The organism is Pedobacter zeaxanthinifaciens, from assembly GCF_003313335.1.
GTDB lineage: Bacteria > Bacteroidota > Bacteroidia > Sphingobacteriales > Sphingobacteriaceae > Pedobacter > Pedobacter zeaxanthinifaciens.
Window position 1 is genome coordinate 64,997 of the sequence record NZ_QMHP01000010.1, and the last position, 100,316, is coordinate 165,312.

Consider the following 100,316-nt stretch of genomic DNA (forward strand, 5'->3'; position numbering starts at 1 on the left):
AACAAGCAAAATGGAGAAGTGAAACGGCTCATTTTGCGCTAAAGAGCCTCAATTGAGCTGGAGCAAAACGAGGCCAAGCAGCCTTGAACTTTTGGCTCTTTTGGTTCAAGCCAAAAGAACGTAAAAAAACTTACCGAAGCAGCACCTTTCCCGTTTTTTTTACCGCAAAGTTTTAAAGATCGCTAAGAAAGAGAAAGAAATTAGATGTAGAAAGGAATTAAGAAGAGTAGCTGGCAAACAAACTTATAATCAAGCAATACCTGTCCTAAGCATGCCAAATGGCCTTTTGGCATCGTAAAGCGCAAGCTAATTGGGGCGTAGCATTTGCCAAGGACTTGCACAAACAAGCAAAATGGAGAAGTGAAACGGCTCATTTTGCGCTAAAGAGCCTCAATTGAGCTGGAGCAAAACGAGGCCAAGCAGCCTTGAACTTTTGGTTCTTTTGGTTCAAGCCAAAAGAACGTAAAAAACAACTTCAACAAAAGTTTTTTTTAACCGCAAAGTTTGAAGAACGCTAAGATGTAGAGCATCTAATTTCTAAGAATTATAATTAGATTAGCACTAACCAAAACAAACACCTAATTCTCTGAATAAGCTCACATTATGAATCAAATCTACCTAAACAACAACTTATTATTAATCAAAGTCAAAAAAACACCACTCATCATCAGGATAGTGTTATTCATTTTTACATTTTTATTTTTTCTATTTCCCCTTGCATGGATCGCTTCCTTATTTATAGGCAAACAAATCACCGTTATGTCCATCATATTAACGGGTATTTTTTTGTTTTCTGGCGTATACCTACTTCGTTTAACACTTTGGAATACCTATGGCGAGGAAAAAATCTATATCAACCCAACCAAACTCACCTACGAAGTAAGCTACGGTTGGTTTAAGGATCGTGTTCGAGAAATGGAAACACTAAACCTTGATTATTACATTAAACCACATCCCTCGGGTGAGGACATCGGCTTATTGGCAATGCGTAGCGGAACAACAGAAATCGAATCGGTAATTCCATTAAAAAGCATTTTATTAGAAGACCTAATCATCAATCTTAAAAACCTCAAATCATGAAGAAAATATTACTATCAATTATCCTTTTACCCACTTTTGGCTTCACCAAAGCTCAGGAAAAACCTAAGTATGATGAGGCGTTAGCCAAAAAACTAGGCGCAGATGACTACGGAATGAAGATGTACGTACTAGTGATGCTAAAAACTGGCACCAATACCTCTGCCGGTAAAGCAGAAACCGACAGTTTGTTTAAAGGCCACATGACCAATATTGAGCGACTTGCGAAAGAAAACAAGTTGATTGTTGCTGGGCCTTTAGCTAAAAACGACCATCAGTACCGGGGCATCTTTATTTTAAACACCAAATCCATAGATGAAGCCAAAGCCTTGCTACAAACCGATCCGGCCGTTAAAGCAAAGTTGTTAGACGCCGAAATTTTCAACTGGTATGGTTCGGCGGCATTGTCTGAATATCTACCCTATCACAATAAAATACAAAAGAGCAGCTTTTAAAGCCAATTTTACAGCCCTAAGCTGTTGACATGTACAAATAGTTACTCTTCCTTTTGCTGAAACTTATAAAACAGGTATCCTAAGAAAGGCAAAATCAGTATACTGCCCAAAACTAAAGCCCAACCTAAACTTTGCACCGTTTTGTAAGGCCCAATGGTATTGTACAGTGAAATTGCGTTACCATCTTTTAAACGTATAAAATTTGGGAAATGCGCATAACTAATGGCTAGCAAAATCATCGTGACCTGAAAACCAGCTAACACTCTTAAGATTTTAGTGCTTCCTTTTAATAGCAAATACCACAGCAAAACCAAAGACAAGCTGGCCAAAATTACTGCAATTAAACCAACTTTATTGTAAAGCACCCAGCTCAATAGTGGGACATTTTCAAGCTGAGCACTTACAAATACCATTGCACCAAAAACCACCGCAGCCAAATTCATATACTCGGCCTTTTTGATAAATCGCTTTGTGTCTTCTGCTGTTTTACATTCTCCAATTAAATACACCGCTGCTAAAAATCCGCACAAGGCTGTAGTGAACAAACCCACCGAAATGGAGAACCAATTTAGCCAGCCATATACATAAGCATCAGCAAAACTTGTGGCATTCGTATCAATTTTTCCCGAAAGCACGCTTCCCGCAATGATGCCCAAAAAAAGTGCGGCCAAAAAGCTCGAATAACGAAAAATACGATTGTACAGCCACTGCATTTCGTCCTTAACGGCGTCGTAATGCCTAAAAACAAACGCTGTACCTCGGGCAATAATACCGATAAGCAAAATAGCTAATGGAATATGCAAATGCACCGACATCGTGGTGTAAATTACGGGAAAAGCTACAAATAAAATTACAATCGCAATGATTAGCCACATGTGATTTGCCTCCCAAACTGGCCCAATAGCGTGGTACATGGTTTGGCGAGTGCGGCTTCTGTTTTTCGTAGAAGTAAATAGTTCGATAATCCCCGCACCAAAATCGGCACCGCCCAGTAAAAAATAGAGCAAAATAGCCAAACATAAAAAGGCAATCACTATTTGTTCCATAGCTAATTATTTTTTGATGATTGATAATGTACCGGTACCATTTTGATTTGTCGGTAAAGCAAAAAGATTACAATAATGCTCAGCGAAAGATAAATAGCAGAAAACAAGTAAAAAGACCAAGCAATGCCCGGCATAGGTGTTACCGCATCTTTTGTGCGCATAATGCCATTGATGATCCAGGGCTGTCGACCAACTTCTGTAACTACCCAACCTGCCTCTAGCGCAATATAGCCTAACGGTGTAGCAAAAACAAAGAGTTTCAATAGCCAACTGCTAGTTAAAACGGTTTTCTTTCGCCATAAAATAAAGAAGTAAATTGCGGCAATCAGCATCATTAGCGTACCTAAACCCACCATCACCTGAAAAGCATAATGCGTAATGGCTACTGGCGGATGCTCATCTGCAGGAATCTGATCCAAGCCCTTAACCTCTGCTTTAAAATCGCCATGCGCTAAAAAACTCAAAGCTCCAGGAATTTCAATGGCCTTGCTCACCGTTTTATTTTTTTCATCTACAATACCACCAATTAAAAGCGGAGCAGGCTTTTCAGTAGTATACAAAGCCTCCATCGCTGCCAGTTTGGCTGGTTGCCTTTTGGCCACATCCTTTGCAGAAATATCCCCACTTATTGGCTGCAACAAAGCACAAATGGTGGCAAAAGTTGCTGCAATCTTGAAAGACTTGTAATGAAAATCGTTATGCTGTTTCCGAAGCAACATTAAAGCATGCAGGCCCGCAACGGCAAAACCAGTGGCGGTAAAAGCGGCAAGACACATGTGCAGCGCTTGCGTAAACCAGGCATCGTTAAACATGGCCTTAATGGGATCAATGTCGAAGTATTTGCCGTCAACGAAATCGAAACCCGCCGGACTGTTCATCCAAGCATTGGCCGCTACAACTAAAATTCCAGAGGCTAAGCCACTTAACCCTACCACAACACCGGTAAACCAATGAAACCATTTGTTGAGTTTCTCCCATCCGTAAAGGAAAAAGCCCAATGCAATTGCTTCAATAAAAAAAGCGGTACCTTCCAACGAGAACGGCATCCCGAAAATGGGACCTGCATGTTCCATAAATTTTGGCCAAAGCAAGCCTAGCTCGAAAGAAAGCATTGTACCAGATACGGCGCCAGTGGCAAAAAATATGGCCACGCCCTTGCTCCAAGCTTTGGTGATGTGCTTGTAAACTTCGTTATTAGTTTTTAACCACTTATAGTGCGAAACCGCCATAAAAAACGGCATCACCATGCCAATACAAGCGTAAACAATGTGGAAGCCCAACGAAAGGGCCATTTGCGAACGAGCTGCTAAAAAATCATCCATGAGCTGAGGAATTGGACTAAACAAATATAGGCCTTATCATTTGATGTGATAAGGCCTACAGCTGATATTCAGCAACTATTTGAAATATAGAATGTTTATAAATTACCGTATTTTATTTCGAATTAGCTTATACACCTTATTTTCCAACCATTAACTCTGCATAAGCTGCATTGAGGCTTCTAGCGATCCCATCTCCCTGCCATTCTGGTGCACCAGGTATTGCGGTGGCTTTTAAAATATCTTCTTTAGTTTTTCCCGCTTTAATTTCAGCACCCACAAAACTCATTAACGATTGTAAATAGTTTTTAAATGCTGCTACGTCCGTTTTATTTCCTGTTATTTTCTCTGGCTCACGACTATGGCCAAAAATGAATAAGGTATCGTTATCAAACTTATTTGAAATTTGATCCAATACGCCAATCCAGCTTTGGATATTTGCACCATTAGCAGTGTCGATAAAAGGATATCTTCTATTGAAAACCAAGTCACCAACATGTGCAATGTTTGCATTTTCGAAATGAAAAACAGCATCACCATTGGTATGGCCCGCACCAAAATAATGCGCCGAAATTTTCTCTGCGCCTACTTTAGTTTTCCAACCACTATTACCAAATGTCATATCAGGCAGTAGCTGTTTATCTAAATTATTTGCTTTTTCTGCTGTTGTTTTTTGATTTTTTAAGGAATTTTCATGCGCAACAACATGCTCAACCAAGCCTTTAAAAGCAATATTTCCACCAGTATGATCACCATGGTGGTGAGTATTTAGCAGGTATTTGAAAGGTTTGCTTCCCAATTTCTTCAGCTCTTCAATCACATGTGGTGCCGAGTTGGGAAACTGTGAATCAATCACCACAAATCCATCTTTGCTATCAAGCCAGCCTATAGTTCCACCTTGCTCTGTAAAAACTCCAATATTATTCCTAAGTGGCTTAAACTGATAATTTTGCTGCAAGCCCGCAGCAAAAACATCTGAACGATAAAAAGCAAGCAAGGCCATCGCCATTGCTGATTGTTGAAAAAACTGTCTGCGTTGCATATAGTACAATAAAAAACCACGACTGAAATGCCGTGGTTTAAATTTAAACAAATATTGATTAAAATCCAGTGCCCGGATTAGTTCCAGGCTCATGGCCGCCGCCCATTGGCTCGTGTTTGCGACCATGATCTTTAGTAAATTTAGTAGTAATGCTTGATGACGAAGTTTGCTCGATGTTTTCCTCCGTTCTTGTCGGTTTGGCATCATCAATATCTATCAAATCATTTCTCACTTCTTTTTTCTCGGTATTTTTATTTTTATCTTCCATGATGTTTACGTTTTTGGTACATCTATCTAACAAACCGGTTTCAAAGTTTGTTTGTAACAACATACATCAATTTTAATTCAATGAAAAAAGCAATTCTTTTTGGGGCAAGCGGTTTTGTAGGCAGTTATTTATTGAATGATTTGCTACAGAGCGATATTTATGATGAGGTAACTATTGTGGTGCGAAAACCATTGAACATACAACATCCTAAATTGCGAATGCTGCTCTCCGACTACCATAATTTACCGCAAAACAAATCGTATTTAGTTGCTGATGACGTTTTTATCGCACTTGGCACCACAAAGAAGAAAACACCGGATCAAAAAGAATACTATCAAATAGACCACGATTATCCTGTTTTAGCTGCCGAACTGACTAAATCGAATGGAGCTAAGTCCGTGCTACTTGTTTCCGCTGTAGGTGCAAATGCCAATTCATCAATCTTTTACGTTAAAACCAAAGGTGAAGCCGAAAGAGATATCATTGCCTTAAATTTTGAACATACTCATATTTTTAGACCATCAATGATTATGGGCAACCGGGAAGAAAGCAGACCGATGGAGAAAGTGTTTATTAAAGCTTTTTCAGTAATCAATACGCTTTTAATAGGCGGCCTTAAGAAATATAGAGGCATTAGTGCTCAGAAAATTGCGAAAGCCATGATTAATGCAGCGCAAACTGAAGTGGATAAGCCAAAGATTTACCATTGGGAGGATATGAAAAAATTAGCACGTTAATTTAAGCACTGCCATAGGGTTGTCAGTGAATACTTTAAATTTGCGGAATTAAACACCTATTGATATGAGTTATTGCACCGCAATTTTAGGCATGCAGCCCGAAGAAAGAAAAAATCTACATGCCAACTATCACGATCACCATTATGGTTTTCCAATACATGATGACAACGAGTTATTTGGCCGATTGATTTTAGAAATTAACCAAGCAGGATTAAGTTGGGAAACCATTTTAAAGAAAGAGCAGGGATTTAGAACTGCTTATGCTAATTTTGATGTAACGACTGTTGCCAACTTTAATGAAGATGACAGGGAACGTTTACTTCAAGATACAGGAATTATAAGAAATAAGCTAAAAGTTAACGCCGCAATAGAAAATGCAAAAACCATATTACAGCTGCAAAAAGAGTTTGGGAGCTTTGAAAATTGGCTAAACCATCATCATCCGAAAACAAAAGCTGAGTGGGTTAAGCTATTTAAAAAAACCTTTAAATTTACTGGAGGCGAAATTGTTGGCGAATTTTTAATGAGCATAGGCTTTCTTCCTGGGGCGCACGACACATCCTGTGCTATTCAGGAAAAAGTACTGAAAAGCAATCCGAAATGGCTTAGCGTATAGCAACGAAGCTAGCATTATCATTTTCCCTTTACGGACCTCAAAATAAAAACGACCGATAAATCTTGCATTTTGTGAAGATTTATCGGTCGCATTTTTTATTCAATTCCAGCTCTTAAACTTCCTGAACCTTTAGCTCTTTTTTTGGATACAGGATGGAAAATAAATACACCGTTAAAACTGCCAATGGAAAGGAAATTAACGCTGGATTTTCCATTTGATGCCAAGCGTTTTCGGCACCTAAGCCATATTTATCCCACATGGTTGGTGATGTTAAAATGATGGCCAACGATACTACTATACCCACTACAATAGATGCTGCAATACCTGTGGATGAAGTTCGCTTCCAAAACAACAGAAACAAAATGGCAGGCAAATTAGCGGATGCCGCAATTGCAAACGCCCATCCTACCAAAAATGATACGTTGATTCCTTTGAAAGCCATACCAAGCAAAATGGCGAAAACACCTACAGCAACTGCGGCAATTTTACCAACTTTCACTTTACGGTCGTCGCTTAGGTTCTTTTTCAAGTAAATATCGATGAAATCATGTGCTATTGCGCCAGATGATGCTACAATTAAACCCGCTACCGTACCTAAAACCGTAGCAAAAGCCACAGCCGAGATAATGGAGAACAAAACTGCACCAAAAGCCTTCGCTAATAATGGCGCTGCCATGTTACTGGATTCTACATCCATTACGCCGTTTACTCCAGCACCCAAACCAATAAATAGTGTGAGTATGTAAAACCCGCCGATAGCAGCAATAGCTAAAATCGTCGATTTCCTAGCGTCTCTAGGAGTTTTTACGGTATAGTACCTAATTAAAATATGTGGCAACGCAGCTGTACCTAAAAACAGCGCTAACATTAACGATACAAAGTCCAACTTGCTCCATAAGCTAGCACCAGCACCAATTTTATATTTCAAACCGGGCAACATAAATTTAGCGCCAGCCGTAACTTCTGGATAGTAAAGCGTAACTTGATCTGTACCATCAGTTAATTTTACCTGCAAAAAGCGAGTGATTTCACTATCTTTTATGGTAGATAAGAATTCGAAAGGCCCTACAGCACCGGTTTTATCTACTTCCTTACCATTCACAATAATCTTACTCAGGTGACCCACCTGATAAAACTTTCTTTTTTCTTTCGACTCGCCGTTGTAAAGTTTTTCCCCATTAGTTCTCTGTACAATGGTTAACGTTTCCTTTAGCACGTCCTTTCCATCTTCTTTTCCCAAGTAAAACCAACGCTCAACGCCATTTTGCTGTAACTTCACAAAAGTTTTTCCAGCTGTTTCTTGTTGTGCTAACACTTGCCAACCAGGTGCTGCAGTTACTTTAGTTCCTTCAAGCTGAGGATTAAGGGTGATAAACTGATGATATGTATTATCTTTTGTACTTGGCGACAGCGATAGACCATTCTTTAAAATGAAAACCGTTAAAATCAAGGATAATATGATCAGCAATCCACCTTTTAGGAATTGGACGTAGGTGGTAGAGGCCATACCTGCACTAGCAACAATAGTAATTACAATTGCACCTACTAAAATTACCCCCGCCCAATGTGGCAAACCTAATAGCGGCATTACCAAATCGCCGGCTCCTACCATTTGCGGAATAAGATAAAATACCGATATAATCAACGTACTAACAGATGCCGCTAATGTAATCGCTCTTGAATTAAATTTTGCATTCAGCGCATCGGTAAAAGTATATTTACCTAAACGTTTAAATGGTTCAGCAATTAAAAACAAGGCAACAATCCAACCTGCCAAGAAACCAATAGCATATAAAAAACCATCAAATCCGGCAACGGCAATCATTCCGCAAATTCCAAGAAACGAAGCCGCAGAAAGGTAATCTCCCGCAAAAGCGATACCGTTAACTGCCCAGTGAATTTGTCCGCCGGCGGCATAATAAGATGAAGAATCACTTTTCTTCCTTCCAAAATAAAAAGATAGGCCAAGTACCAAGCCAACAAAAATGAAGAAGAAAATCAGTGCAGTGACTGAAATATCATAGATCATTTCAAACCTCCTTCCGCTTTTTCAGCCTCATCTTCGTAGCGTGTACAATAAGAATTATAAATAATCCCCATTATCACCGCAAAAACAATTAAACCTATGCCGTAAGCTATGGCTAAATTTAACCCGTAAAAAACAGTAGTGGATAATAATTCGTAGTTAAAAACACCGATGGCTACAAAACCTGCATAGCAGATCAAGTAAACAAAGAATAATCGAACGCCCAATTTAGATTTCTGCTGCGTAACGATCTCTTTCTCTTCGGTTGTGCTGTTTACATGCATAACGTAAAGGTTCGAAAAGGTTGATAAAAGGTTAGGTTATTTCTATGTTGATAATCAACGTAGTGTCTGTATACAATACTAATAAAAATATACTAGCTTCTTTAATATTTTAGCTAATAAATAGTTGACTGATTAGGTTTAATAACAATTGATAATTTTTCAATGCAGGAAAAATAAATCAAACACTAACCCTAAAGCAGCAGGAAACAATAAAAAGGCTATCCCAAAAAGCGCTTCAATCACCATTCTACTTTATTTGTATAATGGTAACTGCTTTTTTGGATAGCCCTTGTATTAGCTATGAGTAGCTATAGTTTATGCCAGTGCATTTTGTTTCACTACCATTTTCACTTTTTCTAAGGTATAATCGATATCCTCTTTGGTAGTGTATTTACTAAACGAGAACCTTACCGCCGGACGGTTTGGATCAGCCTTAATGCCATTAAGTACATGAGAACCAATGTTTGAACCCGAAGAGCAAGCACTTCCACCGGAAGCACAAACGCCATTGATATCTAGGTTAAACAATAACATATCAGCCATATCCATCTCCGGAAACGATACATTAAGTACGGTATACAAACTTTTATCCGCATCAGTTTCGCCATTGAAAGAAATACCCGGAATTTCAGCAATCAGCTGCTCTTTCATATAATCTTTCAAGTCTTGAACATGTTTTTGGTGTTCTTCCATTTCGGCGTAGGCAATTTCCAAGGCCTTTGCCAAACCTACAATACCGTAAACATTTTCAGTACCACCACGCATATTTCTTTCCTGAGCACCACCATAAATCATCGGTGGAATTTTAATGCTATTGTTCACATACAAAAAACCCACGCCTTTTGGACCGTGTAATTTGTGTGCAGCGCATACCATAAAATGTGCCTTTAACTGACGAACATCATGCGTATAATGGCCCATGGTTTGCACCGTATCTGCATGGTAAATGGCATTGTATTTCTCACACAAATCGCCAACTTTTTGCATATCAGTTAGTGTGCCTAACTCGTTATTGGCATGCATTAAAGAAACAAAACTACGATCGTTGTTTGCTAAAAGTTCTTCCAAATGTGCATAGTCTACATTACCTTTTTCATCGATATTTACAAAGCTTAGCTTATCAATAACGCCATCTTTAAGCAACATATTTAAGGTATGTTCTACCGCATGATGCTCAATTTTAGAAGTAATGGCATGTTTAATGCCGTAAGCGGCAATACCACAACGTATTGCTGTATTATCCGCTTCGGTGCCACCAGAAGTAAAGAAAATTTCTGAAGGTGAAGCATTAAGCAAAGTTGCGACAGTTTTGCGTGCTTTTTCTACCAAAGTTCTTACCTCTCTGCCCAAGGCATGTATAGCCGAAGGGTTACCGTAGTAATTTTGCATTACGTTGGTCATTTCTGCAACTACCGTGGGATCCAGCGGTGTAGTAGCAGCATTGTCCAAATAAACTCGTTTCATTTTTATAGTGTGTTAGTTAGTCACTTTTTAGTGGTCAGGAGTCAGGTATCAGGGGTCAGGTATTAGGTATTAGTTGTTAGTAAAGTTTATAGCCATAACCCCTAGTTACTAGTTCCTAATACCTAATCCCTAGCTCCTAATTTATCTGCAATATCTCCTTGATATCTGTAATAATCTTATTTGCAAGATTTTCTGCAATGGTTTCACTTTCTGCCTCACTGTAAATACGAATGATAGGCTCAGTATTTGACCTACGCAAATGTACCCATTCTTTCTCGAACTCAATTTTCAGTCCATCGATAGTGCTATGTGGCTGGTGCTGATATTTTTCTTCCACCTTCGCTAACAAGGCATCGATATCCATATCAGGGGTTAACGTAATTTTATTTTTTGAAATGTGGTAAGCAGGATAGCTAGCTCTCAAAACTGATATCGGCTTACCGAACTTCGCTAAGTGCGATAAAAACAAAGCAATGCCTACTAATGCATCTCTTCCATAATGTGACTCAGGATAGATGATCCCCCCATTACCTTCACCTCCAATAATGGCATTGGTAGCTTTCATTTGATTAACCACGTTAACCTCTCCCACTGCCGCAGCATTGTACCGCATTCCTGCCTTTTCAGTAACATCTCTAAGTGCCCTGGTAGATGACAAGTTAGAAACCGTATTTCCTGGTGTATTTTTCAAAACGTAGTCGGCAACAGCTACCAAAGTATACTCTTCACCAAACATGCTACCATCTTCATTTACGAAGCAAAGCCTATCCACATCCGGATCAACCACAATACCTAAATGCGCACCTTTTTGCTGCACCACCTTTGCAATTTCTGTTAAGTTCTCTGGCAACGGTTCCGGATTGTGTGGGAACTGCCCGTTAGGCTCGCAGTACAATTCGTAGATGGTTTCTACGCCTAAAGCTTTCAAAAGCGGCGGCAAGAAAATTCCCCCGGTAGAGTTAACACAGTCGATAGCCACTTTAAAGTTTGCCTTTTTAATAGCTTCCACATCAACTAATGGCAAAGCTAAAATAGCATCAATATGTTTTTGTATGTAAGTATCGTCTTTTTTAACCTGTCCAAGTTCATCTACTTCAGCAAAACTGAAATCAGAATTTTCGGCTATTTCAAGTACCTCTTTACCATCATTATCGCTAATAAATTCGCCTTTGGCATTCAAAAGCTTCAATGCATTCCATTGCTTAGGATTATGGCTGGCAGTTAAAATAATGCCTCCTGCGGCTTTTTCCATTGGAACTGCAATTTCTACAGTTGGCGTTGTTGACAAACCTAGATCTATAACTTCAATTCCTAAACCTTGCAATGTACCAACAACCAAGTTATTCACCATTTCTCCCGAAATACGGGCATCGCGGCCAATTACAATTCTTTTATTATCTGCTTTGCTAATTACCCATGAACCGAAAGCCGCCGTAAATTTAACTACGTCAATTGGGGTTAATCCATCGCCAGCCTTGCCGCCAATGGTTCCCCTGATACCAGAAATAGATTTGATTAAAGTCAATTTGATTTTTTTTTTGCCAAAATTAAGAAAAATAAACGCTTTAAATTGTTGTAATTATGTACGATTTTAATTTTTAAAAACTATTTAAACTAGCGGTTAGGTAGTTGATAATTAGGATAAAACATTTTTAAAATCAACTCAAACGTTTGTTTTAAAATGTTAAGCTTTGAAGTTTTATATGCAACATTATTGCATAAACCCTATATTTGTTCAACCAAAATCAAGTAAAAATGCAGCGCAAATGGTTTCAATACTGGTTTAATTCTCCTTATTACCACATCCTTTACGGCAACCGCAATGATGAAGAAGCGGAATTATTAATTGACAACCTGCTGGCGCACTTGAAACCAAAAAGCGACAGTAAAATTATTGATATTGCTTGCGGAAGGGGCCGTCATTCGATCTACCTCAATAAAAAAGGCTATGACGTAACAGGCATCGATCTTTCAGAACAAAATATCAAATACGCCCAGCAGTTTGAACAAAAAAATCTGCATTTTTATGTGCATGATATGCGTAAGCTAGCTTACATCAATTATTTTGATATTGCGCTGAACCTTTTTACCAGCTTTGGTTATTTCGAAACAGAAAAAGACCATGTAAATGCATTAAAAGCATTCAGAAAAGGATTAAAAGCTGATGGCACTTTTGTAATTGATTATTTCAACACGCAGAAAATCATCAAAAACTTAACCCATCAGGAAATTAAAACCATTGATGGTATTGAGTTTCATCTTTCTAAATTTGTTTCGGAAGGAAAAATTATCAAGCACATTAATTTTGAGCACCGCATGAAAGATTATGCTTTTGAGGAGCGGGTTCAAGCATTTTTATTGGCTGATTTTGAAAGTATGCTCGAAAAAAGCGGACTGCAAATCATCGAAAAATTTGGCAATTACCATTTGGATGCTTTTGACGAACTAAAATCAGATCGTTTAATCTTGGTTTGCAAAAAAGCATGATGCACGACCTTTTACAATTTGATACTGAGCTGTTTTTGAAAATCCACCGAGGATTAAGCAACGGCTTTTTCGACTGGATCATGCCTTTGTTGCGCAATCGCTTTTTTTGGTCGCCACTTTATTTGTTTATAGTGATTTTTTGTATTAAGCAGTACAAAAAGGCTGGCTTATATATTATAGGTGGTGTTTTAGTCACTTTTGCCATGGGCGATATTATTGCATCTCGCATCATCAAACCCAATGTGGCTAGAGTGAGGCCTTGTAACGAAGTAAGGCTTGCTGATCAAATTATCCATAGGGTACCTTGCGGCAGTGGAAAAAGTTTTCCTTCGGCACACGCAACCAATCATTTCGGTATTGCAGTATTTTTAATTGGCGTTTTCTACAGGAAGTGGAAGGCAATTCTGCCCATTGGCATTTTATGGGCTGCCGTAATAAGCTTTGCCCAAGTTTACGTAGGCGTACATTACCCAATTGATGTTTTTTGCGGAATGCTTTTAGGTATTACCATAGGCTTACTTACTACGTTTATCTATTATAAAGTAAAACCCATTAGTTAATGGAAATTTGGAAGTTTTTGATTTTGTTTTTCTCTGCCTTTTTGGGCGGCCTTAGTATTTTTTTGGTAAAGAACGACAAATCACAATTGCTTAAGTTGATCTTATCATTTAGCGGATCTTATCTTTTTGCAATTACAGTGCTACATTTAATACCCGATGCTTACCATGGATCTGATAGTCATGAAATTGGCATTTACATCCTTATAGGTTTTTTGTTGCAGGTATTTTTGGAACAATTTTCCGAAGGGATTGAACACGGCCACATTCACAAACATCACCATAGTTCGGCCTTCCCTTATGGAATTATGATCAGCCTATGCTTACATGCTTTTTTAGAAGGGATGCCATTAGCCAAAGATCAACATAACGAACTTATTTTTGGAATCTCGTTACACCACATTCCAGCGGCATTTGCGTTAGCAAGTATTTTACTTCAAAATCAAATCAAAAAAGCTTCATTGCTAATTTTACTGGGTGTATTTGCCATTATGGCTCCATTAGGCTATTGGATTAGCTTGGGTTTAAGCAATGGTTCTTTGGGGGGCATTGAAGCCTACTTTAATAAAATCATGGGTATCGTAATCGGGATATTCCTACATATCTCCACTACGATATTATTTGAATCAAGTGCTGACCATAAAATCAATAAGCGTAAAATGTTTGCCGTCCTACTGGGTATTGCCATTGCACTAATTGGATTTTATGCCGGACATAGCCATTAAATTTACAATTGATTTAGGGACAGTAGTATTCTGATCAAATTCTCAATCGTCGCACATACATAGGGGCTAAAACTGGAGGATAATTAACCTATTTCAACATTCATGTCAAAATCGTAAATCGTAAATCGCAATTCGTAAATCATTGTATCTTTGCCTTAATGCAACTGGCTCAACAAGTAAAACATTTAATTAAAAAGGAAGTCGTTTTAGAATGGCGGTCGAAATATGCGCTCAATGGTGTTTTACTTTACGTGGTATCTACGGTTTTTGTGTGCTACATGTCGTTTTTAAGCATTGAAAAGCTCACTTGGAATGCCTTGTTTTGGATCATCATGTTATTTGCTTCCATTAATGCTATTGCTAAAAGTTTCCTTCAGGAAAGCAAAGGCCGACAGCTTTACATTTATACTTTAGTTAGTCCCACGGCACTTATCTTAGCAAAAACCATTTATAACAGTTTGTTAATGATTATCCTAACCGTAATTGCGCTGTTGTTTTACACGTTGGTTTTTGATTTCCCAAAAGATACAGACATTTTAATGTATTTCGTTGCTGCCATATTAGGAAGCTTAAGTTTCTCTACCATTTTCACCATGGTATCAGCCATTGCTTCTAAAACTGGTAACGGGGGCATGTTAATGGCCATTTTGAGCTTTCCCATCATCATCCCTGTGCTTATCGTACTGATCAAATTTGCAAAAAATGCGGTTGATGGACTAGATAGAGCAGTTAGTTTAGATGAAATTGGATTGCTAGGAGTGATAAATGTATTAGTGATGACAGTAGCTTTATTGTTATTTCCTTACCTTTGGCGAGATTAATAATGTGATGGTTTAGTAATTTGATGATATGATAATTACATCGTTGTCTAACTACTAAAATCTAAATACTAAATACCAAACTATATGTACAAAACCTGGTGGAAAATTTTGGCCGCAGCACTGGTAGTTTACACTGCAATTGCTGGACTTTTATTGGAGGTGCCTCGACTGGCAATTCTTAATGAAACGATAAGAAATTTATATTTCCACGTTCCCATGTGGTTTGCAATGGTGGTATTATTTACCATTTCTGTTTGGTATAGTGTAAAATCCCTTGGTACGCAAAAAGAAGAATACGACATCAAAGCAGTTGAAAGTGCAAATGCAGGAATCATATTTGGTGTGTTGGGTATTGTAACAGGCGCTGTTTGGGCAAAATTTACCTGGGGGCAGTTTTGGAGTTTTGATCCTAAGCAAAATTTCGCAGCAATATCACTCCTATTATACTTTGCTTATTTTATTTTACGCAATGCGATAGACGAAGAGCAAAAGCGAGCTAAAATTGCAGCCATTTATAACATATTTGCATTCCCTATGATGGTAGTACTACTTTTTGTGCTTCCACGTTTGCAAGATTCACTACACCCTGGCAACGGCGGCAACCCTGGCTTCAATAGCTATGATTTAGATAGCAGAATGCGAATGGTATTTTATCCTGCTTGCTTGGGATGGATCATCATTGGCTACTGGATTTATACGCTTCGCCTCAGAATAAAAACAATCGAAAACTCACAACTTTAATGATAATGAAGAAGTTATTAAGTATACTATTATTGTTGTTCACAAGCCTTACTTTGTTTGCGCAAAACAACGATATTGAGATGGCAGACCAACTGCGAAACAACGGTAAAATTTACATTGTAGTGATTTGTATCGTTATAATTTTAGCGGGTTTGCTTTTTTATCTTTTCAGCCTCGACAAACGTTTGAAATTGTTAGAAAAAAAATCTGACCGTAAAAACTAATTTTAAACGCCCTAGAAACATTTTTTTGAACCAAAACGTTATAGTGTTTACCGTACACTAAGCAAAATATACTTGCAAGAGTGGTTTATTTTACTGCAATTTTGCACCCGTAAAAGCATAAAACCAAAATCCAAAAAAATGGCTAGTACAGCAAATGAAACAAGTTTTTTCAGCGATGTTTGTAAAAACTTTGATGACGCCGCCAGATTCACAAACCACCCAGAAGGTTTACTGGCACAAATTAAAGCATGTAACAGTGTTTATCGTTTCCAATTCCCTATACGCAGAGGAAACGGCTTTGAAGTAATTGACGCATGGCGTGTTGAGCACTCGCACCACATGAGCCCTACCAAAGGGGGTATCCGTTACAGTGAGATGGTAAATGAGGATGAAGTAATGGCTCTTGCTGCCCTAATGACCTATAAATGTGCTATCGTTAACGTACCGTTTGGCGGTGCTAAAGGCGGTATCTGTATCAATCCTAAAAATTATACAGTTGCAGAATTAGAAACCATCACTCGTCGTTACACTACCGAATTAATTAAAAAGAACTTTATTGGCCCAGGTATCGATGTTCCCGCTCCAGATTACGGATCGGGCGAACGCGAAATGAGCTGGATTGCCGATACTTACATGACCATGAATCCGGGCTCTTTAGATGCTTTGGGTTGCGTTACCGGAAAACCGATCGCTTTGCATGGTATCCGTGGCCGTAGAGAAGCTACTGGTCGTGGTGTAGCTTATGCCGTACGTGAGTGTGTAAGCCACGCTGATGACATGAAAAAATTAGGCCTAACTGCAGGCTTAGATGGCAAACGAGTAATTGTACAAGGCTTAGGTAACGTAGGTTATCACTCTGCAAAATTCATTGCTGAGTTTGGTGGTACCATTGTAGGTATTTGCGAGTATGAAGGTGCTATCTACAACGCTAACGGTTTAAATGTGGATGAGGTATTTGCTCACCGCAAAAACACTGGTTCACTATTAGGTTTCCCTGGTGCTACCGATTTCAAAAATTCAAAAGAAGGATTGGAGCAAGAGTGTGATATCTTAGTTCCAGCTGCTTTAGAAAACCAAATTACTGGCGAAAACATCCGCAACATCAAAGCTAAAATTATTGCTGAAGGTGCTAACGGACCTGTAACGCCTGAGGCTGAAGAAATCTATACTGAAATGGGCGGTATGATCATTCCAGATATGTACTGCAACGCCGGTGGTGTAACGGTATCCTATTTTGAGTGGTTGAAAAACCTCTCTCACGTAGCTTTTGGCCGTATGGAAAATCGCTATGCAGAAAACTCAAATGCTAACTTGATCAATACTTTAGAGAGCTTAACAGGAAAAACAATCCCTGCAGAGCACCGCTTAATGATTGTTAAAGGAGCTTCTGAGCTAGAGTTAGTAAATTCTGGATTAGAAGACACGATGATCCATTCTTACAGAGAAATTAGAGAAACTTGGTTGAACAAACCAGAAACTAAAACTTTGAGAACGGCTGCTTTTGTAAATTCTATAGATAAAATTGCAGTTTCTTATATGAATTTAGGCGTTTGGCCATAACATTCATCTTAAAACATTGCAAAAGCCCCGTAATTATTATTTACGGGGCTTTTTGTTTATCAACTAATTGTAAAGATGCACAATATGCAATCCGCTAGCAGCTTAGTTTTTCTATCTTTGTTAGCTGTATTTTAAATCAATCCAGATGAAAAAAAGTGCTATTGTAGGTTTAATTACCATTGCCATTTGCATTGGTTTTTTGGTGAGCTTAAATGCTGAAACCGATTCTTATTCCAACTTTAAGGAAGCCGCAAAATCAGAGCGTGAAGAACACGTAATGGGCTACTGGGAGAAAGAAAAAGGCATGTATTACGATGCTTTAAAAGATCCTAACCATTTTGCATTTTACATGAAAGATGAAAATGGCGCTATCAACAAAGTAGTACTTAATGGTTCAAAGCCTCAGGATTTTGAACGTTCTGAAAAATTAGTACTGATTGGAAAAATGCAGAACGATACTTTCTACGCCTCTAAAATATTAATGAAATGCCCTTCTAAGTACAACGACAATATGGTTGAAGTGAATAAGGATGGCAGTGTGAAAGAGCCTACTAAAAACGTAAAAGAATCAAAATCTTAATGGATATACAGTTTATTGGAGAGAACCTCCTTCCGGGCAAAATTGGCCAGTTTTTCATCGTACTTTCGTTTGCTGCGTCATTACTTGCTACCATTGCCTACTTTTTTGCAACAAGCAACAAAAACCTCGAAGATAAATCGTGGGTAAAAATAGGCAGGCTTGCATTTTGGATTAACGGAATGAGTATCATTGGTATTGGTGTTACGCTGTTTTATCTGATATTAAACCATTATAACGAGTATCATTACGTTTACTCCCACTCTTCCAAAGAACTTCCGGTTTATTACATTGTTTCTGCCTTTTGGCAAGGTCAGGAAGGTAGTTTTTGGCTATGGTCTTTTTGGCAAACACTACTTGGTGTCATCTTAATTTGGAAAGCGAAATCTTGGGAAAACGGCGTAATGACTATCGTTGCATTATCTCAAACCTTCCTAGCCTCTATGCTTTTAGGGGTAGATATTTTGGGGATTAGAGTTGGTTCATCTCCGTTTATCTTATTAAGAGACGCTGTAAATTTAAAGGAAATGGCACCTATTTTTGCCGATCCTGAAAACTATAAAAACTACCTAAGTTTCATTACCGACGGCCGCGGTTTAAATCCATTACTGCAAAACTACTGGATGGTAATTCACCCTCCTACCCTATTTTTAGGTTTCGCTAGTATGATTGTACCTTTTGCTTATGGCATTGCCGCATTGTGGCAAAAACGCTATAAAGATTGGGTTAAACCTGTACTACCTTGGGTTTCCTTCGCTGTAATGATTTTGGGAACTGGTATTATCATGGGTTCATTTTGGGCTTACGAAGCGCTTAACTTCGGTGGCTTTTGGGCTTGGGATCCGGTGGAAAATGCCTCAATCATCCCTTGGTTAACCTTAATTGGTGGCTTACACGTAATTATTGCTTACAAAAACACTGGTCATGCCTACTTCACTGCAATGGCACTTACATTGGTGAGTTTCATTTTGGTATTGTATGCTTCTTTCTTAACTAGAAGTGGAATTTTAGGAGAAACTTCTGTACACTCCTTTACCGATTTAGGGATGTTCGGACAGTTAATTTCCTATATCGTAGTGTTCTTGTTCCTTGCGGTGTTTTTTATTGTATGGAGATGGAAAGAACTACCAATTACGCACAAAGATGAAGAAACGTATTCTCGTGAATTCTGGATGTTCATCGGTGCTTTAGTAGTAACTGTTTCTTGTATACACATCATTTTTGCTACCTCTGGACCCGTATTCAATAAAATTTTCGGCACTAATAATGTTCCTAAAGATTTAAAATACTACAACCAGTGGCAAGCACCGTTTGCAGTGCTAATCACTTTAATTTCGGGTTTTTCGCAATTTTTAAAGTACAAAAGAACCGATCCACGCAAATTCTACAGCAGCTTAATTTCTTCGGTGGTTTTCGCACTGGTAATTACAGGCGCTTTCGTTTGGATCAGCGGTATCTACACCAACTTAATGTACATCATTTTAACCTTCAGCTGTATTTTCGCTGTGTTGGCAAATGCCAGGTTACTTACTGGAGCATTCACTAAAAAAGGCAGCAAACTTGCTGGGTCGGCCATTGCCCACATCGGCTTTGCCCTTTTGTTAGTTGGCGCATTAGTTTCGGCTGCAACGAGCAATCCAATTTCTATTAACGAAACTAATTTCATTCCTGTTAAGGATTTCGAAAAAGCTGCTAAACCTGGTGAAAACATCATGCTGTACAAAAATGAGCCTAAGCAAATGGGCAAGTACACCGTAACGTATATCAGCGATACTACCATTCAGCCAAACACTTACTATCGTCTTAATTTTAAAGTGATAGATCAGGCTAGTGGTAAAATAAAAGAGGATTTCACAGTAAATCCTAGCATTCAGGAAAACGACAGAATGGGTTTAATTGCTTCTCCTGACACCAAACATTACCTATTACGTGACATATATACTCACATTACAAGCGCTGCTCAAAAGAAAGAGGAACACGCAGAGCATGAAGGACATACAGAGGATGAAAATTACAAGGCTCCTCGCATTGTGAAAGTTGCCGCAGGTGACACGCTTCATGTGAGTAGCGGAATTTTGACTGTTAAAAACTTGAACAATAAACCTGTTGTTAAGGATTTAAAAGTAGATAAAGAAGATTTAGCAGTTAGCTTACCTATCGAAATTAATGTGAGTGGTAAAATGTATAACTTGGAGCCTCTATTCTTAATCAAAGGAAACAACACATTTGATTTTGCCCGTAAAAACGATGAGTTAGGCATTAGAGTTAGGTTTACAAAAATTATCCCAGAGGAGAATAAATTTGAACTTCAAATTTTTGAGAAACCGCAGCAAGCTAAAGATTGGGTGGTGTTCAAATCAATTGAATTTCCTTTCATCAACTTATATTGGATGGGTACCATTGTGATGGTAGTTGGTTTCTTAATTTCGATTTTTAGAAGGAAAAAAGAAATAAAGCTAGATTAATGGACATTAAGGTTTCGATCATTGGTTCAGGCAACGTTGCAACTCATTTAAGCAAAGCGCTTAAAAATTCTGGAGCTACATTGCTACATATTTGGTCGCAAAACTTTAAAAATGCCCAAGCCTTGGCAGCAACTGTTAGCGCAACCGCAGTTGACACTATCAGCCAAATTACTGATGATGGAAGTGACCTGGTCATTATCGCTGTTAAAGATGATGCCATTACAGAAGTAGCTTCGGCCTTAGTTAACCGAAAAGGTTTGGTGGCACACACTTCAGGTGCGGCTAGCTTAGCTGATTTGAGTCAGCTGCAAAACTATGGGGTATTTTATCCTTTGCAAACTTTCTCCAAGCATAAAGAGCTTAATTTTAACGAAGTACCAATTTGTTTAGAGGCTAATAACGATGCTAATTTCCAACTGCTAAAAAACGTTGCAACTGCCTTGAGTAAAAAGGTTTACGAAGTAGCTACCGATCAAAGGAAAATATTACATCTGGCAGCGGTTTTTGCTTGCAATTTTCCAAACTACCTATACGGTGTAGCACAGCAATTATTGGCACAGCATCAGCTTAGTTTTGACATTGTTAGGCCACTTATTGCTGAAACAGCGCATAAAGTGCAAACCGCCTTACCTACTGAGGTTCAAACCGGTCCCGCAGTGCGTAATGACGAGCAAACCATGGCAAAACATGAAAAATTACTACAAGAAAACCCTGATTGGGTAAATATATATCAACTATTAAGCGAGCAGATTAAAAAGAGTAAATAATACTGTTTTTTAATTTTTGGCTGCTTACTTTTGCATTAATTATGAGTATTTTCAAACTAAAGATAAATTTCGAAGAAGAAGGAAAAACACCTGTTGAATTGCCAATTGCAGCTGGTGAAGATGTACTAGATGTGGTTTTAGATAACGGAATAAAGTTACAACATAACTGCGGAGGCGTATGCGGATGCAGTACATGCCATATCTATGTAACCAAGGGAATGGATAACATCCAGGAAATTTCAGAAAAAGAAGAAGACTTTGTAGATCGTGCAGTTAGACCAAAAATTACATCGCGACTAGCTTGCCAATGTGTGGTTTTAGATGGAGATATCGAAATTACAATTCCAGATCAGTCTGGATTTTTAGGACACTAAGCGATTACGATTTTAGATTTACAAATTACGATTACTTTGGCAGTTCCAAAAATCAGTTAACCGATTAAACTAATCAACTGTTACCCTACTTTAAACATTCAAACTTTACAACATTAACATGAACAACGATAAATTTGCATTGCCTATCCACTGGAACGATTACGAGGATATTGCCCTTGAACTTTACGAAAAATTCGGTGATGAATTTGACGAGGCAAAAATCTACAGAATCAGATTCACTGAATTGCTTGAATGGGTTTTAACACTTCCAAACTTTGCCGGAACTAGGGAAGAGTGTAACGAAGGGCATTTGGAGCAAATCCAATCTGCTTGGGTTTACGAGTGGAGAGATAACCAATAATTATTTAAGGATCAGGAAATAGGCTTTAGTAGCTCATTTAGCTTAAAGCTAAAGTAATCGACTAGTTAGCCAATGAATATTTTTTATGCTTCAAAACCTTAAAAATATTACCACCTTTATTTTTGATGTGGATGGTGTGCTTACCAACGGCACAGTAATAGCTACCGAAACTGGCGAACTACTCCGATCTTTCAATATTAAAGATGGATACGCACTTCAATTAGCGGCAAAGAAAGGCTATCACATTTGTATTATTTCTGGAGGCAAAGGCGTGGCTATGAATAAACGTTTTGAAGGTTTAGGCGTAGCCGATGTTTTCTTAGGAGTGAGCAATAAAATTGAAGTGTTCCACAACTATCTTCAACAAAAGGGACTATCATCTACTGAAGTGCTGTACATGGGCGATGATATTCCGGATTTGGAAGTTATGAAATTAGTGGGCATTGCTACTTGCCCTGCTGATGCTGTTGACGAAATTAAAGCCGTAGCCCACTACATCTCACCAAAAAATGGCGGTGAAGCTGCTGCCCGAGATGTGATTGAAAAGGTGCTTAAAGTACGTGGCGATTGGAATGGAAACATTCCCTCAGCTGCCGAAGCAAGTAAGTAGTATCAATCAAAGTAGTGGTAAATTAAAACTAGTAACCCTACAAGCATCTGAGTATTTTAGGTTCCCATCAGTAATAAATGCCAACGTAAATGCATTTAACATTATTTAACCTTTTATATTTCAAAATGGATTAAACCTAATCCAAGTTTTACCATCCAAAAAGAAACGTAAAACAATATAAACATGAAAAAATTAATGATGATTTGCGGGCTATTATTTGGTATGGTGGCTTTCGCTCAAGCACAAGATGGTGGCCGTCCAATGGGTGGACCAGGTGGAAGAATGGGTATGGATCCGGAAGCTAGGGTAAAACAACTAGATGAAAAACTAAAATTGAGCGCTGATCAAAAAACTAAATTAACTGCTATTTTCACTGAACAAGCAGAAGCGCAGAAAAAAGCTCGTGAAGAAGCGCAAGGTGGCGGCGATAGAAAGGCGATGATGGAAAAAATGCAAAAAATGAGAGCTGATTTAGAGACCAAAATTACATCGGTTTTAACCGAAGATCAGAAAAAAACTTATACAGCGATGCTTGAAGAGCAAAAAGCTGAAATGCAAAAAAGAATGGAAGAGCGCAGAGGTGGCAACTAATTTACCCACTAAAATTTTATATTAGCAAAAGCGGCAAATTAGCCGCTTTTGCTATTTTTGTACAAATTTGTATCAAATGTTAAAGCTTAGCCTTCCAGTTATTCTCGCTTCGAAATCCCCACGCCGGCATGAATTGTTAAACTTAATGGGACTTGATTTTTCCGTTGAGTTGAAAGATGTTGACGAAAGCTTTCCCGCTGAATTAAGTCCAGCGGAGATTGCAGTTTACATCGCTGAAAAAAAAGCTAGTGCTTTTGAAGGAAATCCGAATGCGATAGTAATTACTGCTGATACTATAGTAGCCATTAACGGCGAAATACTAGGAAAACCTAGCGACCACGCTGAGGCTAGAAGCATGTTGAACAAACTTTCGGGCAGCACACATGAAGTTTTCACAGGCGTAAGCATCAACCACAAAGGAAAACTAAGTTCATTTTACGATCGCACAGAAGTTTTTTGCAGAAAGATTAACCACGACGAAATTGAACATTACATCAACAACTTCCAACCATTTGACAAAGCTGGAAGTTATGGCATACAAGATTGGTTTGGACTTACCGTTGTTGAAAAAATAGTGGGGTCTTACACCAATGTAATGGGATTGCCTACCGAAAAACTATATCAGTACTTATTAAAGATTAGCTAGCCAAAGTTGGCTTTTTCACGCTAAACAATAATAAAACGCTGCCTATTAGCAAAATAATCCAGCCCCATTCAAAGTGAATTGTTTTGCCTAACAAGTTATCAGCTATTTTGAAATTGAAGTAATGTGTTGATTTAAAATATACGGCTACTGCCATTAAGATTACCCAGCCAAACATCACCCTTGTTAATATTTTAAATGCCCTTAACTGCCTAACAAAAAAACTCAATCCCATTAATGCCACCAAAGCATAGGTAATTAGAAATAGCCTAACATCTGTTTTATATAGTGTCCAACTTACCAACTTAAAAATAATCTGAACCTGAAGTATTGGACAAAAAGCGGCAATTAGCAACAAAAACAGCCCTATTAAGGCCATCGGTTTATTTACAACTAGCATAATAAAAAGTTAAAGCGCTAACTTAAGGAAATTGATTGAGCTTTGCTATGATGTGCTATAATTTTTGGAGCCCATTTCCTGATTACCTCCTCAATTTCGGCCGGTTTAAAAGGCTTTGCGATGAAATCTTGCATGCCGGCTTCTAGGCACTTATCCCTGCCGTCGCCCAGGGCATTTGCCGTTAAAGCTATTACCACGGGATATTCATACACACGATAATGCTTTCTAATTTCAGTGGTAGCAACTGTACCATCCATAATGGGCATTTGCATATCCATGAAAATCAAATCAAAATCTTCCTGCTTTACAATTTCAAGCGCCAGCTGCCCGTTCGAGGCCTTTTTACAAGAATAACCCAATTTACTTAGCGTCTTAGTAATCAGCATCAGGTTCACCTCATTATCGTCAACGGCCAAAATCCTCAAAGGGTAAGATCCCGAAAGTTCTTGATCCAAGATATGTTGTTCTCTTTCTACAGGAGCCGGCTTCACCTTCCTGGTTTGAAACATTTCCTTTGTAACGATGTAGAATGTAAATACAGAGCCTATGCCTACTTCACTACTTACTTTTACCTTCCCAGACATCATTGAAATAAGGTTATAAGCAATGTTTAAACCTAGTCCCGTACCGCCATATTTACGAACGCTGGTTTGATCCACTTGCACAAAGGGCTTAAACAACAACTTAATCCTTTCTTCCGCAATTCCTATCCCCGTATCTTTAATGCTGAAACCCAAACGTATATTTCCGTTATCCTCTTTGTCGATTACCTTACACTCCAAGCTAATATTTCCTTTATTGGTAAACTTGTGCGCATTGCTCAAAAAGTTCAACAAAACCTGTTTCAGACGGAAGGCATCCGCATATACCAATTCTGGTACAGCTTCATCAACAGTAAAATTAACCCTCAGCTGGTCGTTAGATTTTGGGAAACCATCAAAAACTTCAGCTATAAGCCTCCTAACATCAACAGAAGTTTGGTTCAACTGAATTTTTCCAGCTTCTATCTTCGAAAAATCAAGCACATCATTTACTATGCGCAATAAAGCTTCCGCACTATTATGAATTGTTTTCGCATAGTCTTTTTGCTCCTCAGTTAAAGCGCCTTGTAAAAGCAAGTTCGACATTCCTAGTACACCATTCATCGGTGTCCGTATTTCGTGACTGATCATTGCCAAATACTCTGATTTGGCGTTATTAGCTAACTGGGCAGCCAATTTAGCGTTGGAGATTTCTTTTTCGTGAGCAATTTGCTTTTCAAGCGACTTTCTTGATCGGTAATAAATCAGCGTATTCATTGCCAAGATCAAAATCCCTATGCCAATTACCAAATATGCTAATTGCTGGTGCATTTTGGCATTTTGTTGACTTTTAGCGTGTAAGTCTTCCGTATCAGCCTTAACAAATGGATAAAGCAAACGCTGCGTAACTACAACTTCGCCAAAATTTCTCGGTACTGCCGGAAAAATACCAGTTTCTAGCAGTAACTCTAGCTGCCTTTTATAGAAACTTTCCTCGTTTTCTAAGCTCGCCAGTACTACTTTAGCATCGCTCTTGTAATTTTCACTTTCTTCTAAATACTGCGCTAAAAATGCCTTATTTTTTGATAATGAATTCAGGTAAGATTTGAGGCTATCGATTTTGGTAGAATCAGCACTGGCAATTTGAAGGTAAGCATGACTACACTGCTCCAAGTTTCTATTGAGTGCAACAAGAGATGCCAACTGCTGTTCTTTTTGACTTAGATAGTTAGCATTGTCTCTATTGGCAATCAGCAAGTAAATGCCTGCACCTATTAACACTAAAATGAGCAACAACTTTATAGCAAAGTTTGCAAGTAACTGTTTCAACGCTGGTGAGCCCATTTTTATTTATCGATAGCTAAGGTTAGGAAAAAATTAGCTCTGATTATCGATACCCATTTTTTCAGCAAAATGAGCACAGTAATCTCGCAAATCTTCCACAATATTTGTTTCACCTGTAGCCCTCAAAAAGGTATCTCCCATAGTTTGCAACGTTTCATAGAAAAAACGTTTCATTTCGTCCACAGGCATGTCTTTAGTCCACAAATCAATTCTCATTGAGTTTTTATAATTATGGTCCCAAAGGGCTAAAATCATTGCTTTAGCGGCTACTTTCTCCGCATTTTGCGAATCTGTAGATTCCCAAAGCAAATTTTCAGGTACATTTTTCTCATCTAGCTCAACTGTAATCTTGATCTCAGCTTTTTTCATCTTATTATAATGGTTATTTTGTTTTATCCGAACACACTTAATTTCAAGACCAAAACGAACAACACAGTGAGCAAAATAAGCATCAATTGTGTCATCCAAAGTCTTGCCAAACTTGGAATAAATTTTCTAAAAATTTGATCGCAGAGCAGCGATACAAAAAAAACGAGTATGCATAAAGCAATTAGTGGATTTTTAAACTCATGATTTCCAGCTCCCAAAATCCACTCCTTTTTTGCGATTAAACCACCTACAGCCATAATACTTAAGGCCGAAATAATATTTAAAGGTGTAAGTTTTACTTTCAATTTACCTGCGTTTTTTATTTTTAGATGGGTAACTTTTTTTATTATTTTTTTTTGTAGGTGAGGTGTATTGTTTCTTCTTCTCATGGAAAGCTCCCTTGAAGTCGGGATTTTCTTTCCTCTTTTGGGCATCAATTTCCCTTGCTATAGCTTGACGCTCGTCAAAAGGCGTTTCTTCTATAAAAATAGACTGTGGAATTTCTTCCTCATCAATTTTCTGCCTAATTAATTTCTCGATTTTATCAATGTAGTATCTCTCTGCTTCATTGTAAAAAGTAATGGCTATACCTTCATTAAATGCCCTTCCTGTGCGACCAATTCGGTGTACATAATCTTCGGTAACGATAGGTACATCAAAGTTAATTACGTGGCTCACTTCGCTTACATCTATTCCTCTAGAGGCTACATCTGTAGCTACTAAAATTCTAACGTTACCTTCTTTAAAACTATTGATAGAATTGATACGTGTATTTTGCCCTTTGTTGGCATGAATTACCCTAACTGCATCTTCACCAAACCTACGAGCAATAAAGTTATTGATATTGTCTGCGACCGTTTTCGTTTTGCAAAAAATAATCAGTCGCTTAAATTCATCATCCTTTAGCAAATGCGCTAGCAAATTAATTTTTGTCTTGAAATTAGGTACTGCATACATCTTTTGCGTAACTGTTTGTGCAGGAGTTGCTTGTGCGGCTACCTCAATTGTTAAGGGATTTTTAAGAAAATCGCCCGCAATTTTATGCACCAAATCACTCATCGTAGCTGAAAACAGCAAATTTTGACGCTTGCGAGGAACTACTTCCAATATACGGTGGATGGAACCAATAAAGCCCATATCCATCATTTTATCAGCTTCATCAAGCACTAAAAATTGCAAGCTTCTGGTATTGATATCGCCTGTAAGGTACAAATCCAAAAAACGCCCCGGTGTGGCCACCAAAATATCCAAGCCTTTGGCAATTTGTTCCTTTTGCGTTTTTGGCCCTATGCCACCAAAAATTACTACAGTGCGTAAATCGGTATAAGTTGAAAATAAACGCACCTGTTCCTCAATTTGAAGGGCCAGCTCACGAGTTGGCACCAAAATCAATGCTCTTGGGTTTTCACCTTGTGCATATTTGAGTTTCATTAACATAGGCAGCACGTAAGCGGCCGTTTTTCCAGTGCCGGTTTGTGCAATGCCAAATAAATCTTGACCAGAAAGTACCGGACCAATTGCTTTTTCTTGTATAGGTGTAGCTTCTGTAAAACCTGCTTCCTCTACTGCGTTAAGTATTTGTCTATTTAGCTTGAATTCTTCGAATTTTTTTGGCATAGCTGCGAATTTACGATTTATTAACTGGAAGTCCGAAGTTTGCAGCTTTAAAGTATGTAAGATGACACGCCACCAACTGGCCGCAACCAAGCTTTACAGACTTTTCGAACTTCCCTACTTTATCATTAACTTTACCAACATGAGCACTATCCTTATTAAAGCAGCTAATATTGTAAACGAAGGCCAAATTTTCACTTCAGATTTATTGATTAAAGACGGTCGTATTGAAAAAATTGCCTCTCAAATTGATGTGGTTGCCGATTTAGAAATTAACGCCGAGGGACTTCACCTCCTACCTGGGATGATTGACGACCAAGTTCATTTTCGGGAACCTGGATTAACACATAAAGCAGATATTTTCACAGAAAGTATGGCCGCTGTTGCTGGAGGAATTACCTCATTTATGGAAATGCCCAATACCGTACCTAATACGCTAACACAGGATTTACTAGCTGATAAATATGCCATTGCAAAGCAAACTTCACTAGCCAATTACTCCTTTTACATGGGGGCAAGCAATGATAACATTGAAGAAGTACTTAAAACTGACGCCAAAAATGTGTGTGGGATAAAAGTATTCATGGGATCATCAACCGGAAATATGTTGGTAGACAATGAAAAAACGCTAGAACACATTTTCAGCAAAGCGCCTATTTTAGTGGCTACCCATTGCGAAGACGAAGCTACAATTAGACACAACCTAGCAGTTTATAAGGAAAAGTACGGGGAGGATATTACCATCGATATGCATCCTTTAATTAGAAGTGTTGAAGCATGTTATAAATCGTCGTCATTAGCTGTAGAGCTAGCAAAACGCTACCAAACCCGATTACACATATTACATATTTCCACTGCAAAAGAAGTAACTTTATTCGATCATACTTTGCCACTTGCAGAAAAACGAATTACTGCAGAAGCCTGTATTCATCACCTTTGGTTTAATGATAAAGATTACGCTACCAAGGGTAATTTCATTAAATGGAATCCGGCGGTTAAAACAGCGGCTGACCAGGCTGGGATTTTACAGGGGCTATTGGACGATAGAATTGATGTTATTGCTACCGATCATGCGCCGCACACTATAGAAGAAAAGAATCAAGGTTACCTACAAGCGCCATCTGGCGGGCCACTGGTACAACATGCGCTACCAGCATTGCTTGAGATGCATTTGCAGGGCAAAATCACTTTGGAAAAAATAGCCGAAAAAGCAGCTCATAACGTAGCGGTTTGCTTCAACTTAAGCGAACGTGGTTTTATCAGAGAAGGCTATTGGGCAGATTTGGTACTGGTAGATTTAAACGATACTTTTAAAGTGACTAAACTTAATACCCTATACAAATGTGGTTGGTCGCCATTTGAAGGAGATACCTTTAAAGCAAGCATTACACACACTTTTGTATCCGGAAATTTAGCCTACCAAAAAGGCAAATTCATGACTAGCGAAACGGGCAAACGTTTAACTTTTGATCGATAGTTAAAAATTCAGATTTAAATTGATGTTACAAAAAAAGACGAAACTGCTGATTGTCCTAGCTGTACTTAGTATTGCTATTTTTAGCTTCGGTTTTTTTCCGGAAGCTGTTGAAACTTATTACAGCAAGCAGTTTTACCCGGTCATATCTATTATACAGCGTGGTGTATCATCGTTTTTACCATTTGCAATTGGCGATTTTCTTTATCTAATTTTAATACTGCTTGTTATTAAAAGTATTGTGTCTTTCTCAAGCAAACAACGAAAAGTTAAAGCAGATTATGCCAACTTTGCATTGAAGAGCGTCAATTTTTTATTACTGATTTATATCTCTTTTAAACTTTTGTGGGGGCTAAACTATTCGAGGCCAAGAATTAACGAACAATTGCAAATCAGTAACGAGCCCTATCAAAAGGAGCAGTTAATAAACTTAAGTTCACTTTTCATTAAAAAACTTAGCGCCTTAAACAAGTCAATAGATACCAGCCAATTTGAATACGACCCAGAGGAACTTGCTAGTATTGCTACCGACACCTATAATCAACTAGCGGAACTGCAACCTTTTTTCACTTACAAATATCCTGCGGTTAAACCTGTAAACAACTCGTGGTTAACTAGTAAAATGGGAATTGAAGGTTATTACAACCCGTTATCTGGCGAAGCCAATATTAACCAACGATTGCCAGTATTTGTACTTCCATTTGTAACCTGCCATGAAATTGCACATCAATTGGGCGTAGCCAAGGAAGATGAAGCGAACTTGGTTGGCTATATTGTTGCTTCCAATACGGATAATGCAGAATTTAAATTTTCCGCTTATTACAACATGTTACGGTACGTACTTGTAGAGATTAGATTGAAATATCCGGAAGATTACAATAACATCATCACCAAAATTCCAGCTCCGCTAATGGATAAATTCAAAGCAGAAAGGGAGTTTTGGGCCAAATATAACGGTGCGATGTCGGTTTATATGAGCAAAACCTTCGATCAAATTTTAAAGCTCAACAATCAGCAAAAAGGAATCAAAAGCTATCAGGATATTGTACTTTGGTTGGTGAACTATCACAAGAAAGACCTTTAATTTAAGTGCTGAAAGTGTTTAACCGTGTATCGCTTCTCTGTTTCCGTAACTTTTAATCAGGTTCCCTTCAAACTCCAGCCATTCTTTCCAACGCTTTTCTACATCCACATCAATGGTGTATTTTCGAGCAAAATTGAGAAATGTAGTGTAATGGGTGGCTTCAGAAACCATCAGTTCGTGGTAAAACTTGGCTAATTCTTTATCTTGGATATTTTGAGAAAGCACTCTAAATCTTTCGCAACTTCTCGCTTCTATCATTGCGGCAAATAGCAACCTGTCAATAAAAGCTTGGTTCCTACTTCCATCTTTCTTGCTAAACTTCACCAACTGACCAACGTAGTCGTCCTTGCGCTCTCTGCCTAAAGTATAACCACGTTCCTTAATGATATTAATTACCATTTGAAAGTGTTGCAATTCTTCCAAAGCAATAGCGGTAAATTCATCAACCAAATCTTGATGTTCCGAATTTTGGGTAATTAAAGTGATGGCATTGCTAGCTGCCTTTTGTTCGCACCAAGCATGGTCGGTTAAAATTTCTTCTAAGTTAGTTTCCGCAATATTGGCCCAACGTGGGTCGGTAAGTAGTTTTAGTCCTAGCATGGCCGCAAAATTAAGAATTTATATGGTTGTAAGCATTTAAAAATTATAAAGCTGGAATTGATATCGAATACATTTTGCTGCCCTTCCGTTGATATTTAACAAATTATTGGGAGTTAAATTGTTTTATAGAAGAATAACAATAGCGAAATAAATCTGTGCATCTGTGACCAATAAACTGCAACTTTGTATCATGGCAAGAAAAGTTTTATTCATCGGATTGGTTTGGCCCGAACCTACTTCATCAGCAGCTGGCACTCGAATTATCCAGTTAGTTGAATTGTTTTTAGCCAATGGCGATGAATTACATTTTGCCTCAGCCGCATCTAAAAGCGATTTCAGTTTCGATTTATCCTCCCTTGGAGTTAACGAACATGCCATTGTGCTCAACCATCATTCTTTTGATACTTGGGTTACGGCACTAAACCCCGACATTGTAGTGTACGATAGGTTTATGATTGAAGAACAATACGGTTGGCGGGTACAGCAACATTGCCCCAACTGCCTGCGTATTTTGGATACCGAAGATTTGCATTTTTTGCGTTACGCAAGACAACAAGCCTTGAAGCGTAACGAAGCCGTAAATCTAATTAACGATGTTACCAAAAGAGAAATTGCTTCCATTTTACGTTGTGACCTATCACTAGTCATCTCATTTAAGGAAATAGAAATTCTTAAATCCTTTAATATTAATGAGGATTTATTGTACTATCTCCCATTTTTAGAAGACAGCATTACTTCGGTACAAAATCACCCTAGTTTTGATCAAAGAAAGGATTTTGTATTTATCGGCAATTATTTACATGAGCCTAACTGGCAAACATTGCAATATCTTAAAACAACTATTTGGCCTTTGTTAAGAAAAAAGCTACCCAATGTTTCGTTACATATTTATGGTGCATACGCTGGAGATAAGGTGATGCAACTTCATAACGCAAAAGAAAATTTTATCGTTCATGGCAGGGCCGAAAATGCTAGGGAAACCATTGCAAAGCATAGAATATTGCTAGCTCCGCTTAAATTTGGCGCAGGTGCCAAGGGTAAATTTATTGACGCTATGCAAACAGGAACACCAATTGCCACTACAAGTGTTGGCGCCGAAGGTATGACAATGGAATTAGCTTGGCCGGGAGTGATTAGCGATGACTTAGACACGTTTTTGACCCAGGTACTAAACTTATATCATGATCAAACGGAATGGCTGAAAGCACAGCAATGTGGATTTGAAATTATTGAGCAGATGTATGCAAGAAGTACTTTCGAAAAACCGTTTATGGATGAGCTTTCGCAATTAGAAAATAGCCTTTCAACGCATCGTAGGAAGAATTTTTTAGGTGAATTGCTGCATCACCACACTTTACAAAGCACTAAATATTTATCCCTTTGGATAGAAGAAAAAAATAAGCACTTAAGTAACACCAACTGAAATTAATTGAACAAATAAAATCTTAGCACATGAGCTCGAAAAACTTAAAGGAACTTAGCGAACAAGAACTTAAGCAACAACTTAAAAAGATAAAAAATAGTAAAATTATAGATGCCGGACTTGTTGGATTGACCATTGGCGTTGTAGTCTACAGTGCGGTGGCAAACGGCTTCAGCTTCTTTACTTTTTTCCCGCTGATAATTACTTATGCGGTTGTTAAAAATTCGAAAAACAACGCCATTTTAGAAAAGGAAATTGAACGCGAAATTCAATCAAGACAATAATTTACCGAATAGCTGCAAAAATCTTTACGCAAAAAAAACTGTCTAAAAACCAATCTTCATTTTTTTATACATGAAGGACTGGAATTTAGACAGTCGTTTTAAATTTTATTTGAATTGTTATACGTTGAATCTGAAGTGCATGATATCACCATCTTCAACCACATAAGCCTTTCCTTCAACACCCAATTTACCTGCTTCTTTACATGCATTTTCTGAGCCTAGCGTTACAAAATCATTGTATTTGATAACCTCGGCACGGATGAAACCTTTCTCAAAATCGGTATGGATTACACCAGCCGCTTGCGGCGCTGTGAAACCTTTGGTAATTGTCCATGCTCTCACTTCCTGTACTCCAGCAGTAAAGTAGGTGTACAAATCAAGCAATCTGTATGCTGCTCTAATTAACTTGTTCACGCCTGATTCATCTAAGCCTAAATCCTGCAAAAACATTTGACGTTCATCGTAGCTTTCTAGTTCAGCAATTTCCGATTCGATTTTAGCAGAAATAACCAATACTTCTGCATCTTCATCAGCCACTGCTGCTTTCACTAAATCTACATACTTATTACCACTCACTACTGAGCCTTCATCTACGTTACAAACGTACATTACAGGTTTCTGCGTTAGCAATCCCAAACCAGCAATCTCTTCAAAATCTTCTGGTGTAATTGGCGCAGTACGTGCTGACTTCCCGGTTTCCAGGTGAGTTTTTATTGCAGAGAGAATATCAAATTCCTTCTTTGCATCTTTATCGTTCTTCGCCTGCTTTTCGATTTTTTGGATGCGCTTAGTTACCGTATCTAAGTCTTTCAGCTGAAGTTCAGTATCAATAATTTCCTTATCACGGATTGGGTCAACAGAGCCATCAACGTGGATAATATTGCCATCATCAAAACAACGCAACACATGGATAATAGCATTTGTTGCCCTGATGTTGCCTAGAAATTGGTTACCTAGCCCCTCGCCCTTCGATGCGCCTTTTACTAAACCAGCAATGTCAACAATTTCTATAGTATTAGGAACTACACGTTGTGGATTTACTAATTCTGCCAATTTATTTAAGCGTTCATCTGGAACTGTAATTACACCCACGTTTGGTTCAATAGTACAAAACGGGAAGTTAGCAGATTGCGCTTTTGCGTTTGATAAACAGTTAAATAAAGTAGATTTCCCCACATTAGGTAAACCAACTATACCACATTGTAATGCCATGTTTTATTTTACGATTTTAGATTTACGATTTTAGTTTGGATAGCCCTCTAAAATCAAGCCGCAAAGATAGTTAATTGTTTCGTTAGTGCAATGGCTGTTGGATAGTTGGTTTTTTGGTTTTTTGGTTGTTTAGTTGTTTGGTTTTTTAGTTGTTTGGTTTGTAATCAAGCATACCTACAAGCTTAAAACTGATTCCTGACAACTGACCCCTGACCCCTGACAACCAATCCCTGACCACTTATTCCTGCCCTACCATTTCCCACTTCAGTAAAAAATACCTAGTTTAGCAACAAACTAAAAAAAATGGAAGAGCAACAACCCCAAACAGACCAACAGCCTAAATTGATTGTGACAGAAGATATGCGCAGCTATATTTATGACATGGCAAAATGGGCTAATTTTCTTGGAATAGTTGGATGCATCTTCGCTGTTATAATGTTTATGGCCGCTTTAACACTAGGGCCAGCAATGAATGCTAATCCAGAAATGGCGAAGATGCTAGGTCAGTTGGGCGCTATGGACAGCACAACCATTAGTATTGTATTTCTATTTTACGGCTTATTAATTTTCTATCCAAGTTTTTTAATGCTGAGATATGCCAGCAAAGCCAAAAATGGCGTTTTGTATGGTGAACAAGCTAATTTAGACGAGGCAATGTCAAAATTAAAATCGCTATTTAAATACTACGGCATATTGGCAATCATCTTTATTGCTATGTATTTAATGATGCTTTTTTCAAATATCGCCGGACTAGCCTAGTGATATTTATCCATTCCTTTTGCAGGTTCCCATTTACTTTTAGGCTCGAAATAATTCCATAGCATTTTACTTAAACTCCTAATCAATACCTCTCCTTCGTTTTCATAGCGCCATTGCACGTCTTTTTGATTATTCGTGATAACACAGAAAACATAATCACCGTGAGGAGCATTTACCAATACCACCTCTGAACGTGAAGCATTAACGGCACCTGATTTTGAAGCAACTTGAACATAAGGTGGAATTTCAGATAGGGCCTCCTTATCAAAATAAATGCGGATCAGGTTTCTATAAATACGTTCTGAAGCGGAGGGACTAATCATTTTACCCTCTCTAATTAAGGTAAGCAGCGTAGCCATTTCACGAGGTGTAGTTTGACCCCAACCATACTTACGTTGATTTGCTTGTCGATCAGGCGTACGGGAGTTCACACGAGTGTATTGTAATCCGTATTTTTCCATTAGCTGATTGATGGCCACACCTGTTCCGGCCAAACTTTGGCACCACAAGCTTGCTGTATTATCGCTGGTGGTAATCATTAGCATCAGTACTTTAGCAAGCCAAATTTTTTCACCGCTTTTAAATGAGCCCAAAATATCTTCCCCTGCATACAAAAGGCTGTCTTTATAAACCAACTGCGTATTGTAATTCAACTCCCCTTTTTCAATCTTATCAAAAATTCCGCAAGTAATTGGCACTTTGATCATACTTGCTGTAGGAAAAATGCTATCAGCATTTAGCGTTGCAATTTTTCCAGTCTTTAAGGATTTTACGTATATGCCAACATCTCCATTGAAACCTTTTGCAAGCTCATTGATCATTTTATTGAGTTTGGCATCTACTTTCTCCGTTTGAGCAAAAGCGGTGAAGGACAAGAGGCTACATAGGAAAAATGCGTAGAATTTCTTCATCATATTTTAAGGATTTTTACCGCCATTGCAAAAAATGACGAATCTAGATCAAAAAAAAATCCCTTCCAACTGGAAAGGATTTCTTTTTATTTTTATCGTTTAGAACGAAAAATCGTCATCTGTTTTCGCTGCATATTCTTGGTTATCAGAATATTCGTAGCGTTTTTCAACTACTTCTTGGCGAGATTTGATATAATCAACAGTTTCGGTTAAGCCTTCTGTAAACTTCTCGAAATCTTCTTTGTACAAGAAAATCTTGTGTTTTACAAAAACGCCATCCTCTAATCTTTTCTTACTCTCGGTTAACGTAAGGTAGTAATCACCTGAACGTGTAGCTTTTACATCAAAAAAATAAGTACGTTTACCAGCTCTTACTTTCTTCGAAAAAACCTCTTCTCTCTCTTTGTTGTCGAAATCTCCCATTTTATTGTGTGTGTAGTGTGGTTTTGGTTGGGGTAAATATAATGTAATAATTTCCAACTTTCAAAATAGAAGTAGTAGTAATTGTGTTTTTTTTGATATTTTAAGAATTTTCTTCTTCTAATAGTTGATTCTGATACATTTCAGCATACATTCCATTCAAATTGAGCAGTTGCTGATGAGTTCCTTCTTCTACAACTTTTCCATTATCTAACACCAATATTTTATCTGCATTTTTAATGGTTGAAATGCGGTGCGCAATCAAGATACTCGTTCTTCCGCTCATCAATTTACCTAAATTGGATAAAATCTCTTCTTCTGTCTTGGTATCAACTGCCGATAGACAATCGTCAAAAACCAGCATTTGCGGCGATTTGATTAACGCCCTTGCAATAGAAACGCGTTGTTTTTGCCCTCCCGAAAGTGTAATGCCACGTTCGCCCAACATGGTTTCAAACTGTTGGTCGAAACCGACGATGTTATGATAAACTGCGGCATTCTTTGCAGCGTTGGTCACTTCCTCATCACTCACACTATCCAAACCAAACGCAATGTTGTTTTTAATGGTATCCGAAAACAAAAACACTTCTTGTGGCACGAACCCAATTTGCGAGCGATATTGCTGCAAATTCAACTGCTTAGGAGATTTGCCCTCTACAAAAATCTCTCCTGATGACACGTCGTACATCCGCATAATTAAATTGGCCAAAGTAGATTTTCCAGAACCTGTTCGTCCAATTATCGCTACAAATTCACCGCTTTTAATCTCAAAACTTACATTTTTTAGCGCTTCAATTCCTGTATCCGGATAAGTAAAACTTACATTTTTAAAGCTGATATTACCTTGCAATTGCACCTCTTCACCGCCTGAATTGATATCTGGAACTAGGTGTAAAAATTCGTTGATACGTTTTTGCGAGGCCGCGGCACGTTGTATTAGTGTAGTTACCCACCCCAGCATGGTTACCGGAAAAGTTAACTGATTAACGTAAAAAATAAACTCAGCTATATTTCCGGGAGTAATTGCGCCATCAATCACCTTGTTTCCACCAATGTAAATGGTTAAAATGGTACTTAACCCTACCAGTAGCAACATCGCTGGGTAAAAGAAAGCTTGTACTCGCACCAAATCCATCGAGTTACTTTTGTAAGCATTGCTTTCTTTTGCGAAGATATCTTGAGCATATTTTTCGCGTACGTAAGATTTGATTACCCTGATGCCCGAAAATCGCTCCTGCACAAAACTGGATAGCCTTGAAAGTTGCTCTTGAATTTTTTCACTTTTATGGTTGATGATGGTGTTGACATGGTAAATAACTACCACCAAAATAGGCAAAGGCAACAAGGTATAAATTGCTAAAGTGCTATTTACCGAAAACATGAAGTAAATAACCAAGCAAGATTGCACTGTGGTATTGATGGCATACATAATTGCTGGACCAACGTACATGCGCACCCTATTCACATCTTCAGTAGCTCGGTTCATTAAATCGCCTGTATTGTTGCGACGATAAAATCCTAAACTGAGCTTCTGGTAGTGCGCATATATCTCATTTTTCATGTCGTACTCAATATGCCTAGACATTAAAATGATGGTTTGTCGCATAAAAAACAAAAACAATCCCCGAATGAGGTAAAGCGCTAGAATTAGTGCACCAAAAAACAATAAGCTGTAACTGAAAATATTGTAAACTATTGCTTGGCGATCAAAGCCAGCATACAACCTATACACCTGAATATTTTCGGTAATTAAATCAAAAGCCTGACGTATCACCTGCCCAGGAACAGTTCCAAAGATATTTGAAATCACCACGAAAATTATTCCCGGCAAAATTCGCCACTTGTATTTGACAAAATATTTATTGAGAAAGAAAAGGTGTTTCATGGTGCGGCAAAGTTAGTGAATTAGTTGGTTGGTTTTTTGTTCATTTGTTCATTGGTTCATTGGTTCATTGGTCATTAGTTCATTGGGCATTGGTTATTGGTTCATTGATTATTGCTTATTAGTTATTGTTTATTAGTTATTGGTCATAGTTTTGTTTATTTAAAATACGCTTAGCTTAAATGATTTTTTTGTTTTAGCTTTGCAGCGTAGGTTCCAACAGTTATTTGCTATGCCAGAAAACAATTCTTCTAACCCCTCGATATTAGAGCAATTAAGCCTCTCTGGCCATAAGAAAGTAGTTTTTTGTAATGATGTAGCTACTGGATTAAAGGCGATAATTGCCATACACGATACCACTTTAGGCCCTGCATTAGGTGGCGTTAGGATGTGGAACTACAACTCTGAGGCCGAAGCTCTTGAAGACGTTTTACGCTTATCTAAAGGCATGACCTACAAAGCTGCTGTTGCCGGCTTAAATGTTGGTGGTGGCGCAGCCGTAATTATAGGCGATTCAAGAAGGCAAAAAACTGAGGCTTTAATGCGTAGCTTTGGGCGTTTTGTTAAAAACCTTAACGGCGAGTTTATCGCTGGCGAAGATGTAGGCACCACCGTACGTGATATGGAATACATCCGCATGGAAACCCAGCACGTTACAGGCGTACCTGAATCATTAGGTGGCGCTGGAAATCCGGCACCTTATTCGGCAAAAGGTGTTTACCTAGGAATTAAGGCTAGCGTAAAAGAAATTTTCGGTACCGATGAACTTGCTGGTCGCTCGGTGGTGGTGCAAGGCACAGGAAACGTGGGCGAACACTTGGTTGAACTGCTACGCAATGATAATGTAGAGGTTTACGTGAGTGATATCAACGAAGATCGTATGCGTGTAATTGCTAGGAAATACAAGGCCAAAGCAATTGATGCAGATAAGATTTTCACCATCGCAGCCGATATTTATGCTCCATGCGCTTTAGGAGCAACCATTAACGATAAAACCATTAAAACCATGAAATTTGCCATTATTGCCGGCTCGGCAAATAACCAACTGGCAAATGAGGGAATCCATGGACAGTTACTTCACGATAAAGGCATTTTATATGCGCCCGATTACCTGATCAATGCTGGAGGCATCATCAGCTGTTACTCGGAGCTTACCGGCTACGGCAGGAAACGTACTATGCAGTTGATAGATAACATTTACGATGCTACACGCGAAGTAATTAAATTATCCAAAGCAGAAAATATGCCTACTAACTTAGCTGCAGGCCGTATTGCCGAAAAACGTATCGAAGACATTAAAAAAATCAAATCATCATATTAATTTACATTTTATAACACACAAGAGGTAATTTTACCGCAATCGTTCTTACATTCATGTTAAACAGAAGGCACCTTAGAATCAAAGCCCTGCAAAATATCTTCGCTTGGCACACTACTGAAAAAAAAGACAGCATCGGCAGTCAGAAATTATTAATGAAAAGTATTGATGAGGTATATCAGATGTACATTTCCATGTTAGCTTTAATAGTTGACGTTACTGATTACACCGCCCATGATGCTATCGAAAGAGCCAATAAGCATTTGCCAACGGCCGAAGATTTAAATCCAAATCAAAAATTATTGCACAACAAATTTGCTAACGTATTAAAACATAACCCAGAGTATGTTGCAGCCGTTAACAAATATCAAATCAACTGGTTTTCAGACCCTGAATTAGTTAAATCTGTTTTCAATAAATTAAAAGAAAGCAAGGAATATCAAGATTATTTAGCGGAAGATTTTGAAGAAACTTTAGAAAGCTCTAAAGAAATCATCAAGTTTATTTTCCGTAAAATGTTATTGAAAAACGTTAACGTTGTACAAATCTTCGAAGATAAATTTATCAATTGGCCTGTAGATAGAGAGGTGATGCAAGGCATGGTAGCAAAAACTATCAAAAACTTTGAGTCTGAAGATCCTTTGAAAAACAAACTGACGCCAATTAGTGCAGACTGGACAGAGGACAGCACTTTTGTGAAGGATTTATTTGCCTACACCTTAAAAAATGACGATAAATACCAGGAGTTAATTGCAGAGAGGACAAAAAACTGGGAGTCGGAACGTATTGCATTAATGGATACCATCTTGATGAAAATGGCCATTTGCGAGCTGATGAACTTCCCTTCTATCCCTGTAAAAGTTACCATTAACGAGTACTTAGATTTATCAAAAGATTACAGTACACCGAAAAGTAATACGTTTATAAATGGTATCTTGGACAAGATTTTAAATGATCTGAAGAAAAATAACAGCATTAAAAAAATCGGTAGAGGATTAATTGAGTAGCTTTTCTGAAATAAGCTTAGATTTATCCACACCAACTTTAAAAGAAAGCAATAATGAAAAAACTTTTTTTTGTAGCCATTTGCGCAGCAGCATTTACCGCTTGCCAAAACAATAGTAAAACTACTGAAGCAACAAACAACGAAGTAGCGGTAGCAAACCAATCTAACAGTTCAGAAAATTCGGCAATTGCAGATCCTGACGCTCCGAAGGTACAGGTTGAGAAAGCAGTTTATGAGTTTGGCGAAATTAAGCAGGGCGAAAAAGTAAGCTATACCTTCAAGTTTAAAAATGTAGGTAAAACGCCTTTAATCATTACCAACGCTTCAGCTACTTGCGGTTGCACACAACCAGAGTATCCAAAAGAGCCAATTAAACCTGGTGATGAAGGGACAATTAACGTAACCTTTAACAGCGCTGGAAAAGAAGGATTGCAGGATAAAGTGGTAACTATTACCTCTAACGCAAACCCTGCCTTTGAACAATTGCATTTGGTGGGCAACGTTAAAAAATAGCATTTAATAACAGGTTGCCGTGGATATTGATAAAATCTCGGCGAACCATTAACCAATAAAATAAATTAAATAATGATATCAACAGTAATTTTACAGGCTGGCGGTCAAGGTATGCAAACTATCATCATGTTCGGATTGATGTTTGTTGTAATGTACTTTTTCATGATCAGACCTCAGATGAAAAAAGCAAAAGACCACAAAAAAATGGTAGCCGAACTTAAAGTAGGCGATAAAATTGTAACTACAGCAGGTATTCATGGTAAAATTGTAGGATCAAACGATACTACTTTTTTAATTGAAGTAGAAGGTGGTGGCAAAATTCGTTTCGATAAATCGGCAATTTCTTTAGATGCTACTAAAGCTGCTGAGCCTAAAGCATAATTTCAGTCACAATTATCATCTCCACTAAATAAGGCCACTTCGATACGCTCGAAGTGGCTTTTTTTTGTAATTTTACGCTATGCCGTTTATCAAGTTAACCAAGTTGGAACAAAAGCGCTTTGGCACTATCTTATTGTGCATTTTTTGTGCAATAGGCGCTTGGTTATTTTTGGCACTAAACAAAAAATATCCTTACCAAGTACAAACTGAGCTTTTGTACAAAGATGAACCTCAGGGGAAAGCATTTAAAGCATTACAACCCGACACCGTAGATTTAAAGGTAGAAGGCAGCGGATGGCAACTGCTATTTGCCCGCTTGAGGATTAACCCACCATCGGTTACGGTAAGTTTGCAAAAGCTTAACAGCAGAAGCTACGTTGTTTTTTCAGAACAGTTAGAGCAAATCAATAAGCAGCTTGGAAGTTCACAAAAAGTAATTTCTGTTACTCCTGACACGCTTTATTTCGATTTCTCCAAACGTACTAATAAGCGAGTGCCGTTAAAATTAATCTCGAAACTGAGCTTCGTACAGCAACATGGCGTGGCTAAGCCTATTCAGCTAAAACCTGCTTACGTTAATATTTCGGGACCAAAAGAAGAACTGGACAAGATACACATTTGGCATACGGACAGTTTGAAGTTGGACAACATTGAAAACAATGTAGACACCAGAATAAACATCTTAAAAAATGCCATCAGCAACGTGAGTGTTTATCCCACCAATGTGGGTGTGAGAATTCCGGTAGACGAGTTTACGGAGAAAACCATTGAAGTACCGTTAACACTTTTGAACAACAAGGAGTATTACGATGTGAAACTTTATCCTAAAAAGGTTAAGGTAACTATTTTGGTAGCACTATCCAACTACGCAAAAGCTAACGAAGACGCTGTAAAAGTGGCGGTTGATTTGAACGAGTGGAAGATATTGAATCATCGCAAACTTTCAGTAAAAGTCCGTCAATTACCAGCTTTCTCCTCGGTAGTGCGTATTGAGCCCCAAAACGTGGATTTTATCATAGAAAAATAATGCTGAAGATAGGTATAACGGGTGGTATAGGCAGCGGAAAAACAACTGTATGCAAGGTTTTTGAAACATTAGGCATTCCTGTATTTTACGCCGATACGGTAGCAAAACAAATCATGACCACAGATTTTACTTTGATTGAGGGCATTAAAACCACTTTTGGTTCAGCAAGTTATTTCGAGGATGGTAGCTTAAACAATAAGCACATTGCCAACATCGTATTTAACAACGAGAAAGAATTGGCAAAGTTGAATGCATTAGTGCATCCCGCTGTTTTTAGAGCATTTGATGCTTGGGATGCGAAATTATCAAAAAACATCCCCTACTCTTTAAAGGAGGCGGCGCTACTGTTCGAAAGTGGTTCTTACAAAATGTGTGATAAAAATATTTTGGTAACCGCACCACAGGCAGTTAAAATTGCGAGGGTAACAGTACGCGACAATGTAAGCGAAGAACAGGTTTTAGCAAGGATGAACAAACAATTACAAGACGAGGAAAAAATTAAATTGGCAGATTTCGACATCAACAATACCGAAAGCCAATCAGTTATTTTACAAGTTTTAGCACTACACAAAACGTTTTTGGAGCTTGCAGCTTCCTATAAACAGTAAATCACCTTAACAGCACTGCGCCTATCTAGGCCAAATATAATGAATAACATTTTACAGGATTTTATTGAGTTAACTAAGTCGGGTTTGTATTGCCGTTACGGCGATTTTTATTTAGATCCGCAGGAGGCAGTTCACAACGCCGTAATTTCCCATGCACATGGCGACCATGCGCTGAGCGGAAATCATCAGGTGTACTGCACAAAGGCTACCCAGTTATTCATGCAACACCGATATAAAAAATTTGCGGCTGCAGCCTTCCACATCATCAATTACAAAGAACAATTTGTTTTAAACGGCGTCAACATCAAGTTTTATCCAGCTGGCCACATGTTAGGTTCGGCAATGATATTAATGGAATACAAAGGCGTTAAATACCTTTATACTGGAGATTATAAAACGGAAGATGATGATACATGCGAAGCAATTGAGCTGGTAAATGCCGATGTGCTGATTACTGAAACTACTTTTGCTAATCCTGATGTTGGCCACCCAGATGCAAACGAGGAAATACAAAAGCTGAACGGAGTAGAAAGCAACATTATGCTTGGGGCATATGCGTTGGGCAAAAGTCAGCGCTTAATAGCATTAATTAACCAACATTGTGCCAATAAGCGGATTTTGGTGCACCACAGCATTATGCCCTTTGTACATATTTACGAGCAAATGGGCATCAACTTAGGGAAATACCAACCCTACGATAGAAAAATTATGAAGCAGCAATTGACCGGCAACATTTACATTGTGCCGCCAATGGTCTTCAACAGCTACATTAGGGCAATTAATGTGGTACGGGTTTTTGCTACCGGCTGGCAGCATCTACAAAAAGGCAATGCACTGCATTTATACATTTCCGATCATGTTGATTGGAAGGGAATTATCAAAACCATTGAAACTGTAAAACCTACCGAAGTATGGACTTTGCATGGAGATGGAAAGCAGTTAAAAAATCATTTTGAGGATAAGCTCACAGTAAAGATATTAAACTGATTAGGTAACTTAGGGCAAACTTAACCATGAAAGAAGGAGAAGATTTTTACTTTAATGAAGATGGCTTAATGGTTTTTACAAAAGCCTATCATCTAAAAAGAGGCTATTGTTGCAAAAACAAATGCAAGCATTGCCCTTGGAATTTTGGTAAGAAGACATCTGATAAACCCGCTGACCGCTAGCGTATTACATCAAATTTTATCGCCGCTATAGCGCAAAGTAATTTTTAGTTTACAATCAAACAGCTTAGCAAACAGATTGTTAACTTAGAAATTATGGTGAAGAAAAACCCAATACCTAACGCATTTGCCTTTTTAATTTGTATTGCTATTCCAATTGGTATTGGATTTTTTGCAAGTTCATTTACTATTGACGCCATAAAAACCTGGTATGTCAATTTAAACAAGCCTTCATTTAATCCGCCAAATTGGGTTTTTGCTCCTGTATGGACTACATTGTACGTGTTAATGGGCGTAGCTTCCTATCGGGTTTGGTACCGCAGGAAAGCCGCTGATGGATTCCAATATGCGGTGATTGTTTATTTCATACAACTGGCACTGAACTTTGCATGGTCACTTATCTTTTTCGAAATGAGGCAAATTGGACTAGCCTTAATTGAAATAGTCTTGCTCCTTTTTGCCATCCTTTTCAATGGTTTTATTTTCTATCGCTTCGATAAATTGGCGGGTTGGCTATTTGTACCTTATTTTCTTTGGGCTAGCTTTGCCACTTACCTTACCTACACTATTTTTATCCTTAACTAAATAATAACTAGCTTAAATTAAAGAAAATAGGTACTTTTATAGGTAACATGCGCTACAAAAGTATCTTAATCTTACTGCTTTTTATCTCCTGCATTCAACTTAAAGCACAAAAAGTTGGATTGGTACTTAGTGGTGGCGGTGCAAAGGGCTTGGCGCATATTGGAACCTTAAAAGCACTGGAAGAAAACAAAATTCCCATCGATTACATTACTGGAACCTCAATGGGAGCTATTGTAGGTGCCATGTACGCAGCTGGTTATTCACCTGCACAAATTGAAAAAATAGCGCTCAGCGAAGACTTTCAGAATTGGGTAAGCGGCAGATATCAAAGCGATTATAGCTTCTACTTCCAAAAATCGCCGCCTAATCCTACTGCTATTACCGCAAAAATGGCCATCGATACGAGTTTACGCTTAAGCTTTAGGCCCAACTTAGTTAACGATATCCCACTGAATTTTGCTTTATTAGAACTGTTTTCACAAGCATCTGCTGCTGCTAAAGATAATTTCAACAACCTAATGGTACCATTTAGGTGCATGGTTTCTGATATTCTTTCGCAAAAGAGTATAACGGTGGCCAATGGCAGCTTAACGGAAGCTGTAAGAGCCAGCATGTCGGTGCCTTTGGTATACCGCCCTATCAAATTAGATGAGCAATTTGTGTTTGATGGAGGCATTTACAATAACTTTCCAGCCGACATCATGAAAAAGGAGTTTAATCCGGACTTCATTATTGGCGCAAACGTTTCTTCCAAAACTTTTAATGAATATCCAAAAGATGATGACCGAATTGTTAATCGCTTCTTCATTTACATGTTTTTAGCGAAATCAGATTCTACTTTGGTTGGCAAAAACGGCATCTATATTGAACCTAACTTAGCAGACTATAGCGCTACCAACTTTACTCCCGTAGCAGCATTAATTAAACAGGGTTACGATGCTACAATGGCCGAAATGGACAAAATCAAAGCTAGGGTCAAATCCAGAATAAGCAACAAGGAGCTACAAAAAAAGAGGATTAGCTTTAACAGTAAAAAGTCGGAGCTCATTTTTAACAACATTATTGTGAAGGGCGTAAACTCCCAACAGCGTAAATATGTAGAAAGATTATTTAAAAGTGACAATGAGAGCTTTAACCTTGCGGATATCAAAAGAGGCTATTATAAATTAGTAGCTGATGAAGTGTTTGAAGCAATTTACCCTAAAATTACCTACGATGCCAATACCGACAGCTACAATTTCGAGATCGTGGCACAACCTAAAAAAAGTTTGAAAATTGATTTTGGCGGCAATATTTCATCCCGCCCCATCAGTAATGTTTATTTGGGAATACAATACAATTACCTGAACAGAAAGGCCTATACTTTTGCTACTAATTTTTACTCTGGGCGTTTTTACGAATCGGCGCAATTAAGCGGCAGAATTGATTATCCGAGTAAATTACCACTATTTTTAGGCGCAGAACTTACTTACAACCACTGGAATTACTACAGCACCAGTAAAATTTTTGTAGAGAATCCTTCGCCGGTTTACATTGACCAAGCCGACCGTAAAATTGATTTGAAATTTGGAATGCCATTGAACAAAAATGCCCGGATGATACTCAATGCAGCCTTTATCAATAATAGTGACAATTATAGTCCTACGGGAGATTTTGTTGTTGGCGATATTTTAGACAGGACTGTGTTAAATGGTTTTAGAACAGGATTAACATTCGAGAAAAACTCCCTCAATAGGAAACAATATGCCACCGCAGGAAGAAGTATTTACGCAACTGTAAACTTTACCACTGCGAAGGAAAACTACACTCCCGGAAATATTGCGAAGAAGAGCGCTGGATTGATCCCATTGGCATCGGGTAATTTTAGGCAATGGTTTCAAGCTAGAGTGGCCTATGAAAATTATGGCTTACACACCAAACGATACACTTTGGGCTACTCGCTAGAGGCAGCAGTATCTAACCAACCATTATTTAGCAACTACTATGCTACGCTCTTAGCTGCTCCTGCATTTTATCCGTTGCAGGATAGCAGATCAACTTTTTTGACCAACTTTAGAGCTTTCAATTATGCCGCTGCCGGAATAAAAAATATCATTAACCTGCATAAAAAATTTGATTTACGTGTAGAAGGTTATGTATTTTTACCTTATCAAGAATTTAAAAAAATTGGACTTCAACAAGTTGGCTTCGAAAATACCATTAGTAAATGGCGTTATGCGGGCACCACGGGTTTAGTGTATCAATCTCCACTGGGACCAATTAGTTTTAGTTACAATTTATATGATGATACCAAACGCCGCCATAGCGTATTGTTACATATTGGCTACCTTATTTATAACAAACGATCTTTAGAATAAAATGAGACTTTTATTTTTTGCTGCATTTTTCTTCTTTACAATTAACGGCTTTTGCCAAACCGCAGGCATCAATAATTTTATTGTAAAGGAAAGCCTTTTAAAAAACAGTAAAATTGCCATTATTGCAGCCGATAGTTTAGATAATCCGCTAGAAAATATCAATGGGACTTACACTTTTAGCGTTAGTGGTTTTACGCAACAGCTAAATTTTAATGATGGTGTAGCTATTTTGCCCTTGCCAATAGATAAATCTACATTTGTGTACATCAAACATGAAAATGACCAGGGAACACACAGCAAGCTACTTTATGTCTACAAAAAAAATGCTGATCTCAATCCAATCACCATTAGCAGAATTTTCTTTATCATCATCCCCCTATTGATATTGATTTTGGTTTTTGCATTCAAGAAATTCATCTACATGGGCGTAATCCTGTTCTTGATTTTCTTTTTCTTCAGTTACAGTAATGGATTAAATGTTTCCACTTATTTCGAGACTATTTTTGATTATTTAAAAGGGTTGATTTAGATTTTGGGAGCTGGGGATTGATGGCTAGGCGTTTGTCATTAGCAGCACACACTTAACCAACATAAACATATCGTAATGGCTTAAAACAAAAAAAGGTTCTACAAAATTGTAGAACCTTTTATATTTAGGTCTGGACCTAAAAATTACTTTGCTAAAGAAGCTAAAACAGCGTTGTTTTTTGCTAATTGATCTTTAGTTGATTGCTTTGAACGGCTACCTAACTCTAGGTTAGTTGCCAATTTCAAGTTTTTTACTTCTAAACGAGAAACAGTTTTATTGTATCTGTCTTTTCTTTTTAATCTGGTAACTGCCATGATAATAAGCTTTTATGTCTTTTAATATTCAATCTTGAGGTCGAGAGCGGATTCGAACCGCTGTACAAGGTTTTGCAGACCTCTGCCTAGCCACTCGGCCACTCGACCTTATTTTCAAGGTTGCAAAAATAGCAATTAATCGTAAGCTTGCAAAAATATGTTCACTTTTATTTTCAAAAAGCAACAATATTATAAGTTGATTAAGCGCAGTTCTGCTGCAGTTTCCTAGGCCCTTCTTAATTCGCTGCAAAAAATTGCCGCCGAAACAGCTACATTCAATGACTCAGCTGCTCCAAAACGAGGAATAGTTACTGGCACATTAATCTTCTCTATCAACTGTTTAGCTATTCCATGTCCTTCGTTGCCAAGTAAAATCAACCCCTCTTTACCCCAGTTGGTTTGATAAATATCATTGCCATTGAGTAAAGCTCCAAAAATTGGCAAATCAACTTTCTCTAAAAAATCAGCTAAATTGGTATACGAAATATTTACCCTGCATAACGAACCCATGGTGGATTGTACCGTTTTCGGATTGTACGCTTCCACTGTATTTTCAGAACAGATGATATTTTTAATGCCAAACCAATCAGCCGTTCTGATGATTGTACCAAAATTACCGGGATCTTGCACATCATCCAACACCAATGAAAATTGATTTTTCAGTTGCGCTATATCTAAACTTTTTGCCGACGGTATATGTACTAAAGCCAATATGCCTTGTGGCGTTTGTAGTGTACTAATCTTTTGCAACTCGGCATCGCTTACTTCAAATAAATTTATATTTGTAGCAAATTTGGGTAACTGCGGTAAAATATTTGAAGTGAAATAAACGCTATGTAGCTGATAATCAGAATTTAAAAATTCTACAATAGATTTTATACCTTCGATAATAAAAATTCCGTTTTCTTTACGGTACTTTTTTTGATGGAGCGATTTAATAAAACTGATCTGAGATTTTGAAAGCATATAAAAACTACAATAAACAGGACATTCAACTTCTTGCAATATTACTATTTATTCTTGTTTTTATAGCAGGTTGTGCCTCAACAAAGTATATTGAAGATTACCAAGCCATTGTAAAAAAAGTGCGTATAGATAGCATTGCACCCGAATACAAGGAAGCAGCCTATACCTACGTACAAAACGACATCAAACCCGTTGAAGGACTGGGCATTAATGTTTTCATCTATAACCTATTTAATACTAAAAACGGGAAATACAAAAAGAACAACATTAAACCGTTGGGTAGTCCGCCGCCAATTTTAGACAGTACTTTGGTTGAAATTTCGCGAAGCCAAATAGAGAAATTTTTAAAAAGCAAAGGCTTTTTCAACGCCACCGTTAAATCAGATATTAAGGTACGTAAAAAGAAAGCCACTTTAACCTTCACCGCAGCAACTGGCGCACCTTTTATGGTGAATAAACTCACTAACGAAATCTCTGATGCAACTGTAAAATCAATTTATCTTAACAATAAAAACAACTTTTCGCACTTAAGCGTAGGTATGCAGTATGATGAAGACTCATTATCTTACGAAAGAGAAGAAATTTACAAGTTGATGCGTAGACAAGGCTATTATGATTTTGTAAGGCCTTACGTACGTTTCTCGCCTGATTCCAACCAAAACAACAATAAAGTAAGTGTAAAACTGATTATAGATAATCCTATTGACAGTACAGACCTACACAAAGTTTACCGAATTGGCGAAACGAATATCCTTATTGCTCCCAATACAGAAGGTTTTACTGACTCTATTAAATTTAACAAACGGAGTTTCAACGGTATCCGATTTACTGACTTATCAGGCAAGTTTAGGAGAAATCCAATTGTTAGATATGATTTTTTAAAGAAGGGCGAGATTTATGACATTGATAACGAAACACTAACTTATGATAGGTTATACGAACTTAATGTTTTCAAAAACGTTAAAATTGAATACCTAAAAAATAAAGATACGGCCGGGATCATCGAACCAGTTATTCTACTTATTCCGCAAAAGCGGATGAATAATAGAATTGAAGGCGAAATTCCGTTTAACAACGCTACAGTAGGTTTTACGTTGAGTAACACTTATACCAATAACAACTTTCTTAAGGGTGGCGAAAAGTTTCAGTTTCAGGTAAAAGGTGGCCTTCAATCTAGGTTTATCGATGGCAGATCAATTTTTTCGGACATTTATCAGCGAGATTTCTCGGTAAGTGCAAGTTTAACCGTGCCACGCCTAATGGTTCCTTTTAGGATTCCAACGATGGGGAAAAATGGTATTCCTTACACTACCTTTTCGAGTAGCTATTTATATGCACTACAAAAAGACATTACAATCCGTAGGATTTTCATCAATGCCATTAGTTACGATTGGGTAGAAACTAAATCTAAACTGCACTCGCTAACGCCACTCAACTTCGAATATCGATTTGGAAGTATTCTTATTGACACGGTCGACAAATCTGACATCGATAAATACAATGCTAACAAGCAATTGTTGGAACAAAACTCCTACAACATCACTTTATTAGGGCGTAAGGATTTTACTTTGGGAATGAAATATGCTTACTCTTTAAATGCCGATAAACTACTACAAAATCGTAGCTTCATTTATTTTAGAGGCAACATTGACATTGCAGGCAATATGCTTCAAGGGATTTCTAGCTTACTTGGCAACAAACATGATCCAGCCAACGGCGATTATGGAAAAGTACTTGGTTTGCCTTTTAACCAATATGTTAGACCTGAAATTGACATCCGCTGGTACAAGAGTTTAGGGCCAGAATCACAGTTGGTAACGCGTTTAAATACCGGCATTGGCTATGCGTACGGTAACTCCACTGCTATTCCGTTTGAAAAACTATTTTACGCAGGTGGCTCAAGCGGCGTTAGGGCTTGGCAAGCTCGTACCCTAGGTCCTGGAAATTACAACAGGGAAGTAATTACCAGTTCAGAAGCCAGGGCATCAACATTTGGGTTGGACCAATTAGGACAAATGCGCATTGAGGCCAATTTGGAATATCGCTTTTTGTTAGCCAGAAAGTTTTGGGGAGGAAAATTGAATGGCGCAACGTTTATTGATGCCGGTAACATTTGGAATATTGCCAAAGGAAATCCGCAACCTCAAACCTATTTTAAATTTGATAAACTAGCCGACCAAATTGCCATAGGTACCGGATTAGGCTTTAGGTATGATGTACAATTCTTTGTTTTCCGTTTTGATGTTGGCTTGAAATTAAAAGATCCACAATTTGCTGCAGGTGAGCAATGGGTAATCAGTAAATTTATAAACGGCGGCAAAACCTTTAAAGAAAACTACTTAGCTACACACAGCCCAGATAGGTACCGTTTCCTACAATACAATTTTGGTATAGGAATGCCATTTTAAAAAGAAGATGAATGTTAATTGAAAAGCAGCTTAAATCAATGATTTACAGATGCTTTTAATTAAGCCCGGACCTTCGTAGATAAAACCAGTATACAGCTGTACCAAAGCAGCACCAGCATCCAGCTTTTCTTTAGCATCTTCAGCAGAATGAATACCTCCCACACCAATGATAGGGAAAGCATTTCCAGACTTTTCGGCAAGATACCTGATGACTTCTGTTGAACGCTTGGTGAGCGGCTTACCGCTTAATCCACCCATTTCGCTCTTTAGTTTTTCAGGAGCATACAATCCGTCCCTACCAATGGTAGTATTGGTAGCGATAACGCCTGCTATGCCGGTAGTTCCGACGATTTCGATGATGTCATCTAATTGTTCGTCGGTTAAATCTGGTGCAATTTTCAGCAAAATTGGTCTTGAGATGTTGTTTTTTGAGTTCCTCTTCTGCAAGGTATTCAGCAATTCCATTAAAGGCTCCTTTTCCTGCAACGCCCTTAAACCAGGTGTATTTGGCGAACTCACATTAACAACAAAATAATCAACCACATCAAAAAGCCTGTCGAAACATTTGATATAATCGTAAACCGCCTGTTCGTTAGGGGTATTTTTGTTTTTCCCGATGTTACCGCCCACAATAATATCTGGATGGCGATCTTTCAATAAACGTAAACGCTCTGCCATGGTGTCTACCCCTTTGTTATTGAAACCCATCCGGTTAATCAAAGCAGCATCCTCAGGTAGGCGAAACATCCTAGGTTTATCATTTCCAGGCTGAGGCAGCGGTGTTACCGTACCTACTTCAATAAAGCCGAAGCCCAAATTGCTCAGTGCTTCAACATATTCGCCATTTTTATCGAAACCTGCGGCTAAGCCTACCGGATTTTTAAACTTCAGGCCAAAAACTTCTCGCTCTAGTCCCTTAAAACTTACATCGTAGCTTCCTCGCAAAACCGATTTACCAAAAGGGAAACTATCATTGAACCATTTAAGGCGTTTAACCACAAAATGATGCACATTTTCGGGGTCGAATTTGAAGAATAAGGGCTTTACCAAACGATACATAGTGCGAAGATAGCAAAAAAGGAAATCTTAACATTTTCTTAATTTATTTTTTGAAACGGAGGTATTCGATATTTAACGTTAAAGGGCAGGCATCCAATTTCCCAAAGGATGTTTTACGGATTTTAAGATTGCACTATCTTTTCTACCTATCTAAGAAGTACTTATTTGAGAGGCAATTTAACGAAAAAAAAGCATGAAAAGTGCATAACAATATTTGGCAAATAAACTTGCGTTTTTTGAGTGTTCTCTCGACAAATCATACCAAAAAACGCAACTGCAACATCGTCAAAAACTGCTTAAAACACAACTAAAACGAATATCAATTTATTTTTAAGATGGTTGGTATTGCGTATATTCAGGAATTAATAGGCATTTTAAGACAACATTTGAGAATTGACGCGTACGACCAAAATATTAAACCTTATTTACTGTTTGACAGTTTTACTTTTTCTGTTAGACTGCTTGACAAGTTTTGACATCAAAAATCAATTCCTAAAATCGTTCGTTTACTTTGGTTTCTTAATCGGCACACCTACGATTTCACTTTGGAACTTTTTTTCAATAAAGACAAAAAACAAACGAATTATTGCGACAATTTATCCTACAATTTCACTGATTTTCATTTTTGTCGTGAACCCAATGAAAATTTTGGCTTCATTAGGTGCTTGGCGTACACAGAAAATTTTGTATCAAAATGAACACTTCCGTTTTAAGACAGTTGAATTTCAAATGCAGGATATTGGTGCAAGAGGCTACAACGAACGAACGGTCGAAGTGATTTATCTGACACCTGTGTTTATGCTTACAAGCGAACCTCATAAAAGCATTGACAAACGAATAGAATGGGTAAAGGTTGACAAAGAAGTTAATGAACTTGGACTTAACTTTCCATAGACAATGACAAGAAAAACACGCTATAACATCGGCTCGGTAATATGGCGGCTGAAGTGCTTTTATAAAACATGTGTGCAAAGTTCAACAATATTAACTCTATTGAACATTTGTACTTATAAAACCCGTCGGAACACAAAGCCACTAAACCTTAATGATCAGGCTATATCAACACGGCAACATTGAAAATTTTGAACTGTATGGCATTAGAACAATTGAAATACCCGATTGGAAAGTTTGAGAAACCTGAGATAATTACGAAAGATATTTTAGCAAAATGGATTTCAGAAATTTCAACATTTCCTACAAGGTTAATAAATGAAGTAAATCATTTGACAGACGAGCAACTCGACACACCTTATAGGCCAAACGGTTGGACAATTAGGCAGGTAATTCACCATTGTGCAGATAGCCATATGAATAGTCTCATTAGATTCAAACTAGCTCTTACTGAAGACCAGCCAACAATTAAACCTTATTTTGAGGAAAGATGGGCAGAACTATTTGATAGTAAAAGTATGCCTATTCAACCCTCTTTAAAAATAATTGAAGGGATACACGATCGATGGACTACATTACTAAACAATCTAAATAACGAAGATTATCAGCGTGTTTTCATTCATCCCGAACATGGAAAGAGAATTAGAATTGATGAAAACATAGGCATATACGCTTGGCATTGCAACCATCACCTAGCACACATTACCGAAGCGAAAAAGACATATAACTGGGCATAACTTTTTAACTAATTGTGTTTAAATGCTAAATAAGTTGATAATAATAATTGACCGTAACGGATTCAGCATTACTTTGGCACAAACCTCCCTTTTCTTTGACGCTTTTATACCCCTTTCAATACCGAATCATGCTATACTTTTGAAGAAATAAAACATAACATCATGGCAAGTATCAATCCACACATCAATTTCAATGGAAATGCAGAGGAAGCGTTCAATTTTTACCGATCAGTATTTGGAGGAGAGTTTACCAAAATCATCCGCTTTAAAGATTTGGCTAACGACAATTTTCAGGTTGCCGAACACGAAGCAGATAAGATGATGCATATTGCCTTACCTATTGGTGGAAACTTCTTAATGGGTAACGACGTACCAGAAATTTTAGGCCGTACCAACGAAAGTGAAAACCGAAGTAAGATCGTAATCAAAGCTGAAAGTAAAGCCGAAGCAGACCATTTATTCAACGGACTTTCTGAAGGTGGCAATATCGAAATGCCAATCAACGACAGTCCTTGGGGAACTTACTTCGGAATGTTTAGAGACAAGTATGGCATTGAATGGATGATTGAATTTGATACTAGGAACTAATTGGTGAGTCTTCTTTAACAGGCTGCCAATAGCACAACAAAACCTTACAACAATTTAACAAATCAGGCTAAAAGCAATTCCAAAACGTTCGAACATTCTCGTAACTTTGCCGCATGGCAAAAATATCCATTAATCTGGCAACGGGTTCATTACAAAAAGAAGAAATTATTGTAGGTATTGATTTAGGTACTACCAATAGCTTGGTGGCTTTTATCAACCCTGAGCAACAGCCGCAGGTAATTAACGACGCCGGCAAAGGTGTGTTAGTACCTTCGGTAGTGCATTTTAATGAGCAAGGTGATGCAGAAGTAGGCAACGAAGCTAAAGCCTTTTTAACTACGGATCCTACCAATACCATTTTTTCAGTAAAAAGGCTGCTTGGCCGCTCGTACAAGGATGTTGCTGAGCACAGCGATATTTTTAGCTACAAAATCATTGATGATGAGAGTGATGCTTTGGTGAAAATTAAAGCCGGCGATAAATTTTACACTCCTATCGAGTTATCTGCCGAGATTTTAAAAGAACTAAAAGCACGTGCAGAGCATGCATTAAAAACTCCTGTTAACAGGGCGGTGATTACCGTACCGGCTTATTTTAACGACAGTCAGCGCCAAGCCACACGTGATGCAGGCAAGCTTGCAGGCCTAGATGTATTGCGTATCGTGAATGAGCCTACCGCAGCTAGTTTAGCTTACGGTTTAGGTTTAGATCCGTCGCAACAAAAAACAATTGCCGTTTATGATTTGGGCGGTGGCACATTCGACGTATCGATTCTTCAAATACAAAATGGAATTTTTGAGGTATTAAGTACCAACGGCAATACTTTTTTAGGAGGCGATGATTTTGACCGTGCCATTTTCAACTATTGGGTGGAGCAAAACAAGCTTGACACCACAATTTTGGCTCAAGACAATACATTAACTCAAAGTTTGCGCTTACAGGCCGAAGCAGCCAAAAAAGCGTTGAGTACACAAAATCTTTACAACGAAAAACTGGGAGATATTTGGTGCAGTTTAGACAAGCAGACGTTTGAAGGCTTAATTTCAGCAAAAGTTCAAGAAACTATTGAAGCTTGTAAAATGGCTTTAAAGGATGCCGAATTAAGCGTGACCGATATTGACGAAGTAGTTTTAGTTGGTGGTTCAACCCGCACCCCATACGTTAAAAAAGCAGTAAGCGATTTCTTCGGAAAACCAGCCCACGACAATATCAATCCTGATGAAGTTGTGGCTTTGGGAGCTGCTATTCAGGCGGACATTTTGGCCGGAAACCGTTCGGATATTTTATTGCTGGATGTAACGCCTTTATCGCTGGGTATTGAAACAATGGGCGGTTTAATGGACGTCATTATTGCTCGTAACAGCAAAGTGCCTACTAAAGCTGGTCGACAATATACTACCTCCGTAGACGGGCAGGTAAACATGAAGATCTCTGTTTACCAAGGAGAACGAGATTTAGTGAAGGAGAACCGAAAACTAGCGGAGTTTGATTTAAAAGGAATACCTGCCATGCCGGCTGGCTTACCTAAAGTGGATATCAACTTTTTGTTGAATGCTGATGGAATTTTAACAGTTCAAGCGATTGAATTACGCTCTGGCGTGAAGCAAGAAATTGAGGTTAAGCCTAGTTATGGTTTGAGTGATGAAACTGTTGAGAAAATGTTGATTGACAGCATCACCAACGCCAAAAGCGATGTAGAACAACGAATGTTGATTGAAGCTCGTAGTGAAGGCGAACAATTGGTTTATACTGCTGAGCGTTTCATTGAAAAAAACGGACAATTACTTACCGAAATTGAAATTGCAGACACAAAACTGCATATTGACCGTCTAAAAGCTGCTTTGGGAAGTGGCGACAAAGATACTATCCTCAAAAATACAGATGAGCTGAACGAATTTACGCGTCCGTTTGCCGAAAGAGTGATGGATACCGCGATTGGTCAAGCAATGAAAGGCAAAAAAATTGACGAGTAACGAAAATTAGCTCGTCTTTAACAGTTATGTATCGCTTGTGGAAGCAAACGATACATAACTTAACCCAAAAGTTTAAAAGGCTTAATTTACTGACCAAAAGCTTTTTGCATCATTTGGGTAAGTTCATCCTTGTGTTCCTGAACCGCAGCTTGCCCCATTTGCATCCCCTTGGTGGTTAAAACACTTACTTTGCTAGCATATTTTTTTCCTGTTGAAGAAGAATAAAAGGCAATTAAGTCCTTTAACTCTTGCTCCGAAAATTCATCTGCATACAATTTTGCCATTTTAGGCTTAAGCACATCATAATTGAAGTATTTAGCCATAAATTCTTTCATCACACTGATGAATTTTTCTCGATGTTCTTGAGGCACTGCTCCTGTTTGTGTTTGTAGCATACTATTCACTACATCATCAAAAGCAGTTCTAGCACCTGAAACTTCTAAAAACTGTTCGCTTACTTTTAAATGTTGTGCTGTTTGCGAAAAAGCGGCACACGGGAGCGCAATTAATATTGCGATAAATAGTTTCTTCATAATTCACTTTAAATTATGGCAAGATAAGATTAATTTCAATCGCAAGCTTATTCAAATCAAATAGATTGTTAATTTAGTGAACCAAACAATAGTACATGAAAAAAACGCTTTCGGTAATTGCATTTGTCATCTGTTATCACATTTCTTGTGGGCAACAAAAAACAATTATCACCACCGATATTAATAATTTTTGGACAGCCTATGCCAGTATTACAGCAACAACTGATAGCGCTAAACAAATTCAATATATTAACGATTTATACATCAATAAAGGCACACCAGGTTTAAAAGCTTTAATGCAAGTAAGAAATTATACGGCACAAAGCTTTGTAAACGCCATCAATCTTTATCCAAACTATTGGAAATCAATTAAACCCAATACCTTAAAAGCGGATAGTTATGGCAAGGAGATTGACAAAGCTATTATTGCGTTAAGTAAACTGTATCACCTTAAACCCGCAAGCATTTATTTCAGCATAGGTACTTTAAGAACTGGTGGCACCACATTAAACGATAAAGTGCTAATTGGCGCAGAAATTTCAATGGCTGATGATAAAACTAACAGCACAGAGCTAAAAAACGATTTTCCACATCTGCCTAATTATTTTGGCTCCAACCCCGTTAAGGGCTTGATCTTCACCAATACACATGAGTATGTACACACACAGCAAAAAACAACCATTGGAAACCTATTACTAGCGCAAGTGGTTTTAGAGGGTGTTGCAGAGTTTTTAGCAGAAAAAGCACTTAACGTTAACTCACCAAATGAACCCATTACTTACGGGAAAAATCACGATACTGAAATTAAAGAGGCTTTTGAGAAGGAAATGTTTTCTCCATCTGTATCCAACTGGCTTTACAACAACACCAATAACCAATTCAAACAACGTGATTTGGGCTACTACGTGGGTTATGCGATTTGCGCTAAATATTACCAGCAGGCTAGAGATAAAAAACAAGCCGTTAAAGACATGGTGGAGCTGGACTACAATAACGAAAGCGAACTTACTGCTTTCGTAGAGCAATCCGCCTATTTCGAAAAACCGCTAAAGGTGTACAAAGACGCTTTCGAGAAATCAAGGCCACAGATTATTGGCATCAAGGAATTTAACAATAATTCCCAAAAGGTAGACCCCAACATTAAGGTAGTTACTTTATATTTTTCGCAACCGATGAATGTAAACTACCGAGGATTTGACTTTGGTCCAGCGGGAGAAAAAAATGTGCTCATGGTTCAGCGTGTGATTGGTTTCTCAGACGATAAAAAATCCTTTAGTTTTGAAGTGAAGCTAGAGCCTAACAATATTTACCAAAGTGTGGCAACGGAGCGTTTCAGAAATGAAAATGGCATTCCGCTAAAAGCCTATCTAATCAATTTTAAAACTGCTAACTAAACGTCATGATATCATTTACAAACGAAACTATTGATTTAGACCAGCTTCCCAAGTATGAAGCAACTATGCTAACTAAACCACATCCTAAATATTGGACATTGATGGTAATTAACATTAGCGTTTTTTTAATAATACTTGGTATTGGTTTAGCGGCGTTGCTTTTACTTAATGATGATGCCGGGCTGAACTGGCTAATTTGGATTGCTTTGTATTTGATTTTCGCAGTGTTTCTTTTTATAGTTTACAGGGCGAGCTTTAAAAGACGTGGTTTCGCTTTAAGAGAAAAGGATGTACTTTACAAAAGTGGCGTAATCGCAGAAACAACTACCATCGTACCTTTAAATCGAATTCAACATGTGGCCTTAAACGAAGGTGTGTTATCCAGAGTTTTTAAATTGGGAACACTACAAATTTACACTGCTGGCGGCAATAGCGGCCAAATAAGTATTGCGGGTATCCCAATTGAGCAGGCTAAAATAATGAAAGAGGCTTTAGTGCAACGCTTGGTAGTTCAATCTGAAAATGAATAGCGCTATGTTTACTGATTTTAGCAAGCCGCAAAGGCAATCGGCCGCAGGCATAATAATTAATGGGGCGTATATCGTTCAAAAATTTGTACGAGCCATGTTTATTCCATTGGCGCTATTCATTGTAAAATCCAATAACGCTGCACTGCTTTATGCGGCTTTGGGCTTAGCTGGTATTTTGGTGGTATCTTTAATTTATGCTTACTTCTATTACCTTAAATTCACTTTTTATCTTGATCCTAAAAAGCAGGAATTTGTAATTGACAAAGGTGTATTTGGCCGCAAACATTTGAACATCCCAGTAGAAAAGATACAGCAGGTAAATATTAACCAAGGATTTTTGCAAAAGCTAATTGGCGTTTACAGTTTGCAAATAGATACCGCTGGAACCGAAAGTAAAGAAGTAAACATCAAAGCCATTAATGGTGAAATTGCCTACGCACTTAAGGAGCACTTGCTCACTGGCAATAATGTTACAGAGCTCCCTACTGAAGCGAACTTAGCCCATGATGTTGACGAAAAAGTACAGGAAACGCCAATAGTTAAAATTGGTGCAAGTACGCTACTAAAAGTTGGCTTAACCAGTAACTATGGACAAAGCATTGCACTGCTGATTGGTTTTGGATATGCGGTGTTTCACAACATTAAAGAACTGCTGAAAGCTTTTGATAACGATCGTGGGCAGTTAGAGGAATTTTTCAAAAGTGGCATCACATTGATTTCTATAGGTATTTTATTTACGGGCATCATCATCATTTTGTTGGCCACTAACGTGATACGAACTTTTATCAAATATTTTGACTTCCAACTCAGCAAGCACCAAAAGTCGTTACTCATTTCCTCTGGACTTTTCGCAAAGAAAAACACCTTACTTCATCCAAGCAGAGTACAAATTACCACTTACAGTCAAAACTACTTTCAAAAGAAAATAGGTCTGTTTAACATGACCTTAAAACAAGCACACGCCGGTCACCAGCCATCTGAAAATGAGATGAAGAGCAATAATATGGAAGTTCCAGGCTGTAATGCTGACGAAAAAGAGGAAATCTTAAAGATGGTTTTAAAGCAACTCCCAGAGCAAGGCAGGACTTTTTCACCTAATTTTCGCTTCTTAAATCTTCCGCTGTTCTTCACTGTTGTGGTACCGTTAATGGTATACGCATTTATTTACAACTTAACTCCCGAAATTCGGCCTTTTTATGGCTTGGCTGTAATGTACGTGGTATTAGTAACCTTGATGATCTACATCAGTTACACGAAGCACCGCATCGTTGTTTCCGAAGATTTCATCATCAAGCAAAGCGGAATTTGGGACATTTCGCAAGAAATTATTGAGCCGCATAAAATCCAATCAATCAGCACTTCACAATATCCTTGGCACCGCAAGCTAGATATTGGTCACGTTACGTTACACACTGCAGCTGGCGATATCAGATTTTTATACGGCAACTATACCGAGATTAAAACGCTAGTAAACTGGTGGCTTTACAAAGTGGAAAGCACAGAAAAGGACTGGATGTAACAGTATAATAAGGAGAAAAACTTGAAGAAGGTTTACATTTTTAGTGGCTTAGGTGCAGATGAGCGGGTTTTCAAATACCTTGATTTGACAGGATTAGAAGTCACTTTCGTGAAATGGATTAAGCCTCAAGTAAATGAAATACTAGCGGATTACGCCAAGCGTTTAAGCGCACAAATTAAAGATGAAAATCCAATTTTGATAGGACTTTCATTTGGCGGAATTGTGGCCACCGAAATGTCCAAGATTATCCCAACGGAGAAGTTAATATTACTTTCTTCACTTAAAACCAGAAATGAAATTCCGCTACTTTATCGTATTGCAGGGAAATTGAATTTGCATAAAATTATCCCGTATTCCCTCCTTAAAAGCAATACCTTTTTTAACCGTTGGCTATTTGGTATCATTAGAAAAAATGATAAGGATTTATTTCAGAAGGTACTAGCCGATACTGATATCGACTTTTTAAGGTGGGCAATTAATGTAATAGTAAAGTGGGATAACCAACTGTTACATCCACAGCTCTATCATATCCACGGTAGTAAGGATAAAATATTGCCCATCAGAAATGCTGGGAATGTGATAGTCATTGAAAATGGAGGACATTTAATGGTGCTGGATAAGGCGAAGCAAGTGAGCGAAGCACTACACAAAATCATCTAATTCCAACCTATCCGTCATTCGTAATTTATTTCAGCATCTTCAAAAGCGAATCCCAGCTAGCGACACGCAAAACCCAAAGGAGTGCACCGATGACAAAATAAGGATTGAAAATCCTAAGATAATGCTTCGAGATTACAAATCTCGAAGAGCATCAGGTTTAAAATGGGCAACTTTGCTAGACGACTTGTCATTCAGAGCATCGCGATGAATCTATTAACATTATAGCCGTCTTCTAGACACGATAACCCGTTCTTCTCAACTCTTAAAGCATCATTACGCCTTTAATTTCGCCAACTTTTTTATAAACAGCAACAACGGCATCCGCATCTTGCATCCATTTTTTAACCGTAACTGAAACATATTTTCCAGTTTTCGATGGTGTTTCTATAAATTCATCTTCAGGTAACACTGTTCTCAGTTCCTTTATCTTATCTACGCCGCCAGTTAAAATAAATTTAAAGGCATACAAACCTGGAAAAGTTTGAACACTTTCTAACTTCTCCTTAAAATTTGCATATATATCGTTGTTGTCCCCTTCCGGGATATCATTAAAGTCTAACTTATGATTTAAATTATTTTCATCCATAACCCAATGTAAACAAAATCCATTCCCTTTTAAAACAGATGCTATTTTGGCAGTAAGCAATTTACAGTTGCCAATTTGTAATGCGCAAGCCATTTAATATGTTCAGCTATTTAAACTGTGTACCAAACCTTTCAACAATTTACCAATTCCCCCTACAATTTCTTATTTTTGAAGTCTAAAAAAGGAAGAAGATTTTGGATTATTTAGCAGGATTAAACCCACAACAAAGAGCGGCAGTAGAGAATACCGAAGGACCAGTAATGATTGTAGCTGGTGCAGGTTCGGGAAAAACGAGGGTAATCACCTATCGTGTGGCTCACTTGATACAAAAAGGTATAGATCCGTTTAACATTTTGGTATTAACCTTTACTAACAAAGCCAGTAAGGAGATGCGTGAGCGTATCGAAAAAGTGGTGGGTAGTGAGGCTAAAAGCATTTGGATGGGAACTTTCCACTCGGTTTTCGCTAAAATTTTACGTGTGGAGGCTGAGAGAATTGGCTATCCAAGCAATTTCACTATTTACGATACGGACGATTGTAAAAGCTTAATCCGTACTATCCTTAAAGAAATGCAGCTAGACGATAAGCTTTATGCAGCTAACATCGTTTACAACCGTATTTCCTCTGCTAAAAACAACCTAGTTTCTGCTGCCGAATACATCAATAACCCAACCATACTAGCTGAAGACATTAGTAATAAAAGACCTGAACTTGGGAGAATTTACAAAGCCTACTGGGACAGATGTTACAAAGCTGGGGCAATGGATTTTGATGACCTTTTATTTAAAACCAATATTTTATTAAGGGACAACCCTGATATCGTTAACAAATACCAACATAAGTTTAAATACATTATGGTGGATGAGTACCAGGATACCAACCACTCGCAGTACACCATTGTAAAAAAACTTGCGGCAGCTCATGAAAATATCTGTGTGGTTGGTGACGATGCACAAAGTATCTATGCCTTCCGTGGGGCTAATATCCAAAACATTTTAAATGTGGAGCGTGATTATCCAGACTTGAAAGTTTACAAATTGGAACAAAATTACCGCTCTACACAAAACATTGTTGAGGTTGCCAATAGCATTATTGCCAACAACAAAAATCAGTTGGAAAAGAATGTATTTTCTTCCAATGAAAAGGGTGATAAAATTAAAATATCAAGAGCTTTTACTGATAACGAAGAAGGTAAACTAGTAGCCGAAGCCATTGTACAGGAACGTAGCGGAAATGGTTTAAATTATACTGATTTCGCTATTCTGTACCGTACCAATGCACAAAGTAGGGCCATGGAGGAGGCTTTGCGCAAGCTCAATGTCCCTTACAAAATATACGGCGGCCTTTCTTTCTACCAACGTAAAGAGATCAAAGATTTAATTGCTTACTTCCGATTAACTTTCAACCCGGCAGATGAGGAAGCCTTGAAGCGTATCATCAACTATCCTCGTCGTGGTTTGGGCGATACTACCTTGGATAAAGTTTCTGTAGCAGCTAATGAGCACGGCATTACGATGTGGCAGGTCATTTGTGCCCCCCACCAATATTTGGGCGGGCGCATCCCTAATCAACTGAACGATTTTGCGATGATGATTAAGGCATTTGCTGCAGAGTCTACAAAGTTAGATGCTTACGAAACCGCTTTATACATTGCCCAACATTCTGGCATTTTAAAGGATTTGCACAGCGATGATAGCGTTGAAGGCAGGGCCCGCTACGAAAATATCCAGGAGTTATTAGCCGGTATCAAAGAGTTTGCAGAGCGTGAAGATATTGAAGACCGCAGCTTGGCTATTTTCATGCAGGATGTGGCTTTGTTGACCAATGATGATAAAGACAAGGACAAAGATGCAGATACCGTATCGTTAATGACCATACACTCGGCAAAAGGCCTGGAATTTAAAAATGTATTTGTGGTTGGTTTGGAAGAGAACCTATTCCCCTCGCAAATGTCGGTAAATTCTAGAGCTGATTTGGAAGAGGAACGTCGATTATTTTATGTGGCAATCACTAGAGCAGAAAAGAAACTAACATTAACTTATGCCACTTCTCGTTACCGTTGGGGCACGTTAACCTCCTGCGAACCGAGTCGTTTCATTAACGAAATTAATCCCTCGTATTTAGAGCTAGATGCCTTAAAACAAGCAAAACCAAGCTACAGCAGCGGCGGCTTTGATACGGAGAGAAAAAGTTGGAGCCAACAAAGGGAGCTACCACAACGACCAACTACGCAGCAAACGGCATTTAAGCCAAAGCCTACTACTTCTATTTTACCAAAAGCACACGTTCCAACAGCGGGTTTTACGCCAAACGCAGCACATGAATTTCAAATGGGCATGGAGGTAGAACACGAGAAATTTGGTTTCGGGAAAATTGTGCAGTTGGAAGGTAAACTGCCGGATGTTAAAGCCACTGTATTTTTTCAGGGTTTGGGCAACAAGCAGTTACTGTTGAAATTTGCAAAGTTGAGGATTGTGAAATAGTTGTTTAGTTGATTGGGTGTTTAGTTATTTGGTTGTTTCGACAACTGACTTATCACAAGCTGTCATTTCGACGATAGGAGAAATCTAATTAAGAAATAGGTTCTTCATAATCTCGGATGGAAACAAGATACTTTTCACTTTCAACTTTATACTCTGGACTAAAACCTTATATTTGCAACAACAAACCATTCCGGTGAATTTCATAACTGAAAACATCTTTGGAAGTTGAGGGTTTTTCCTTAGTCGTTAGCTTCTGTTTCAGTTATTTCATAATGGTTTAATATCGCTGTTGCTTTTTGATTTTGTAGCTACTTTGCTTTTAACCTTGGTGTACCAACGTGGTTAATTAAACCTGATGGAAGCGGTTATCTTTTTTGTGTGTCATCCTGAGCTTGTCGAAGGATTTTGGGTTAATTGCAGGTGCTTCGATAATCTCAGCATGGCAAAAGAGCGCAATCACCTAAACACAAAAAAATAATAGCGTACAGCGGGACTACAGCAGCCGAGAACACCTAACATTGTTTTTTAAAAAATAAAGATTTTATATTAAGATTATCTCTGATAATTAATTTAGACAAAATGAATTTCGATTATAACACTACCAGAAGCGAGCTGATTTTAGCGGAGTATGGGCGTAATGTACAAAATATGGTGAAGTACATTATTACTTTGCCAACTAAAGAAGAACGCAATAAATATGCTCAAGCAGTGATTGATTTGATGGGTTTTTTAAACCCTCACTTGCGTGATGTGGCCGATTTTAAACATAAACTTTGGGATCATTTACACATTATTTCTAACTATCAAATTGATGTAGACAGCCCCTACCCTAAGCCAACTCCGGAAACTAAGGAGTTTAAACCCGACCATATTGGTTACCCACACCAACGCATAAAATATAAACACTATGGCAAAACGGTTGAAAAATTAATTGCTACCGCCATTGAGGAGCAAAATCCGGAGCGTAAAGCCGCCATGGTACAAGGCATTGCCAATTTTATGAAAATGGCCTATGTGCAGTGGAATAAGGATAATGTAGCCGATGAAGTGATCCTTAAAAATTTGGCGGAACTATCAGGCGGTGCACTGGCTTTGGAAGAAAACGTAAATCTTCAGAAAGTAGAATTTAAGCAGCAAAACAATAGGCAAAACAATAACCGCGGTCGCCAAAACAACAAGAAAAACCGCCAGCGGAACAACAACAACAATAATAATAATAATAAACAAAGACATTAACGTTTATACTTAACCAACCGTTAAGTGAACTACCAAAATATTTAGATAATGAACGCATTTGAAATTACAGGCGGAAAAAAATTAAAGGGTGAAATTACGCCGCAGGGCGCTAAAAACGAAGCCTTACAAATCCTATCGGCGGTACTTTTAACCGAAGAAAAAATTACCATCAGCAATATTCCTGATATTAAAGATGTAAATAAATTAATTGATTTATTGGCTGATTTAGGTGTTAAAGTTGAACGTTTGAATAAGGATACTTACACTTTTGAAGCTAAAAATATAAACCTCGACTTTTTCCAGTCGGACACTTTTAAATCTAAAGGTGGTAGCTTACGTGGCTCAATTATGATTGTTGGCCCGCTTTTGGCCCGCTTTGGTAAAGCAGCTATTCCTAAGCCAGGTGGCGATAAAATTGGAAGACGCCGTTTAGATACGCACTTTTTAGGCTTTGAAAAACTAGGTGCAAAGTTTGTTTATGATAGCAAAGCGGCGTTTTTTAACGTAGATGCTACCAACCTTAAGGGTACCTACATTTTACTTGATGAGGCCTCTGTTACTGGTACAGCCAACATTGTAATGGCAGCTGTATTAGCTAAAGGTGTAACTACCATTTATAATGCTGCTTGTGAACCTTATTTACAGCAGTTATGCAAAATGCTTAACCGCATGGGTGCAAAAATTAGCGGCATTGGCTCTAATTTGTTGACCATTGAAGGTGTTAAAAAATTGGGTGGAACAGAGCACCGCATGTTACCTGATATGATCGAAATTGGTTCGTTTATTGGCTTGGCAGCTATGACGGAGTCGGAAATTACCATTAAAAACGTTGCTTATGATGAACTGGGTGTAATTCCAGAGGTATTCAAAAAGCTAGGTATAAAATTGGAACGCCGCGGTGATGATATTTACGTTCCATCACAAAAGCATTATGAAATTGATACTTTTATTGATGGTTCTATTTTAACCATTGCCGATGCTCCTTGGCCAGGTTTTACGCCAGATTTATTGAGCATTGTATTGGTGGTGGCTACACAGGCTAAAGGAAACGTATTGATTCATCAAAAAATGTTCGAAAGCCGATTGTTTTTTGTAGATAAACTGATTGATATGGGTGCCCAAATTATCCTTTGTGATCCGCACCGTGCCACTGTAAACGGCATTGACAAAAAGTACAAACTGCGTGGTATCAGCATGACTTCGCCTGACATTAGAGCTGGTGTTTCATTACTAATTGCTGCATTATCTGCCGAAGGCAAGTCGACCATTTTTAACATTGAACAAATTGAACGTGGCTACCAAGATATTGATACGCGTTTACGTGCCTTAGGTGCGCAAATTAAACGTGTGGATGCTGCTGCTCCAAGTCATTAAAACTTACGCTGTAGCGTTATCATAAAAAGTCCCGGCCTTTACAGTGTTCCGGGACTTTTAGTTTTATGCTTTGTGTAGATTACATTATTTAAAGTTTCTTTGTAACAAGCTACCGCTAAGCACATCAAATTAGCATGACTTTAATCGCTATCTTTTTCCCGTTTCTTTCTTTTTTGCTAAGGGGAAGAATTTTGACCGGCATAGTTTGCCTGATTTTGCAAATTACCTTAATTGGATGGATACCCGCTGCTATTTGGGCTGTAATTTCTTTACAAAATGCTCGTGCTGATAGACGCAACAGACAATTAATTAGGGCAATGAAGCGGTAATTGATCCACTTCTTTCCATTAAGTTCTTAGCTTTTAACCTTGAACGCTAGCATGCTCCTTGCTCATGTTAACTACGGCATGTTACTGTTAGTTAATATTTTTTAGCTACATACAATTACTCCATTTAGTGCTTCAAATTAAGCAGGCGACTTTGAAAAAAATAAGTAGCTTTATGTTGTAAATTTAAGCTAGTATAGCTAGTTGAAGTAGACCAAACCTAACCATCTAATGAAACATACATTACGCACTCTCCTAAGCCTGTCAATTATTATTTTATGTTACGGTTGTTTGTCCATCAATACCAAAAAGTATTCGGCTTTGGGAACATGGAAACTTAAAAGAATAGAACAGCAAGGCAGTAAAGCTGGTAGCCTAAACTCATACGTAGCGAAACAAGGCGAGCTATTAAATCTATTTAAGGATAGTACTTTAAGCGTACTTAGTGAAGAAGCGCAACAAATTGGCAAATGGACTATAAATGATGGTATACTTACCATAAAAGCCGAAAATTCGTCAACAAAAAGCTATGAAATGAAATTTTCGACGACTAAAAGTGGCCTCGAAATACTCAAATTAAAAGACGAAGGCAGTGGCAATGTGAGTGTGTTTTATAGAGAAGCTTTGCCACTTAAAGACCTGAGCAATGAACCTTTTCACCCATCTAACATCCAATGGCGTATAAAGGCTACTACTTCCGAATCAATCCCACAACTTAAACAAAGGTTGGAAAACTACGTTAAGCATGTCAGTTTAATTTTATATGTTGCTATACAGCAAAAACCAGAGTTAGTATCTTTCGAATTGTCACAAGGACCAATTCGAATTTACAGTAGCGGAATTGGTAAATTTCCTTTCGCGGTAGTAAAACCTGTTTGGAAAAATGCTTATTACAACGAGCAAGAAGCTGCTATTGCTTATCAGCTATACGAAAATTACCTAAGGGACAACAAATACACTGGCACAAGTACTGGCAAATGGGTAGATGATGATTACGCAATTTTGCAAAGCATCTATAACGGATTAAAACGGGATGCAAACACTGATCGAGAAAAAGTAGCTAAATAACATCATTCTTGTGACGGATGCACTTCTATAGATCAACCACTGATTGTTTCGCTTTTATCACAATTTGATATTTTTCCACTTGATATTTTAAAGCACGTTTCTTTATGGCATATTTGCTATATTTATTGAAAGGTAAAGTACCAAATGAGTTCAGATTTAAAATACTGGTATTTACATGACCATCAGCTTTTTCGAAATTTGAGTTTCTCGGAGATAGATTCGCTATGCATTTTGAAGAAGTTCAAGAAATCCCAAAAAAATGAGCTGCTAGACTTACCTTTTAGTAGTAAAGAACGCATTTATTTTCTCAAAAGAGGCGCTATTAAGTTGTTACGATTGAATGCAGATGGAGAAGAAATTTTAATAGACATATTGCAAGAGGGAGATGTTTTCGGCGATCTGAATTTAGAAATGCCAACTGAAAATGATGAGTTTTTCAAAGTTGTTACCGACGAGGCTATCATTTGTACTTTCTATCGAGAACGTTTGGAAGAAATCATGTATAAAAAGCCCGATTTCGCATTAAATTACATCAAATTCATAGGCTTCAATTTCAAAAAAATCCAAAACAGTTATAAAAATATTCTTTTTCGGGATGCTAGAACCCGGTTATTGTTGCTCCTTAACATGATTATCGAAAAGGAAAACGTACAATCAACTTCCTATCTACTCCCTAATTATCTTACCCAAAAAGATATATCGCAACTAATTTGTACTACTCGACAAACCATCATCTCGTTGTTTAAAACGCTGGAAGCGGAAGGGCTACTTAACTATTCACAGAAAGAAATTTTCATTCCTGACGTGAAAAAAATTAAAAATTTAGCGGAGAATGTAAAGTAGTTTACATTTTGCTTTTTAACTCAGATTTACCTTTGAGTAAACAAGTTAAAAAGTATGAAACATTTCATTTCCATTTTTCTAATATGCATTTCTGCTACGCTATATGCGCAAAGTAATGGGGCAGAAAGAGTAAAGCAGTACAATCTCGAAAAGCAAATTGCGATACAAGGTTACGATCCTATAAACTATTTCACTCAAGGTAAAGCCCTAAAGGGTTCTCCTAAAATCAATCTCTTATATCTAGGTGTAATTTATTACTTCTCTACCGAGGCTAATAAAAGGTTATTTGAATCAAATCCACAAAAATACGAGCCTCAATATGGTGGTTGGTGCGCCTATGCAATGGGAAATAGTGCGGAAAAGGTGGAAATTGATCCAAAAACATTTAAAATTTTAGATGGAAAACTTTACCTCTTCTATAATGCGTACTGGAATAACACATTAAAAAGCTGGAATAAGGACGAAAAAACACTAAAAACTAAAGCTGACAAAAACTGGTCGAAATTTATAAACTAAAAAACATGAAACTAAAAGCAATCTTTGCGTCAATCGCATTATTAACAACTATCGCATTATTAAGTTGGGGTTATCAACCTAAACAAGATAGCAAACCTGAATTTTTTTCTAAAAACAACATGGCTATTGCCGGCTATGATGTTGTTGCATTTTTCACAGAAGGTAAGCCTGTAATGGGAAATGAACAAATATCCCTAAAATATAAGGGCGCCAACTGGTATTTTTCTACCAACGAAAACTTAGCAAAGTTTAAGGCAAATCCAGAACGCTACCTGCCTCAGTACGGCGGTTATTGTGCTTTTGGCATGAGCAAGGGTTATAAAGCCTCGGTAGAAATTGATACCTGGACCATAGATAATGGCAAGTTATACTTCAACTACAATATGAAAGTAAAAGAAAGCTGGGTTAAAAATCAGCAGGAATTTATCCAAAAAGCTGATAACAACTGGAAAAATTTCAAACATTAACATAACTGACATGCAATCAAAAAAATTAGTTACCAGCGCTTTAAGAATTATCGTAGCAGTAATATTGTTGCAAACGCTATATTTTAAATTTACAGCTCATCCAGATTCAGTTCATATTTTTTCTGCATTAGGAGTAGAACCTTGGGGCAGAATTACCCTTGGGATAATCGAACTAATTGTCGCCGTTATGATTCTTTTACCTAAAACAAAAACATTAGGTATGCTATGCAGTTTGATCATCATTTTAGGCGCAGTAGCTTCTCATCTTTTGGTATTAGGCATTAATGTATCTAGCGATAACGGAAAACTATTTGCCCTTGCCCTAGTAGTATTGTTTTGTTCATCAATTTACCTCATTTGGTGTAAAAACGAGGTGATTTCGGTATTTAGATCGGCGAAATAAATGTAACCGCTTGTTGCTTTGAAAAAGACATACTACAAATTGACAGTTTATATTGCCAGCTAATTGCGAAACGCCTCATTAAATATTTTTAGGTCAATTAAAATAATCATGGAATATCAACGTTAAAAGAAAATCTATGAAAATCATGTCGCCCCACACGGAAGCAAGAGAAATACTTTTGCAATTAGCTTCTGCTATCCAACAACTTAGTAAAGATGAGTATAAGGAAAAAATCCCGTTGCTAAGCCATTCGAGCATTGGCGAACACACAAGACATATTATAGAATTATTTCAACAGCTGTTCCACGGCTATAATACAGGTGTGGTAAACTACGACGAGCGAGAAAGAAATGTGCTGCTCCAAGAAAGCATTGATTTTGCAGTTGAAAATATCGCTTCAATAGTAATTAATTTATGTAGAGAAGATAAAAACCTGGAGATTGCTACGCTTTACGCCGATGAGGCAAATGGCATTGCGTCAAACTACCTCCGAGAGTTGATTTATAACATTGAGCATTGCATTCATCACCAAGCAATTATCAAAATTGGAATGACTATTTTAGGGAAAGACGGTATAAGCGAAAATTTCGGCGTAGCTAAGTCGACAATTGCCTATAAAAAACAATGTGTACAGTAAGTTTTTATAAAACTCAGCACCAAGTCATTATTACTTCTAACAGAGACGAAAGTGCCTTCCGCCCGAATTCAACAGTCCCTAAAAGCGAACTTGCTTTTGGCAAGAGATTGTTTTTTCCAAAAGATCCTCAAGCTGGCGGCACTTGGATTGTTGCTAACGAGAAAGGTGATGCATTCGTATTGCTTAATGGAGCTGAATTTAATGGTGCTGCAAAATCCTACTGTGGCAGAAGCAGAGGAATTGTACTTTTAGAACTGGCGTCCTCAAATCACATCAATGCGGCGTGGCATCAAATTGATTTGCTTGATGTCGCTCCCTTCACCATCGTAGTGTATGCGAAAAATGAGTTGATCCAATTACGCTGGGATGGAGAAAATAAAGAACATCAAACTTTATCCAGTGGCACACCAATGATTTGGTCGTCATCAACCCTTTATGCTCCAAAAATTATTAAAGATAGACGTAGTTGGTTTAATCAATTTATTCGGGAAAAACACCAACAATTAGATGCAAATGATCTGATGGATTTTCATACCAACACATTTACTGCCGACAAGGAAAATGGCCTAATTATCGACAGAAATGGAAAAATGCTTACCAAAAGTGTAACGCAGTGGATATTGCATAATGGAGGTTTTAGCATACGTCATATTGATTTAGTTGAGCAAACAACAACTATTTTAACCGAAAAATTATGTTAAAACTTTGGTGGCATAAACTCAAACATTGGGAATATTGGCCATCTTATTTGGTTTATCTCCCAACATTTTTCATTTGGGTTTGGTGGATGATCAAATTCAAATCATTTAAGTTTTATAAGTTTGCCAACCCAAAAATTAAAAACGGCGGCTTATATGCAGATAGTAAGATGTCGATTTATCACATTTTACCTCCGTCATCTTTCCCTAAAACAATACTAGTACAAAAAGAAGACAGGCAAAACATCATTGAAAAAATCAGATATAGCGGATTAAATTTCCCTTTGATAGTAAAACCTGATGTGGGTTGTAGAGGGGTTGGTGTAGAAAAAGTTAGCAACTTCGAGGAACTTTTTAGCTATGCAAGCTCCATGAGTCAGAATTTTTTGGTGCAGGAACTGATATCATTCCCTAATGAAATTGGTTTATTTTACTATCGCTTACCAAATCAAAAAAAAGGTAAAATTAGTGGCATTACATTGAAACAGTTTCTCAGTATAACAGGAAATGGCAAAGACAGTATTGAGCAACTTCTGCGAAAAAACCCTCGTTTTCAGTTTCAAATTTCAAAGCTTAAACAAAGTATCAATCTTCAAGAAATACTTCCACAAAATGAAGAACGTTGTTTGGTTCCGTTTGGGAACCATAGTCGTGGAACTCAATTTACAGATGGAACGGCTCTAATTACCGAAAAATTAATGCAAACTTTCAATCAAATATTGGATCAAATTGATGGTTTTTACTATGGTCGACTAGATATACGGTATCAGTGTTTTGAAGATCTAGAAATTGGGCAGCACTTTTCTATTATTGAACTTAACGGTGTAAAAAGTGAGCCCACCCACATATACGATCCAAAAAAATCCTTTTGGCAAGCTCAACGGGAAATCCTTAAACATCAGCAAATTTTAAAGGAAATTGTAAGTATCAACTTAAAAGCTAAGCGAGAAAAACAAATGGGACCTCAAATAATTAACAGATCTCGTACCAGTTGCTTTAACTAAGTCCACTTTTGAATGTCCGTAATTTCTAATAAGCCTATTTTTTAAGCATTTTGTCATTCCGACAGAGGAGGAATCTATACTTGGCAACTATGGGAATAGATTCTTGAAATATCAAGAATTACAAAATGCAAATTATGCCTAATAACGGACAATCAAAATCCGCTTAATGGCTCAAGTGTGGCACAAAAAAATCCCCCGATGAAATTCATCGAGGGATTCAAAAATTCAAACAATCTAATAATTACTTTTTAGCATCTAATGCTTGCTCAATTCTACCGGACAAATCTTCTAAGTGATACTTAGTTAAGCTGTCAGTAGCTGCATTAGCTTTGATCGCTTTATCCAACTCACGTAACTGACCTTTAACTACTGAAATTGCATCAGTTTGGTTAGCAGATAAACCTGCTGGAGCACCGCTGCCTCCTCTTCCAAAAGTTTGTGCTGCATTAGCAGGAGCTGCTGGAGGGTTAACAATACTGATCAACTTCTCTACGTAAGCTTTTTGTAAGTTCCTACGATACAAATCAATAGGAGTACCTGCTTTTAACTCAGTAAAGATAGCGCCGTTCAAATCCTTAAATAAATCAGAGATTTTGTAGGCAGTAACGCCATCAGTTGCTTCCGCTGCAATTAAGTTGCCCATTACTCTGGTAGAAGTTAAACGTGCCAAAGCAATACCTTGCAACCTAGAAACTACGTTCATTGGATTTTCGCCAATGTTATCTAAAATAGATTGATCTAACAACCATCTAGGCGTAGTAAATACCTGACGATTTAAAAACTCCATTGCTTCTTTTTGAATAGCAGCGGGTGTACGCTCATAGATCAAACCTTCCTGATCAACCGTTTTAGGGTTTTCGTAAATACCACCAATGTTTTTTGCAACGTGGCCAATGTAACGCCCGTACTGAGTAGTTAACTGACCGTACATGTTTTGCAACTCATCATAACTTTCACCTGGTTGTTTAGTCCATGTTTTTAAGTTAGCCAAAATTACTTTTAGGTTTTTGATACCGTAGTCACTAGCTTTCATGGCGTTATCGCTCAAATCTTCATTTTGCGAGTGTGGATCATCAGGATTAGTTTCAGTACCAAACCATAAACGTCTGTTTTTAGCTGATTCCGTAGTCATTTTATCTAATATTTTCATATCAGAAGCTACAGTTTTGCTATCAGGGAAATATTTGTAACCCCATTCAATAGCCCATTTATCATAATCACCAATACGTGGATATAATCCAGATTTGCTGATGTTATCCTCTGGCTGAGCTACGTAGTTAAAACGGGCATAGTCCATAATTGATGGCGTATGGCCATTTTCTTCCACCCATTTCTTGTTACGAAGATTTTCAACCGGCACAGTTGAACTTGAGCCGTAGTTGTGGCGTAAACCTAAAGTGTGTCCCACTTCGTGTGACGAAACGAAACGAATCAAATCGCCCATTAACTCATCGCTAAAGTTAACCGTACGAGCTCTTTTATCGACAGCTGCAGTTTGGATGAAATACCAATCACGTACTAACTTCATTACGTTGTGATACCAGTTGATATGGCTTTCCATAATCTCACCTGTACGAGGATCTGAAATACTTGGACCGCTTGCATTAGGAATTTCAGATGGTTTATAAACAATTGCCGAGTTACGAGCATCATCTAAGCTCCAAGTAGAGTCCTGAGCTTTTGTAGGAGCCATTTTACCGATAATTGCATTTTTGAAACCTGCTTTTTCGAAAGCTTTTTGCCAATCGTTAACACCGGCAATTAAATAAGGCACCCATTTTTTCGGCGTAGCCGGATCAATATAGAATACAATTGGTTTAGCAGGTTCTACTAGCTCACCTCTTTTGTATTTAGCCATATCTTGAGGTTTAGGCTCTAATCTCCAACGTTTCACCAACTCAATTTCTTTTACGCCTTGCGGATTAGAATCAAAGTCGGTATAGCCAACGGTAAAGTAACCTACGCGTGGATCGAAATAACGAGCTTTCATTGGCACTTTTGGCAATATTACCAACGAAGTGTTTAGCTCTAAAGTAACGAAACCACTTGCGCCAGCACCACCACCAAAAGATGGAGCACCACCGCCCATACCCGTTGATGGGGCAGTTTTTGAGTAAGTTTTTACGGTTTTAATTTCTACGTTAGTTGGGAAGCTTCTTACATCCTGAATGTAACTTCTATCCGCCTGCGGACCACCAATTCCAAATCTAGATTTGAACATCGGCGAGCCGAAAAAGAAAATATCATTATCGCTATTGATGTAGCTAGTTACATCAATTACGCTTCCGTTTTTGCTAGGGGTATAAGCGGCAATATCAAATGCTGCAGCAATAGGCTGTACGCTTGAATTTTGCAACGACTGATACATAGAGGAAGTACTATCAGCGCTATAAGCTCTGAAGCTGATCTTCCGCATGAAAATTCTATTGTTAGGGCCTTTTTCGAAGCGGATAACAGAACTTCCAATTTGATCGCCAGCGTAACCTTGTGCAGCACGTACTTCAGCACCTGATTTTGAAATACGACTTACTACTAAAATATCTCTATTTAAGGTAGTGTCGGCAATTTCAAAGTAGAATTTATCCTCAATTCTGTGAGATGTAATCATCCCCTTACGCGTTAATGCTTTATTAGTAATAACTTGATCGTAAGGTTTTGGTTGTGTTCTAGGCGCAGCAGCCCCAAAAGCACCTGCACCTCTTCTGGTAGTGTCGTTTGGTAAACCACCACCTTGTGTTGGGCGTTGGGCGTAACTCATAGTTACGGTACCAGCTACCATTAATACAGTGAATAAATGTTTCTTCATTAATTTTGTTGAATAAGTTAATCGTAACGTAAAAATAAGCTTAGGGAAACGAATATTCCGTAAAAGGATATAACTTATTAGTTACACTGCTTATTTGTTTAGTTTGTATCAAAAAATTGACAAGAAAGCGCCAATTGACTAACTAAAGTACTAATTAATGAAGCATTTTGAAAACTAACTCCTTCAACAAATCTCCGTCAGAAGTATTGCCACTGCTATCTAGTCCTTTGCTTTTCAAATCGTATTCACGCAGTAAACTTATGATATCAAATGTTTTACCGGCACTGAAAGTACGGGCTGCGGCTTCATAATCTTTAACAAAATAAGGGCTCACGCCTAATTCTTTAGCTGCGTCATTTTTATTTGGCAAGTAATGATATTTCAAAATCTTTGAAAAGTAAGAATTGAGGTTGGCCATTACCATTACCAGCGGATTTGCTTTAGGATTACCAGCAAAATAGTTAATGATTTGATTGCATTTAAGCACATTTCGTGTGGCCAATGCTTTTTGAAGTTCAAAAACATTATACTCTTTACTAATACCAATATTTCGTTGGATATGATCAACCTGTATTGTTGTAGAAGAATTTACGTTAAGGCAAAGTTTTTCCACTTCATTGGCAATCTTAGAAAGATCTGTACCTAAATATTCCGCCATTAGCGCTACAGCTTGAGGCTCAATTTTATAGCCTTTGGATTTGATATGATCTTCTATCCAAGGTACTAATTTATAATCACGTACTGGGTCGCTCTGGAAAACAATGCCACTATTGTTAATTGCCTTGTAAACCTTTTTTCGCTTATCAAAATTGCCGTATTTATAAGCTAAAACCAAAATAGTGCTGGGCAACGGCTTCTCAAAATATGCCAAAGTAAATTCGGCTTCTTTGCTGCTTCCCTCATTTGCCCATTTTAAATCCTGAGCTTCCTTAACAATAATCACTTGATATTCAGACATCATTGGGTAGCGCTTAGCCGCATTTAAAATTGTTGCCATGTCAGTATCCTTTCCATAAAGTACGGTCTGGTTAAAACCTCTTTCACCATCAGAAAGAATGTGTTTTTCCATGTAATCCACAATCTGATCAATGTAGTAAGGCTCCTCACCTTGCAGCAAGTAAACAGGCTTAAATTTTCTAGCTTTTAAATCCCTAATGATATCCTCGGCAGTCATTACCCAAAATTACAATTTTATCCAGTACGTACGGGAACGATTTTAGATTTGTTGAAGATTGTGAGTAAGTTTTGAGATGCTACTCCGCGGCTTTTCATTTTCAACTTTTAACTTTGTTAACGATGTTTAACCCCACTCCACTCAACTTACCTGCATATCCATTTAAGATTAGCCAAAAAGATGGCGTTTATTTTATTTTTGATGAAACCCGTAAGAAACATTTGGTACTTACACCTGAAGAATGGGTACGACAACATTTCATCAAATTTTTAATTAAGGAAAAACAATTTTCGCCCAGTTTAATGCAAATAGAAGGTGGCTTAAATTTGAATCAAACGAAAAAAAGAAGTGATATTCTGGTTTACAATCAATCCGGAGAAAAGCTGATGGTTATTGAATGCAAAGCGCCATCAGTTACGATTACGCAAGCCACCTTTGATCAGGCGGCTAGATATAATTCGGTTTACAAAGCCAAATGGCTGGCTATTACCAATGGTTTAAACCACTATTATGCCAAAATAGATCACGAAAACAAAGCATTTGCTTTTATAGAAGAATTACCAATTTACGCATTGTTATAAATGTAAAAGGGAGAAATCCTATCGAATCTCTCCCTCATGAGTAATTATTTCTAAGCTTTAATAAGCTCTCTGATTATTGCCTTCTTTCCAGTTAACAAAAGCTTTGTTTACCACTTTGTTTCCACCAGGCGTTGGATAATCTCCCGAGAAGTACCAATCACCTACGTGATCAGGACATGCCTCGTGCAAATTTTCCAAAGTTTGGTAAATTACTTCCACTTCCGCTACCGTATCCGCAGGTGTAATGATTTTCGCAATTTGATCTGAAATTTCCTGAGGCGTAAAGGGCTTGTAAATTTCTTTTACATGGTTGATGATTTCCTCTTTAGGCAATTCCAAAGATGCTTTACATTTTTGATACACCTCTTCGATGATGTGCTCTTGACCTCGTTCTTTCAACAATTGAATGGCCGCATCAAAAGCCACAAATTGTCCCATTTTCGACATATCGATACCATAACAATCTGGATATCTAATTTGAGGTGCCGACGAAACTATGATAATCTTTTTGGGATGTAACCTGTCAATAATTTTAATGATACTCTGCTTAAGTGTGGTACCTCTCACAATCGAATCATCCACAGCAACCAAAGTATCGGTGTGATTTTTAATTACGCCATAAGTAGTATCGTAAACGTGAGCTACCATTTCTCCCCTGTCTGCATCTTGAGTAATGAAAGTACGCAGTTTTACGTCTTTGATCGCCAACTTCTCCACACGTGGGCGCATTGATAACAAATCATCCAAAGCTACATCATCCAATACCTCTTTTCGTTTCAACAAGGTTTCTTTCTGCACATCCCTAATGTATTTGTGCAAACCATCCACCATGCCATAAAAAGAAACTTCGGCAGTATTAGGAATAAAAGAGAAAACTGTATTTTTTAAATCGTAGTTTACCGTCTTTAAAACCTGAGGGCACAGTAATTCGCCCAATCTTTTACGCTCTTTGTAAATATCGGCATCGCTACCACGAGAAAAATAAATACGCTCAAACGAACAAGCTTTTTTCTCTAATGGTTCGCGGAACATTTCTTCAGTTACGGTACCGTCTTTTTTGATAATTAAGGCGTGTCCAGGTTGAATTTCCTTTACATTCTTAATTTGTACTTTAAAAGCCGTTTGTATTGCTGGACGCTCAGAAGCAGCTACAACTACTTCATCATCTACATAATAAAACGCCGGACGAATACCCGCTGGATCTCTCATCACAAAAGCATCACCATTACCAACAATGCCCGACATGGTATAACCACCGTCCCAGCTTTTAGCCGAACGACGCAAAATGTTTGCAATATTTAGGTTGTTAGAGATTTTATGTGTGATTTCAACATTCGTCAAGCCATCTTTTTTATACTCGTCAAACAGTGCCTGGTTTTCATCATCCAAAAAGTGTCCAATTTTCTCCAATACTGTTACGGTATCCGCTTTCTCTTTTGGATGCTGACCCAATTCGTACAATTGCTCTAATAACTCATCAACATTGGTCATATTGAAGTTACCTGCAATTACCAAGTTTCTAGTCATCCAGTTGTTTTGGCGCAAAAATGGGTGGCAGTTTTCGATACTGTTTTTGCCATGTGTGCCGTAGCGTAGGTGGCCTAACAACACCTCACCAATGAAGCTTACATTTTGTTTCAGAAACTCAGTGTCCTTCATTAATTCGGGAGTTTCTTCCTGAATACCAACAAATTTGTTTTGTACGTAACCAAAAATATCGGCAACGGCATTTTGGGCCATCGACCTGTAGCGACTGATGTAGCGGCTACCTGGTTTCATATCTAACTTAATGGTGGCAATACCAGCTCCGTCCTGACCACGATTGTGCTGCTTTTCCATCAACAAATACAATTTGTTTAGGCCGTAAAGTGCAGTACCGTATTTTTCTTGGTAGTATGAGAGAGGTTTTAACAAGCGGATAAAGGCTATACCGCATTCGTGTTTGATCTGTTCGCTCATTGATTGTGAATGAAGGTGCAAATTTACCCTTTTAAACTTTTAAAACCTAGCAACAGACTACTTGTTTTACTGCCTTTACATCATTTTTGTGTTATATTTTTGAAACAGAAAAAGTTAGCGTTTTAATTTCCTTGATTGAATTTCTTTACCAAGAAAAACAGAGGCGTGTTGGTCGAAGGTCTCAGTATCGCCAGTAGTATAAAACAATTGTTCCCCTTGCCTACCCAAGTTGTTCGCTATCTCCGGATGACGCACTAGATAATCTGCTAAACTGTTCGCAACAATATCGCCTTGCGAAATGAGCTTTATTTCAGACGAAATATACGCCTTAATTTTTGGTACCATTAAAGGATAATGGGTACACGCTAACAAAATGGTGTCAATTTCAGCCGCTTGTGCCATTAATTCCCCCACATATTTCTGTACAAAATAATCTGCTCCTTCCTGGTCATGTTCTCCATTCTCAATTAAAGGCACCCACATTGGGCAGCTTTGCTGGTATACTTGCACCTTAGGAAAAAATTTATTGATTTCGATGATATAAGATCCTGACTTTACTGTACCCCTCGTGCCTAGCACACCCACGGTATTTGTTTCTGTAAAAGTTCCTATCACTTCGGCAGTTGGCCTAATCACTCCCAAAACCCTGTGATGTGGATATTTTTTAGACAGATCAAGCTGTTGAATGTTTCTTAAAGCTTTGGCAGAGGCAGTATTACAAGCCAAAATTACTAACGGACAACCTTGGCTAAACAACCATTCTACACATTCCAAAGTGTATTGGTAAACGGTTTCAAAACTATGGTCACCATAGGGCGAACGGGCGTTATCACCTAAATAAATGTAATTATAGTCGGGCAAAATTTTAGTTATGGAGCTGAAAACCGTTAAACCTCCAAAGCCCGAATCAAAAATACCTATGGAATTTTCTAAGTTCATATAAATAAAAAGCGGAACTAAGTTACCTTAATTCCGCCATTAACTTTTAAAAAGATTTTTTATGGTTTTTTTGCACCTGCAGCTGGCTTAGAAGCTGGAGCAGCAGTAGCACTAATGCCAAGTTTAGTTTTAACAGCGCTGGTAATGTCTTCGCCACCATCAAAGTAAACTAAATTGTTGAAGCCTTGTGAAGCTGAAATATCAAAAACGTAAGCTAAACCTTTCTCTTTAGAAATTGCAGAAATAGCAGTAGCTACTTTTTGTTGAAGTGGAGGAAAAACTTCAGCTTGTTTAGCTTCTACAGCTTCCCTTGCTTTGTTACGAGCATCCTCAATTCTTTTCTGCAAGTCAGTCAATTCAACTTGAGCAGCTTGTAGTTCTTTTACTACTACATCTTTGTTAGCTTCGCTTAATGTTCTTTCTTTTTCCTGAGCAGCTTTTAATTTATTTTGATACTCAGTAATCATTTTATCGATTTCAGTTTGCTTAGTTTTAGCTAAGTTTTCAATAGTTGTTGAAACTGTTTTAGCTTCCGACCAAGTAGAGAATATCTCGTCTGAATTTAAGTGACCAAATTTTTGTTGTGCATTTGCAACATGGGTAGTTAAAAGTAATCCAGCAGCTACAAATAATCCGTTAATTAACTTTCTCATTTTATTTTCCTAATGTTTGTTTCTATTTTATGTGTTATTTTACTAATGTACCTGGCTTAAATCCAAGCTTTACAATTACATCGTTACTGATATCGTAAACAGGACTAGCGTAAATCATCATGGTGCTTTCGCTGCTTTTATCAAAAACGAAGTCAATGTATTTGTTTTTTGCAACTTCTGCAATGGTAGTTGAAACTTTTTCTTGAATTGGTTTCATCAATTTGGTACGTGTTTGAAATAAATCACCTTCTGGACCAAATTTTTGTCTTTGCAATTCTTTTGCTTTTTTTTCTTTTTCAATGATATCATTCTCTCTACGTCTGCGCATATCATCGGTAAGCAATACCTGATCAGCTTGGTAAGCTTTGTACATGGCGTCTACTTCTTTGAAAATATCATCCACTTCTTTTTGATATTGCTTTGACAAACCTTCTATTTGTGTTAACGAAGATTTATAGTCTGGAATATGTTTTAAGATATATTCTGTATCAACATAAGCCATTTTTTGTGCCGATACTCCTAAAGTCATCAGAAGTAAAAAGCCTGCTAAAAATAATCTTTTCATACCTGTAGTTTCTTTAAATGTATGTTAATTAGTTAAATCCGCCAAGTTGTTGTGCAATACTAAAGTGGAATTGACCTTTATTAGCATCAGGTAAACCTGGGATCTTATCAAATCCATAACCATAATCTATGCCAAGTAATCCGAAAATTGGTAAAAATATCTTTGCACCAACACCAACTGACCTTCTAACGTTAAAAGGATTGAAATCGCGGAAGCTATTCCACGTGTTACCAGCCTCTCCGAACATGGTCATAAAGGCAGTTGCTTGCTGCGAACTAATTACCGGATATCTTAACTCCATTACATACTTGGTGAAGATTGGACTACCAGAACTTTGAGCAATAGTTGGGTTAGCGCCAACCGGAATTACCGAGTTATTAGAGTAACCACGCATTGCGATGATTTCTGAACCTTGCAAGAAATCGAAACCTTGCATACCATCACCACCTAATTTGAAACGCTCAAATGCTGATTGACCTACTGCTTTATTGTACGAGCCTAGGAAACCAAATTGCGCCTGACCTTTAAATACCAACTTGCCTACCACAGATTCAAACCACTGCGCTTCAAATTTCCATTTGTGGTATTCCGTAAATTTATAACGTTGCTTATCAGAAGCAGTGGCATAGTTCACATTGTTAAATAACGAATATGGAGGTGTTGCCTGTACAGTAAATCTTAAATAAGCTCCTCCGGTTGGGAAAATGTTATGATTTCTAGAATCCCTTGAAATCTCTTGCGTGAAGTTCAAGTTATACGACTCACCAGTGCTAAATAAGTAACCTGGGTAGTTGTTCAAAATGTATTGGTTTAAGTTGATGGCATGGGTTAAAGAGAACCAGTTATCCGGCCATTTTAATCTTCTACCTAAGCTAAAGGAAACACCATTTAAACGAATGCCATAATAACTGCTATTGCTTTTGGCCAAACCGTTAGATTGTAATGAAGTAAATGCACTTACACCAAAGCTAACCGGCTTTTTACCACCAAACCAAGGTTCAGAAAAAGAGAAACTGTAGGATTGATAGAATTTACCATTTGTTTGTCCACGTAAACTTAGTCGTTGTCCATCTCCTTTAGGCAATGGTCTGTAAGCTTCGCCCTTAAATAAGTTTCTTAATGAGAAGTTATTGAAGGTTAAACCAAGTGTACCAATTACACGGCCGCCGCCAAAACCACCTGATAACTCAATCTGATCTGAAGGTTTTTCTTCTACGTTGTAAACGATATCAACCGTACCATTAGCTGGATTTGGCTTAGGCACTGGATTGGTTTTCGACTCATCAAAATTACCAAGCTGTCCAATTTCACGAACGCTTCGGATCAATAGCTCTTTTGAGAAATAATCTCCCGGTTTTGTACGAATTTCCCTCAACACTACTCTATCATTGGTAATGGTATTACCCACAATACTTACATTATTGATCGTGTATTTAGGCCCTTCGTAAATGCGCATTTCCACATCCACTGTATCATTGTGAATTTTGGTTTGTACCGGATCAACGTTGAAAGTTAAATATCCATCATTTAGGTATAAACTCGACACGTCATCGCCGTTAGCGCTTCCACGAAGTTTCTTTTCTAATTTTTCCTCACTAAATACTTCGCCTTTTTCAATACCGAAAATCTTCTCTAAAAACTCTGTAGTATATTTAGCATTACCTACCCAAGTGATGTTACCGAAGTAATATTTAGGGCCTTCATACATTTTTATTTTGATGCCTACCGTTTTGTCATTATATCTGTAAACGCTATCACTAATAATTGCGGCATCGCGGTAACCTTTTTCGTGTAGTTTTGATACGAAGTTCAATTTATCTTCTTCGTACTTCTCTTTATTGAACTTACCGCTACCAAATACTTTATAAAAAGCACGCTGTTTGGTCTTTTTAAGGTATTTTCTAAGTTTAGCAGATTTGAATTCTTTATTTCCTTCGAATTCAATTTTTTGCACTTTAACCCTTCTGCCTTTATCAATGTTAACTTGTAAAATTACGCTGTTCTCTTGATTAGGATCTGGTTTAGACTTATAGTTAATTTTAGTGTAGAAAAAGCCTTTTTCGTAAAGGTACTTGTTAATTACCGATCTGGTAGTATTGTATAAATTGTCGTTAATGATTGATTTCCCAGCTTTGTCGCCTAATTTTTCCTCAATATCAGTTTTTTGAGATTTGCTGATGCCAGTAAATTCAAAGCCACTTAAACGAGGCAACTCAACTACATCAATATTGAAGTAAACAGTATCGCCGTTAATTTTAGAAACATTTAACTTAATATCATCAAATAAGCCTTGCGCCCATAGGTTTTTAATAGCATTGGCAGTTGCTTCACCTGGGAGCATAATGGTTTCGCCAGTAGTAAGTTTAGATAGTACGATAATTACATCTTTATCCAAATACTTAGAACCAGTTAACGTGGTGCCTCCAATGATATATTCCTTTGGAGTAAAGTAGTCTAAATCCAGACCATTTACTTTTAATGAAGGTGCAGCTTGTTGGGGATTACGAATTTGAGCTAATGAGGGCAAAGCGATCAAAAGCAAAAATGCAAGGTGGTATATTCTTCTCATTTACAATCTAAAAAACGTTGCTAAGTTAATTTAAACTCATGTTAAAAAGTGTTAAAAGAAAAATTAGTTCAATTGCTCACTAATTTTCCCAAAGCGACGTTCGCGTTTTTGATAATCAACAATGGCCTCAAATAAATCTTCCCTTCGGAAATCTGGCCATAGTGTTTCTGTGAAATATAATTCAGTATAAGCCATTTGCCACAACAGGTAATTGCTAATTCTATGCTCACCGCTAGTGCGTATCATGAGCTCAGGATCAGGCATTTTTGCCGTTGTTAAATAAGAGGCAAATAGCTCTTCGTTTATTTGGTCGATATTTAGGTTGTCCGCTTTTACAAGTTCAGCTATTTTTTTCGCAGCTTCAACAATTTCCCACTTGGCACTGTAACTCAGCGCAAGTGTTAGGGTACAACTGGTATTAGTTTTAGTTTTATCCATAGCAGCCGCCAAATCATCAATACATTTTTGTGGCAACGATTTCAAATCGCCTATGGCATTTAACCTGATATTGTTTTTGTTTAATGTTTCTACTTCCTGGTTAATGGTTGAGATTAACAGTTCCATCAAAGCATTTACTTCTTCAATAGGACGGTTCCAATTTTCGGTGGAAAAAGCATATACAGTAAGGTACTTTACTCCTATTTCCACGCAGCCTTCCACAATATCTTTTACAGATAAAACCCCACTTTCGTGACCAAAAACCCTAAATTTCCCCTGATTTTTTGCCCAACGACCATTACCATCCATAATTATGGCGATATGCTGAGGCAATCTATTTACGTCTATTTGATCTTTAAAATTCATTACTGCGCTTGAGACCGTTAAAAGTTAAAACACTTTTGGCTCACAAAGGTATAAGTTATGCCAATACCTACAAACATATAAGCATCTCTTTTTCTAAAATCGCCACGTTGGATATCCTTACCTCCAATATTATAGCCTAAAACCTCATTGGAGCGATCGGAAAGCAGAATTTGCATCTGTCGGGTGCTGGCATCGGCAGCATATTTCTCTGAATCCAAATAATTTTTACTTACATCATCCAAATAATCAGTGTAAGCGTTCCTGTAGCCAATATTAGTAAATACCGACCAGTTCTCTTTAACACGGTACTTTAAGCCAAATCCAAAGGGGATGCTAAGCGCATAGGTTTTGTAGTCGTAACCTTCTGTATCATATAACGCTAATTTATAGCTTTTACCCTGATAGGTTGTTTTAGGGTTGAACAATACCGCACCAACGCCAGTATATAGGTAAGGTGAAAATCTGGAATAACCACCGCCAGCAAAATAATCGAAAAAGTTAAAATCAACCATTAAACTAAATTCCTGAAGATTGCTCTCGAAGCTTAAATTACGTTGCCTCAATTGCTCGCTAGTAGATTGGGCATCATTTGCTTTAATTTTGCCCAAAGTGTAATTGAAAGACAAAGCCCAGTTAGGATCGAAGTTAGCTTTCACAAAACCACCAACAGACAGTCCACTAATTTTTAGCGGATTAGTGGGATTTAAATCGCCAATGTATCCAGCACCTCCTGCATGCGCACCAATTTCCCATACCTGGGCTTTGGTTTGAATAAAGGATAGTACTGATAAAGTGATACCTAACAGTGTTTGCTTGTAGTTCATTTAGTAGTTGCGGGTATCAATACCCCAAAGCAGTTTATTCCTTAACGTAGTTAAAAACGTTTCATTGTTAAGGCGGATAAGATTTATGCTAAATTTTGCTTTGTTGATGCTAATTTTCACATTTCTGTCAACAGTTTCAGTTCTAGAATCGCAGGTTAGCAAAAATTTCGTACTCCTAGCTTCTACTTCAAAAGCTAGCTCAACATCATCAGGAATGATAATTGGCCTCACATTGAGGTTGTGTGGAGCAACTGGAGTGATGACAAAGTTTTGTGCACTTGGTAAAATGATTGGTCCGCCGCAACTTAACGAATAAGCGGTGGATCCAGTTGGCGTAGCGATAATTAAACCATCTGCCCAGTAAGAGTTTAGGAATTCTCCGTTCAAATAAGCATGGATAATCATCATCGCCGAGTTATCTCGTCGGTGGATAGTAATGTCATTCAGCGCAAAATTTTCCTCGCCAAACAACCCAATTTTTGATTCCAGATTGAGCAAACTACGTTGATCAATGGTGTATTCGCCGTTTACTAAGGCAGTGATAGCGGCACTAATTTCTGCCTTATTGATACTTGCCAAAAAGCCTAAGCGACCAAAATTGATTCCAATTACTGGAATTTGAGAATCACGAACAAATGAAATGGTATCCAACAAGGTTCCATCGCCACCTAAGCTTAAAAGAATATCAGCTTTGCTAGCTAAATCCTGATGGCTATCGAACGTAGTTAAGTTTTCTGGCAGAACTAATTTTTTCTCAACAAAGCTGAAAAACTTTCTATAAATAGCGATTTCGATTTTAGTGCTAGCCAGCGTATCAATTACTTGCTGAACAAAAGGCAATACGTTGTCATTAAAATCTCGACCGTAAATAGCTATTTTCATTCGTTAATATATTTTCAATAGTTTGTTTGAACTTAAGGAAGTTTGGTTTTCCGTTTGCAACAGCTTTTCTTTAAACGTTGAGGTAGTTCATGAAAGAATTAAACCTATCCATTGAGCCATCATCATGGTTGGTGTTATTAAACACAGCTTTAACCTCATAATCATAGCGCTCAAACGTGGCAACAATGCCAGAAAGATCTGTTTTATTGATTTTTAGTGTTACTTCGAGCCTTGTGGAATCAGGAAAAGCATTGATATAAGACGACAAAACTTGTGCATTGTCAGATTCAACAATTTGCGACATATGCGCCAATGAATTGTTTCTGTTGCTAATAGCCAGTACAATGATACCTCCCGGCTCGCTTACGGAGTATAAATTTGCTGTAAAGTGGAGCAATTTATCAATTGAAACTAAGCCGAGGTAATTTTTTTGCTGATCCAATACCGGCACTACAGAAAGTTGCAATTCGCTCAATAAACGAATTACCTCATAAATATGGGCATTTTCAAACGTAAAAGAATTGAGCAAAGTGAGTGGCAATGCACCTATTGCAGTGTCTGTATCCCTTACCTCCATTAATTCTTCTTCGGAAACCAAGCCTAAATATTGTAACTCGTTAACAATTGGCAAATGATAAAGCTTAAATTCGCTCATACGATCCAATGCCTTACGTACCGTATCTGAGGTACGCAACGGTGGTATAATATTCGATATGAGTTCTCCTGCAATCATTTATCTCAAATTTACGGACTTTGTCATTTCGCAAAATTCCAAAGCCCAACGTTTACAGTTACTTTAGCAAAATTCTGTCCAAAAATTTCTCCAAGTAATTATTGAACACTTCTGGTTGCTCCATCATTGGTGCATGACCGCATTGATCAACCCAATTTAGCTCAGAATTAGGCAATAATTGGTGAAATTCTTGTGCTACATCCGGAGGTGTAACTTTATCTTGTTTGCCCCAAATTAAAGACACTGGAATAGTAATTTTTTTAAGCTCTTTAGCCATGTTGTGTCTAATAGCCGATTTGGCCAGTGCCAAAATCCTTATTACCCTAGCCCTATCGTTAACGGTTTTAAAAACCTCATCAACCAATTCCTTGGTTGCAGTTTCAGGACTGTAAAAAGTAAACTCTACTTTCTCTCTAATAAAATCGTAGCTCTCTCTTTTAGGGAAAGAACCGCCGAAAGCATTTTCATAAAGACCGGAGCTACCAGTAAGCACTAAAGCCTTCACAAATTCCTGGTGTGCAACCGTAAACACTAAGCCTACGTGACCACCCAAAGAATTGCCTACCAACACTACTTGGCTCAGTTTTTTAAATTTCAAAAAGCGGTGCAAATATTTCGATAAACTTTTTACACCGAGGGTTAAAATTGGGAGTTCGTAAATTGGTAAAATAGGCACTAATACACGGTATTTACTTTTAAATTTCTCTACCGTATGGTGCCAATTACTTAACTCGCCCATTAAACCATGAAGTAATACCAAGGGTTCTCCTTCGCCAACCTCAATATACTTAAAACCTTCTTGTTCAATTACTTCGTAATTCATAAATATTATTGTGTGTGTTTTTTGGTATGTGCCACTAAGTTAGCAGAGTAAATGTAATTAATATTAACAATATAACATTTTTTTACTGCTGCTTAACCTACCGAAGCTAACTAAGCTTACTTTTTACTATTTCGCCTATCAATTTTCCTTCAGCTTTACCAGCAAGTTGCTTATTAGCCAAGCCCATTACTTTGCCCATTTCCTTAACCGAAGCTGCTCCGCTTTCGGCAATAATAGCATCAATTATCGCTTCTACTTCGCTTCTATCCAATTGTTTAGGTAAATATTGGGTAATCACGTCTATTTCTTCCTGCTCTACTTGGTATAAATCTTCTCTACCTTGTGATTTGTAAATATCTGCTGATTCTTTACGCTGTTTAACCAACTTCTGTAAAATCTTTATTTCAGCATCTTCATTAATTTCTTCTGTTTGACCTTTTTCAGTTTTAGCTAAAAGGATGGCTGCTTTTATTGCCCGTAAACCCCTTAGTTTAACTTGATCTTTAGCCAACATAGCTTGTTTGATCTCTTGATCTATATTTGTTGATATCATTTTTATAAATTTTATTTTTTTACTCGGTTAAATGGTTAATTGTTTGCCTATCCGGTTAACCAAATCAAAAGTTTGTAAGGTTTTAATTGCTGCACTGTAACCGATTCCAACAGTTTAAACAGTTAACCAAACCCAATCTAATCTCTCTTCACAATTGTTGCAGCAGCTTGCGCCGTTGGCATAATCAACATCTCGTTGATGTTTACATGGGCGGGCCTGCTTACTGCATACCATATCGCATCTGCAATATCTTGCGCAATTAACGGTTCAAAGCCATCGTAAACTTTTTTTGCACGGTTTTCATCTCCTTTAAATCGTACGATGGAGAATTCGGTTTCTACCATTCCTGGGTGTATTGCCGTAACTTTAATGCCATGCGGTAGCAAATCTATGCGCATTCCTTTGCTTAATGCATCAACAGCATGTTTGGTAGCACAATAAACATTACCATTAGGATAAACCTCCTTACCTGCAATTGATCCAATGTTGATGATATGGCCGTGCTTTTTTTCAACCATCCAGCTAGATACTACCTTACTTACATAAAGCAATCCTTTTACGTTGGTGTCAATCATCGTATCCCAGTCATCGGTATCACCTTTGTCTATAGGATCTAAGCCCTGACTTAAACCAGCATTGTTCACCAATACATCAATTTCTTTCCACTCTGCAGGCAAGGTATCCAATACATAATTGATATTTTCCTTGTCTCGCACATCAGCCTGAATGGTTTTTATTTTCACCTGATACTTATCTGTAAGTTGTTGCGCCTGTGAAAGCAAAAGGTTTTCTCTACGGGCTATTAAAATTAACTGATAGCCTTGCGCTGCGAAGGTGTCAGCACAAGCTGCTCCAATACCAGATGTTGCTCCTGTAATTAATGCTATTTTGGCCATTAGGTATAAAAACTTTTAGCACAAAGTTATACTTTTTCTTAAAAGCGGCTTACTCGAAAAACAAGCTGAAAGTAAAATTCCTTAAAATAGCCTTCTCAATTGGCGTTGCATAAGGATGATTTTCATGCTTGATCACATCAGTAAAAGAATGCGATATTTTTATTTCTGGGGACATTTTGAAATACTCAAAATATAAATCAAAACCGATACCTGCCTCATACGAAGCGTAGTTTTTTTTGTTTTTAAGCACTTTATTAATCAATGCTTTATCGGCATCATCTGTTTTTTTGCCAGATGCTAAATCCATGGAATACTTTGTACCAAGCAGTATGTATGCTCTAAAATCTCTTCGCCTATCTGATTTGAGTTTTAGCGTCAACGGCAAATCAATCATTGTTGCCGCTATTTTTTGCTGAATACTAGAAAACGTTGTGTTATATACTGCAGGCTGTTGATATTCATAATTGACCAAGCGGTCGTCAAAAACCAACGTAGGTGTAGTTCTTAAATCCAGATTTTTATTGATCTTTTTATTAAGCACAAAACCAATCCCAAAACCTGTGGAGAGTGGTGAGCTAATTGAATTCAGTGGATCTGTAATTGGCTTGTTGTTGTTTTCGTAATCCAAAAAAACCTCTCGCCAATTGGCCGCCCTGGTAAGTTTATACTCAGAAGCTATGTATTGAAAAGTAAACCCCCAATTAAAATCTTCTTGATCAATACCACCGCCCCAATTTTGCGCTTTTGAGCTTAAAAAGACGAAAGAAAAGAAAGCAATTAGTAGTGTTTGTTTCATTTAATACCTGTGTAGATGGCACTTATACCAAACGTAAGCGATCTGTGTTTGGTATTTTTGTAGCCAACTTTTTCCATTAGGGCAGTAAAATTACTACCATCAGGGAATGCTTGCACAGATTCCTCCAAGTAAGCATAAGCTTTTTTATCTTTCGAAAAAAGACCACCAAAAAACGGTGTAGCATATTTGAAATAGAAATGATATAGCTGTTTGATGGGGAAATTACGTGGCTTAGAGAATTCTAAAATTACCACTTTGCCTCCCGGCTTAAGCACACGAAGCATATCTGTAAGCCCTTTTTCTAAATTCTCATAATTACGTACGCCAAAAGCAACGGTGATGGCGTCAAAGGTATTATCCTCGAAGTGCAATCCTTCAGAATCTCCCAGTTGTACGGAGAAAACCTGCGATAAATTACGCTCGTTAATTTTCTTTTTTGCTACTTCCAACATACCAGCTGAAATATCAACCCCAATAATTTGCCTTGGTCTTAATATTTTAATGGATTCAAAAGCGAAATCCCCGGTACCGGTAGCCACATCTAAAATTTTTTGTGGTTGATCCTTTAAAAGTTCCTTAATGGCTTTTTTACGCCAAATGATATCAATACCTAAAGATAAAAAATGATTCAAAAAATCGTAGGTTCCAGAGATGTTATTGAACATGCTGGCTACTTGCTCTTTCTTAGTTTCAGGACCTGAATAAGGAGTAATTTGTGGATTCATATACGAGTTCAAAGATAAGTTTAATTGCTGAATTGTTAAATTGTTTAAATATAGATTGATCACATTAGCAAGAAAATGATGCTGTACTGGCAATTGTAAAAACAGCAACCTTATTGTACTGCGTTATTCATCTTCCAAAAACCCAGATGGCGATTTAAACATTAAAACTTTGCTACCTTAACAACGCTTTGCGTACCTTTGCCCTATGGTTATAAAATCAGCAACGTTTGTAGTTAGTAACACCAAAGTATCCGCACTTCCGGAGGCAAACATGCCCGAATACGCATTTATCGGTCGTTCTAACGTAGGCAAATCATCACTAATTAATAAGCTTGTTAACCAAAATGGTTTAGCAAAAACCTCTCAAAAACCAGGTAAAACGCAATTGATCAATCATTTTTTAATAAACGAAAAATGGTACATTGTAGATTTACCCGGCTATGGTTATGCAAAGGTTTCTAAAACCAGCAGAGAAAAATGGGAAAAGTTTATTAGGGCTTATTTAACCAAAAGGGAAAACTTGCAGTGTGTTTTTGTGCTAATTGACAGCAGACTAGAACCGCAAAAAATTGATTTGGAGTTCTGCTGCTGGCTTGGCGAATGCGGTATCCCATTTGCCTTAATTTACACAAAAGCTGATAAGCAAAGTGGTGTAAAAACTGACCAAAACGTGTCTAAGTTTCACAAGTCGTTAAAGAATTGGTTTGAAGAAATCCCTCCATTTTTCGTAACATCATCAGAAACTGGACTTGGTAGAGAAAAGATATTGGAGTTTATACGACAAGTTAATGAGGATTTTGTAATGCCAATTATCGAAAAACCTAACAATAACACGCAAACATCTTAATATTCTACACGAAGGTTTAACATGAAAAAATTCTTCTCGTTAGTTTTATTCGCTCACTCCATATTTGCCATGCCATTTGCCTTCATTGGCTTTTTTCTTGGCGTTACCCACTCTACCCAACCGTTTAACTGGTACCTTTTACTGGCAGTAGTATTATGCATGGTATTTGCTAGAAATGCCGCAATGGCGTTTAATAGATATTTAGATAGGGATATTGATGCCAAAAACCCACGCACCGTAACTAGGGACATACCTGCTGGAAGAGTATCAGCCAATGAGGCGCTTACCTTTGTGATTGTAAACTGCCTATTGTTTGTAACAACTACCTATTTCATTAACCAGTTGTGCTTTTACCTATCGCCAGTTGCCATTTTTGTGGTTCTTTTTTATAGCTACACGAAAAGATTTACGGCGCTTTGCCACTTAGTTTTGGGCTTGGGCTTAGGTTTAGCGCCAATAGGAGCTTACATTGCCGTAACTGGCCAGTTTGCCGTAATTCCAGTGCTATATTCTTTTGCAGTGCTATTTTGGGTTAGCGGATTTGACATCATCTACGCGTTGCAAGATGAAGAATTCGACCGATCGGAGAAACTACATTCGATTCCCCAAGCTTTAGGTCGCAAAAATGCCCTGCAACTATCATCAGTGTTGCATGTATTTTCAGCTGCTTGTGTAATAGCGCCACTTTATTTCGGCTCATTTGGATGGCCGTATGGTGTAGGCGTGGTATTTTTTTGCAGCATGCTGATCTATCAACATCGTTTAGTTAAACCAAATGATATCAGCAAAGTAGATAGGGCTTTTGCAACAACCAATGGCTACGCATCAGTGGTATTTGCATTATGCTTTTTGTTAGACGTTTTCTTGCGAAGCAGATAATCAAATGAATTAATGCCGAACTAACAGTAATGTTGGTTGATTAAATTACAGTAGCCAAACTGTACTTACACAGGCAACCTGTGCATTTCAATATCATCCGGACTAACGAAAATCAACGGCACTTTCTCTACGTCAACATAGCTTGAATCCAAACCAAAACTAGTTACTTCAGATAAGCTCAACTTTTTAAGAATCATGTAATAATCCATGATGGTTTCTTCGTAGAAGCTCAAATTAGTGAACTTGCTTAAAGTTTTTTCAAGTAAAACGAACCTGAAATCTCCAGCTATTTTATGTTTATTTAAAGAAGTATACTGACTAGTAATATCCACCTCGCCGTTTTTCACCAACTCCTCTACCACTTTCCTGTAAAGTAGGTTTACACGCTGTTCAATCCTAAATCCAAGTTTAAAATCAATACGGATTAGCTTTCCAGGAATTAAGAACTCCACTTTATAATCCATAGTGTAAGGTTCATCCATTACATCAACGTGCACCAACCAATACACATCAGCTCTTTTTGGCTCCTTTTGTATGATGGAATATATGATTTTAGATTCGATTTCTGTTTTAAAGTTAGCGCTGGTTAAGTAAACCAATTGAGACGAATATTTTGGAACCGATGTATCGTTACTTAGCTCTGTAATAATATCGTAGTAATCTTCAATCTCAACATATTTTACAAATCTATTTTTGATTTTTCTGGCCGCATACCAAGTCCACATTACGCTTAACAGCACCATGCTAATCATTAAAGTTACCCAACCACCGTGGATGAATTTAGCCATATTACCAACCAAGAAAGCTACTTCGATACCAGTGTATACAATTACAAAAAGCACAATCAAATACATTGGAAATTTCTTCCTCAACATGTAAACAGCCACCAAAACGGTAGTCATCAAGAAAGTTAAGTTGATCGCCAATCCATAAGCACCCTCCATGTTATCAGATCGTTGGAAGGCAAGTACGATGATGATACACCCTACGCAAAGTAGCCAATTGATTGATGGCACATACAACTGTCCTTTTTGCACACTAGGATAATTGATGCGCACTTTTGGCCATAGGTTTAACCTTACAGCTTCGGAAATTAGCGTAAACGAGCCAGAGATCATTGCCTGTGAAGCTATTACTGCCGCTGTGGTGGCTAAAATCACCAGGTACAGCACTAAATTTTCAGGAACTAACTGGAAAAAAGGATTAGATAATTCATCGTGTGGATTATAACCTTGTGCGTTTTTCAACACCCAAACTCCTTGCCCTAAATAGTTAAGGATTAGCATTGATTTAACGAAAACCCAGCTAACGCGAATATTATTTTTACCACAATGTCCTAAATCACTGTAAAGCGCTTCGGCACCTGTTGTACAAAGGAAAACTCCTCCTAAAATCAATAAAGCTTGCGGATTTGTAACCAGCAGATGAATGGCGTAGTATGGGCTTAAGGCTTTAAAAATTGATGGATCATGCATTACCTGCAAGAAACCAATTACTCCCAAAGTGGCAAACCAAAAAAACATGATGGGACCAAATAATTTTCCCACCAAATTGGTTCCGAACTGTTGTATGATAAATAAGCCAGCGATAATGGAAATTACAATGGGAATTACCGGTACCTCCGGAAATTTAAGCTTCAAGCCTTCGATAGCAGATGTAACCGTAATACTTGGCGTAATCATACCGTCCGCTAAAAGTGCCGCACCACCAATAATAGCCGGAATTACCAACCATTTGGCTTTTTTACGTACTAAGGAATAGAGCGAAAATATACCACCCTCTCCTTTGTTATCGGCCCTTAAAGTGATGATAACGTACTTAACGGTAGTTTGCAGGGTTAACGTCCAAATGATACACGACAGTGCACCTAGTACGATAGGCTCGTTGACCGATTGACCTGAATCTACAACTGATTTAAATATTGCTTTAAGCGTATATAATGGTGATGTACCTATATCCCCAAAAACGATTCCCAATGTTACTAATAACCCACCGGCAGTAAGGGCATTAGCGTTCTTATGATTTGACACTCAGTATAATTTTGAAGCAAAATTACATAAATATATAGCGGATAAAAATCTATTTCAAAAAATAGCTGTACTTGCTTATAATTAGTGTTCACGAGCAAACGTTTCACCGCGTTTTTTCATACTGGTTCCATTGATTGGATAAACGTTATTTGCTTTAGCCCAAGCTATCCATTTTGCTTCCAGTTCTTTTACTTTTTGAGGATTTTTACTCGCCAGGTTGTTCAATTCGGAACCGTCGTTTTTTAAATTGTAAAGCTCCCACGCTCCCTGATAAGGCAGTTCTTCCGTACTTTTAGACACTAATTTCCATTGATTGTCCAAAATTGCCATATTGCCTTCATGTTCCCAATATAAAGTACGTTGAGGGATGGTTTTACCCATCAACAAGGGCAAAATATCTTGTCCGTTGACCTTGTTAATTGTATTTCCATTATAAATTGTTGGATACTTAACACCCGCTACCGATAAAAAAGTAGGCATCAAATCGATGACATGCGCTGGTTGATTATTATTGAGAATAACCCCTGTATTTTTAATTTGGTTGGGCCAACTTACAATAAACGACGTTTTAATACCACCCTCATAGCTTCTGGTTTTATATTCCTTGTAGGGCGTATTGCTTAAATTTGCCCAGTACCCTCTATAACTTTCGTAACTATTATCAGTACCAATAGTTTCCAAGGCTGGTGTACTTCGACTTAAATATTCGGCACAAGCGCCATTGTCGGACATGAAAACTACAATGGTATTATCGTAAAGTCCTTTTTTCTTCAACATATCGGTAATGCGCCCGACGCCTTTGTCCATACAATCAACCTGTGCTGCATAAATAGCCATCCGTTTTACCCACATCACTCTATCCTTTACGGGGATGTTGTCCCATGACGGAATGGTATCCTTGGGACTCAATTTAATGTCATCGCCTACCAGTCCAAGTTTTTTCTGCCTTTCATAACGTTCTTCGCGGAGTTTATCCCATCCTTTTTCGTACACACTCATATACTTCTTAACATCGGCTTCCTTAGCATGTAGTGGCCAGTGAGGTGCAGTATAAGCCACATACAAGAAAAACGGCGATTTTTTAGTGTTTTGCTGACTAATAAAATGAACTGCCGAGTCGGCAATTGCATCAGTTAAATAAAACCCTTGCTCTATTTTTAGCGGCTTATTACCCGAGGTAAGCGTTTTGGGAGTGAAATAGCTTGCTGAACCCTGCAAAATTCCAAAATATCCATCAAAACCACGCTGCAAAGGCCAGTTGCTTTTATCACCTTTTGGTTTAATATTGGCACAAACATGCCATTTTCCGCTAGCGTAACTTTTGTAACCGGCAGGCTTAAGAGCTTCAGCAATAGTAACGCAATTTTTATTAATCTCTCCTCTGTAGCCGTAGCTATTTTGATCAAACCCGGTCATAAACCCCAAGCCAGTATTATGTGCATACTGCCCGGTCAGTAACGATGCTCTTGTAGGGCAACACCTTCCAGTATTGTAAAACTGTTTTAACCGCACGCCTGATTTGGCTATCGCATCGATGTTTGGAGTTTTGATTTCAGAGCCATAACAAGAAAGGTCAGAATAACCCATGTCATCTGCTAATACAACAACAATATTAGGCTTATTTTGAGCTTTGGCCGAACCAAAAGCTAACATCAGCAAAGCGAGAAAAACTTTTTTCATATTTCGTTTAAAGTAAATCGAAATCAATATACAACAAATCGAAATTTAAAAGAAAACAAATGAAAAATTTTATATTGAAAGTTAGGCTGTTAAATATTGTTAAAAATTAAGTTAGGCCTTCTATTTGTTTAAATTGTTTGTTTATTTATTTATATTTTTGTGGAACATTTAAATGAAGACAACTGCAAGAAAAATAGCGCTCAAAAGCCGTTTAGCATACTTAATTGTAATGCTTGTATTCGGTTGTCTTTCAGTTTTTGGCCAAAAAATAGATTCGAACAAAATTTGGTTAAAACCCAAAGCCAAAGTAGTAAGCAGAATTCCGGTGATAAAAGGTAGCGTACAGCCCTATCGCCCAAGCTATAATGTACTTTCATCAAATAGCGGTAACGGCGAAGCACCTCGTGAAAAAAGCGGAAAAACTTTAACAATTCTAAAAATTTATCCCAACCCGGTGGTGGAACAGTTGAACATCAACTTAAAACTGGAAAAAGAAACCAACCTCTCCATCAAAATTACCGACCTTTTAGGTAACGAAATTGCAACGCTTGCCAACGAAAAAATGCCACATGGTGAACACACCAAAACCTATAACATGCCTGCTAAATTAAACGCCGGGATCTATTTTCTACGCATTGTAGCCGGTGGCGAGCCGCTGATCAGAAGAATATCAGTACTTTAATCAATACTGTATTATCCTCAATCCATCAGCAACTAATTTTATAGAAACGCTTTAGATATAATGCAATTAAATTTACAGCAATAAAGTATATTTTTGTGTTATGAAAATTATTGCAATAGGCAGAAACTACGCCGCACACGCCGCCGAATTAAACAATGCCATCCCAACCAAACCTATCATCTTTTTAAAACCCGATACAGCAGTATTAAAGGACAATAAGCCTTTTTATTTGCCAGATTTCTCCAATGATATCCATTACGAATTGGAGGTAGTACTAAAAATTTGCAAAGAAGGAAAACATATTGCAGAGAAATTTGCTTCTAACTATTATGATGAGATTGGGCTAGGTGTAGATTTTACAGCTAGAGACATTCAAGCGGAACACAAAGAAAAAGGGCTTCCTTGGGAACTCGCTAAAGCGTTTGACAATTCAGCAGTGGTTAGCAATTTCATTCCTAAAAATGAATACGCCAACATGTACGATTTGAAGTTTGAAATGCAAAAAAATGGTGAGACTAAACAATTGGGGCACACTGCAAATTTGTTGTTCTCGTTTGAAAAAATTATAGCCTTTGTTTCACAGTACATCACCTTGAAAAAAGGAGACCTTATTTTTACTGGCACCCCAGAAGGTGTTGGCCAAGTAAATAAAGGCGATCAACTGGAAGCATGGCTTGAGGACAAGCAACTTCTTAACTTCGAAATAAAATAAATTTGATGCGTAACTATATTTTCTACTTTTTACTACTTTTTTCTAGCTCTATTTCTTTAAAAGCACAGCAAATTTTTAGCAACAACAATTATCCTTTAACAGATTTTAGGCCACCGTTGGATATTACCCCACCTGCCCTAGCGGGATCTTTTGGGGAGTTAAGGGCTAACCATTTCCATTCGGGTATCGACTTTCGTACCAATCAGCGGATAGGTTACCCTGTTTATGCACCTGCTGATGGATTCATTTCTAGGCTTCGCGTACAAAACAGCGGATTTGGACTTGCGTTATACATTACCCATCCCAACGGCTATACCACTGTTTATGGGCATTTATCGAGGTTTAATCCTAAAATTGCACAGATTGTAAAAGGTATCCAGTATAAAAATCAATCGTATGAAATTGACGAATTTCCATCAGCAACTTTAATCCCGGTACGAAAAGGCGAAGTAATTGCCTATACTGGTAATACGGGCAGCTCTGGAGGACCACATTTGCACTTCGAAATCAGAGATAGCAAAACAGAAGCAACCATTAATCCTCAATTGCTGGGCATTAGCATCCCCGACAATATCCCTCCGATCATCCATGCAATGTATGTGTATCGTACTAACGGAAAACCTTTTAACGAGTTTACCCCTAAACAATACTTTCAAATTGCTGGTGGCAATGGCAAATACAAAATCAACCAGGTAAACACCATCCATTTAAGTGGCGAGGTTGGGTTTGGAATTGTAGTGAATGATAGGCATAATGGAGCATCCGGAAACAACGGCGTGTATTCCATAGAGTTAATGGTTGATAGCAGCAAAGTTTACACTTCTGCGTTGGAAAAATTCAGTTTTGAAAACAGTAAAGCCATCAATTCACACACTGATTATCCTACTTACCTTCGCACCAAACAAAGCATACAAAAAAGCTTTGTTGATCCAGGAAACCCACTTCAAATTTATTTCAACTTAGTAAATAATGGCCGCGTTGTATTTAACGATGGAAAAACTCACCAGGTAACATATATCATTAGCGATGCCCGAGGTAATAAAAGCACACTATCTTTCAATGTGCTAGCCGATCCTAAAGCAGTAATTAACACGCCAGAAACTCCCGTGGGAACAAGCTTTACCTACAACAGGCAAAATGAATTTAATAAGGACGATGTAAAAGTAGGTTTACCCAAAGGCACGTTATACAACGATTTAAACTTTACCTATAAAAAAACTGCCAAGCCTCAAAGCAATGCATTTTCTGAAGTTCACCAAATTCACAATCCGCTAACGCCTTTGCACACCGGTTTTGAGCTGTGGATTAAACCAGATAGCGCATTGTTAAAATACCAGAACAAAGCGTTAATTGTAAACACCAATCGTTCATCGCAAGGTGGTTATTTTGAAAATGGATGGGTAAAAGCTAAGCCACGCAATTTCGGTAGTTTTTTTGTTGCTATTGATACCATTGCACCTAATATTATCCCTGTAAACGTAGCCAACGGAAAAAACATGTCGGCAGTTAGCAGCATGAAATTTAGAATTAGTGATGGCTTATCGGGCATTAAAAGCTTTAACGGTTATATTGACGGGAAATGGGTTTTAATGGAGTTCGACGCAAAGACTGCCAATCTTTGGCATACATTTGATGAAAGAACAACGAGCGGTAAACACCGATTTGAGCTTGTAGTAGCCGATATGAAAGACAATGTTAAGCGCTACGCCATTGAATTTTACAGATAAGCTTGAAGCTGGAAGACAGAAGTTCAATGACATGAAATATTATTCAAGCATTTTATAACTTTATCACTTAATCATTATCAAACATGAGTACATTACTAGAAGGCGATAAAGCGCCAATGTTTTCTGCCAAAGATCAGAATGGCAACGCAGTTAGCTTAGATCAATTTAAAGGCAAAAAGGTGGTTTTATATTTTTATCCAAAAGATGACACGCCGGGCTGCACAGCCGAAGCTTGCGATTTTAGAGACAATTACCAAGGATTAAAAGCAAAGGGTATTGAGGTGCTTGGCGTAAGCGTTGATGATGAGAAATCGCATCAGAAATTTGTAACTAAACATAGCTTACCTTTTACCCTGTTAGCTGATACCGATAAAAAGATTGTGGAAGACTACGGCGTATGGGCTGAGAAAAATATGTACGGTAAAAAATATATGGGCACCAATAGGACTACTTTTGTAATTGATGAGGAAGGAAATATTGCCCACATTATTAAAAAAGTTGATACAAAAAACTCAACGGCACAGGTTTTAGAACTATTACAGGCGTAAGCGTTAGATCAACCCTAAAAAGAAATCCCTCAGGTTATTTATGGACTGCCCCCAAAAAGTTAGACAAACTTAACAATTAATTATTTAGGATG

The 100,316-nt window shown here is 37.8% G+C and carries 104 protein-coding genes and 1 tRNA gene; 63 read left to right on the plus strand and 42 right to left on the minus strand.

What is annotated here, in order from left to right; genetic code table 11:
* Positions 1–759 precede the first annotated feature (759 nt).
* Both DUT68_RS14820 and DUT68_RS14825 read left to right on the plus strand, forming a co-directional pair.
* Entirely contained in the window at positions 760–1,080 is a 321-nt protein-coding gene (locus tag DUT68_RS14820) for a hypothetical protein (protein ID WP_157960881.1), read from the plus strand.
* Complete coding sequence (locus DUT68_RS14825; RefSeq protein WP_113638999.1) at positions 1,077–1,532, plus strand: YciI family protein; 456 nt, start codon at positions 1,077–1,079, stop codon at positions 1,530–1,532. The genes DUT68_RS14820 and DUT68_RS14825 overlap by 4 nt, the downstream gene beginning before the upstream one ends.
* Positions 1,533–1,573: 41 nt before the next feature.
* On the opposite strand, the gene DUT68_RS14830 is transcribed toward DUT68_RS14825, so the two are convergent.
* The 4 genes from DUT68_RS14830 to DUT68_RS14845 form a co-directional block, all read right to left on the minus strand.
* Complete coding sequence (locus tag DUT68_RS14830) at positions 1,574–2,578, minus strand: cytochrome d ubiquinol oxidase subunit II (RefSeq protein WP_113639000.1); 1,005 nt, start codon at positions 2,576–2,578, stop codon at positions 1,574–1,576.
* Positions 2,579–2,580: 2 nt separating this feature from the next.
* Positions 2,581–3,900, minus strand: a complete 1,320-nt coding sequence (locus tag DUT68_RS14835) for a cytochrome ubiquinol oxidase subunit I (RefSeq protein WP_113639001.1) — start codon at positions 3,898–3,900, stop codon at positions 2,581–2,583.
* 136 nt (positions 3,901–4,036) lie between these two features.
* Positions 4,037–4,939 (minus strand): MBL fold metallo-hydrolase, encoded by a 903-nt coding sequence (locus DUT68_RS14840; RefSeq protein WP_113639002.1) that lies wholly within the window; start codon positions 4,937–4,939, stop codon positions 4,037–4,039.
* A gap of 58 nt (positions 4,940–4,997) precedes the next feature.
* The gene (locus tag DUT68_RS14845) at positions 4,998–5,270 is read right to left on the minus strand and encodes a hypothetical protein (protein WP_113639003.1); all 273 of its coding nucleotides are present in this window, start codon (positions 5,268–5,270) and stop codon (positions 4,998–5,000) included.
* Between the two features lie 17 nt (positions 5,271–5,287).
* On the opposite strand from DUT68_RS14845, the gene DUT68_RS14850 reads away from it, so the two are divergent.
* Positions 5,288–5,944 carry an oxidoreductase gene (locus tag DUT68_RS14850; RefSeq protein WP_113639004.1) on the plus strand — a complete coding sequence of 219 codons (657 nt, stop codon included), beginning with the start codon at positions 5,288–5,290 and terminating at the stop codon, positions 5,942–5,944.
* A gap of 64 nt (positions 5,945–6,008) precedes the next feature.
* A complete protein-coding gene (locus DUT68_RS14855; RefSeq protein ID WP_113639005.1) occupies positions 6,009–6,560 on the plus strand; it encodes a DNA-3-methyladenine glycosylase I in 552 nt (183 codons plus the stop codon).
* Between the two features lie 112 nt (positions 6,561–6,672).
* Here DUT68_RS14855 and DUT68_RS14860 read toward each other — a convergent pair whose 3' ends face one another.
* From DUT68_RS14860 to glmM, 4 genes are all read right to left on the minus strand, one after another.
* Positions 6,673–8,589 (minus strand): solute symporter family protein, encoded by a 1,917-nt coding sequence (locus DUT68_RS14860; protein WP_113639006.1) that lies wholly within the window; start codon positions 8,587–8,589, stop codon positions 6,673–6,675.
* Entirely contained in the window at positions 8,586–8,870 is a 285-nt protein-coding gene (locus DUT68_RS14865; protein WP_113639007.1) for a DUF485 domain-containing protein, read from the minus strand. The genes DUT68_RS14860 and DUT68_RS14865 overlap by 4 nt, the downstream gene beginning before the upstream one ends.
* A 315-nt stretch (positions 8,871–9,185) precedes the next feature.
* A complete protein-coding gene (locus tag DUT68_RS14870) occupies positions 9,186–10,334 on the minus strand; it encodes a cysteine desulfurase family protein (RefSeq protein WP_113639008.1) in 1,149 nt (382 codons plus the stop codon).
* A 136-nt stretch (positions 10,335–10,470) separates the two neighbouring features.
* Entirely contained in the window at positions 10,471–11,859 is a 1,389-nt protein-coding gene (glmM, locus tag DUT68_RS14875) for a phosphoglucosamine mutase (protein ID WP_113639009.1), read from the minus strand.
* 230 nt (positions 11,860–12,089) lie between these two features.
* Between glmM and DUT68_RS14880 the strand changes: the two genes are divergently transcribed.
* The 15 genes from DUT68_RS14880 to DUT68_RS14950 all read left to right on the plus strand — a co-directional run bounded on the left by DUT68_RS14880 (position 12,090) and on the right by DUT68_RS14950 (position 23,840).
* Complete coding sequence (locus tag DUT68_RS14880; protein WP_113639010.1) at positions 12,090–12,821, plus strand: class I SAM-dependent methyltransferase; 732 nt, start codon at positions 12,090–12,092, stop codon at positions 12,819–12,821.
* Entirely contained in the window at positions 12,818–13,381 is a 564-nt protein-coding gene (locus DUT68_RS14885; protein WP_113639011.1) for a phosphatase PAP2 family protein, read from the plus strand. The genes DUT68_RS14880 and DUT68_RS14885 overlap by 4 nt, the downstream gene beginning before the upstream one ends.
* A complete protein-coding gene (locus DUT68_RS14890; protein WP_113639012.1) occupies positions 13,381–14,103 on the plus strand; it encodes a ZIP family metal transporter in 723 nt (240 codons plus the stop codon). Before DUT68_RS14885 ends, DUT68_RS14890 begins: the two co-directional genes overlap by 1 nt.
* A 158-nt stretch (positions 14,104–14,261) precedes the next feature.
* Positions 14,262–14,924 carry a heme exporter protein CcmB gene (locus tag DUT68_RS14895; protein WP_113639013.1) on the plus strand — a complete coding sequence of 221 codons (663 nt, stop codon included), beginning with the start codon at positions 14,262–14,264 and terminating at the stop codon, positions 14,922–14,924.
* A gap of 84 nt (positions 14,925–15,008) precedes the next feature.
* On the plus strand, positions 15,009–15,665 hold the full coding sequence (ccsA, locus tag DUT68_RS14900; protein WP_113639014.1) for a cytochrome c biogenesis protein CcsA: 657 nt from the start codon (positions 15,009–15,011) through the stop codon (positions 15,663–15,665).
* Between the two features lie 5 nt (positions 15,666–15,670).
* Entirely contained in the window at positions 15,671–15,889 is a 219-nt protein-coding gene (locus DUT68_RS14905; RefSeq protein ID WP_113639097.1) for a CcmD family protein, read from the plus strand.
* A gap of 138 nt (positions 15,890–16,027) precedes the next feature.
* Positions 16,028–17,449: a Glu/Leu/Phe/Val family dehydrogenase gene (locus DUT68_RS14910; RefSeq protein ID WP_113639098.1), complete on the plus strand. Its 1,422-nt coding sequence runs from the start codon at positions 16,028–16,030 to the stop codon at positions 17,447–17,449.
* A 145-nt stretch (positions 17,450–17,594) separates the two neighbouring features.
* Entirely contained in the window at positions 17,595–18,029 is a 435-nt protein-coding gene (locus DUT68_RS14915) for a cytochrome c maturation protein CcmE domain-containing protein (RefSeq protein WP_113639015.1), read from the plus strand.
* Positions 18,029–20,491 carry a heme lyase CcmF/NrfE family subunit gene (locus DUT68_RS14920; protein ID WP_113639016.1) on the plus strand — a complete coding sequence of 821 codons (2,463 nt, stop codon included), beginning with the start codon at positions 18,029–18,031 and terminating at the stop codon, positions 20,489–20,491. The genes DUT68_RS14915 and DUT68_RS14920 overlap by 1 nt, the downstream gene beginning before the upstream one ends.
* Positions 20,491–21,258: a Rossmann-like and DUF2520 domain-containing protein gene (locus DUT68_RS14925; RefSeq protein WP_113639017.1), complete on the plus strand. Its 768-nt coding sequence runs from the start codon at positions 20,491–20,493 to the stop codon at positions 21,256–21,258. Before DUT68_RS14920 ends, DUT68_RS14925 begins: the two co-directional genes overlap by 1 nt.
* A gap of 41 nt (positions 21,259–21,299) precedes the next feature.
* The gene (locus tag DUT68_RS14930) at positions 21,300–21,632 is read left to right on the plus strand and encodes a 2Fe-2S iron-sulfur cluster-binding protein (protein ID WP_113639018.1); all 333 of its coding nucleotides are present in this window, start codon (positions 21,300–21,302) and stop codon (positions 21,630–21,632) included.
* 118 nt (positions 21,633–21,750) lie between these two features.
* Positions 21,751–21,993, plus strand: coding sequence for a Fe-S cluster assembly protein IscX (gene iscX / locus DUT68_RS14935; RefSeq protein ID WP_113639019.1), 243 nt, complete (start codon positions 21,751–21,753; stop codon positions 21,991–21,993).
* 85 nt (positions 21,994–22,078) lie between these two features.
* Complete coding sequence (locus DUT68_RS14940) at positions 22,079–22,603, plus strand: KdsC family phosphatase (protein WP_113639020.1); 525 nt, start codon at positions 22,079–22,081, stop codon at positions 22,601–22,603.
* Positions 22,604–22,786: 183 nt separating this feature from the next.
* The gene (locus tag DUT68_RS14945; protein ID WP_113639021.1) at positions 22,787–23,194 is read left to right on the plus strand and encodes a hypothetical protein; all 408 of its coding nucleotides are present in this window, start codon (positions 22,787–22,789) and stop codon (positions 23,192–23,194) included.
* Between the two features lie 76 nt (positions 23,195–23,270).
* On the plus strand, positions 23,271–23,840 hold the full coding sequence (locus DUT68_RS14950; protein ID WP_113639022.1) for a Maf family nucleotide pyrophosphatase: 570 nt from the start codon (positions 23,271–23,273) through the stop codon (positions 23,838–23,840).
* Here DUT68_RS14950 and DUT68_RS14955 read toward each other — a convergent pair.
* Genes DUT68_RS14955 through DUT68_RS14975 form a run of 5 tightly spaced genes read right to left on the minus strand, consistent with a single transcriptional unit; the run spans position 23,833 to position 28,088 of the window.
* Positions 23,833–24,237 carry a hypothetical protein gene (locus DUT68_RS14955; RefSeq protein WP_113639023.1) on the minus strand — a complete coding sequence of 135 codons (405 nt, stop codon included), beginning with the start codon at positions 24,235–24,237 and terminating at the stop codon, positions 23,833–23,835. The genes DUT68_RS14950 and DUT68_RS14955 overlap by 8 nt on opposite strands.
* 17 nt (positions 24,238–24,254) lie before the next feature.
* On the minus strand, positions 24,255–26,087 hold the full coding sequence (locus DUT68_RS14960; protein ID WP_198659607.1) for a response regulator: 1,833 nt from the start codon (positions 26,085–26,087) through the stop codon (positions 24,255–24,257).
* 48 nt (positions 26,088–26,135) lie between these two features.
* Entirely contained in the window at positions 26,136–26,471 is a 336-nt protein-coding gene (gene gldC, locus DUT68_RS14965) for a gliding motility protein GldC (RefSeq protein WP_113639025.1), read from the minus strand.
* A gap of 23 nt (positions 26,472–26,494) precedes the next feature.
* Complete coding sequence (locus DUT68_RS14970; RefSeq protein WP_113639026.1) at positions 26,495–26,776, minus strand: hypothetical protein; 282 nt, start codon at positions 26,774–26,776, stop codon at positions 26,495–26,497.
* Position 26,777: 1 nt separating this feature from the next.
* A complete protein-coding gene (locus tag DUT68_RS14975; RefSeq protein WP_113639027.1) occupies positions 26,778–28,088 on the minus strand; it encodes a DEAD/DEAH box helicase in 1,311 nt (436 codons plus the stop codon).
* 139 nt (positions 28,089–28,227) lie between these two features.
* Here DUT68_RS14975 and DUT68_RS14980 point away from each other — a divergent pair, with 139 nt between their 5' ends.
* Entirely contained in the window at positions 28,228–29,562 is a 1,335-nt protein-coding gene (locus tag DUT68_RS14980) for a dihydroorotase (RefSeq protein ID WP_113639099.1), read from the plus strand.
* 22 nt (positions 29,563–29,584) lie between these two features.
* A complete protein-coding gene (locus tag DUT68_RS14985; RefSeq protein ID WP_113639028.1) occupies positions 29,585–30,643 on the plus strand; it encodes a DUF3810 domain-containing protein in 1,059 nt (352 codons plus the stop codon).
* Positions 30,644–30,661: 18 nt separating this feature from the next.
* On the opposite strand, the gene DUT68_RS14990 is transcribed toward DUT68_RS14985, so the two are convergent.
* Positions 30,662–31,243: a MiaE family protein gene (locus DUT68_RS14990; RefSeq protein ID WP_113639029.1), complete on the minus strand. Its 582-nt coding sequence runs from the start codon at positions 31,241–31,243 to the stop codon at positions 30,662–30,664.
* A 190-nt stretch (positions 31,244–31,433) separates the two neighbouring features.
* Between DUT68_RS14990 and DUT68_RS14995 the strand changes: the two genes are divergently transcribed.
* Together DUT68_RS14995 and DUT68_RS15000 are read left to right on the plus strand one after the other, a co-directional pair.
* Entirely contained in the window at positions 31,434–32,666 is a 1,233-nt protein-coding gene (locus DUT68_RS14995; RefSeq protein ID WP_113639030.1) for a glycosyltransferase, read from the plus strand.
* Between the two features lie 29 nt (positions 32,667–32,695).
* Positions 32,696–32,950 (plus strand): hypothetical protein, encoded by a 255-nt coding sequence (locus DUT68_RS15000; RefSeq protein WP_113639031.1) that lies wholly within the window; start codon positions 32,696–32,698, stop codon positions 32,948–32,950.
* A 117-nt stretch (positions 32,951–33,067) separates the two neighbouring features.
* Here the strand turns inward: DUT68_RS15000 and ychF are convergent, their stop codons facing one another.
* On the minus strand, positions 33,068–34,162 hold the full coding sequence (ychF, locus tag DUT68_RS15005; RefSeq protein WP_113639032.1) for a redox-regulated ATPase YchF: 1,095 nt from the start codon (positions 34,160–34,162) through the stop codon (positions 33,068–33,070).
* A gap of 303 nt (positions 34,163–34,465) precedes the next feature.
* On the opposite strand from ychF, the gene DUT68_RS15010 reads away from it, so the two are divergent.
* The gene (locus DUT68_RS15010; protein WP_113639033.1) at positions 34,466–34,921 is read left to right on the plus strand and encodes a DUF5362 family protein; all 456 of its coding nucleotides are present in this window, start codon (positions 34,466–34,468) and stop codon (positions 34,919–34,921) included.
* On the opposite strand, the gene DUT68_RS15015 is transcribed toward DUT68_RS15010, so the two are convergent.
* The 3 genes from DUT68_RS15015 to DUT68_RS15025 all read right to left on the minus strand — a co-directional run bounded on the left by DUT68_RS15015 (position 34,918) and on the right by DUT68_RS15025 (position 38,137).
* Entirely contained in the window at positions 34,918–35,835 is a 918-nt protein-coding gene (locus DUT68_RS15015) for a serine hydrolase (protein ID WP_237088351.1), read from the minus strand. The two genes, DUT68_RS15010 and DUT68_RS15015, sit on opposite strands and share 4 nt — an antisense overlap.
* Before the next feature lie 96 nt (positions 35,836–35,931).
* Positions 35,932–36,255 (minus strand): DUF3276 family protein, encoded by a 324-nt coding sequence (locus DUT68_RS15020; protein WP_113639035.1) that lies wholly within the window; start codon positions 36,253–36,255, stop codon positions 35,932–35,934.
* 100 nt (positions 36,256–36,355) lie between these two features.
* Entirely contained in the window at positions 36,356–38,137 is a 1,782-nt protein-coding gene (locus tag DUT68_RS15025; protein ID WP_113639036.1) for an ABC transporter ATP-binding protein, read from the minus strand.
* A 229-nt stretch (positions 38,138–38,366) separates the two neighbouring features.
* Here DUT68_RS15025 and DUT68_RS15030 point away from each other — a divergent pair, with 229 nt between their 5' ends.
* The 11 genes from DUT68_RS15030 (at position 38,367) to DUT68_RS15075 (ending at position 47,624) form a co-directional block, all read left to right on the plus strand.
* Entirely contained in the window at positions 38,367–39,455 is a 1,089-nt protein-coding gene (locus DUT68_RS15030) for a Glu/Leu/Phe/Val family dehydrogenase (protein WP_113639037.1), read from the plus strand.
* Positions 39,456–39,508: 53 nt separating this feature from the next.
* Complete coding sequence (gene nusB / locus DUT68_RS15035) at positions 39,509–40,459, plus strand: transcription antitermination factor NusB (RefSeq protein WP_113639038.1); 951 nt, start codon at positions 39,509–39,511, stop codon at positions 40,457–40,459.
* 53 nt (positions 40,460–40,512) lie between these two features.
* Entirely contained in the window at positions 40,513–40,971 is a 459-nt protein-coding gene (locus DUT68_RS15040; protein ID WP_113639039.1) for a DUF1573 domain-containing protein, read from the plus strand.
* A gap of 72 nt (positions 40,972–41,043) precedes the next feature.
* Complete coding sequence (gene yajC, locus DUT68_RS15045) at positions 41,044–41,352, plus strand: preprotein translocase subunit YajC (RefSeq protein ID WP_113639040.1); 309 nt, start codon at positions 41,044–41,046, stop codon at positions 41,350–41,352.
* Between the two features lie 79 nt (positions 41,353–41,431).
* Entirely contained in the window at positions 41,432–42,379 is a 948-nt protein-coding gene (locus tag DUT68_RS15050; protein WP_113639041.1) for a YbbR-like domain-containing protein, read from the plus strand.
* On the plus strand, positions 42,379–42,987 hold the full coding sequence (gene coaE / locus DUT68_RS15055; RefSeq protein WP_113639042.1) for a dephospho-CoA kinase: 609 nt from the start codon (positions 42,379–42,381) through the stop codon (positions 42,985–42,987). The genes DUT68_RS15050 and coaE overlap by 1 nt, the downstream gene beginning before the upstream one ends.
* Positions 42,988–43,026: 39 nt before the next feature.
* Positions 43,027–43,974, plus strand: coding sequence for an MBL fold metallo-hydrolase (locus tag DUT68_RS15060; protein WP_113639043.1), 948 nt, complete (start codon positions 43,027–43,029; stop codon positions 43,972–43,974).
* 26 nt (positions 43,975–44,000) lie between these two features.
* The gene (locus DUT68_RS18385; RefSeq protein WP_157960883.1) at positions 44,001–44,156 is read left to right on the plus strand and encodes a DUF5522 domain-containing protein; all 156 of its coding nucleotides are present in this window, start codon (positions 44,001–44,003) and stop codon (positions 44,154–44,156) included.
* Positions 44,157–44,249: 93 nt separating this feature from the next.
* Positions 44,250–44,738, plus strand: a complete 489-nt coding sequence (locus DUT68_RS15065; RefSeq protein WP_113639044.1) for a TspO/MBR family protein — start codon at positions 44,250–44,252, stop codon at positions 44,736–44,738.
* 47 nt (positions 44,739–44,785) lie between these two features.
* Positions 44,786–47,095: a patatin-like phospholipase family protein gene (locus DUT68_RS15070; protein WP_113639045.1), complete on the plus strand. Its 2,310-nt coding sequence runs from the start codon at positions 44,786–44,788 to the stop codon at positions 47,093–47,095.
* A 1-nt stretch (position 47,096) separates the two neighbouring features.
* Positions 47,097–47,624, plus strand: coding sequence for a hypothetical protein (locus tag DUT68_RS15075; RefSeq protein ID WP_113639046.1), 528 nt, complete (start codon positions 47,097–47,099; stop codon positions 47,622–47,624).
* 143 nt (positions 47,625–47,767) lie between these two features.
* On the opposite strand, the gene DUT68_RS15080 is transcribed toward DUT68_RS15075, so the two are convergent.
* The 3 genes from DUT68_RS15080 to DUT68_RS15090 all read right to left on the minus strand — a co-directional run bounded on the left by DUT68_RS15080 (position 47,768) and on the right by DUT68_RS15090 (position 48,904).
* Positions 47,768–47,938 carry a spore protein gene (locus tag DUT68_RS15080; RefSeq protein ID WP_113639047.1) on the minus strand — a complete coding sequence of 57 codons (171 nt, stop codon included), beginning with the start codon at positions 47,936–47,938 and terminating at the stop codon, positions 47,768–47,770.
* A gap of 37 nt (positions 47,939–47,975) precedes the next feature.
* Positions 47,976–48,046, minus strand: a tRNA-Cys gene (locus tag DUT68_RS15085).
* Between the two features lie 117 nt (positions 48,047–48,163).
* Complete coding sequence (locus tag DUT68_RS15090) at positions 48,164–48,904, minus strand: TrmH family RNA methyltransferase (RefSeq protein ID WP_113639048.1); 741 nt, start codon at positions 48,902–48,904, stop codon at positions 48,164–48,166.
* Between DUT68_RS15090 and tamL the strand changes: the two genes are divergently transcribed.
* Entirely contained in the window at positions 48,895–51,312 is a 2,418-nt protein-coding gene (gene tamL / locus DUT68_RS15095) for a translocation and assembly module lipoprotein TamL (RefSeq protein WP_113639049.1), read from the plus strand. The genes DUT68_RS15090 and tamL overlap by 10 nt on opposite strands.
* A gap of 30 nt (positions 51,313–51,342) precedes the next feature.
* Here tamL and DUT68_RS15100 read toward each other — a convergent pair whose 3' ends face one another.
* Positions 51,343–52,371 carry a quinone-dependent dihydroorotate dehydrogenase gene (locus DUT68_RS15100; RefSeq protein WP_113639050.1) on the minus strand — a complete coding sequence of 343 codons (1,029 nt, stop codon included), beginning with the start codon at positions 52,369–52,371 and terminating at the stop codon, positions 51,343–51,345.
* A gap of 630 nt (positions 52,372–53,001) precedes the next feature.
* Here DUT68_RS15100 and DUT68_RS18390 point away from each other — a divergent pair.
* The 4 genes from DUT68_RS18390 (at position 53,002) to hscA (ending at position 56,560) form a co-directional block, all read left to right on the plus strand.
* Entirely contained in the window at positions 53,002–53,265 is a 264-nt protein-coding gene (locus tag DUT68_RS18390) for a hypothetical protein (protein ID WP_157960884.1), read from the plus strand.
* A gap of 197 nt (positions 53,266–53,462) precedes the next feature.
* The gene (locus tag DUT68_RS15110; RefSeq protein WP_113639052.1) at positions 53,463–53,999 is read left to right on the plus strand and encodes a YfiT family bacillithiol transferase; all 537 of its coding nucleotides are present in this window, start codon (positions 53,463–53,465) and stop codon (positions 53,997–53,999) included.
* 162 nt (positions 54,000–54,161) lie between these two features.
* Positions 54,162–54,587 (plus strand): VOC family protein, encoded by a 426-nt coding sequence (locus DUT68_RS15115; protein ID WP_113639053.1) that lies wholly within the window; start codon positions 54,162–54,164, stop codon positions 54,585–54,587.
* A 113-nt stretch (positions 54,588–54,700) separates the two neighbouring features.
* Positions 54,701–56,560, plus strand: a complete 1,860-nt coding sequence (gene hscA, locus DUT68_RS15120) for a Fe-S protein assembly chaperone HscA (RefSeq protein WP_113639054.1) — start codon at positions 54,701–54,703, stop codon at positions 56,558–56,560.
* A gap of 86 nt (positions 56,561–56,646) precedes the next feature.
* On the opposite strand, the gene DUT68_RS15125 is transcribed toward hscA, so the two are convergent.
* On the minus strand, positions 56,647–57,093 hold the full coding sequence (locus DUT68_RS15125) for a DUF2059 domain-containing protein (RefSeq protein ID WP_113639055.1): 447 nt from the start codon (positions 57,091–57,093) through the stop codon (positions 56,647–56,649).
* Between the two features lie 95 nt (positions 57,094–57,188).
* On the opposite strand from DUT68_RS15125, the gene DUT68_RS15130 reads away from it, so the two are divergent.
* The 4 genes from DUT68_RS15130 to DUT68_RS15145 are packed head-to-tail and all read left to right on the plus strand — an operon-like array spanning position 57,189 to position 61,196.
* Positions 57,189–58,487, plus strand: a complete 1,299-nt coding sequence (locus DUT68_RS15130; RefSeq protein ID WP_113639056.1) for a DUF2268 domain-containing putative Zn-dependent protease — start codon at positions 57,189–57,191, stop codon at positions 58,485–58,487.
* A 5-nt stretch (positions 58,488–58,492) separates the two neighbouring features.
* Positions 58,493–59,017: a PH domain-containing protein gene (locus DUT68_RS15135; RefSeq protein ID WP_113639057.1), complete on the plus strand. Its 525-nt coding sequence runs from the start codon at positions 58,493–58,495 to the stop codon at positions 59,015–59,017.
* A gap of 4 nt (positions 59,018–59,021) precedes the next feature.
* On the plus strand, positions 59,022–60,536 hold the full coding sequence (locus DUT68_RS15140) for a PH domain-containing protein (RefSeq protein ID WP_198659608.1): 1,515 nt from the start codon (positions 59,022–59,024) through the stop codon (positions 60,534–60,536).
* A 21-nt stretch (positions 60,537–60,557) separates the two neighbouring features.
* Positions 60,558–61,196: an alpha/beta hydrolase gene (locus DUT68_RS15145; RefSeq protein WP_113639059.1), complete on the plus strand. Its 639-nt coding sequence runs from the start codon at positions 60,558–60,560 to the stop codon at positions 61,194–61,196.
* A gap of 262 nt (positions 61,197–61,458) precedes the next feature.
* On the opposite strand, the gene DUT68_RS15150 is transcribed toward DUT68_RS15145, so the two are convergent.
* Positions 61,459–61,842 carry a DUF493 domain-containing protein gene (locus DUT68_RS15150; protein ID WP_214608407.1) on the minus strand — a complete coding sequence of 128 codons (384 nt, stop codon included), beginning with the start codon at positions 61,840–61,842 and terminating at the stop codon, positions 61,459–61,461.
* A 134-nt stretch (positions 61,843–61,976) separates the two neighbouring features.
* On the opposite strand from DUT68_RS15150, the gene DUT68_RS15155 reads away from it, so the two are divergent.
* From DUT68_RS15155 to DUT68_RS15210, 12 genes are all read left to right on the plus strand, one after another.
* Positions 61,977–64,265, plus strand: coding sequence for an ATP-dependent helicase (locus DUT68_RS15155; protein ID WP_113639061.1), 2,289 nt, complete (start codon positions 61,977–61,979; stop codon positions 64,263–64,265).
* A gap of 579 nt (positions 64,266–64,844) precedes the next feature.
* Positions 64,845–65,501 carry a DUF4290 domain-containing protein gene (locus tag DUT68_RS15160; RefSeq protein WP_113639062.1) on the plus strand — a complete coding sequence of 219 codons (657 nt, stop codon included), beginning with the start codon at positions 64,845–64,847 and terminating at the stop codon, positions 65,499–65,501.
* A 48-nt stretch (positions 65,502–65,549) separates the two neighbouring features.
* Complete coding sequence (gene murA / locus DUT68_RS15165) at positions 65,550–66,875, plus strand: UDP-N-acetylglucosamine 1-carboxyvinyltransferase (RefSeq protein ID WP_113639063.1); 1,326 nt, start codon at positions 65,550–65,552, stop codon at positions 66,873–66,875.
* Positions 66,876–67,009: 134 nt separating this feature from the next.
* Positions 67,010–67,204, plus strand: coding sequence for a YqaE/Pmp3 family membrane protein (locus DUT68_RS15170; protein ID WP_113639064.1), 195 nt, complete (start codon positions 67,010–67,012; stop codon positions 67,202–67,204).
* A gap of 228 nt (positions 67,205–67,432) precedes the next feature.
* Positions 67,433–68,269, plus strand: a complete 837-nt coding sequence (locus tag DUT68_RS15175; RefSeq protein ID WP_157960885.1) for a hypothetical protein — start codon at positions 67,433–67,435, stop codon at positions 68,267–68,269.
* Between the two features lie 144 nt (positions 68,270–68,413).
* Positions 68,414–69,112 carry a Crp/Fnr family transcriptional regulator gene (locus tag DUT68_RS15180; protein ID WP_113639066.1) on the plus strand — a complete coding sequence of 233 codons (699 nt, stop codon included), beginning with the start codon at positions 68,414–68,416 and terminating at the stop codon, positions 69,110–69,112.
* Positions 69,113–69,166: 54 nt separating this feature from the next.
* Positions 69,167–69,628, plus strand: coding sequence for a YHS domain-containing (seleno)protein (locus DUT68_RS15185; protein ID WP_113639067.1), 462 nt, complete (start codon positions 69,167–69,169; stop codon positions 69,626–69,628).
* Between the two features lie 5 nt (positions 69,629–69,633).
* Entirely contained in the window at positions 69,634–70,095 is a 462-nt protein-coding gene (locus DUT68_RS15190) for a YHS domain-containing (seleno)protein (RefSeq protein WP_198659610.1), read from the plus strand.
* A 10-nt stretch (positions 70,096–70,105) separates the two neighbouring features.
* Positions 70,106–70,498, plus strand: coding sequence for a DoxX family protein (locus DUT68_RS15195; protein WP_113639068.1), 393 nt, complete (start codon positions 70,106–70,108; stop codon positions 70,496–70,498).
* Positions 70,499–70,634: 136 nt separating this feature from the next.
* Positions 70,635–71,135, plus strand: coding sequence for a hypothetical protein (locus DUT68_RS15200; protein ID WP_198659611.1), 501 nt, complete (start codon positions 70,635–70,637; stop codon positions 71,133–71,135).
* Complete coding sequence (locus DUT68_RS15205; RefSeq protein WP_113639069.1) at positions 71,123–71,836, plus strand: NRDE family protein; 714 nt, start codon at positions 71,123–71,125, stop codon at positions 71,834–71,836. Before DUT68_RS15200 ends, DUT68_RS15205 begins: the two co-directional genes overlap by 13 nt.
* On the plus strand, positions 71,830–72,837 hold the full coding sequence (locus DUT68_RS15210; RefSeq protein ID WP_113639070.1) for an ATP-grasp domain-containing protein: 1,008 nt from the start codon (positions 71,830–71,832) through the stop codon (positions 72,835–72,837). The genes DUT68_RS15205 and DUT68_RS15210 overlap by 7 nt, the downstream gene beginning before the upstream one ends.
* A gap of 241 nt (positions 72,838–73,078) precedes the next feature.
* Here DUT68_RS15210 and DUT68_RS15215 read toward each other — a convergent pair whose 3' ends face one another.
* Together DUT68_RS15215 and holA are read right to left on the minus strand one after the other, a co-directional pair.
* The gene (locus DUT68_RS15215) at positions 73,079–75,643 is read right to left on the minus strand and encodes a zinc-dependent metalloprotease (RefSeq protein ID WP_113639071.1); all 2,565 of its coding nucleotides are present in this window, start codon (positions 75,641–75,643) and stop codon (positions 73,079–73,081) included.
* 154 nt (positions 75,644–75,797) lie between these two features.
* Complete coding sequence (holA, locus tag DUT68_RS15220) at positions 75,798–76,817, minus strand: DNA polymerase III subunit delta (RefSeq protein WP_113639072.1); 1,020 nt, start codon at positions 76,815–76,817, stop codon at positions 75,798–75,800.
* Positions 76,818–76,939: 122 nt separating this feature from the next.
* Between holA and DUT68_RS15225 the strand changes: the two genes are divergently transcribed.
* On the plus strand, positions 76,940–77,398 hold the full coding sequence (locus DUT68_RS15225; RefSeq protein WP_113639073.1) for a type I restriction enzyme HsdR N-terminal domain-containing protein: 459 nt from the start codon (positions 76,940–76,942) through the stop codon (positions 77,396–77,398).
* Between the two features lie 57 nt (positions 77,399–77,455).
* On the opposite strand, the gene DUT68_RS15230 is transcribed toward DUT68_RS15225, so the two are convergent.
* The 14 genes from DUT68_RS15230 to ubiE all read right to left on the minus strand — a co-directional run bounded on the left by DUT68_RS15230 (position 77,456) and on the right by ubiE (position 91,119).
* A complete protein-coding gene (locus tag DUT68_RS15230; RefSeq protein WP_113639074.1) occupies positions 77,456–79,357 on the minus strand; it encodes a class II glutamine amidotransferase in 1,902 nt (633 codons plus the stop codon).
* A 114-nt stretch (positions 79,358–79,471) separates the two neighbouring features.
* The gene (gene murI / locus DUT68_RS15235; RefSeq protein ID WP_113639075.1) at positions 79,472–80,296 is read right to left on the minus strand and encodes a glutamate racemase; all 825 of its coding nucleotides are present in this window, start codon (positions 80,294–80,296) and stop codon (positions 79,472–79,474) included.
* Positions 80,297–80,355: 59 nt separating this feature from the next.
* Positions 80,356–80,949, minus strand: a complete 594-nt coding sequence (locus DUT68_RS15240) for an OmpH/Skp family outer membrane protein (RefSeq protein WP_113639076.1) — start codon at positions 80,947–80,949, stop codon at positions 80,356–80,358.
* A 34-nt stretch (positions 80,950–80,983) separates the two neighbouring features.
* Complete coding sequence (locus DUT68_RS15245; RefSeq protein ID WP_113639077.1) at positions 80,984–81,514, minus strand: OmpH/Skp family outer membrane protein; 531 nt, start codon at positions 81,512–81,514, stop codon at positions 80,984–80,986.
* Between the two features lie 28 nt (positions 81,515–81,542).
* The gene (gene bamA / locus DUT68_RS15250; RefSeq protein ID WP_113639078.1) at positions 81,543–84,083 is read right to left on the minus strand and encodes an outer membrane protein assembly factor BamA; all 2,541 of its coding nucleotides are present in this window, start codon (positions 84,081–84,083) and stop codon (positions 81,543–81,545) included.
* 63 nt (positions 84,084–84,146) lie between these two features.
* Positions 84,147–84,887: an isoprenyl transferase gene (locus DUT68_RS15255; protein WP_113639079.1), complete on the minus strand. Its 741-nt coding sequence runs from the start codon at positions 84,885–84,887 to the stop codon at positions 84,147–84,149.
* A 17-nt stretch (positions 84,888–84,904) separates the two neighbouring features.
* Positions 84,905–85,711 carry a type IX secretion system protein PorG gene (porG, locus tag DUT68_RS15260; RefSeq protein WP_113639080.1) on the minus strand — a complete coding sequence of 269 codons (807 nt, stop codon included), beginning with the start codon at positions 85,709–85,711 and terminating at the stop codon, positions 84,905–84,907.
* Positions 85,712–86,593 carry an NAD kinase gene (locus DUT68_RS15265; RefSeq protein ID WP_113639081.1) on the minus strand — a complete coding sequence of 294 codons (882 nt, stop codon included), beginning with the start codon at positions 86,591–86,593 and terminating at the stop codon, positions 85,712–85,714.
* 70 nt (positions 86,594–86,663) lie between these two features.
* Positions 86,664–87,326 (minus strand): CBS domain-containing protein, encoded by a 663-nt coding sequence (locus tag DUT68_RS15270; RefSeq protein WP_113639082.1) that lies wholly within the window; start codon positions 87,324–87,326, stop codon positions 86,664–86,666.
* A gap of 58 nt (positions 87,327–87,384) precedes the next feature.
* Positions 87,385–88,149 (minus strand): alpha/beta fold hydrolase, encoded by a 765-nt coding sequence (locus DUT68_RS15275; protein ID WP_113639083.1) that lies wholly within the window; start codon positions 88,147–88,149, stop codon positions 87,385–87,387.
* Positions 88,150–88,255: 106 nt separating this feature from the next.
* Positions 88,256–88,702 (minus strand): GatB/YqeY domain-containing protein, encoded by a 447-nt coding sequence (locus DUT68_RS15280; RefSeq protein ID WP_113639084.1) that lies wholly within the window; start codon positions 88,700–88,702, stop codon positions 88,256–88,258.
* Positions 88,703–88,839: 137 nt separating this feature from the next.
* Complete coding sequence (locus tag DUT68_RS15285; RefSeq protein WP_113639085.1) at positions 88,840–89,598, minus strand: SDR family NAD(P)-dependent oxidoreductase; 759 nt, start codon at positions 89,596–89,598, stop codon at positions 88,840–88,842.
* Between the two features lie 49 nt (positions 89,599–89,647).
* Entirely contained in the window at positions 89,648–90,394 is a 747-nt protein-coding gene (gene porT, locus DUT68_RS15290; RefSeq protein ID WP_113639086.1) for a type IX secretion/gliding motility protein PorT/SprT, read from the minus strand.
* Positions 90,391–91,119: a bifunctional demethylmenaquinone methyltransferase/2-methoxy-6-polyprenyl-1,4-benzoquinol methylase UbiE gene (gene ubiE / locus DUT68_RS15295; protein ID WP_113639102.1), complete on the minus strand. Its 729-nt coding sequence runs from the start codon at positions 91,117–91,119 to the stop codon at positions 90,391–90,393. Before ubiE ends, porT begins: the two co-directional genes overlap by 4 nt.
* A gap of 205 nt (positions 91,120–91,324) precedes the next feature.
* Between ubiE and yihA the strand changes: the two genes are divergently transcribed.
* Together yihA and DUT68_RS15305 are read left to right on the plus strand one after the other, a co-directional pair.
* Positions 91,325–91,966: a ribosome biogenesis GTP-binding protein YihA/YsxC gene (gene yihA / locus DUT68_RS15300; protein ID WP_113639087.1), complete on the plus strand. Its 642-nt coding sequence runs from the start codon at positions 91,325–91,327 to the stop codon at positions 91,964–91,966.
* Between the two features lie 21 nt (positions 91,967–91,987).
* Entirely contained in the window at positions 91,988–92,845 is an 858-nt protein-coding gene (locus tag DUT68_RS15305) for a UbiA-like polyprenyltransferase (protein ID WP_113639088.1), read from the plus strand.
* A gap of 65 nt (positions 92,846–92,910) precedes the next feature.
* Here DUT68_RS15305 and DUT68_RS15310 read toward each other — a convergent pair whose 3' ends face one another.
* Both DUT68_RS15310 and DUT68_RS15315 read right to left on the minus strand, forming a co-directional pair.
* Positions 92,911–94,875, minus strand: a complete 1,965-nt coding sequence (locus tag DUT68_RS15310; RefSeq protein WP_113639089.1) for a KUP/HAK/KT family potassium transporter — start codon at positions 94,873–94,875, stop codon at positions 92,911–92,913.
* 81 nt (positions 94,876–94,956) lie between these two features.
* A complete protein-coding gene (locus DUT68_RS15315) occupies positions 94,957–96,555 on the minus strand; it encodes an arylsulfatase (RefSeq protein ID WP_113639090.1) in 1,599 nt (532 codons plus the stop codon).
* A 172-nt stretch (positions 96,556–96,727) separates the two neighbouring features.
* Between DUT68_RS15315 and DUT68_RS15320 the strand changes: the two genes are divergently transcribed.
* The 4 genes from DUT68_RS15320 (at position 96,728) to bcp (ending at position 100,224) form a co-directional block, all read left to right on the plus strand.
* The gene (locus tag DUT68_RS15320; RefSeq protein ID WP_237088352.1) at positions 96,728–97,237 is read left to right on the plus strand and encodes a T9SS type A sorting domain-containing protein; all 510 of its coding nucleotides are present in this window, start codon (positions 96,728–96,730) and stop codon (positions 97,235–97,237) included.
* A gap of 100 nt (positions 97,238–97,337) precedes the next feature.
* The gene (locus DUT68_RS15325; RefSeq protein ID WP_113639091.1) at positions 97,338–97,949 is read left to right on the plus strand and encodes a fumarylacetoacetate hydrolase family protein; all 612 of its coding nucleotides are present in this window, start codon (positions 97,338–97,340) and stop codon (positions 97,947–97,949) included.
* 5 nt (positions 97,950–97,954) lie between these two features.
* Entirely contained in the window at positions 97,955–99,676 is a 1,722-nt protein-coding gene (locus DUT68_RS15330; protein ID WP_113639092.1) for a M23 family metallopeptidase, read from the plus strand.
* Positions 99,677–99,759: 83 nt separating this feature from the next.
* Positions 99,760–100,224: a thioredoxin-dependent thiol peroxidase gene (gene bcp / locus DUT68_RS15335; protein WP_113639093.1), complete on the plus strand. Its 465-nt coding sequence runs from the start codon at positions 99,760–99,762 to the stop codon at positions 100,222–100,224.
* Positions 100,225–100,316 lie beyond the last annotated feature (92 nt).

Bases quoted from the DNA above. Each gene is read 5' to 3' on its own strand.
- DUT68_RS14820 (WP_157960881.1), top strand. From the start codon at position 760: ATGTCCATCATATTAACGGGTATTTTTTTGTTTTCTGGCGTATACCTA.
- DUT68_RS14825 (WP_113638999.1), top strand. From the start codon at position 1,077: ATGAAGAAAATATTACTATCAATTATCCTTTTACCCACTTTTGGCTTC.
- DUT68_RS14830 (WP_113639000.1), bottom strand. From the start codon at position 2,578: ATGGAACAAATAGTGATTGCCTTTTTATGTTTGGCTATTTTGCTCTAT.
- DUT68_RS14835 (WP_113639001.1), bottom strand. From the start codon at position 3,900: ATGGATGATTTTTTAGCAGCTCGTTCGCAAATGGCCCTTTCGTTGGGC.
- DUT68_RS14840 (WP_113639002.1), bottom strand. From the start codon at position 4,939: ATGCAACGCAGACAGTTTTTTCAACAATCAGCAATGGCGATGGCCTTG.
- DUT68_RS14845 (WP_113639003.1), bottom strand. From the start codon at position 5,270: ATGTTGTTACAAACAAACTTTGAAACCGGTTTGTTAGATAGATGTACC.
- DUT68_RS14850 (WP_113639004.1), top strand. From the start codon at position 5,288: ATGAAAAAAGCAATTCTTTTTGGGGCAAGCGGTTTTGTAGGCAGTTAT.
- DUT68_RS14855 (WP_113639005.1), top strand. From the start codon at position 6,009: ATGAGTTATTGCACCGCAATTTTAGGCATGCAGCCCGAAGAAAGAAAA.
- DUT68_RS14860 (WP_113639006.1), bottom strand. From the start codon at position 8,589: ATGATCTATGATATTTCAGTCACTGCACTGATTTTCTTCTTCATTTTT.
- DUT68_RS14865 (WP_113639007.1), bottom strand. From the start codon at position 8,870: ATGCATGTAAACAGCACAACCGAAGAGAAAGAGATCGTTACGCAGCAG.
- DUT68_RS14870 (WP_113639008.1), bottom strand. From the start codon at position 10,334: ATGAAACGAGTTTATTTGGACAATGCTGCTACTACACCGCTGGATCCC.
- DUT68_RS14880 (WP_113639010.1), top strand. From the start codon at position 12,090: ATGCAGCGCAAATGGTTTCAATACTGGTTTAATTCTCCTTATTACCAC.
- DUT68_RS14885 (WP_113639011.1), top strand. From the start codon at position 12,818: ATGATGCACGACCTTTTACAATTTGATACTGAGCTGTTTTTGAAAATC.
- DUT68_RS14890 (WP_113639012.1), top strand. From the start codon at position 13,381: ATGGAAATTTGGAAGTTTTTGATTTTGTTTTTCTCTGCCTTTTTGGGC.
- DUT68_RS14895 (WP_113639013.1), top strand. From the start codon at position 14,262: ATGCAACTGGCTCAACAAGTAAAACATTTAATTAAAAAGGAAGTCGTT.
- ccsA (WP_113639014.1), top strand. From the start codon at position 15,009: ATGTACAAAACCTGGTGGAAAATTTTGGCCGCAGCACTGGTAGTTTAC.
- DUT68_RS14905 (WP_113639097.1), top strand. From the start codon at position 15,671: ATGAAGAAGTTATTAAGTATACTATTATTGTTGTTCACAAGCCTTACT.
- DUT68_RS14910 (WP_113639098.1), top strand. From the start codon at position 16,028: ATGGCTAGTACAGCAAATGAAACAAGTTTTTTCAGCGATGTTTGTAAA.
- DUT68_RS14915 (WP_113639015.1), top strand. From the start codon at position 17,595: ATGAAAAAAAGTGCTATTGTAGGTTTAATTACCATTGCCATTTGCATT.
- DUT68_RS14920 (WP_113639016.1), top strand. From the start codon at position 18,029: ATGGATATACAGTTTATTGGAGAGAACCTCCTTCCGGGCAAAATTGGC.
- DUT68_RS14925 (WP_113639017.1), top strand. From the start codon at position 20,491: ATGGACATTAAGGTTTCGATCATTGGTTCAGGCAACGTTGCAACTCAT.
- DUT68_RS14930 (WP_113639018.1), top strand. From the start codon at position 21,300: ATGAGTATTTTCAAACTAAAGATAAATTTCGAAGAAGAAGGAAAAACA.
- iscX (WP_113639019.1), top strand. From the start codon at position 21,751: ATGAACAACGATAAATTTGCATTGCCTATCCACTGGAACGATTACGAG.
- DUT68_RS14940 (WP_113639020.1), top strand. From the start codon at position 22,079: ATGCTTCAAAACCTTAAAAATATTACCACCTTTATTTTTGATGTGGAT.
- DUT68_RS14945 (WP_113639021.1), top strand. From the start codon at position 22,787: ATGAAAAAATTAATGATGATTTGCGGGCTATTATTTGGTATGGTGGCT.
- DUT68_RS14950 (WP_113639022.1), top strand. From the start codon at position 23,271: ATGTTAAAGCTTAGCCTTCCAGTTATTCTCGCTTCGAAATCCCCACGC.
- DUT68_RS14955 (WP_113639023.1), bottom strand. From the start codon at position 24,237: ATGCTAGTTGTAAATAAACCGATGGCCTTAATAGGGCTGTTTTTGTTG.
- gldC (WP_113639025.1), bottom strand. From the start codon at position 26,471: ATGAAAAAAGCTGAGATCAAGATTACAGTTGAGCTAGATGAGAAAAAT.
- DUT68_RS14975 (WP_113639027.1), bottom strand. From the start codon at position 28,088: ATGCCAAAAAAATTCGAAGAATTCAAGCTAAATAGACAAATACTTAAC.
- DUT68_RS14980 (WP_113639099.1), top strand. From the start codon at position 28,228: ATGAGCACTATCCTTATTAAAGCAGCTAATATTGTAAACGAAGGCCAA.
- DUT68_RS14985 (WP_113639028.1), top strand. From the start codon at position 29,585: ATGTTACAAAAAAAGACGAAACTGCTGATTGTCCTAGCTGTACTTAGT.
- DUT68_RS14990 (WP_113639029.1), bottom strand. From the start codon at position 31,243: ATGCTAGGACTAAAACTACTTACCGACCCACGTTGGGCCAATATTGCG.
- DUT68_RS14995 (WP_113639030.1), top strand. From the start codon at position 31,434: ATGGCAAGAAAAGTTTTATTCATCGGATTGGTTTGGCCCGAACCTACT.
- DUT68_RS15000 (WP_113639031.1), top strand. From the start codon at position 32,696: ATGAGCTCGAAAAACTTAAAGGAACTTAGCGAACAAGAACTTAAGCAA.
- ychF (WP_113639032.1), bottom strand. From the start codon at position 34,162: ATGGCATTACAATGTGGTATAGTTGGTTTACCTAATGTGGGGAAATCT.
- DUT68_RS15010 (WP_113639033.1), top strand. From the start codon at position 34,466: ATGGAAGAGCAACAACCCCAAACAGACCAACAGCCTAAATTGATTGTG.
- DUT68_RS15015 (WP_237088351.1), bottom strand. From the start codon at position 35,835: ATGATGAAGAAATTCTACGCATTTTTCCTATGTAGCCTCTTGTCCTTC.
- DUT68_RS15020 (WP_113639035.1), bottom strand. From the start codon at position 36,255: ATGGGAGATTTCGACAACAAAGAGAGAGAAGAGGTTTTTTCGAAGAAA.
- DUT68_RS15025 (WP_113639036.1), bottom strand. From the start codon at position 38,137: ATGAAACACCTTTTCTTTCTCAATAAATATTTTGTCAAATACAAGTGG.
- DUT68_RS15030 (WP_113639037.1), top strand. From the start codon at position 38,367: ATGCCAGAAAACAATTCTTCTAACCCCTCGATATTAGAGCAATTAAGC.
- nusB (WP_113639038.1), top strand. From the start codon at position 39,509: ATGTTAAACAGAAGGCACCTTAGAATCAAAGCCCTGCAAAATATCTTC.
- DUT68_RS15040 (WP_113639039.1), top strand. From the start codon at position 40,513: ATGAAAAAACTTTTTTTTGTAGCCATTTGCGCAGCAGCATTTACCGCT.
- yajC (WP_113639040.1), top strand. From the start codon at position 41,044: ATGATATCAACAGTAATTTTACAGGCTGGCGGTCAAGGTATGCAAACT.
- DUT68_RS15050 (WP_113639041.1), top strand. From the start codon at position 41,432: ATGCCGTTTATCAAGTTAACCAAGTTGGAACAAAAGCGCTTTGGCACT.
- coaE (WP_113639042.1), top strand. From the start codon at position 42,379: ATGCTGAAGATAGGTATAACGGGTGGTATAGGCAGCGGAAAAACAACT.
- DUT68_RS15060 (WP_113639043.1), top strand. From the start codon at position 43,027: ATGAATAACATTTTACAGGATTTTATTGAGTTAACTAAGTCGGGTTTG.
- DUT68_RS18385 (WP_157960883.1), top strand. From the start codon at position 44,001: ATGAAAGAAGGAGAAGATTTTTACTTTAATGAAGATGGCTTAATGGTT.
- DUT68_RS15065 (WP_113639044.1), top strand. From the start codon at position 44,250: ATGGTGAAGAAAAACCCAATACCTAACGCATTTGCCTTTTTAATTTGT.
- DUT68_RS15070 (WP_113639045.1), top strand. From the start codon at position 44,786: ATGCGCTACAAAAGTATCTTAATCTTACTGCTTTTTATCTCCTGCATT.
- DUT68_RS15075 (WP_113639046.1), top strand. From the start codon at position 47,097: ATGAGACTTTTATTTTTTGCTGCATTTTTCTTCTTTACAATTAACGGC.
- DUT68_RS15080 (WP_113639047.1), bottom strand. From the start codon at position 47,938: ATGGCAGTTACCAGATTAAAAAGAAAAGACAGATACAATAAAACTGTT.
- DUT68_RS15090 (WP_113639048.1), bottom strand. From the start codon at position 48,904: ATGCTTTCAAAATCTCAGATCAGTTTTATTAAATCGCTCCATCAAAAA.
- DUT68_RS15100 (WP_113639050.1), bottom strand. From the start codon at position 52,371: ATGTATCGTTTGGTAAAGCCCTTATTCTTCAAATTCGACCCCGAAAAT.
- DUT68_RS15110 (WP_113639052.1), top strand. From the start codon at position 53,463: ATGGCATTAGAACAATTGAAATACCCGATTGGAAAGTTTGAGAAACCT.
- DUT68_RS15115 (WP_113639053.1), top strand. From the start codon at position 54,162: ATGGCAAGTATCAATCCACACATCAATTTCAATGGAAATGCAGAGGAA.
- hscA (WP_113639054.1), top strand. From the start codon at position 54,701: ATGGCAAAAATATCCATTAATCTGGCAACGGGTTCATTACAAAAAGAA.
- DUT68_RS15125 (WP_113639055.1), bottom strand. From the start codon at position 57,093: ATGAAGAAACTATTTATCGCAATATTAATTGCGCTCCCGTGTGCCGCT.
- DUT68_RS15130 (WP_113639056.1), top strand. From the start codon at position 57,189: ATGAAAAAAACGCTTTCGGTAATTGCATTTGTCATCTGTTATCACATT.
- DUT68_RS15135 (WP_113639057.1), top strand. From the start codon at position 58,493: ATGATATCATTTACAAACGAAACTATTGATTTAGACCAGCTTCCCAAG.
- DUT68_RS15140 (WP_198659608.1), top strand. From the start codon at position 59,022: ATGTTTACTGATTTTAGCAAGCCGCAAAGGCAATCGGCCGCAGGCATA.
- DUT68_RS15160 (WP_113639062.1), top strand. From the start codon at position 64,845: ATGAATTTCGATTATAACACTACCAGAAGCGAGCTGATTTTAGCGGAG.
- murA (WP_113639063.1), top strand. From the start codon at position 65,550: ATGAACGCATTTGAAATTACAGGCGGAAAAAAATTAAAGGGTGAAATT.
- DUT68_RS15170 (WP_113639064.1), top strand. From the start codon at position 67,010: ATGACTTTAATCGCTATCTTTTTCCCGTTTCTTTCTTTTTTGCTAAGG.
- DUT68_RS15175 (WP_157960885.1), top strand. From the start codon at position 67,433: ATGAAACATACATTACGCACTCTCCTAAGCCTGTCAATTATTATTTTA.
- DUT68_RS15180 (WP_113639066.1), top strand. From the start codon at position 68,414: ATGAGTTCAGATTTAAAATACTGGTATTTACATGACCATCAGCTTTTT.
- DUT68_RS15185 (WP_113639067.1), top strand. From the start codon at position 69,167: ATGAAACATTTCATTTCCATTTTTCTAATATGCATTTCTGCTACGCTA.
- DUT68_RS15190 (WP_198659610.1), top strand. From the start codon at position 69,634: ATGAAACTAAAAGCAATCTTTGCGTCAATCGCATTATTAACAACTATC.
- DUT68_RS15195 (WP_113639068.1), top strand. From the start codon at position 70,106: ATGCAATCAAAAAAATTAGTTACCAGCGCTTTAAGAATTATCGTAGCA.
- DUT68_RS15200 (WP_198659611.1), top strand. From the start codon at position 70,635: ATGAAAATCATGTCGCCCCACACGGAAGCAAGAGAAATACTTTTGCAA.
- DUT68_RS15205 (WP_113639069.1), top strand. From the start codon at position 71,123: ATGTGTACAGTAAGTTTTTATAAAACTCAGCACCAAGTCATTATTACT.
- DUT68_RS15210 (WP_113639070.1), top strand. From the start codon at position 71,830: ATGTTAAAACTTTGGTGGCATAAACTCAAACATTGGGAATATTGGCCA.
- DUT68_RS15215 (WP_113639071.1), bottom strand. From the start codon at position 75,643: ATGAAGAAACATTTATTCACTGTATTAATGGTAGCTGGTACCGTAACT.
- holA (WP_113639072.1), bottom strand. From the start codon at position 76,817: ATGACTGCCGAGGATATCATTAGGGATTTAAAAGCTAGAAAATTTAAG.
- DUT68_RS15225 (WP_113639073.1), top strand. From the start codon at position 76,940: ATGTTTAACCCCACTCCACTCAACTTACCTGCATATCCATTTAAGATT.
- DUT68_RS15230 (WP_113639074.1), bottom strand. From the start codon at position 79,357: ATGAGCGAACAGATCAAACACGAATGCGGTATAGCCTTTATCCGCTTG.
- murI (WP_113639075.1), bottom strand. From the start codon at position 80,296: ATGAACTTAGAAAATTCCATAGGTATTTTTGATTCGGGCTTTGGAGGT.
- DUT68_RS15240 (WP_113639076.1), bottom strand. From the start codon at position 80,949: ATGAGAAAGTTAATTAACGGATTATTTGTAGCTGCTGGATTACTTTTA.
- DUT68_RS15245 (WP_113639077.1), bottom strand. From the start codon at position 81,514: ATGAAAAGATTATTTTTAGCAGGCTTTTTACTTCTGATGACTTTAGGA.
- bamA (WP_113639078.1), bottom strand. From the start codon at position 84,083: ATGAGAAGAATATACCACCTTGCATTTTTGCTTTTGATCGCTTTGCCC.
- DUT68_RS15255 (WP_113639079.1), bottom strand. From the start codon at position 84,887: ATGAATTTTAAAGATCAAATAGACGTAAATAGATTGCCTCAGCATATC.
- porG (WP_113639080.1), bottom strand. From the start codon at position 85,711: ATGAACTACAAGCAAACACTGTTAGGTATCACTTTATCAGTACTATCC.
- DUT68_RS15265 (WP_113639081.1), bottom strand. From the start codon at position 86,593: ATGAAAATAGCTATTTACGGTCGAGATTTTAATGACAACGTATTGCCT.
- DUT68_RS15270 (WP_113639082.1), bottom strand. From the start codon at position 87,326: ATGATTGCAGGAGAACTCATATCGAATATTATACCACCGTTGCGTACC.
- DUT68_RS15275 (WP_113639083.1), bottom strand. From the start codon at position 88,149: ATGAATTACGAAGTAATTGAACAAGAAGGTTTTAAGTATATTGAGGTT.
- DUT68_RS15280 (WP_113639084.1), bottom strand. From the start codon at position 88,702: ATGATATCAACAAATATAGATCAAGAGATCAAACAAGCTATGTTGGCT.
- DUT68_RS15285 (WP_113639085.1), bottom strand. From the start codon at position 89,598: ATGGCCAAAATAGCATTAATTACAGGAGCAACATCTGGTATTGGAGCA.
- porT (WP_113639086.1), bottom strand. From the start codon at position 90,394: ATGAAACAAACACTACTAATTGCTTTCTTTTCTTTCGTCTTTTTAAGC.
- ubiE (WP_113639102.1), bottom strand. From the start codon at position 91,119: ATGAATCCACAAATTACTCCTTATTCAGGTCCTGAAACTAAGAAAGAG.
- yihA (WP_113639087.1), top strand. From the start codon at position 91,325: ATGGTTATAAAATCAGCAACGTTTGTAGTTAGTAACACCAAAGTATCC.
- DUT68_RS15305 (WP_113639088.1), top strand. From the start codon at position 91,988: ATGAAAAAATTCTTCTCGTTAGTTTTATTCGCTCACTCCATATTTGCC.
- DUT68_RS15315 (WP_113639090.1), bottom strand. From the start codon at position 96,555: ATGAAAAAAGTTTTTCTCGCTTTGCTGATGTTAGCTTTTGGTTCGGCC.
- DUT68_RS15320 (WP_237088352.1), top strand. From the start codon at position 96,728: ATGAAGACAACTGCAAGAAAAATAGCGCTCAAAAGCCGTTTAGCATAC.
- DUT68_RS15325 (WP_113639091.1), top strand. From the start codon at position 97,338: ATGAAAATTATTGCAATAGGCAGAAACTACGCCGCACACGCCGCCGAA.
- DUT68_RS15330 (WP_113639092.1), top strand. From the start codon at position 97,955: ATGCGTAACTATATTTTCTACTTTTTACTACTTTTTTCTAGCTCTATT.
- bcp (WP_113639093.1), top strand. From the start codon at position 99,760: ATGAGTACATTACTAGAAGGCGATAAAGCGCCAATGTTTTCTGCCAAA.